Origin of the sequence: Treponema bryantii NK4A124, assembly GCF_000421345.1 — a bacterium.
In the GTDB taxonomy this organism is placed as follows: domain Bacteria; phylum Spirochaetota; class Spirochaetia; order Treponematales; family Treponemataceae; genus Treponema_D; species Treponema_D bryantii_B.
Window position 1 is genome coordinate 1 of the sequence record NZ_ATWV01000006.1, and the last position, 115,343, is coordinate 115,343.

The following is a 115,343-nucleotide window of genomic DNA, read 5'->3' on the forward strand; positions in this document are numbered from 1 at the left end:
CCAATACGCTGATTCATTCGGATCAGGGAAATACTTATAAAGCGTCAGAGTACAGAAAACTGCTGGAAGAGAAAGGTTTTATCCAGAGCATGAGTCGAGTTGGTAACTGCTGGGACAATGCCTGCATGGAACACTTTTTCGGTACGCTGAAAGCAGAGTCTGGATATTACAATGTTAGTAGACATGGCCTGCTTTCATATCAAATGATGGAAGAACTGATAACAGATTTTATTCAGTTCTATAACAAGGACCGCATACAGAAAAAATTAGGCTGGAAATCTCCAAAGACTTTCAGCCTAAAATGTGCGTAATAACTGTCTAAAAAAATGGGGGCAGTTCAGAAGTGCGGGCGAGGGGGAGACTTCCCCCTCATAAATAAAAAAAATCTATCGGCAATTTATAACTGCATTTTTGAGTGAAAAATCCCTTTATATTTTGCCGATAGTGAGGAAAGAAAATGGCCGATTCATTCAACAAACTATACGAAGTAATAAAAACTCTCATTGCACCTGATGGCTGTCCGTGGGATTCGGTGCAGACGCCGGAGAGCATGAAGCGTTATCTTGTGGAAGAAACTTTCGAGGCCCTCGAAGCAATCAATGAGAAAGATGATGAGCATGCAAAGGAAGAGCTGGGCGATGTGATTATGAACGCGGTTGAGATTGCGGCTCTTTATGAAAAGCAGGGCAAGTTTTCTGTGGATGATGTTCTGGATGGAGCTGCGGAAAAACTGATCCGCCGGCATCCGCATGTTTTTGAAAAGAAAGAGATGACTCTGGACCAGCTCAATGTTCAGTGGGATAAAATCAAAAAATCAGAAGGCAAAAAAGAAAAGCTTTCGCATGAAGAGAAATTTAAGAAGATGCAGAAGCTGCTGGATTCTCTTGCTCCGGAATATGGAGTACAATAGTGTCATTCCCTGGCACTCCTGTATGTTAGGATGTGATTGTGAGGTAAATATGAAAAACACTTTAATTTTGATTTTTTCTTTATTAATTATAAGTACATTCGCCGGCTGTTCCAGCAAGCAGAAAAACGCGGAGCAGCAGTCTGAAAAAAAACAGCTGATTGGTATGGAAAAGACAGTTACTGTTGTATATAAAAATGTTTCAATGGCAGAAGGTCTGAGAATCGCAGAAGAGAATCCGGATGCAATTATTCTTGATGTCCGCCGTGACGATGAATACAAAGCCGGCCACATTCCCGGAGCCCGTTTGCTTACCATGGAAACAATCACAGCAGAAAGCGCCGCAAAAGTCCTGCCAGATAAAAATCAGTTGATCCTGATTTATTGCCGTAGCGGCCGCCGAAGCAAAATCGCCGCCCAAAGCCTGCTGGATTTAGGCTACACAAATCTGATAGAATTCGGCGGCATTCTGGATTACAAGGGTAAGCTGGAGAAGTAAAATGACTATCAATAATCTGCAGAACGGCGACTTACTTTTTATGCGCGACAACTCAGAATTCTCTAAAGCGATTATTGAAACTACAAAAGAATACAGCCATGTGGGAATCTTTTTTGATGGTATGATTTATCATGCATCGAGAAAATATGGAGTTGTAAAACAGAAGCTTGAAGATTTTTTAAGAGAAGGAAACTGGGATGTTGATATTTTTCGATACCCGGAAATTGACTGCGAGATTGTTCAGGAACGTGCTGAAAAATATTTAGGCTGCAAATATAATCATAGCTTTTACCCAGATAACGGCTGCTTTTACTGTTCTCAATACATTGCAGAAATTCTTCCGATTTTTGATTCTGTTCCCATGAAGTTTAATGATGAAGAAAAAGATGTTTCTGATTACTGGAAAAAGTACTACGATGAACTTGGTCTGGATATTCCTGTAGGAGTGCCTGGTACAAATCCGAGTCAGATTTCTACATGCGAGAAAATTAATTTGGTTGGGAAATTGCAAAGGATATAAAATGACCATTAGAGAATTTGTAAAAAAGAGTTTTGAATACGACCACTACCGCAAATACGGGACCTGGGGAAAGTACACTGTGTATCATGTCTGGAATAAAAGTGGGAAGGGGCGAAAATCGGTTTTCCTCATTTTGCTCTTGTGGATGGCGAGAATATCAGGATTGCAAATCCTGATGAAACTATGAAGATTATGGGATTGAAATAAATCTTGTCTGTAATGATAAACTTATGATAAGTAATTAAAAGATGAGGTGAACAATATGACAGAGATTAGACCGGTATCTGATTTAAGAAATAAATTCTCTGAAATTGAAACTCTGGTAGCTGAACGCCAGACTCCTGTATTCCTTACAAAAAATGGATATGGTTCAATGGTTGTAATGAGTATTGATATGTATGACAAACTTACTGATAACATTGAATCTAAACTTGATGAAGCTGATTTACAGGCTAAGACAGATCCTACTCGTTATACTCATGAAGAAGTATTTTCCTCTATTCGTAATCAGATAAGGGCAAGATAATGGATTATACTTTACGTTATCTACCAATTGCAAAGCAGGACGTAACGAAGAAAACTTTTTGAAATAAAAAATTATATAAGTAATGACGGACCTTATTCCAAAATCTCACCATCCCGACTAATTACAATGACACGCCAGGGAAGGAATTTTCCGCTTGCTTTAAGGGCGTCTGTTGCAGCACGTTCAAGTCCTCCGCAGCAGGGAACTTCCATTCTCACAATAGTAAGACTCTTTATGTTGTTCTGACTTATAATCGCGGTAAGCTTTTCTGTGTAGTCGCCTTCATCTAGTTTTGGACAACCGACGAGCGTAATGTGATTCTTGATAAAATCCCTATGGAAAGCAGCGTATGCATAAGCTGTACAATCAGCGGCAATCAGAAGATTTGCATTTTCATAAAAAGGAGCCTGAACAGGAAGCAGTTTGATTTGAACCGGCCACTGCATCAGTTCGCTTTTTACTGCTGTTTTCGCTGAAGATTCATTTTCTGAGTCACATGAGGTCTGAGCTCGATTAAACGTATGCATTGCACTTCCAGGGCATCCGCCTGTGTGAGGATGAGCCATGGGAGCACCCGATGCCTGCTGAGCGAGAATCTGTTTTCTCATTTCAACAGCAGCCGGATTATATTCTGCACTTTCCCTCTCTTCAATTGTAATTGCACCTGCAGGGCAGGCTGGAAGACAGTCACCAAATCCATCACAAAAATCATCACGTAAAAGATGAGCCTTTCCATTTTCCATAACAATCGCATTTTCGTGGCAGGCAGAAGCACATAAACCACAACCAGTGCATTTTTCTTCATCAATCTTAACAATCTTTCTAATCATAATTAACCTCGATTTAATCTTTTTTACAGTTTTAATTTATCAGCAGGGAATGAAAAAGAATGTTGTTAAAACAACAAAAATCAAATAAACTAGAAATATGAATATCCTTGAACTGATTAAACATCCTCTTTTTACAGGCCTTGATGAAAAAAGCCTGCCAGAGGCATTAAAGCTTTTTGAAAGTTCAGAAAAGGCTCTAAAGAAAGGGGAGTGTATTTTTAATTCAGGAAGCATAACAGAAGCAATGGGCTTTGTACTTGAAGGACGAATTCAAATAGAAAGCACAGATTATTGGGGAAATAAAACTATTATTGATAATCTTGGAAGCGGAAAGGTTTTCGGAGAGACTTATGCCTTAACAGGCAAACCTTTGATGGTAGATGTTGTTGCTGTTGAAGATTCTAAGATTATGATGATAAAACCTAGGAACATTTTTCTTCACAGCAACAATAAAATTAATTCAGTTCTGATTAAAAATATTCTGCAGATTAGCATGAATAAGAATCTTCATCTTTCACAGCGTATATTTCATACAAATGCAAAGACAATCAGAGGAAGACTTCTGGCATATCTTTCATCCTGCCTTCCTGCAAAAAGCCCTCATGCAGAATTTGATATTCCTTATGACAGGCAACAACTTGCAGATTATTTACAGGTAGACCGTTCTGCTTTAAGTGCCGAACTCAGCAAAATGAAAGCTGACGGCCTGATTGATTACTGGAAAAATCATTTTAGACTTTTACATCTGGATTAGATTCACCAAATTTTTCCATAAGACTATCTCACCCCCGGCACTACAAGAATATCCGTTGTAACACAGGGACTCAAAAACTCCCGCTTCATCTGCCAGCCGTCAACAGTCCAGGATTTTGCCAGAGTGATGGAGTGGCGGCCGTAGACCTTTGTGATTTCATCTACAGCGTCCATGAGGCGCTTCTTTTTTATGTCTTCCATGGGGTCTATCCAGAGCCAGCCCTGATACTGAGCAGGCATAATTTCCAAAAGCGTAATCATCACTACCTTGTAGCCGTAGCCCTGGCGGAAGATATAGGGTAGGGCAAGGCGGGCAGCGTTTACTATATCGGGTGTGTAAGAGGTGAGGCGGGGCAGCTGGACGATTGCGGCGTTGGAGTACTGGCTGTCTGTATCATCGCTGTAATAGTTGCAGGTAGAAATTGTGACCTGAACTGCCTGGCATTCTGACTTCTGCTTTCGGAGTCGCTCAACTGCAATTTCCGCATATTCCACCATAGCACATTCAATCGTTGCCATATCATAGACCTTGATAGAAAACTGTCGGCTGGAAGTGATTATGTCCTTCTTTTCCCGGGTCACTTTTTCTACTGAGCGGATTCCGTTGAGCTCCTGAACGGTTGCAAAGCCCTGTATTGTAAGCAGTCTTTTTGCATCGCAGAGGGGCATGTGCTTTAGCATGAGGGCATTTTTGATTCCGTGAAGCTGCAGCTTTTTCGCACGGGCAGGGCCGATTCCCCAGATGGTACCGCAGTCAACAGATTCCAGCAGGGCATCTACTTCACGCGGATTATATACAAAAACTCCGCCGTGTTCCTTGGCTTTTTTGTTGTAGAGCTTTGCAAGTGTCTTAGTAGGAGCTGCTCCCACGCAGATAGGGATTCCCACTTCCTTTGCAATGCGACGCTTGAGGTCAAAGCCGATTTCCTCGTAATCCTTTATGGACCAGTTGCAGTCATCAAAAAAGAGAAAGGATTCATCAATCGAATATTCTTCAATATCCGGAGCGTATTCCATGTAGATGGAAGTAATTCGCCGGCTGATATCAGCATAAAGAGTATAGTTGCTGGAAAAAATTGTGATTCCCTTCCAGTCACAGATATCACGTACTTTGAAATAGGGGTCACCGCGTTTGATTCCACAGGCTTTGGCTTCCTTATTTAAGGCGATGATGATTCCGTCATTATTTGAAAGAACTGCAACAGGCTTGCCTCGTAAATCAGGACGGTAAATCTGTTCGCAGGACGCGTAAAAAGAATTTCCGTCGGCGTGGAGGACCATATAATTACATTTCCTTCACCGTATGAATAATGTGTGTAACAGAACCGGTGATGATAGTATCTTCCAAAGTCTTCTTAATTTTATAAACTCTGCCCAGAACAAAATGCCCCTCAGATTCATAAACAACAAGACTATTGGGCCTAATCTTTTTTGCCCGGTCAATAATCAGGATGTCGCCGTTATAAATCCCCATATTCATATAGCTGGAACTTTCAATCTGCATAAAAACAGTAGCAGAAGGATGCCTGATGAGAACGCTGTTTAAGTCTATTCCTTTACTTTCGTAGCCCTGAGCGGGGCTTGGGAATCCTGTAATCATGATTTTATGATAATTCTTGTTTGGTGAATTGTCAATATAAAAAATCACTAAATAGTGATTTGATTATTTTAAATATCATTGTATACTTGTAGGCATGGATGCAGAAATTTTTTGGAATAAAGTAAAGGCGATTCTCTCAGAGCAGGGCAAAAATCAGGAATGGCTTTGCGAGCAGACCGGTATTGTTATCGGCACGCTGCGAAACTGGATTTATTATAAGCGTCTCCCGAACATTGATGACGGGACTAGAATTATCGAATCTTTTGGAATGACGATGGAACAGTTCAAGGTTTATCCTGACCATCTGACGGAAGATGTAATCAATATCCCCGTTTACGAGCAGGCCTTTTCTGCAGGTCGTGGTCAGGAGCTTCCTGATTCAGCTGATATAATTGATTACGTTGCACTTCCATCACATTTGAGAAAATACCGTGAAAACATGTGTGCATCCTATGTCCGCGGTGACTCCATGGAGCCGACACTTTTTGACAACGACATCATTCTTTATGATAACTTCGGCTACGACGGTACAGACGGAATCTACGCCATCAACTACAGGGGAGCAGCTTTTGTAAAACGTCTTCAGCGGGATAAAGACTGCGTTCGAATCATTTCTGATAATTCAAAGTACAAAGAAATGCTGGAGACCGGCGAGAGCCAGGACTTCCGCGTTATTGGAAAAATCCGTTACGTTATGCATAAGGTGCAGGGGTAACTGATACCCAATGGAAATAACCTTCGTAATCCAGAAATCCCGACGACGCTCAATGAGTATCCAGGTGGCAGATGACAGAAAAATCATCGTAAAAGTGCCGCTGGGAACGCCGACTTTTATTGCAGAAAACTTTATCCGCGAAAAGAAAGAATGGATTACAAACGTTGCAACAAGTGGCTCAAGCAGAACGGTGGAGCATATTTTAAGTCGGCACTCCAGCTAACCAGGAGACTCAAAACACCGGCAATCAGTGAAACTGTAATAACAATCGGCAAATAAATGAACTTATTGATCACCGAAATCCCGATTATCAGAGTTGAAAAAAATGGCATGCAGAAAGTCAGAATATCATTAAACTTATTTGACGCAGAAGAGTCTGTAGAATAATAAGTCAGATAAATAGATAAACTGATAACAGCCAAAAAGATTAAAACAGTAATTACGCTTTCCATAAAAGCCTCCTGATAGGTTTGTTACTTTATGGCTTTTATTATAAAATGCAAGAGTGCCAAGGAGTGGCACTGTAAAAATATCTTCGAAAAATTTTACAGTGTCATTATTTGACATTGATGTGTGCTATAATATAAGCACAATAAGGAGCCCATGAATGAAAGTTTTTTATAATCCTTCGTATGATGGTTTTGTTTATTATGATTTTTCAAAAACGAACATTGCATTTGATACTATCGTTTGTAATACTAAGTCACTGGTAGATTTAATTGAACTTCATGCAGGACTTCATATTCCTGTTGCTTCTGATTTAGAGCGAACTCTGGATTATTACACTGCAATCAGAAATTATAGTAAAACAAATCCGGGCCACCTTTTTGCAAAATCTTTTGAACGCGACGGAATTAATACTGCGAAAGAATGTCTTAAGTGGCGTGATGCCATGCTTCTTGCAGGCTGGGTTCCTGGGAAGAATGATTCTTCTGAACGTATGAAGACTCTGTCTGCCATTGAGAAAAACTTTAAATCTCCTTCTTTTGGTGAAAAACTTTTGCAGATTACAAAGGCTGTGAAAGAGGGCTGCGCTCTACCTGAGGATTTAGAAATCATCATTCCGTTTGATTATCACTGCTTCCAGCCAGCAGAGGTTGAACTTTTAAAAGCAATTGGCGAAGAGCATGTTCATGTAAATTCAGAGCTCCCTGCAAACAAAAACTTCCTTCGCAAGATGTCGGAAGTTTTGAAAGATAACAAATCAGATAAACTTACTCTAGAAGAAAATGATGGCTCTGTTGAACTTTTTGAATTTGAAAACACAAACGACTCGCTCCAGTATTTGAGTCAGCTTCCAGTTGATCAATATTCAGTATGGATTAATCGTGATAACCGCGCTTTTGACAGCTGGCTTAGTTATCTTAATAAGCCGACCTGCGGTGCAAGTGACAAAGGTGTGAGTCAGATTTCTGAACTGCCTTTGATTGGACTTGGCATATTTTCTCGTCCTTTGAATCTTACATCTCTTATTAGTTGGCTATCTGTTCCATTTAGTCCGCTCAGTTTTAAATTCCGAGATGACTTAATAAATACTATAGTAGGGGAGGGTGGTTATTTTAATGAAGCCTGCAGAATGCTCCTCGATAAAGCAGAAGATTATGATAAAGATAAAATCAAATATTTCCTTCCGGATATAACCAAACCGAAAGAAGCAATCAGTCAGAATGAAAAAATTAAAAAGACTACAATTGTTGAATATGTTGCAGAGCTTTCAAAATGGATTTTCAATAAGACTCAAGATGAAAAACTGAATGATGCACATATAGTACAATTACAGGGAGCACTAGCTACATGTGCTGCAATGAAGAAAATTCTTGATATTTTTGATGAAGAAGAAATTTTCTTCGAAGATTTGATTTTAGTTTTTGATTCTCTTTCTACAGAAATTGAAATGGAAATAAGTGAGGCAAACAAAGGCTGTCAGAATCTTATTAAATCAAGTGCAAATTATGCAAGTCCAGCAAAGTCTACAATCTGGTGTGACTTTTATAATCCAGATGAAAGAGAACTTACTTATTCTTTCCTGTCACCTGCAGAAAAGGCGGCTCTTAATGATGGTCTTTGGCAGGAAGATAATGAACGTGAATATATTCGTTTGAATAAATATCTTCCATTATTTTACACAGAAGAAAAGCTTACTCTTGTAACTGTAAAAAAGAGTGGAACAAAAGATTCAGTAAAAGAGCCGCTTATAATACGGCTCGAAAAGAATATGGGTAAAGATGAGAAGGGCAAGGATATTATAGAGCGCTATATCAAGCATGTATCTCTTGCTGATATTCCTGGAGTGAAGACAGAAGAGCTTCCTCAGATAAATAACCGTCATCAGGCAGTGGATGGAACAATCACTTTTAAGCGTACAGACCTGGTTCATTTCCGTGAAGTTGAAAGCTTTAGCGCAATTTCAAATCTTATAGATTATCCTTTTGATTATGTCTTTGACAAAATCATTAATCTGCAGAAGAAAGGAGCTGCGGCTCTTTCTGCAGTTTACACAACAAAGGGAACTGTAGCCCATGCAATTATTGAAGAACTCTTTAATCCAAAGCATGGTGGCTGCCCAGAAGATATTGCAAATCAGATAAAGAACAACTACGAAGAAGTGTTCAGTCAGAAAGTACTGGAATCAGGAGGCATCCTTTTACAGTCTGAAAATCTTTCTGAAACTGCAATTTTTAAAGAGCAGATGGGGGAGTGTGTAAAAGCTCTCTTAAAACTTATTCAGGAAAACGGACTCAAAGTTATAGCTTGTGAACAAAAGCATGAAAAAGTGGACCTGCCAGAATTTTCAAAACACAAAATAACTTTCAGCGGAAGCATAGACATGGTACTGGAAGATTCTGCAGGCCAGCCTGTAATCTTTGATTTTAAGTTCTCCCCATCAGAAGCAAAGTATCAGGATTGGATAAGAGAAAACCGCTCAATGCAGCTGGCTTTGTATAGAGGATTAGTCTTCAAAGCAACTGAGAAACATGCAAAAGCAGCCGCTTATGTTCTTCTTCCTGATGTAAAGGTTATTACCGCAGATGACTTACAGGGAGCAATCTTCAAAACTTATGTTGATGTAAACAGGAACGGTAATCTGCTTAAAGAAATGAGTAACTCTTATTCCTTTAGAAAAAAGCAGATTTTGCAGGGTTTTATTGAGGATGGAGAAGGTGTGGAATATCCATTTATTAATGGAAAACCTGTTTCTCCTTCTATAGATTATGCAGATTCGACAGAAGATCAGGCTCTTGTTCCGATGGATATGGAAACGCATTCGCGGAATAAAACCTGGAACAAGAAACAAAACAAATACAGTAATTACAATACTTTCAAGGCAGGTAAATAATGAATCACGTTACATATATAAGTGCCGGTGCCGGTAGTGGAAAGACTTTTACATTAACTTCAATTCTCGCAGATTTGATCATAAAAGAAAAAGCAGCTCCAGAGCAGTTTATCCTTACAACTTTTACCGAGGCTGCAGCTGCTGAGTTCAAAGAAAAAGCAAAAGCAAAAATCTATGAACAGCAGCAGACATCGCGCTATGCAGAATATGCAGAACGTCTGGACCAGGCAATGATTGGAACTGTAGACAGTATTGCCTATGCCTTTGTTCAAAAATACTGGTATCTTCTTGGAATCAGCCCTAACTTAAAGATGATAGATGATGAACAGAAGAAGTTCTTCGTTGGTCAGATTCTGTCTTCAATTGCAACTCAGAATGAGACTGCCTTTTTAAAGGATTTTTGCGAACAGTTTGGAATCGGTTATGAATGGAGCGAAAACAAGTTTGGTCTCAATTATGACTTTTGGAAAGATGATGTAAAAGAAATCTTTGAAAAAGCTAAAAGCTATAATGTAAAAGACTTGAAAGGTAGCCGCGAGAAATCTCTGGCCTTTGCAAAGGAGCTTTCTGGTTTCTGGACTCTTAATTATGATGTCGAATTGTTCAGGGATTTGATGGAAGAAATTAAGAGCATAGATGCCGGACAAAGCCGAAAATCAGCAGCACGAACGGCAGACATTAAAAAGTATTCTTTTATTCTTTCGAAGAAACTTACTATAAAAGACCTTGCTGGATTCAGAACTTTCATAGATGGATTACCTCAGGCTTTTCAGAACTCTCAGCTTCGTCAGGCAGCTTTGGACAGTCTCAATCATCTTTATACAAATACGACAGTTAGCGAACTTATCCTCAAATATATCAATTTGATTTTTGATTATGTAGAAAAAGCTCAGACTGCTTTTGAAGAATATAAAGACAAGCAACATCTTATAGATTTCACAGATATGGAGGCCCGCTTTGTAGAGCTTCTGGATAAAAAAGAAGTTCAGAACGATATCCGTAATACTTATAAATATGTATTTGTAGATGAGTTTCAGGATAGTTCTCCGATTCAGGTTCAGATTTTTGATAAACTTTCAGAGATTGTAGGTTCAGATGAATGTGATGATTTAATTGTACCAGTAGGAGAGGGGAAAGATATTCGCAATTTCCATACTCACAACAGTATCTGGGTTGGAGATTTTAAGCAGGCTATCTACGGTTTCCGTGGAGCCGATACAGATTTAACAAAAGCTGTTGCAGACATTATTGCAAAAAAGCAGGTAACAAATCCCAAACAGTTTAAGATTCACTCTCTCGAAAAGAGTTATCGTTCTCTGGAGGATATTGTTAGTTTTACAAATGATGTATTCGTTCCGGCTTTTGCCGATGTGCTTGCAAAAGAGCAGGTTGAATTAACATCTCATCGTGGAAATCCAGATATAATTCAGAGCCTTAGATGCTGGAAACAAAATGGAACAAACTCAGATGGAAGAACAGAAAGTCTTGCAGCTCAGATTGCAAAGCGAATCAAAGATGGTGAAGATCCATCAGATTACGCAGTTCTTGCAAGAGGAAATTCTGAGTTGGATAAGCTTTCTGAAAAACTTAAGGAACGAAACATTCCGGTTTGCCGCGAACTTGCAATAGACGAGAATAGAGATGAACTTACATTACTTTCTGCATTCCTCAATCTTGTTATAAATGATAAGGACAATTATTCCAGAGCTCTTGTGGCCTTCCTTTCTGAAGAAGGTTTTGATGCTGGAAAAGTTGTAGATACAAAGCTTGAGTTTAATAAGATTTTCAAAGAAGCAAAAGAAAAAGCCGAGGCTGCAGGTGAATCAAATCCAGTCTTACCGAATTATCTTGCAAATAATCAATTGATAAAAAAGTTCATGGAAAATATATCTTTCTATAAGGTTCAGACAATTCATAATCTGGTAGAAAGTTTGATCATAAGCTTGGATTTGTATTCTGTAGGTCGCAGCTGGAAAGATGTTGCCGGAACTGACGAAGCATTTAATGCCCTTATAGAAGCTTCTTATGATTATGAAGAGCGTTGTATTCAGGCAGGTCTGCCGCCAACTATCAATGGCTATATTGATTTCTGTAAAGAAAATGCAAAATCATCTGGTTCAAAAAATGGAGTTACCCTTACGACTTTCCATGGTTCAAAAGGTCTGGAATGGAAAAAGGTAATTCTCTTAGGATTGGACAAAGATGCAGAAGATGAGAAGAACATTTTCAAATACGATGTATTTGGAGTACAGAAGTATCACGAAACAGTTCCTTCGGAAACAGATTTATATCCGCCAATGATAATCAATCTTATGCCAACACTGTTTACAGGAAATACAAATGTAGCAGATGATATGGCAGAAAAGATAAAGGATGCACAGCGTTATAAATCAATCTGTGCCACTTCAAAATCAGAAACAATCCGACTTCTTTATGTTGCAATTACCCGTGCTAAAGATCAACTCATTCTAACAACAGAAGGAAAAGATAAAGCCCTAAGCATTTTCAAGTGTCTGGGATGTAATGTTGCAGATAATTACAATTTCGAAACGGATAAAACAATTGATTTATTCAATAATAAACATCCTTTCTTGTATGAAGAAAAACAGCTGGCTGACGGGGAAAGCATAGAAGCCCGTGCAAATCTAAGATATGTTTTGAACTCAAACCCAGAAACTGCAAAAGAAAATCGCGACATGCAGCCTAGCAAGGCTCCTGCAAATAAATTTGTAAAGGCAAAAGAACTCTTCTGTTCTGGAAAAAGAATCACCATAAAGGCTGGGGCAGGAGAGTATGATAAAGTAGGAACCTGCATTCACGATGTATTTGCATCCCTAGAAAATAACAAAACAATAGAATACGTTTCTTCCATTATAAAGAACTCAGGAATGGAAGCAAAAATCCCTAATCCGGCAGAAATACTTGAAGCATGGAATAATCTGGAAGAATTCCTGACCAAAACATACGGTAAAGGAAAGACATCCCACGAAGTTCCTTTCAAACATTATGATAACGGCCAGATTTACACCGGAAGCATCGACTTAATATGGGAAACAAGTGATGGGGTAGTGCTGGTAGATTTTAAATCATTCCCGGGAACAAAAGATGATGTACTTGATCCAGAAAACCTTCATTATGCTGGAATCTATTCCGGCCAGTTTGAATGTTACGAACGAGCTTTAAAGGCGGCCGGAAAGAAAGTTCTCGCGAAAGTGATTTACTATCACGTGCTTGGAACAGGAGTAGAACTTTTTTATGAATAATATCATTAAATGATATTCTAAGGGGTTATATTGTACCTCAGAACAGGAGGTGCTTTATGATTAAGTTCTTAGTTATTGTTTTTCTTGTAGTATTCGTAATTCCATCTATGATTTTTTCTTTATGGTCATATTTTGATCAGAAGAAGAAAGCAAAAAATCCAAAGGCTCAACCTCGCCCGCAAAATCTCACCCATGCCCAGATGATGGCTCTGCTTGAACCAGATGGGCTTCAGTCAATTCATCGACAGGAAGCTGAGGCTCAGTCCGTAAGTCAGCCGGTCACAGAACCTGTTCCGCAACCAGCTCCACACCGAGTAGAAGAGCAGGCTGAAGTTAAAAGTGCACCTCATGAAGTTCAGACAATTGTTCTTAAAAGAGAGATTTATTACTGAAGGAATGGTAATTTATTCAAAATGGCCTCGTTATATTTTATAGCCACCCGAATCACAGTGCCGTTCATTGGCACCCTTGCATTTTATAATGTAAATCAGAAAGCTGAAAAAGGGGGCCTTTTATGAGAAAAGACGACATTCTGGATGTATCAAATGCTTATTCCTATAAACTTGATTTAAGTAAAATTAAGCAGGATCTGCCGAAAGCTTCTAAGAAGCACAAGACACCTGCCAAACGCTATGTATGCATCGACCTGGAAATGACAGAATTTACGGCATCACAGAGAAGCTGCGTTCCGGGAGCAAACGGCGAAGTTATTCAGTTTGGGGCAGTATTGCTGGACGAAAACTATAATCTACTCAGCGAGTTTTCTTCTTATGTAAAGCCTGTTTACAGTTCAGTTAATCAGCGGATTAATCAGCTTACCGGCATTTCAAATCAGAAGCTCGAAAAGGCAGATGATTTTATAACTGTTTTCGACAAGTTCTGTTATTGGCGTGGGGAAGGGGATATTACAACCTTCTGCTGGAGCAAGTCTGATTTTAATCAGCTTTGGAGCGAGCTTGAGGCAAAGGGAAAGCATCGTTACGACCTTTTTGCTACCTTACAGGATTTTGTAGATTTGCAGAATATCTTTGGAAAGCTTATTTCATCAAAGACATCAGTTGGCCTGGAATCTGCAATGAGACTTCTTCAAATGGAGTACAAAGGCCAGGTACACACAGCCTTGAGCGATTCTTACAACACAGCCCGCATTCTTCATAAGCTTTTCTGCACAGAGAGTCTCGAAGTTGATTTTGAATACATCAATCCATCAAAAGAAACACCAGTAAATCAAAAGGGAGAGGAAGAATATAATTGCTCATTAGCAAGCTTCCTTTCGCCAGAGCTTTTGTCACAGTTTGGTTATACAGGAGCCTCACAGGAAGAAGAAGCAGAAGAAAAATCCATTGATAATATCGCTGAAGATTTGCAGCTTTTGGAAGTATCTCCGCTTGCCGGCCTTATTAATAATGAAGAAATTGCTAACCTTTGTTCAAAATACAATATCGAGGTTCAGAGCTGGCTTAAGCTGGCAACTGAAGTTATGAATACTCAGGAAATGCAGGTTGCATAAGAGGAGAAGGATATGGGAGTTTTCATTCTTTTTATATTATTTGTTGTTATCGTTGTGATTCTCGGTAAGGCAGGTAGTAGCGGGAAAAGCGGCTATTATGGAGGATATTCCCGCGCATATGATTATGAGGATGATTTTGATGAATATTCCGATTCTGAAACTAGAGCTGCACGAGGGGAGAGAGAATATTTTTCTGATGATCCATCAGATGATTACAATTCGTATTATGCCCAGGTTGCAGATGATACAATGATGGGAGACCGCGATGCTATGGACGAAATGTACGGGGAGTTTGGGGAAGGGGAGTGGTAACTAATATTTGTATTAAGAAGTTATAGTTACGCAAAATTTATACGAGCTTAGTATATTATACAATGATCTGGTTCTTTTTATTGATTCCTGGTAAGCTGTAATACAAAATTGGTAAAGAGGAAAAATAATGAGACAGATTTTTGAGACTATTTTTAATAATTTTATTAGAGATCTTAAATCAAATAAGAGCCCTAAAAAAAATCTAGAGTCTGTAAAAGCAATTGAAAAAGATTCTATTGAGGCCATTAAAAAAACAGGTTTATTACATAAGAATTCAAAGGATATAGATACATATAAATTCTGTGTGGAAGGAAATTGTGAACAAATAGAAGAATGTAAATACTTAGTTGAAGGAAGTTGTGGAACAGGGGGATGGACATATACTCCGTGGATAGCAATTTTTAGGAAAACAGAAACAGAAAGTGCACAACGTGGCATTTATGTTGTTTATCTGTTTAACAAAGAATGTAATAAAGTATATTTGACATTGAACCAAGGAAGTACCAGTATAGGGAAAGTATATAAACCTCAAGAAGCAACAAACATATTAATTAAGAATGCAGAATTATGGAGAAATCTTTTAGCTAAATACAATAATAATTATTTCGTTGCAAATAATGATATAAACCTTGATGAAGATTCAAATCCAACCGCAAAAGCATACAAAGACGGAACAATTTTCTATAAGGAATATGAGAAAGGCAAACTACCAAGCAATGAGACAATTATTTCAGACCTGGCGAAAATGCTTGAGATATATGAGAAATTTGTTGATATTAGATTACATTTATATGACAAAATAAATTTAGACACATCAGAGAATAATCCACCAAAAGTACATTTTGAGGTTTCTTCAAAAAATAAGCCTTTTAATATGAAAAAGTTTTCAACTCCCTATGCGGAACGTTATGTAAAATCTTTACTTGCAAAACAATTCGTAATACTTACTGGTAATTCTGGTACAGGAAAAACAAATATTGCAAAGAATTTTGCAAAGTGGCTTGAAAAGAAAGATGATAAAGGAAATACAAACTATCTTATAAAGGCCGTAGGTGCAGATTGGACTGACAATACAAAAGTCCTTGGTTATTTTAATCCGATTGCTAATAATGGAAGAGGGGAATATGTTTCCACAGATATACTTAATCTCATTATCAATGCGAATAATAATCCTGATATTCCTTTCTTTTTAATACTTGATGAGATGAATCTGAGTCACGTTGAAAGATATTTTTCAGATTTCCTAAGTGCAATGGAATCAAAAGAAGATATTATTCTATACAAAAAACCAAGGGGCTGTCTTTCTGTAATAGATGAAAAGATTTCTATACCAGATAATTTATTTATTACGGGAACTGTTAATATTGATGAAACAACATATATGTTTAGTCCAAAGGTTCTGGATAGAGCAAATGTAATAGAGTTTATTCCTGATGAGAAATCAATTTTCAGAGCACTCGAAGATACTTCCGAAATTAATAAATCTTTTACAATAGAACCAGATAATAGTGGAATGGCAGAAGCCTTTTTAGCTCTTAGTAAAGATATAAAAAATAAACAGCAAACCTCATTAAATAAAGATTATGGAGATGTTCTTAAAAAATTTAATCAAACCTTAAAAGCAGCAAATTTTGATTTTGCATATAGAACTGTAAAAGAAATTGTATATTATTATTTTGCATCTAAGGAAGTTAATCCAAAAATTACTGATGACGAAATAATTGATGAACAGATAGTTCAAAAAATTCTTCCAAAGATCCATGGTAATAAAAAGCAGCTTGGAAACCTCCTTGATAATCTTGAGAAATTATGCATAAAAAGCGGTGATAAAAAAGGAGACATTGTAGGTACTGGTTGGAATCTTGGAAAAGACCTATCTTTAACAAAGATTGCGTTAATGAAAAAAAGATTAGAAACAATGCAATATACAAGTTTTATTTAATACATGAATAACATCGTAGCTATTTCTAAAATATTAGATGATTCTCATATTGTCTGGCTTTATCCTTTTGAACATGCAAAATTCGATAAAACTAATAAAGAACAAATAAATGAATCGACATTTTATTATTCAAATTCAGAGTTGAAGAAACAATATTTTGAATATAAAGAATTAGCAAATGACACTTTTTATAATATCAATTCACTAAGATTAAAAGAAACTGTTAGGTATACCTGTAGAATTGAAAATACAAAAGGGGAAAAAATAAAAGAAGAAGTAATTAAAAAATATTTTCCAAAAATAAATAATCAAGATAATAATAATAAACTTGTAAAGGTCGTTAATGATAATGATCGTATTACTTTTCAATTCATTAATTATCTAGGTAAGACATTTATTTATTTTGGTGATAATAAAAGTCAGCGAATAGATTTTGAAATTGTTCCGGATAAAATTGATTATGAAGCTGATTATATTCAATTAACTGAAGATATAGCTAAAAAATGTGCAGCTTTATTATTAGACTATTCTAGTTCAACAAATTTAACATTTGTCCATGATTCCTCTAGAGAATCCAAATTACTAGAACAATTTATTTTCTTACGAACATTTTGTTATTCAGAAAATATTGAAACCCTATTTGCTTCAATAAAGAGAAATCCAGACAGAATATTGATAAAGGAAGACGAACTGAAACCCATTGGTCAAGGAATCCCTTCTTCAAAATATTTTACAAATCCTTTTTCTAATTCATGCGGGTGGACTAAAACAAAGAGTGGAGAGTACTTCCCATTAGAAATAGCTGTAACTCATAAATATGATAGTTATGACACAGTTGCAAATAGATTTATAAAATTTGCATTAATAACATTTTCTGAAATATGTGAGAATGTGTACAAGAAAATAAATGCAGAAAAAGGTGGTAAGGTTTATTCTCAACTTGCACAGGAAATGTATAACAAGATTTATGAAATCTTAAATGATTCCTTTTTTGATGATGTTGGTGAACTAGAAGTGATGCCAATAAGTAACCAAGTGCTTGAAAAACGAGAAGGTTACAGTCAAATCTTTAATGCTTTTTCTATGATTGACTTAGCATTACAACTTGACTGGAAAGAAAAGGAAGATGTATTTCTTGGTGAATCAAAGAATACTGCTTTATTATATGAATATTGGTTATTTTTTGAATTACGCGATATTTTGAAAGAATTGAATGGTGAGAAGGAAACAGTAGATAATTCATATACAGAATTTATTGAAGATAAGAACGGCTTAACAATTACATTAATTCAGGGAAAAACTTCAAGAGAAACTTTTTTATTTGAGAATGGAATAACAGTAAATCTATATTATAACAGAACCTTTGCTGCTACAGAGTTTAAAAACTCAATTTATTGGGGTTCTTATTCAAGGCCATTTAGACCGGACTATACAATTGCAGTATTCCCCTCAACATTTAATACAGAAGATGCTGCAATTATTGCAGGTGAAGTTTCATATATTCATTTTGATGCTAAATATAGAATAGAAGATATAAAGCAATTTGTAAAACCAGATAGAATAATAGATGATGAAAAATTGGATAATATAGAAACCGAAACTGATGAAAAATTAATTGAAGAATTAAATGATGAGAAAAATGACGAAATTGTAAATACGTATAAACGTGGTGATTTGCTAAAAATGCATACGTATAATGATGCAATACGTAGAACTATAGGAAGTTATGTTTTATATCCAGGAACATCAGATAACAAAAATGAAAATAATAAAAGTAAGATTTATGATGAAATACTTCCTGGAGTTGGTGCTTTTGCAATTCGACCAGGGGATAGTGAAAAAGGACATGAAGCGATAAAAGACTTTATAAATGGAATAATAGAATTCAAGGCAGATACAAGTCGAAAAATATCTCAAATGGATACTTATGAAAATATGCTGCTCAAAGGGGTTGATATTGAGATTAACGATAAAAATCAACCTTCAGTAATTGATAATGGAGAAACTCTATTTGGTTATATTGATAAGAATTATTTGGAACATCTAATAGTTTTAAATTGGTTGCCTATAGAACGAAATAATAAACCAAATAAAAGTTTTTCCAAAAACTTTGAAGAAAATAGATTTTTTTTATATTATTATCCTGTCATAAAAGGTGGAAAGGTTGTTACTTTGCAAAAGGATTTTTCAAAAGTCAAATATTTCAGGGGATGGACAGATTCCTTTCCAAAAGGTCTTAATTTCAAAGTAAAGGTAGATACCTTGAATCCAGAGTTGCTCAGCCAAGCAGAATTACGAAATAGATTAATAAATTCTGAGAATATGCCGGACCTTACAAATGGTGATTTCTTTTATGTTTTAAAATTATTTATAAATGACATTATTGAGTAGATCAATTGATTTTAGATAAGATTGATGAGATTTTTAAAAATCTATCCATGATTAACATCGGGTGGAAAATTCACCAAGAAAAATCTTCAAGAAAATAATTATAACTATAGAAATTCACAATGCCGTTCATTGGCACCCTTGCGTTTTATAATGTAAATCAGAAAGCTGAAAAAGGGGACCTTTTATGAAGACAAAACCTGAGTTTAGAAAGGTTGTTTTTGAATATGACTGTATGTGCTTTTTTGGAAGCAGTTATAAACTAATCCTTTTGGAAGATGGCCGGTTAATCCGGGAAGACTATAATATTTCTATGCCGATCATAAAGAATTGCCTTACAGATGATTTTGAAGACCTTGTAATCAACAGCCCGGATTTAGTAAATGTAATCAAGCAGCTTATAAATGAAAACAAAGAGGAATTAAAGAGCTTATTGTCAAAGTATATTGGAAATCCTGGCGTTTGTGATGGAGCAAGCGAGACTTTCAGATTTGGAAGAATGAAGATTGAAGGTTCAAATATCCTTACCGTATCAATGGAAGGCTATGAAGAAGCTCTTAAAAAATATAATTCAGTTGAAATGGGATGGGAAAAAGATCTTTTACAGTTTCAGAATAAGTTCCATAAATATGTGGAAGAACCACTTTTTAATGGAGAAGAAACAGAGGAAGAGGAGGAATAAAATTATGATGATGGCACCAGAACAGTATGTAGAACAGTTTGAAAATGCATCGTATCAAGAAATCTTAAAAGTAAAGAATGAATTGATTTCTGAGATTTCAAAGTTTGAACACGATTATGACATGGTAGATTCTGATTGGAATATCTGTCCAAAACCGGATGCTCGTTATCAGTGGAATTTGGAAGCTCTTGGATTGATTGCTTCGATATTATCAAAAGCATTTAACAGAGAGTATGAGTGGGGGGAGAAGGCTATGGAGGAGTATGGTGGGGAAATGAGGAATTTTTATGGAAATAATGAAGTTTGAATGAAAAATATTTTGTGAAATCGTGATTTTTTTCACCTTTAACCCCTTAAGGCGTGGTATAATCTACAATAATATGCAAGTTGATTATACAAAGCTTTGGGCTCGTTATAAAGAAATGGGTTATAAGAATAAAACAGACCTTATTGAGATGGCAGGAATCTCAACGAACATTCTTGCTAAACTGACTAAGGGTGATTTTATTTCCATGGATAGTATCCAGCGCATTTGTAAAGCCCTGAATTGTGATGTGGGCGATATATGTGTAATTAACAAAGTAGAAGGAAATAATTAAAAAATGTTACCTGAAAAAAGTATTGATATAAAAGAAAATGACCTTCTCAAAATTGATCCAGAACTTCTCTCAATTCTTTTAAAAGATAAAACAACTGGCAATAACATCATATGGGCAACTGATAATTACTCCAAATATGGTTTTTCTTATTCTGCTGAGAAAGAAATTAAAATTGAATTAATTACCTCACGGCATGGCGGAATTATAAAGCCTCGAATTGAAAAATCAAAAACAGAGCAACAGCAGAGAGTTCGACAGAAAGCTGAAGTGTTTACGCCTAGCTGGATTTGCAACAAGCAAAACAATAAGGTCGATGAAGAGTGGTTTGGTCGAAAAGATGTTTTTAATTTAGAAAAAGAAAATTCTTGGGAAGTAACAAAAGAAAAAATTATATTCTCTGATTCTGAAAAAAAAAGTTGGAAAGATTATGCTCTTTCTAAAAGACTTGAAATGAGTTGCGGTGAGGCTCCGTATATAACAAGCCGCTATGATGCGGTAACTGGTGACAATATAGAAGTTTCAAATAGAATTGGAATTTTAGATAGGAAACTTAGAATTGTTAGTGAAAATACTGAAACACGAGAAGATTGGATAAAGTGGGCTTATAGTGCAGTTCAAAATGTTTATGTTTTTGACTGGCAAGGTGATAATGTTCTTATTGCGAGAGAAAATCTTTTATTTACTATTGCTGAACATTATGAAGCAAAATTTAATGAAAAGCTTGAAACTCAGGATTTAATTGGTTTCGCAAAAGTAATAGCTTGGAATATCTGGCAGATGGATGGAATAAAATATGTTATTCCAAATTCTTGCTGTACAAAAGAAATTATAGATGAAGATTTATTTGAAAGAAGAATAATTGCAAAGCCCTGTGTTGGATGTACAAAAGGTGACAACCGAAAACACAATGGTATTTACTGCATTATTAAAGATTGGGAAACTCATAGAAATATTCGTTTTGTGGATATGGTATTCGGAGGCGGAAAATAATGGCACAGATTTTTAATCAAGCATTTGAGCAAAAATTGATTTATGTTTATCGCATTAACGATACAGCCCATGAAGGTTTTCTTAAAATTGGTGAAGCCTCTTGTAATGCAGGAATGGCTTATTTTGCTTTTGAGACACAAGTTGAAGCCGAAAATTGCATGAAGTATATAAAAACAAAATTCGCCCGTGCAATGCTTGGTACCCTAAAAGTAACACAAGATAATCCTCGTGAAACTTGGCTCAATGTACCTATTCAAGACTTCACCGCAACCAGCGACATCAACTGGAACAAATCTATTCCCGAAATCGACAAACAGCTGTACAAGAAATACGGACTTTCTGCAGATGAAGTTGAGTTTATTGAGAGCAAAGTAAGGGAGATGTAAGATATGATAACTGAGATTAAACTTGCAAACATCGCAACTTATAATTCTGTAACTTTTACAGGGTTACAACGAGAGAATTTTATTTATGGAACGAATGGTTCGGGAAAAACAACATTAAGTAATTATCTTTTGGATGTTTCAAATCCTTCATATAGTGATTGTTCTATCACTTGGGAAAATAATATTCCTCTTCAAGTATTAGTTTACAATAAAACTTTTAGAGAAAAGAATTTTAATTCGACAGGAAAAATTCCTGGTATTTTTACTATTGGCGAAAAAAGTAAAGAGACTACAGATCGAATAGATGAAATTAATAATCGATTAGATGAATTGAAAAAAAATACTATTGGGGATAATAATACAAAAGATAATAAAGCAAAAGAAAAAGAGGATCTATACGAAGCTTTCAAAAACTCAGTATGGAATCAACTTTATAAAAAAAATGAATCCGTATTCAAGGATGCCTTTGAAGGAGTAATGAGAAATAAAGATAATTTTGTTGCAAAGGTTATATCAGAATATGAAATTAATAAAAATGAAGACTCTCTTACATTTGAAGAATTAAAAGAATTATCTGATAAAATTTATAATTCACCACATCAGAAATTTGAGGAATTACCACCATTTCCAAATATTGATATAGAGCAAGATATAGAAAATTCGATTTTTTCAAAAAAAATCATAGGTAATAACGATGTAGATATTGCTGCCCTAATTAATAAACTAAACAACTCTGATTGGGTGAATACAGGAAGAACGTTTATAAATATAGATGATAAAGTCTGTCCTTTTTGTCAGCAAAAAACAATTTCAGATAAGTTCATTAAAGAGCTTAATGAGTTTTTTGATGAAACATATACGAATGATTTAAAAATGTTAAAAGACACTTCTGATTCATACAAAAGAAATTCTAAAGTATTATTGGAGTTTCTGGATAAAATAGAAAACTCTGAAACAACAAATGAGAATACTCAACTAGATTTAACACTTTTCTCCGCATATTTAAAAACTTTGCATAGTGAAGTATCTGAAAATTTAGGAATAATCGCAAATAAAGAAAATCAACCAAGTTCTTCATTTGAATTGAAATCCCATAAAGATATTATAACATCTATAATAAATCTCTTTGATAATGCGGTTCAAAAAATTAAAGAACATAATGATATTATCGACAGACTTTCTATAGAAAAAGAAAATTTAAAGAAGAAGATTTGGTGTTTTCTAGTAAAAGAAAACGAAAGCCTTATTTCTGACTTCAATAATAAAACTGAAATTTGTGAAAAAGTCATTTCAAAAATGGAAGAAAGAATAAAAGGGTATGACTCTGAAAAGGAAGCTTTAAATATAGAATTAAAAGAACTTAATAAGAAAGACATAACAATTCAAGCCGCAATTGATGCAATAAATGATATATTGAGAAATTATGGTTTTATGAATTTTGAGATTGTGACTGCACAAGAAGAGAATACTTATACCCTGAAGAGAAAAGATGGAAGTCTTGTGGAAGATAAGTTAAGTGAAGGAGAAACTACATTCATAACCTTTTTGTATTATATGCAATTAGTGCATGGTAGCTTAAATGATGATGGAGTTGAGAAAGAGAAAATATTAGTTATTGATGATCCAATCTCTAGCCTTGATAGTAATATATTGTTTGTTGTTAGTTCATTGATAAAAGAAGAACTTAAAAAACTAGGTAATAAAGATAATAAAATCAAGCAGATTATACTTCTCACTCATAATATCTATTTTTATAAAGAAGTTTCTTTTATAGATGGTCGTGAGAATGCTAGAAAAAATTTAACTTATTGGATTATTCGAAAAGAAGAGCTAACTTCTGAAATTCAAAAATATGAAAAGAATCCTATTATTAGTTCATACGATTTATATTGGAGAGAAATACGAGAGCATGAAAAAGATGGGAAATGCAATATTTATATTCAAAATACAATGAGAAGAATTATTGAGCATTACTTTAAGATTTTGGGAAAGTATTCGGATACGACATTATTAGACAAGTTTGAAAACCCAAATGAAAAAAATATTGCTCGTTCATTACTTTCATGGATAAATGATGGTTCACATTCTTTACCAGAAGATTTATTTATAGAAGAACCTGAACAGATTACAAATAATTATTTTGATATATTTAAAAAACTATTTATCAATGCTGGGCAAGAAGAACATTATAATATGATGATGGCTATACAAGATTAAAGAAACAAAATCTTGACCTGCTGAATGATAGAAAAAGCCCAATGCAAAGGAGAAAATACGATGAACCAAGAACTTATAACTGCGGTAGAAGCAATAAAAACAGCAATTTTACAGTCACAATATCAAGCCGCAAAAGAAACTACTCGTGTTCAACTCATTCTTTATTATGGAATTGGCCGCTATCTTTCCTCAAAAAAGGGCAAGAAAACATGGGGAACAAGTGTTCTTGAATCCATAAGTTCTCAACTAAGGAAGGAACTTCCTGGATTACGTGGGTTTTCAGCTTCAAATCTAAAAAATATGAGACTCTTTTATGAAAACTGGAGCTTCTTGGAAGATCAAAAATCGTCAGATATAACTGGCGAATTATCTGTATCTAATGCAAATTCGTCAGACGCGTCTGACGAATTAACAGCAATAATTCCAATTTCGGATTTTAAGCTTTCTGGAATAAATCTTGCAGACTTCCCTGTAGAAGACTTTTTTAAGGTTCCTTTTTCTCATCAGATAACCATTTTTAGCAAAGTCAAGAATCTTCAGGAACGCTACTATTACATACATCGTGTTGTAGAAGAAAACTTACAAGTAGATACTTTGGAAATCTTGATTAAAAAAGATGCTTACAAGCATCAGAAAGAACTTCCAAACAATTTTGATCGGACAATTACCCCAGCCTCTCTTGCTCGTAAAGCTGTTGAAATGTTCAAAGATGAATATCTCTTGGACTTTATAAATGTGGAAGAAATAGGCGAGCGCGATGCAGCTGATGTTGATGAACGAGTAGTAGAAAATGCAATTATTCATAACGTTAAAAACTTTATTATGACTTTTGGAAAGGATTTTGCATTTGTGGGTGATCAGTATCATCTTGAAGCTTTTAATGAAGAGTTCTTTTCTGACTTACTTTTCTTTAATCGCGAACTGAACTGCCTGGTTGTTGTTGAACTAAAGCGAGGAGAGTTTAAGCCCGCTTATCTTGGTCAGCTCAGTGCTTATTTGCGTATTGTTGACGATAAAATCAAAAAGCCTCATGAAAACCGCACAATTGGAATTGTTCTGTGTAAAAGTATGAACAAACAGTTTGCTGAATACGTTATTCAGGATTACGACAAACCAATGGGGGTAACAACTTACAAATCTCTTTCTGAAATGCCAGAAGATATGCAGAAAGTTCTGCCTGATTTGGATGATATTAAGAAGATTTTGTAAGAGAAATTGGATATGCAAACACTTGAATCAATACTTGAATCATACGCATTTGAAAAGATGCAAAATAACGGGCTACTCTTAATACCTCTTCCTACTGGTGCTGGAAAAAGTTATACCGTATTCAGTTTTATTCATAACGTGCTTGTTCAACAAAAGACGAATCAACAAATTCTATTTGTTACTTCATTAAAGAAGAATCTCCAGATAGGAGAGCTTGAAAAACATTTTACAACAGAAGTTGAAAAACAGATTTTCAAAGATAAAGTCATTCTTTTAAAATCAAATCTTGATTGTGTTCTTGATAATTTTTTAAATATAGATAAGAACATTCCTCTTCAAATTAAAGAAACTAGAGAGTACAAACAATTAAATGCAGCGATAAAATATTGTTTTGAAATGGAAAACAATGTACATTTCAGGACAAATTATCAGGTTATTGATACTGTAAAGAATAAAAAAGATGATATATATGATAAGTATGAACCAAATTTTAGACGAAAGATAAAAGCTATTATTAATGAGAAAGTTCCAATAAAATCAGGATATAAACAACGTCTAACTTTTGTAAAAGATAAAATGCCTTGGCTCTTGGAATTATATCCTCAGATATTATCGAATGAGAAACAAGTCTTTCTTATGAGCATGGATAAATTCTTATTAAGAAATGATACAATAGTTGATAAATCATATTTTGTTTATAAGAAACTTGCAAAAGACGCAATTGTATTTATTGATGAATTTGATGCAACAAAAGAAACAATCCTGAGTCGTTTGATTGATAATGCTACTGATTCAAGAATTGACTATGCGATTACTTATAAGATGATTCATGATACTCTTGAGCAGGGAATTTTTCCAAGAAACCTTACAACGCCATCTGAGATTACGAAGAAAAGATATGAACAAGGAGGATTGAGAAAAAGATTAGAAGATGTTATTCCAAACTTAAAAGAACGTTCTGATAAACTCTACAAGCAGTTTAACATGCAGTATTTCTTCAAGAACATTGAAACTGAAAATGAGGATGCTGCATTCTTATTTCAAGATATACATAGTATTGCAATTTCCAATAAAGATAACAAAAGTAGGATTGTTTTCAAAGAAAATGTATTATCAAATCTAAATGAAATATATTATTTAGACAGGAAAAGCCCGAGTGAATCTACAGACAATTCAAAAAGCTTTGTGTATATGGTTAAATCTGTTCGTGCATTTCTCCAAACGTTTAGTGCTTCAGTCCATATATTGGCACTTAATCTACAGCAATTACAAAATGAAAGCGGAATAGAAGATTATACATTAGAGGAAGCTATTCGTTCAGTTTTAGACATCTTTTTTTCAGGTGACTCTTTTACACGAATAAAAGAATACTTTGTAAAACAAATCCTACTTTATAGAAGTAATTTAGAAGAAAACAAGAAGAAGGAATTTGATGGTTCTTTTTTTGAAAATGGATTTTCTTACTATGTTATTGAAGATAATAACAATCATACTTTGCGTTCTGCAATTATGATGACTTCTTTGGAATCAACACCAGAAAGAATCCTGTTAGATGTATGCAAAAAAGCAAAAGTCTTTGGTATTTCTGCAACAGCCAACTACAATACCTTGATAGGTAATTATGCATTGGATGATTATATTATTCCAAAACTGAAGAAGCACTATTATCAATTAAATGAGTCTGAATATGAAGTTTTAGAGAAGCAATTTAATGAATCAATAAAACACTATGAAAAAGTGAAGATTCATACTTTACCTATAAATTCTGACTATAATTACAATCGAGATTCTTGGAAAACTGTTTTCAACAAGGATGAAGATTGCGAGGAAATATATAACATCCTAAATCAATCAATTCCAGCAACTTTTGACACAAATAATTACTTAAAAAACAGATATCTTAGAATTGCAAAAGTATTCAAAGTTTTTTTGGAAACAAAAGAAATCAAATCATTTTTATGTATGCTTACGAAGTTCCCTGATGATAAGAATGAACTAAATAAAGGAATACTCCAGAAACTATTTGAAAAACTATCTCATGGTTCAAAGCTTTTTGATGATACTGTTGTAATATTACGAAGTGGAAATGATTACGAAGTAACAAAGGAAGATTTATTAAATAAGTTAGCTCATGGAGAAAAAAAACTTGTTCTTTCTACGTATGCAACAATTGGGGCAGGTCAAAACCTACAATATAAAGTTTTGACGGATATAGAAACAGAGTTTATTAATGATTTTAAGCCATCAGAAGAAAAAGATTTTGATGCCATATATCTTGATAAACCAACAAACCTTATCAAACAACTCAGAGAATCAAATACAGAAGAAGACTTTACTGAATACCTTGCACAGTTGGAGTATTTGATGACTTCTGGTGAATTAAGTCGAAAACAAGTTTTTGGTTATGTAGAAGCTGGATTCAAATACCATTATTACAATTTAGAGAATAGAGTTATTGATGCTTCTAACATAGATAGTTCGACAAATCTTGCAGCAAAAGTGCTGGTACAGGCCGTTGGCCGATTATGCCGCACTAATAGAAAAAGTAAGAACATTTATATTTACTATGATGACGCAATCAAAGAGATTCTTAATGTAAATACTTGTAAAAAAAATCTCCTGAATCCTGAATTCCGGGAATTAATAAAAAACATAGGACAATCTCCAATACCTGATAAAACAATAGAAAGACTATCAGAAGAAGCTATTGAGAAATCTGAGGAAGCACTTTCTAGGATTATGAAGTATGTACAGGATGGCCGCAATGGGTGGAAGGATTATGCTATTGAACAATGGCAATTAATCCGCCATTGGGTTTTACAACATCCAACCTTATCACGAGAAGAATACAATAACTGTGATGATTTGTTCCAACCATTCTATATTGAATTACCAAAGAAAGGTAATAAGGTATGGTTCTCAAGAACAGGTGATTATAAGTCAATTAATGATATTTCTTTTGAACCTAAACCAAAGTACGAATGCGTATCGGCAGAATCAGCAAGATTAGAGAAGTTCTTGCATTTACCAGGAATTCTACAATTATTTGAAAATGAAGGTTTTGCAACTCAGTTCGTGGAGAAAGATTTTATTCTTTGCTCTCCAGTATTTACAAATATTTATAAAGGAGCACTTGGGGAATATACCGGTCGTGAAATATTGCGTTATCATGGAATCGAACTTGAAGAAATAACTAATCATGAATTCTTTGAGTTATTTGATTTTAAGATTCCTAATAAAGATATATATATTGATTTTAAACACTGGAATCATAATTCTGCATTTAGACCTTATGCAGGTGCATTAAGAGATCATATTTCAGAAAAATTAGACAGAGTGTCAGGGAAAAAAGCTATAATTATAAATTTATTTGCAAACAAAAAAGAGAGTCGTCCTTTTTTGACAAATGAAAGAATTATTGAAATTCCATTTCTTTTTGATGACATAACATTTAATGATAATACATTAGCTATTCAAAAATTGATTGACGATATCAAAAGGGAAATTTAATGATGAATGTAATTTTTAACAAAATTGATATAGATAACTCTTTTTTCAATTATGACAAAATAAACTCTCTTTATGATTTCTTTTTGATTGAAAATAAAGGCAATAGTTTTAAGCCTGATTCTGATATCCTATATGAACCATTAATCAGAACGAACGTTCTTGCCATTCAATACACAGCAGGGACAAGTTTTATTGTTCTTCTTAAAAAAGATAGACTAAATAAGTCATTTATCTTGGAAATACTTAATGAGTTTAATAAAGAAAATGACAACAATTTGACCCAGAAACAGTTATATGCACCATTTGAAAAATATCCTCATTCTATGTTGCAACTTTTCTTTAACTCGTTAGCAAAAAGTAGTTTTAATGAAAACTGCTTCAATATAGCTGGAAAACTGTATTACTTTTCGGAGATGTGTTCAAAACAAATCTATTGTATTGAATTCAAAATCAATTCTGATTATTCTTTTGAACTAAAATCAAAAACTTTTACAGAGGCTTTAGAAAAAAGCAAACAAAAAAGATTCATCCTTCAAGTGAATAACATTCTTGCACCGGCTAAAGAAAATACAAAGCAAAAAGCTTATGTGGAATTCCAATATAAGAATACCAAGCACTCGGTCTCATTTATAGAAACAAGAACCTTACAAGCTTTTGAAGCGTGTAAGACTGGAATTTTTGTAAGACTATTACAAAAGTTTGATAAATTATACGGAGATATAATTCAATTATATATAAAAACCGAAAGTGATTGGAATAAGCTAGATGTAAAATCTTCTTCAAGTCAAAAGGTTTCTCATATACGTTATCTAACGGGGCTAATTAAAGGAAATACACTTAATATCGTTGATAAAATTGGAAATAACGCTTCTAAATACTTTTGTGAACAGCTTAAGACATCATATGAAAACTTTTTCAATACTGCTGATTTAAAAATCAAACTATCTACAGAAGTTCAAAAAAATGCCTTGAATATCTGTGTTATACATAACAAAACTTATTATGAAATAAATACAGATGAAAAAGATACTTATGAAAACTCTTCAAAATATATAATACAGAATGTAACAATTGAAGATTTTGTAAAAGGGAAAAAACACGAAATATCAGAAGCTGCTTGTTTAGTTCTTATAAATGAACTAATCGTAAAGAAAGATTTAATTCAGAATCACAAAATCACAATAACAGATTGGTCATCTTTTGGCTTTAATAATGCCGTAGATTTTTGTTGGCATGAAAAAGAGATTATAAATGAGAAAACAAATGAAGGTATAAATCATTATTACTTCATGGAAATTAAGCCTGACGGTAGTTTTGAAATAGGTGAGAAATCGAAAGATTTATTCAATCAGGAAAAGTTTGAAAAAATAGAAGAAATTTTTGAGCTCAATAATATGAAGGCAGAAAGACATAACAAGTATAATGAAAAATACAAAGGTTGTGTTTTAAACGATAATGAAGAAATTAATATCATACAGGATACGCCTTTAATTATGATGCCGAATTCTTCAGAAATTTATGAAGATTTGAAGGTAGGCAAAATTAGCCGTAAAAAAGAAGATCTAATTAAATATTTTTTAGGCTGTTTGGATATCTATTATAAGGCAACTGAAGATAGCTTCTTATATTCAAGTGGGCAAATTGGAAGTGGAATGAATACTTCAATTGCAAGAGCTTCTCATATCCGAAAAATCATTCCTTACAAAGATTCACCTTTATTTTTTCAGAATTATTTAGAAACAATGAATGTAACATTTGTACGTAATGGACAGCTTACTGTTATTCCATTTCCTTTTAAATATCTAAGAGAATATGCAAAACTTTCTGGAAGAGGAATTAGATGACAACAATCGACACCCTATCATACTACAACACAAATACATCCTCTTTCGTTGAATCCACCCAGTCAGTTCAAATGACTGAAGCCTGGAACAGATTCACATCAATACTTGCATCTTCATCATTAATCTTAGACTTTGGTTGTGGCTCAGGCCGAGATACAAAGTACTTTCTTGAACATGGATACATAGTAGAAGCAATGGATGGCTCCGAAGAACTATGCAAAGCTGCAAGTAAATTTACTGGAATCACTGTAAAGCATCAGCTCTTTCAGGACTGGAAGTCAGAAGCAAAATACAACGGCATCTGGGCTTGTTCTTCAATTCTTCATCTGAATAAGAAGGAATTAAAACAGGTTATTGGTAATATAAAAGATGCGTTATTGCCTTCCGGAATCTTTTATACATCTTTCAAATATGGTAATTTTGAAGGAGAGCGCAATGGCCGCTACTTTACAGATTTGACTGAAGCATCTTTTGCAGAATTGATAAACGAAGTTACTGGTTTTGAAATTGTAGAAGAATGGATTACATCGGATGTAAGACCGGGTAGGGAAGAGGAAAAATGGCTGAATATAATACTCAAGAAAATATAGAACCATTAAACTCCATAACCGGGAACTGTAATCGGAGTAAACAGCTTTATTATCAGCTCAAAGAGGCTTTCAAAGATGCTGAACGCATAGATTTTATCGTTTCCTTTTTGATGGAATCTGGGATTAAAATGATTCTTCCGGATTTACGGGAAGCAGTTAATCGCGGTGTAAAAATCAGAATCCTTACTGGTAAATATCTTGGAATTACTCAGCCAACGGCTTTATATCTTTTGAAAAGTGAATTTGGTGATAAGATTGATTTGCGATTTTACTACACACAAAATGAACAGTCATTTCATCCAAAGGCATATTTCTTCCACAAGCAATATGGCAGCGATGTTTTTGTAGGCTCTTCAAATATCTCCCGAAGTGCTTTGACAAACGGGGTAGAGTGGAACTACAGATTGAACAGTAATCAGAATCAGGCTGACTTTGATGAGTTTTATAAAACATTTGAAAATTTGTTTAACAATCATTCTGTTGTAATTGATGATGAACAGCTTAAAGAATATGCAAAGAACTGGCATAAACCAGCAGTTGCAAAAGATTTGGATCGTTATAAAGATTCTACAGCAAAAACTATTTCTTATGGATACAGCGTTGCTGAGGCAACACCTTCTTATTCAGTTGTTGCTGAAAAATCAGTTGAATATAAAATAGGAAAAACAGATTATATAACCTGTGAACCACGTGGAGTTCAAATTGAAGCGCTTTATGCTTTGGAGCAGTCTCGTAAAGAAGGTGCAGATAGAGGCCTTATTCAGGCTGCAACAGGTATAGGAAAGACTTATCTTGCTGCTTTTGATTCAAAAAATTATAAGCACGTTTTATTCGTAGCTCATAGAGAAGAAATTATTAATCAGGCTGCTACATCTTTTGCAAATGTTCGTCGCAGTAATGACTACGGCTTTTTCAATGGTAAAGTTCATGATACTAACAAGGCTGTAATTTTTGCTTCTGTTGCTTCACTTGGAAAAGATGAATATCTGAATAATGAGTTCTTTACTCCAGATTATTTTGATTACATTGTGGTGGATGAATTCCATCATGCAGTAAATAAACAATACGAAAAAATCATTGAATACTTTAAGCCAAAATTTTTGCTTGGTCTTACAGCGACGCCAGAAAGAACTGATGGAAGAAGTATCTACGAAATATGCGATTACAATGTTCCCTATGAAATCAATTTATACCAGGCAATAAACCGTGGAATACTTGTTCCTTTCCATTATTATGGTATTTATGATGAAACTGATTATTCAGGATTGAAGTTTGTAAAAGGCGATTATCTTGAATCTGAATTGAATGTCACATATTTAAATAATAGTGTTCGTGACAATCTGATTTATAAACACTATCTGAAATATCATTCGCGAAAAGCATTGGGATTCTGCTGTTCTCGCATCCATGCTGAATATATGGCCGGCGTTTTTACCAAGAAAGGAATTCCTGCAGTTGCAGTTTACAGTAATGCAGATGGGGAGTATTCAGAAGATAGAGCCCAGGCAATTAAGATGTTGGAAGAGGGGAGAATCAAAATCATCTTCTGCGTTGATATGTTTAATGAAGGTGTTGATATTCCAGAAGTCGATATGGTTATGTTCCTGCGTCCAACCCAATCCGGAATTGTTTTTCTGCAGCAACTTGGCCGTGGGTTACGTACATCTAAGGGAAAAGAATACCTGAATGTTCTGGATTTTATTGGAAACTACAGATTTGCAGGCAAGAATATCTCTCTTCTTTCTGAACAGAAATATACAGGTAGTTTAAGTCAGTTATATGCAGAAACTCATTATCCTGATGGCTGCCTTGTTGATTTTGATATGGAATTGATTGATTTGTTTGAGCGAATGGAAAAACGTACACAATCTATTCATCAGACAATTCAGAATGAGTTTAACAGAATCAAAGAATTGCTTGATAAAGTTCCAACACGCATGGAGCTTTTTACTTACATGGATGAAGAAATCTACAATCTATGTCTTTCTAATGCAAAAGAAAATCCTTTCAGAGATTATCTTGGATTTTTGGAAAACGAAAGTCTTTTGACGGAAGAAGAAAAGTCTATCCATAATTCAATTGCTGGAGATTTCCTAATTGAACTTGAAAGAACTTCTATGACTCGTTCCTATAAGATGCCAGTTCTGTATTCTTTTATTGGAAAGGATTCTATCCGACAGGCAGTGACAGAAGAAGAGCTTTTGCAGAAGTGGAAAGAGTTCTTTGCAAAGAATAGAAACTGGAAAGATCTACCTAAAGTTGAATCATACCAGGATTATTTGAAAATCACAGATAAGGCTCATCTGGATAATATAAAAAAGAACCCAGTGAACTTTTTGAAGCAGTCTGCTCCGGATTTCTTTGTTTCAAATGATTCTGCATTAATTGCATTAAGTGATAAATTGACTCCTTTTCTGGCAAATCCAGTTTTTGCCGAACAAGTAAAAGATATTGTTGATTACAGAACAATTCATTATTACAGTAAGAAGTATAGAGATAGCATCAAAACTCCTATTGAGTATACAATATCCGATCCAGAATATTTGATGGTTGCTGACTCTGGAGAGAAGAAATAACATGAAACTTTTATTCAATGATAATGACACAATTATTAAAGAAGCGCTTCTGAAGGAAGCACATAATAAAGAAGTCTTAATTGCAACTGCATTTTTCTCTAATTCAAATCTTATTGAACAATTCATAAAGAATAATTGTAAAATTAAAATGATTATTCGACTCAACAAAGGGTCTTCTGCTACAGAACTTCCGTAGATGGAAAGAAGTTATATGAGCTCCCTTTAATGCAACCAGGAATAAAAAGAAATTATGATAACAAAGCCTGTGAATGGGTTGCAAGAGTTGAATGGATAAAGACAGTAAGTAGGGAAGATGCATTTTTCTATTCGGGTATCTTTGTCTCAAGAAATACAGTTTGTAAAATAGATAGAGAGAAATATAAAGAGACACTTGATTTCTTATTTGAGAAATTTGAAATTTAAAAACACAGTACCAAAGTCGAATAAATAGCCTAAAAACTTTTTATAGAAAATGTAAATACTTTAATAATCAATTACTTAATGGTAAAATATAATTTAGATAGAAACAATGCAGCTCGGATGGATAGATTTTTCTAAAACAGCAAGAAATAAAATATTATCTGTACTCTCTCTTCCTGAATTACAAGATACAGTTGATGAATTAGGAATTGGAACAATAAGAGATGGTTTCTCAAATACATTTTTCCCAGGTTCTTCAACCATCCAAACAAGGGCAAAATATTTTTTTATTGTTCCATATGCATTAATTGATTTAGAAAGAACATTGCCTAAAAGACAAGCGGATTTTTACAACCAGCTATATGATATTGAAAGAAAATGCGGAGAAAAACTTGTAAATGAACTACAAGTATCAGATGGTGTAATAGGTGTAAGATCTATAAAAAGAGGTGAATGGGTTCAAAGGAAGCCTTCTGATATTTATTGGGCAGGTCTAAGAGAATATAAAATATTTCTCGGTGATACTCTGTCAGAATATTGCGATTATCTATATGCTCAAGAAATTGAAATTAAGCAGCAAAAAGATTCATCTAACGTAAATGATGATAAAAATAATAAATTGTATAAGCGTTCCTTTTGGAATATACCAACATATACTAAAGATTGGTTTAATAAGCTTGATATTGATTTATCAAAAAAAGAAGCTGAATTTTTGAAAGATATGATAATATCTTCAAATAGAGATTCTATGCTTTCATATATTCTGCAAAAGAATATGAAAGAAATCTTAAAATGTAAGACTTTTGAAGAAATCAAGACTTTTATAACTCTATTTCCAGAAAAAATTCAATCTGATTTCCATCATGCAGTATCTTTCTCTCAATTTAACTATATTCTTAGGGTTTTATATAATGATATAATTTATAAGCATAATAACAATGAAGCAAACAATTTCTTGAATAACCATAAAAATAATCTAAATAAATTTGCTAAAATAGATATCAATGAAATTTTAGTTTCTGCAAATTTGTATAATAATGACGTTTTATTAAGTGATTTTTTACAAGATTGTAAAGATGCTATGTTAGAAAATAATATTGAAAAACTTGAAGCATTAATTGTGGAACGAGAAAGAGATATAAAAGGCGATAATAGAGCAAGAACAATCATAGGAGTAGAAGATAAATCACAAGATGATTCTGCACAAATCTGGTTTGGGGGAAGAGAATTAAACTATAGATTTACTGATAGAAATGTAAAATCTATATTAAACGATATTTTTACTGGTCTCGAAAAATAAACATGTTAGATCCTAAAACTGATAGACTTGATTATGGACAATTATTATCTCCCAAGAAAGATGAAATTTTTGATTTTGCTATTGGAACAACATATTCATTAGATTTAGCTGCACTTACAGGAATATGTATGTCGCTTGGCTTATCCCAGGAAACAGACAGTTCGCTTTTAGATAACCCTTTATTTACATTAGAGGCAATTAATGCAACTTGTGATAAAATGTGTGTTTTATGTGAAGCTGGACAAATATCATTAAAGCAAAAGGCCACTTCTTTATATACTTTATTACAAGATTCTATATTCCAGATTTCACTTCCTAAGAAAAATAAAGCTGGATATTATGCATTTCATCCAAAGTTTTGGCTCATAAGGTATAAGGTTTTAAATAATAATTTAAATAACAATTATTCCTATAGACTTGTTATTCTTAGTCGCAATATTACTTTTGATAGAAGTTGGGATCTTGCTGTTTGTTTTGAAAGTTCCCATGAGAGTAATAAAAAGCAGATTCAACCGATACAAGACTTTCTTAAGTATTTAAATACATTTATTCAAGAAGAAAATAATGACAAAGCATTAAAAGTAAATGAATTAATTTCTCAATTAGATGATATTAGCTTTGCATTAAACTCAGATATCTTTAAATATGTATCGTTTTATCCAACTGGTTTTGATAAAAATCATTCTGCTTCTAACTTAGGTTTATATACTAATAATTCTGATAATCTCTTAATTATGTCTCCCTTTATTTCACCTGATATAATTAAACATTTTAATAGTCAAATATGCAAAAAAAACGAAAATATTTTAATTACCCGTTTAGAAGAAATACATAAATTAAAGGCAATCAAAGATTTTGCTTTTGATGTATATGCGATGGACCATAAAATAGTTATGGGAGAATATTACTTATCTGAGGCAAAAAAAGGAAAAAATGAAGATTCCTACAATGAAACAGAAAACACTCTCAGTAAACAAGATATACACGCAAAATTATATTTTATTAAACAAGGAAATGACATAAATCTTTATATAGGTTCTCATAATGCCTCCACAAATGCTTTTGGAATAAGACAGCAGGATGAATTATATAGTAATATTGAATTCATGGTTTGTTTATCTACGACCACTGATTTGTTAAATTTTGATAATTTGAAACAATCCATTTTTGGCGAAGAAAAAGAGTGTCCATTCAAATTAATTACAAATTTTGATTTATATAAAGAAGATCTTCAAGAGAAAGATTCAAAGGAATTGAATAATGATATGAAACTATTTATTCGCAGTGAACACACTGCACAAGTTTCCTATGATCAGGAAACTTGTTTATATACGATAAGTCTAAATATCAATATTAAGGAACATTATAAAAACACGATTCAGATTACTCCTTTATTAATCCATAATTATAAAGAGATCAATAGCTTAATTGAGTATAAAGATATTCCCGTACTATACCTTTCAGAGCTTTTTCTTATAAAAATATCTAATACAAAAGAAAGTATCGAACGAATAATTAAAATTAAACTTTCTGGTGATGTTCCTAAAAATCAGAAATCCACAATAATGGCAAATATCATACAAGACAGGAAAACGCTATTTAGTTTAATTTCAATCATGTTGGATGATAATTATGTAAAAACAAAATATGAATTAAAAGATATTGAACATTTCAATCAAGTCAATGCTTTTGATAAAAAGATTATATATCCTGCACTTTATGAAAAACTACTAAAAGCAGTAGCAAATCCTAAGAAAAGACATATTATTAAACAAATTGATAACCTAATTGTAAAACTAACAAATGAAAATGATCTGATTGATAATGATTTTATCCAGTTCTATTCCATATTTAAGAGTGTTTTAAATGAAAGATACGAATAATTTGAATGATGATTTCGAAGATATAAAGAATGATATCTTTTCAGAATTAAAGAATTTTCAAATTGATACAATTAACGAAATAGAGAATAAATATGAGGTCGGAATTAGACGGGTATTGGTTTCTGATGAAGTAGGCTTGGGAAAAACTTTAGTTGCAAAAGGTGTTATTGTAAAACGAGCAATATTTTTAAGAGAGAAAGGGTATCCTCACATTAGTATTATTTATGTTTGTTCAAATAGTTCTATTTGTGGTCAGAATCTAAAAAAATTAAGAATATCAAATAACGTTTTAATAGATAATACACAATCCTCTAGATTATCTATGCAGCATTTACAAATCTTTAATAGAGAAATTAATATTAAAGAGAATAATAACTATATTAGTCTGATACCATTAACACCATCGACCTCTTTTAAAATTACAGGTTCAGGATTAAAAGAGGAGAGAGCATTAATATATGTACTATTAAAAGAATGGAGGAAAAAGAATACTTCACAAATATCTGAGCAGGAACTTGAAAGCTTAAAAAATAAAATGATGATTGCTGCTCGCTCTAATTGGGACTCAGCGATTAAAGAAGAGACTGAAGCAGTTAGAACTTGCAACAAAAAAACGAATGGAGAATATCTCTCTTATATGATTAATATGATTTCAAATCATATTAATACAATTCCACCAAAAACATTAATTAATGATGGCGATAAAACTTATTTACAATATATAAAAGAGTTATGTAATAATACGCGAGAAGATATAATAAAAATTACAAGTATACTCCGATATTTATTTGCCGACATTAGCTTAGAAAGACTCCGACCAGATTTAGTTATACTTGATGAATTTCAAAGATTTAATGATTTATTAGTACAAAACAAAAAATCAGAAACAACAGAAGAAGAAAAGGAAGCATCTGATTTACATCTATTATGTGAGAAATTCTTTAATGCATCTGAAACAAATGTTCTCTTACTATCTGCAACCCCATACAAAATGTATGCATCATTAGATGAAATTGAAGAGAATCAATTAGATGAACATTTTGAAGAATTCTATGAATTGATGTATTTCCTACGTGATAGTTCTGAATCTCAAATAGAATTTAAAAATATTTGGGATAATTATTCAAAATTACTTAAAGAAGGGCATTATTCAAACAAGGATTTTTTAATTGCTAAAGAAAAAGCACAAGAGGCATTGTTTAATAATATTTGTAGAACAGAAAGAATTTCTACAAAAAATGTTACAGATCTTATAGAATCAACTAATTATAAGAAACCATTCAAGATTACAAGAGAAGATGTAATAAGTTATATTGAAGCACAAAATACTTTAAATATATTACACATAGAATCAATCGTTCCTGTAGATTATTCAAAATCCTGTCCATTTTTACTTTCTTTTATGAAAGACTATAAAATGAAACAAAGTATAGAACAAAAAGCTACGCAAACTGTCAATCATGATGAAATAGATAATCTTTCGAATTCTCATCTATGGCTTAGTCATGAGGATATTAATGAATACAAAAAAATAAATTCTTATAATTCTAGATTTGAAAATCTAAAAACATCTGTATTTAAAAACGATTCTCATTTGTTATTATGGATTCCACCATCAATTCCATATTACGATTTTGGAGGAGTTTTTGCAAAACAAAAACATTTTTCAAAAACATTAATCTTTTCGGCATGGGAAATGGTTCCTCGAATGGCATCAAGTTTGTTATCTTACGAAGAAGACAGACTTACAGTACACGTAGTAGCCGAGAAAAATAAGACAAATAAAAAATCATATTTTTTAAATGATATAGCTGAAGAAGATGATGATGAAAAAAAACAAAAGAAGAGATACCCACCTCCTCGTTTAAATCTAAAAACAAAGAAGGAAAAAGAAAATAACAGAATCCAGGCAGTATCACTAACATTATTTACACACTTATACCCATCAGAAACTTTATGTAATCTGTATTCTCCATCAACATGGCTTAACAAAAACGTATCTGATCTAGAAGTAATAAAAACTTCAATTAAAACAACTCTTAGAACGAAAATGGAGAAATTAAGATTACCCCAAAAGAAAGGAAATGATAGAAAATGGTATTATTTGATACCAATGTTGTTGGATTCTAAAAGTTATGTTGATAAATGGTTTTGTGCTGTAGAACGATTGATACAAGAAGCGTCAAATAAAGAAAGAAAACCTCTAGAAATATACTTTAACGAATTACAGTATTGGTATAATTGTGCTTATGAAAAAAAATATCAGTTATTTGGCGGCATACCAGCTGATATAGATGAAATGCTATCCATTATGACATTAGCTTCCCCAGCAACATGTATAAGACGTTCATATCTTGTATACAAAACAGATTTCGATTTATCTTTCCCAACAGAGTTTGCAAAAGGTTTTCTTAATCGTATGGACAAACCAGAAGCATTATCTATAGTTGAATTATCTACTACAAATAAGAAAATAAAAGATGATGATCACTGGAGAAATCTTTTAAATTATTGTCTAGACGGAAATTTCCAGGCATTGTTAGATGAATATTGTCATGTTTTATCAAATAATGAAAATCTAAAAGATAAATTTTTTATTAATAATTTACATACTTCATTAATTGATTCATTGAGAATTCATACTGCAAGATACTCTTTTGATACCCATGAAGATTTTAAGAACAGATGTTTAAGTAAAAAAAGTAATAAAAAAGTTTCAAAGATAAGAACGCATTATGCAGTTTCTTTTACACAAGGAGATGGTAATGAAACAGATACCAATCGTAAAGAAAGTGTTAGAAAAGCATTTAATTCACCATTCTGGCCTTTTATTCTAATTTCCACATCAGTTGGACAAGAGGGATTAGATTTTCATAACTATTGTCGAAAAATTGTACATTGGAACTTACCAGGAAATCCAATTGATTTGGAACAAAGAGAAGGACGAATTAATCGCTATGAATGTTTAGCTATTAGACAAAATATTGCTCAAAGATATAGCTCATTTGCAAAGTATTCAAATGATATATGGAAATCTATTTTTGATATAGCAGCACAATTTGAAAATCCAGAAAAAAAATCTCAAATTATTCCACATTGGGGATTAACACATAAAGATAATATGATAAAAATTGAAAGAAGTGTGCTAATGTATCCATATAGTTTAGATGAAGAAAACTATAACAGACTCACTAGAATCTTGGCATTATATAGACTAACCTTAGGACAACCACGGCAAGAAGAATTAATAAATTTTTTATCTGAAAATTGTAAAGATTTAGAAGAATGTAAAAATATGGCAATGAATTTAAGTCCTTATGAAAGAAATCACAATTAAATTTTTTTTGCGACATTTATTTTTAAAGTGACACAATCGTTCCCTCAAACACCTTCTTCACAATATGAACGGGTAGGGGGAGTTCAAAGTCTATTTTTTGCAGGAGGCGCTGCTCTTCCAGGGAGTATTTGACTTTGTCTTCGGTGTACATAATGCCGGTGAAATTGTTGATTGCAATCTGCATGTTGAGAGATTCGACAAACTTGTAGGTCCAGCCGGGTTTTTGTTCCATAGTTTACTGCACGTTTTTCAACATCTTTTTGAGTTCGGCTTTGTAGGCTTCCTTTAGCTCTGGCGGATTCAGAATCTGGACTGCAGAGCCGAAGCGGAGAATCCAGTAAAGGGATTCCTGGAACTGATTTGACTCGAATCTGAGATAGACACTTCCATCCTCGTTCTGGCGGCAAACCTGATTTTTGTGCCAGGTGCGTTCGAGGATATAGGTATTAATTGATTTATCAAAAAGCAGTTCGATTTTGATAGCTTCGTTTTCGTTGTTCCAGATTCCAAAGTATGGGTCGATGTGAACCTTTTTTTCGTAATCGGGATCAGGAGTAAAAGCATCGCAAAGCACAATATTCTTCATGCGTGAAAGATTGTAGGTGCTGTATTTATTGTGTTTATGGCAGAAGCCGATAGCATACCAGTCGCCTTTCTGACAGTATATCTTGTAGGGATCAAGCGAGTGGGGTGTATGCTCGGTACTGCTGATAGAACGGTAGCCAAAGCTGATGGTTTTGTGTTGTTTGATAGCTTCGAAAATCTTATGGAAAACATCACTGTCGATATTTGGAATCGGGTCAGATATAAACTGAACTTCGTTGAGCAGGGAAGTCTGCACCTGGACCTGATTTGGAAGTATCTGAGAAATTGTGTCGTAAACTTTTGTGATAGTTTCCTTGAGTGGTGTATTGTCATAGCGCTCGAGTAGGGGAAGAATGCCAGCCATAGCCACAACTTCACCTTCGCTCACAAGAACGTTGCGCACAAAGAAGGTTTCGTCAGTAAAGTAATAGCCCTTGCGTAAACGGTCATATTCAATTGGAGCATTGTAATAAAGCTTGAGCTCATCGATGTCGCGAAGAATGGTTCGTCTTGAAACTTCGAGCTCCTTCATAAGACGTTCAACGCTCGGGTATGTCAGATTTTGAATTGCTTTTTCCAGCTGCAGGAGCCTGAGTGATTTTACGTGACTTTCTCTTTGTTTGTTTTTCATAATTGATTATTATAGCACACAAATTAAGAAAATCTTTGATAATTATTCAAAATCACTTGTAAAATCAAACTCAGGCGTGTTCTTTTAATCTACGAAGAGTGCAAGCTTTTCAACATTTGGATAAGTTACCGACAAGAAGCTCTTAGGTAGCTTCCAGGACTTCTTTGAGATTTCCTTCTTACCACAGAAATGCTGCCAGCCCATGAAATATTCCTTTGGAGAAAAAAGGGCAATTACATGGCCAGTCTTTTCGTCCTTTCTCATGGTCCTATTAAAAACCAGGTTTATGGCATCTTCAATATTACGAGGATCATCGTTAGATTCCGAAAGGATTTCTTCCTTGATTTCCTCTGATAATACTGCAGGCAAAAACTCCTTTTCCATATTGTTGTATACAAGCCAGTTCTGATAAAAGCTATCTATTACGCAAGCCTTAAGCTGGTCATGAGTATAATCTGGAATCTGAAAAACTCTTAATCGGTTTATGATTGGTGCAGGGACATTTTCAAGCGTATTTGCAGTAAAAATATAATTTACCCCAGAAGCATCAACATTTATTCCAATGAAATTATCAAAGAAACGGCGAGCTGTATTTTTTTCAAGAATGGAATAGAATACCGTCTCAATACTATAATCTTCATCTTGATGAATCTTATCAAGCTCATCAAAATGAATTATAGGATTCTTTAAGGGACCATGCTCCTCGTTCTTAAACATTGCTTCTATGAGAAGCCCATGTTTTGCATGGTTATAGCTAGGATCACTTCCTGTAACGGCAAAGTGAGGCATGCCATTTCCCAAATCGATTTTGACAGCCTTATGGCCAAGCAATATCATACAAAGCTCTGTTACAAAGCTGGTTTTACCACAGCCAGGCCCACCAACTAATACTATAGGACGAAAGACCAACTCTTTGTACTTTCTTAAACGAGAGGCCTCAAAACACTGTACAAGGTAATCAATTACCTCTGACATATTTGGATATTTATTTTTTAATTGGATTAACTGCTCTTTTTTCTCTGAGCTTACTGTTATATAACAAACCTTTCCTTGAAGCTTCTCTATATTAGCCCTTACCTCATCTTCTCTTGTATAACAATTTGCCAGATGAAGCTCAGCTTCGTGCTCATTAATAAGAGATTCTTCTGCATCTTCTTTTCCAAACCAGCCTGGTATCTTTGAATTATTTGAAAGGTATCTTATAGACTTTCCGTTGCAGAATGGACAGCTATCTTCACCTCTTTTTACCTTTTTACCAAAAGAAAACTTCTTACAAGCTTTGCAGTACTTTAAGGAAACATCAGAGTTATCCATAAATTTAAGAGTACCATCCTCAAAGATTCTTATCATATTGTGAGGGGCTTGCTCTGCAGTCTTCGAATTTGGGATTAAAGTTTCATCTTCATAAATAATAAAGGTTCCTTCTTCAATGGAAAAAACTCCATCTTTGTTATAATAGTTAGCCTTGATGTTGAGTTCATCAAGTACCTCTGCCAGTCTTCTTTGTACTTCTGTCTTATATTCCATATCATTTCTCCTCTGCCTGGATTTTAGTTTCCAAAGCCAATTTTATTTGATTCATAACTTCGCTTTTTATCGCGAACAATTTTACAAAGCTCTTCGGTGATATAAACCGAATTACGTTTTTCTGGAGCAAGGAAGCGCAGCTTTCCGTTTAAGGCAGCAAAGTCTCCGGGTGTTACTTCTCCTGAGTTATAGATTTTCGAAACCTGATTTTCATCAAGCTCGAAGGAAGAAAAATAACTTTTACATAAGAGGCTAACGCCTTCTTTTGTAAGAGCCTTAAAGCCAACCTTAAAGTTGAAACGGCGGTCCACAGCCTTATCCAGAATGTCTGGTAGGTTAGTGCTGCAAAAAAGGATTCCAGGATATCGCTCAATCTCAATGAGAAAGGAGTTTACCTTTGAGTCTTCAAAATGATTTACAGAATCTCCTCTGTTATGAAGGAAAGAATCTGCTTCATCTACAAGAAGAATTGAATGCTCTTTTGCTGCCTCCTTAAAAAGTCTTGAGATATTCTGTTCCGTCTCTCCAACCCATTTGCTCAGGACCTCTGAAGGACGTACTATTTTCAACGGCTTATTCATTTTTTTAGACACTTCTTCTGCGTATGCTGTTTTTCCACCACCAGAAATACCGTACAGAAGAATCTTAATTCCACTTTCCTCATCGTACTGGCCATGCTGATATTCATCTGCATTTTTAAGGGCATCCGTGACTTCGTTTATAGGTTCCGAAGTATTAAGCGCCTCAAGGCAGTAGTGGGAATTTTTACGAAGCCTATCGTTCTTGTTGCCGTTACTGAATTTATTTCTGAGAAGCTCAAGGGCTTCTTCCTTAGTGAGCTTTTGAACAGACTTAAGAAGCTTAGAAACGGCACTCCACTGATCTGGCGGTATTGCAAGCGAATCACATTCCAGGGCAACATCAACCAGGAGATTTACAGGAAGCTCCTCCTGCAGATAAAATACTCCAAAACGTTCTGCATAGTTTTGCTTTTCCGGCAGCTTCAACTGCATGGTATAGAGAACATCAATTCCATTCTCAAGGAAGTGCTCCCTGTCTTTCTCCGTAAAGTTTTCCATAGAAAGAATCACCGGACATTTGACATTTTCTAAGATGGAAGAGTAGCTCTGTTTTTTATGAAAAATTTGTGCAAGCGGATTTTCTGATTCCTCCTGCAGCAGGAGTTTACATAAGTCTTTATTAATAAAAAGAGCATGATGATTAATCTCTAATGAAAGCACATAAATATAAAACTCCAGTTCAGCTTTGCTTGTACCCTTATACATCTGTGTAAACTCATAAATCCCATCAAAGCAATCGTGATAATAATCAGCTAAAAAGTATTCGTTTCTGTAATCACTGTCACTGCAGATAACCATAAAGCCTTTCAGCTTTCGCATTATTTCCAGCTCTTTCTGATTTAATCTGCCAGTTTCTTTGTAATCATAAATATCACAACACTTTGGAGGTAGAACCATCCAGCAAATGAAGGCCGGATTTTCATTCATAAAATATGAATAAACATAGCTGCTGATTTTCCAGGGAGCAGAAAAAAGTCCCAGCTGAATAAGCAAACTATTAATCTTTCGGGAATAGGCAAGCTCATCCTTTTTATTTATCTCGCAAATATGACAGAAAAGGTGAGCTTTATATTCATCATTCTTATACTCGGGAAAAAGCCAGCCCCATTCTTCATTTGCAATAGCCAGGACAAAGAGAACTCGTTCAGAGTAAGACAGTTCAAGTCCATTAAAGAAATCCTTAAAATATTCTTTATCAAGAATTGCTTTTAAGGGATTTGTATCCGGATATTCTTTTTCATTTTTCTTGTCTAAAAGGTAAAGGATAATTCCATATTTCTGATAGTCCTCTTCAAGATCCTTACTTAAAGAAGTAACTACCTCATCCAGATCAAAACCATCACCATGCTTTAAGCCTTCATATTTTTCATGCTCAGAAGTTTTTAGAACTGAAAGATAAATATCGCTCAAGGCAATTATTGAGTCGTGATCTAGAACTCCTATAATAAAGTCCTTTGCCAGTTCTTTTTTTTCAAGGTTAATCTGCTGATAGTTTTTAATGTAAATGTAGGATGATAAAGCTTTATCCTGAAAATTGAGACAAGCATTATCTGTTTCTTTTTTCATAAGACCACTGTATGAATTACTAACTTCCATTTCATCACCTCGCTTCTTCAAAATCTATGCTTCAAACAATAATGCAGGTTTTGGAGTTTGTAATTAAAGCAAGACTTGAATCAAGCCAGACTTTAAAAACGTCATTTTCAAGCAACGCTTTAATTACAAAGCAGAGAAAAGCTCTTACACTAGGGCCAACTCAGCAGTTGCTGGAAATAAAAAAAATCCCTGGAGGATGATATGAAAAAAATCATTTTAATTACAATTTCGTGTGCTGTTCTTGCAAGCAGTCTTTTTGCAAAATCAAATAGTCTTCTCGGAAATATCGAGAAGCTTTCTAATAGTCTGGATAAAACAGAAATCAAGGGAGTAGAGGGAACAATCCCAGAAGGAAAGACTCTTCGTGGTGGAGTAAGACTTCTTCTCGACATTAAGCCGGATGCAAGTGACACAAAAGTGAAGGCAATTCTGCCGGATATTCAGTCAATTGACCTTTTAAATGATGTTTACAAAATCCATATGAAGGTGATTTCTAAGATTGCAATTGGACATTCCTGCGAAGAATCCTGGGCCGCAATTTCAAAATCAGAAAATGGCTTTCTTGTAAAAATCGAAAAGTACAAGACCTATGCCTGTAATCCAGATGGTTCTTCTGTTGGAGACATTCGCGATATGAGTGCAAAGTATTTTGACAAGCTTGCACAGTGGTATGTAGATTCACTCATCGAGCTTTGTACAAAAACTTCTGAAGAAGACTTTGCAGCAGCAGATACAAGTATGCTTACAAACCTGCCATATTATTGTGATGTAGCTCGAACTGCGGCTAATAAACTGAAGTCAAAGAAATGGTATAACGAGCATCCTATTGAAGGTTTCCCAATCTCTGGAAAATATTATTTCTGGGGAATTGATGAAAGTAAAACACCGGGCTTTGCTTACGAGCTTAAGTTCTCTTTCTTTGATAAGAACTTAAAGGCATATTTTTTCTCAGTTTTGAGCAACAACGATTCCTATATTGATTTGAAAGAAGACACGGCTGTGAACATTAATGGTGTAATCCGTTCTGTATCCTATTCTGATTTTGGAAATGATTATAAAGTTTCAGATATTGTAATTGAAGAACGATAGGGGAGTGTGTAATCTGCCAGGGCCTCGTTCTTAGAACTGGGGCTCTGGTTTCACAAACCAAGTTACAAAAATTCAAGTTGCGCTTTAATTTAAAAATAATTATTGACATATGGCATGACATAGTCTATTCTGAAGATGTTAGCACAAGTTGCTTTCATGCCATATCTAGTTTAGATATAAGTCCGTGGTGGCAATACGGAGTTTTGAAAAGATTAATTTCTTTTATTTTTGCATTCAGTTTGAATGCAGAAGGTGTGGCGTTGCTATGCCTAAATCAAAACTCCAGAGGTATTGTATGAAACAGACTTTTGATTCTAAGCATTTTTTAAATCCAGTAATTCTTCCATCAGAAACAGCAAATAATATTTCCAATTATATCAAGGCCAGTAATCTTAAGATTAAAGACCTTCAAAATCTTTTTGGTTTTGAACAGCCTCAGGCTATTTATAACTGGCGTGCAGGAAAAGATTTACCAAGCATAGATAATCTTGTAAAACTTGCTCATTTTCTTAATACTACAGTAGACGAGCTTATTGCCGTTGATCTGCGTGAAAATGAAGCTGTATATGATGTGCCTGATGAATTCCAAATCCGATAATTAAGAGAGATTTTTATGACCATATATTTTTCATTAGAAGGTGTTCTCGTTGATCATAAGTTGCAATGGCTTGCCGGCTCAAAAGAGTTTTTTGAAGGAGTTTCAGACTTTACAAAAAGCATAAACTGGGATGTAAAAGTTCTTGCAAAGTATAACAAGAAGAAGCCCGAAAGCAAGCAGGAAATAATTGACTGGTGTCTCAAAAATCTGGGACTGTCAAAATCAAAAATTAAGCCAGTCCCAAATAATGAAGACAAGCTCAAATATGCTAATCCTGAAGCTTTTTTAATAGATCCTAAGATAGAAATTGTAAACGGCTTTATGTATTCAGGAGGCACTGCAATTTTGTTTGATGGCCTTGCTTCCGGGGTAAAGAAGATTCTGTTTTTAATTGAAGCCATAAAGGAACTTGAAGCCGAAGCAACGATGAATAATTGGTCAAAGAGTTTGCTGTATCCGCCTGCAGTTTTACAAGCTCGCTTAAAATATCTGTTTAGAGAAAATGGATTCGATTCTGTCCAAGTCCAATATGATGCATGTCGTTGTACTGCTTATGATGAAGCAGAGTCATATTTTGGTTTTTGGGGTGATCTTTTGCTTGGACTCGAAGGACAGATTTGTCTGGGGCGAAAATTTGATACAGTCACTGCTTTGTATTTTGAGCAGCAAGAATTTTTGAAAAATCCCTGGTCTGTCTATACCATTGAAACACAACCTTTGTCTACTCTTCCCAAAAAGACAGATTTTGGTAGTGAACTAGAAAAGAAACTTTATGAGTACTACATGAAAGAGAACAGCTCTTTTATTAAACATTATGATAAAAGTCTTTTTACAAAAATACAGAAAAATATAGTGAAAAATCAGAATCTAAAAAACTTCACGTATCTCCATTATTTTGAACAACTTTCTATTTTTATGTTTGTTTATATGAATCTTGTAGCAAATATGCTGCAAGAGGAACTGGCTGGGAAAGTTGATTGATGCTAAAATGTAATCAGCACCAGAAGAAGTTCAGAATAAAGAAGCTGAAGTTGAAGGCGGAGTGATTTCCTCATAATAGGGCAGTAAGGTGAGAATTATTCCCTCATAAAATAGTGTTTTGCAGGGAATAATTCGCTCATAAAATAGTGAAATATTGCAAAAATTCGCTCATGTTTTAGGAAAGAGGATGATAAATATAAGGTTTATTTCCGCGATACAGGCCTTTTAGTTGCAAATCTTGATGAAGAAGCCCAGGAAGATCTTCGTGCCAATAAGAATATGAATGTTTACAAGGGTGCTTTATACGAAAATGTAATTGCAGAAGCTCTCTGTAAGCAGGGATATGGACTGTTTTATTATAAAAAAAACAATTCGACCCTTGAACAGGATTTCTTTGTCCGAACTAAAAAGTCTCTGGTGCCGGTAGAAGTAAAATCTACAAATGGACGTGCAAAATCGCTTGTTACACTTATTAAGAGCGATTCATATCCTGATATTACGACTGGAATTAAATTGATCCATGGAAATGTTGGATTTGAAAACAATATTCATACCTTCCCATATTTCTGTGCATTCTTGTTAAAACGTTATTTAGCAGATGTAGAATGGTAGAATAATAGATTGGTAGACAGAATCTCTATTATAGACACTACATATAGCGTGAGATTATTTATGATACGCTATATGTAGTGTCTAATATCATATAATAATTTTGTGCTAATCGAGTTCTTTGAACAAATCATTTAAGACAACCTGATTTGTAACACGACTGCTGTACATGTTCTTTTTAACACCATATGTAGTAACAAATGTAAGCTGAATTGTTTTCTTTGTACCAGAAACGTCTATAAAGCGACTAATTTTTCTACGAAGATTTTGCTCGTAATCCTTATCAATAGTAAACTCATCCTGTGAGAACTTCATTTCGCAAATATTTACAACATGATCTCTTCGATCTATCAGCATGTCAATTTGAGCTCCATCATTTTCTTCATCTGCTTTTACAAACCATGCAGATTCATTTGAAAGAACTCCAGAAATACCTAATTTCTTTTTAATCTGCTGGATATGATCCTTACACATCTGTTCAAAGGTAAATCCTCTCCAGGCATTTGTTGAAGAATTATCATAGGAATTTGCCCAGAAGTTTTCATCGTGTCCGGCGTTTTCACGTAAGAACTTAAAATAAAATAATGTATAGTAATCACAAAGTTGGAATAATGTCTGCTTTTTCTTATTTCCATAAAATGGATATGAACGTACAAATCCAGAGTATACAAGATTATCAAGTATTCTTGAAAGTTTACCGTTTGCTGCGAGTTTTGTTTTTTCTGATATTTCTTGTCTTGAATATCCGATTCGCTTCGTTGATAACAGCTCAACTACTTTTATATAAGCTTCACTGTTCGAAAAAAGAGTATGATATAAGTGTTCAAACTCATCCCATAATTCCCCTTTTTTCTTAAAGAAGATATTGTCAATATTCTGGCTCACAGAGAACTTTGGTTTAAGAAGATTAAGATAAAAAGGTATTCCACCCATAACCATATAACATTCGGCTATATCATAAGGAGACCAATCTATATTCTTGGTTAAGAGGAACTCTCTTGTTTCATTTAGATTAAACGGTTCAAGGTAAATCCTGCTATTCTGCCTGTTGAATAACCCGCCTTTATTATGATCAATATTATCAACCATCCAAGATGTCGCGGAACCGCATACAATACATAATAAATGATTCTGTGCACAGCCCCAATCATTCCAGAACCATTCAAAAGCCGGTAAAAAATCAGATTTCTGTGTATCTAACCATGGAAGTTCATCAAAAAAAAGAACAGATTTCTTTGATATATTTTTTTGTTCTGTAAGAGATCTTTTCAATATATCAAAAGCATCAAACCAGCTTGTTTGTACTTTGATATTTAAATTAAAATAAAAATTGAGAGCTTTCGTAAAAGCTTCTAGCTGAATTTCCTTTGGTTTATCAAATATACCTGTAACCTTAAACGAAAAATTATCATCAAAGAATTGATTTATAAGAAATGTTTTTCCAACCCTTCTTCTTCCATATACTATAATAAGTTGAGAAGTTTTGGATTCTAAACTTTCTTGGAGTGTTTCACATTCTTTCTTTCGAGCAATTATATTTTCTAACATAATAATATTATACCATATTATTAGTAAAAGTAAATTATTTTAGGTCTTTATCTGCATTTTTTTTAAGATTTAGACCCAAAATATTAAAGTTCATATAAAAAGTATTTTTTTATTCAGTTTTATTCATATTATTGAGTTATCTACAAATCTTCTCGTAGAAATCTACTGCCTTCTGGATATCATCTTCGTTCGGGCGGCCTTTGTTTAATCCGCCAATCAGCTTGAATGGGCCAAAGGTATCATAGGCCAGACATGAGTATGTAGCTACAAGTGTAGAATCCTTAGACTGAATCAGGTCTTTGATTTCCTTAAGATAAGCTGCTGAACGATCAGAACCGCAGGTATAGATTACAAAGGTTTTCTTATGAGCTGGAAGATTATCTGTAATAAAGCTCAACAAGGCCTTGTGAAACTTGCTGTAGAAGATTCCGGATGCAAAGCCTATCAGATCATAAGATGCCAGGTTTTTAAGGATTGTTTTTGCAGCGTCTATCAGCTCGACTTCGGGATGCTTTTCTGCTATTGCTTTCACAAGCTTTTCGGTGTTCTTATGGTGTACGCTGGCATAAACTATTGCTGTTTTCATAGAAAAACCTCCCTTTTTATTATATAAAGTATAGAAAAGTAGACACTTTCGCAATTTTTCTAATAAAATTTTCACTATTCTTGCGATTCTGTCTACCAAATCCCTCGTTATTTCCTGTATATTACCCTCTTTTATCTATTTAATCAAATCTAGGCACCGCAAAAGCCCATCCTGTGTTCCTGGCGGCTTTCCAGGCGTTCGGTATTACACATTTTTACCAGTTCATCATAACAAGGTTTCTCCCCTTTTATAATTTCATTCATCTGGCATTTGCGTACAATATTGTCTATTTCTCCACCTGAAAAATCAAACTGACCTGCAAGACGTTCTGCATCATGATTTTTGAGTTCCGGCAGTTTACTGAGCCAGATATTTGTACGTGCAGCGAGGCTTGGCTTATCGTATTTAATCTTGAACAAAAAGCGGCGTTCAAAGGCTGCATCCATGTTCTCACAGAGGTTTGTTGTTGCAATCATAATACCTTCCAGCTTTTCTAACTCTTCCAGAAGAATGTTCTGAATTGCGTTTTCTGTCTGTGCACAGTTTCCAGCGCTTACATCTTTTCGTTTAGAAATAAGGGCATCGGCCTCGTTGAAAAGTAGAATTGGAGTATTCTCCTTGTGTTTTTTGCACTCGTGGCAAAGTCTGGTATAATCTGTAAAAATCTTTTTAATGCGTTTCTCGCTCTCTCCAAACCACATAGATTTAGCTTCAGAAATATCTACATGCAGAACTTTTCTGTTTGTCTTTTTTGCAAGCTGATATACGGTTTCTGTTTTACCTGTTCCCGGAGCTCCATAGAGCAAAACTGCAATTCCTTTTGGAAGAGCCTTCTGCTCCAAACGTGCCTGCATTGATTCAAGTTTCTTTTGATCAAAGCTTTCTGTAAGCATATCTATCTGCTGCTGCACTTCATCTGAATAAAAAAGAGTCTTTTCCTTTAGTTTATCGGGCATAATGACATTCTTTGAGGCAGATGTCTTCTTATATAAGTCAGCATTATTTCCATAGAGTAAATCAATGGTCTTGTCCCCTAGCCCAATTTCTGTCTGCTCAATAACGTCGTTCTTTTCTATTTCCAGAAAGCCCTGTGTAAGAAGCGGATGCTTTTCATCCAGGAACATGCGAAGCTGTGAGAAATATCTGTCATCATGACTATAAAGATCATTCAAGGTACTGCAAAGGCTGGATTTGTGTCCTGATAAAAAGTCATTTGTACAGTCGTATAAAAAGAATCTGTTATTAGCATTTTTGATTGCACTCTGAATATTCTTAAAGAAAGATAGTTCCTGATTTTCTTCTTCCTCTTTTCTGAGTTGTTCAAGTTTGCGATTCTTCGATGTTCCGGTGCTTTCATAAATATCTGAGAGCATCGACAGAGCTGTAATCGTTTTATCGAGTTCTGTTTCACTTTTTGTTTCATCCAGATAAAGCTTGGCTTCAGGACCAAATAACTTTTTGATTCCATTTGCTGTTAATTTGAAAGATCTGTTCAAGAGCTTTTTGCCATGGAAATACTCATCTGTTTCGAGGTATGCAGCTTTAATATAGTCATTTATGATCAAAACATCATTTCGATCAATTGTCATTCCCTTCTTTCTGGAAATACGTTTGCCAGGCGCAAGAAGCATAAAAGCTTCTGTTTCGCAATATCCGTATCTTCTATGTGGTGCACAGGCCTCTGCTCCATTGATCAATGCAACACTGAAATAATATAGAAAGCTGCGAGAATCAAAATCGTTTGAGAATTGCTTTAAGGCATTTTGAATGAACTTATTTCTTCCATATTTTTTTTCAAGAGTGAGAATCTGGCGTTTGTATTCGAAATAATCCATAACGCCGCCTTCCATGTAATAATTTTGAACTTCCTGAATTTCGCCAAGGACTCTTTCGGTGGTCTCATCACCCCTTTCCAATTTTAAGATTGGCTCTCCATCAATCACATTATTCATAACGGTTCCGTTTATCTGGTAGCCGTTGTTTTCCGGATGTGGACTTACGTTCTTCTTATTCATCATAGAAATGAGGCCCATCTCTTCGAGGCTGCTGATGTTCTTGCGGTATTCAAGGATGTATAAGAATGAATAATCGAGAAACTCTGCGATGTCGTGCAGACTCACAGGCTGCTCTCTCTGATTCTGCAAAACAAAAATCACCGAGAAAAATATAGCTGTAATCTCATCGGTTCCAAGGTATTCACAAATTGCGGCCAACTCTGTTTTTGTCTTATTAAGAGCTTCTTCTTCCAGCTTGCTGCCTTCCAGGGTTTCTGTGAGGTAAATAATCTTTCCCAAAATAGTGTCTTTGTTGTGTCTCATCATAATTCATTCTCCTCTTCTGCTTTTCTCTTACAGCTTAAATATACACAAGCGGAATATCATTTAGTGATAGCGTCCTGCGCGAGAGCGCAGTTTTATATAAATTTCCTATCGCTAAACGCCGCTTAGCGGCGTATAGTTGGAATTTAGTTATCTATTTTTTTTAACAAATATTCCTTCCCCTGCTTCTCACAAAAATCAATAACTGATTTTGTACCTTCCGATTCTCCATCCCAAAAGATAAGAACATAATCTGCAGCAAGAACCATTTCTTTGTTGCGTACAATTCCGGCTCCCTTGCCATATTTTGCCCAGTCTGGCTTATGCTGTTCTATTGGAAGTTTACGGAATCTGCCCCACTCTTCTGCAATTGAATCCACACCTTTTGCGCCACCGGAAATGAGAATGAGATCTGGATGTGCTGCGTAGATCTTCTCCAGTTCATCAAAAATTATTTTCAGGTTCCTGATACTGCGTGATCCACTTATCATAAGTTTGAACGGTGTTTTGTTATTTGTCTGTTCTTCCATAAATACCACTCCTTCTAAAATCTGTTTTCAATAAAATATTAAAAGAAGGAAATATCATTTAGTGAGAATTGGAAAAATTTAATTCTCTTTTTTCCACATTTCGTAATATTGATTTCGCAAACCGTTTTCTAATTCCCATGTCTGTGGTTTGTGATACATACGGCAGCGATAACGCATTCTGGCTGAGCCTGAATATTTGTGAGCATTCACCAAATATACATAGGCTTCTTCATTTAATTTTGATGGAGTCTTCCATGAATATTTTTGAAAGAAACGCTTTGAAAGATCTGTGAAAGAATATTGAAACTGTAAATCAGGATTATATATCTTAAAAAATGACTGCAGAGAAGTTGGATCATTTATTCTAGGTTTTTGTTGAACGCTTGGTTCAAAAGCTTTGTTCTTTGCATTCCATTTTAGCAGTTTAATATCCAGGAAAAATAAATCTTTATCCATTGAATACTGCTTTTGAATATAAATAAAAGTCTTAATTTTACGTGTTCCAAAAAAATATTCTGCATCTTCTAATGTCAGATTCATAAAACAATAAATAATATTATTCTCTTTTGTGTGAATTTCTTCAAAAGCAAGGCCACCCCTTTTACATGAGGTTTCAAATTCTGTTTTATAATCTTCCGAAACATTATTCAAAATTCCAATAGCACAAGAAAGACACATATTGCTGTTGTCATCACCTACGAGAATTTCTTTTGGAGTTTTTGTAATACTTTGAAACGTCTTGCATTCAACTTTACTTTCAATCTTGATCTTATAAGGATTTTTTATAAACTCCATAAAGAATGATGGATCTTCTATAAAAGCTTTGTGATAAATACGAAGTTGAGCTAATACAATTATATTGCCACGTTTCCCATTGGGATTCTGCGGTAAATCGCGGTAAAAACTTTCTGCATCATTTGATGCCATAACACCTTTTTCTATTTCGGAGTTCTTATCCTCTTTATAGAATTGAATGAAAGTGCTTAAACAGGATGAATCAACTGTACATTTCAATCCAGATTTCTTAGCTTGTAATTCACATAAAGACTTTATAGACGCAGCTGCAATTTCACCATTTCTGTAATTAACAAAAATCTTTTTTCTCAGAGTACGTTTCTTCTCTATAAGACTTGCTGTATCAATCGCCAGATAATCTTGAATCCATTCTAATGCAGATTGCCATTCATAATAGAAAAATTGCTTTGTATGAAAATGAAGTTGTGATACTGCGATACTTCCTGTATCTTTCCCAATTTCCACATTAATCTGACTTGGTTTTATAGAGATATAATAATAGTCGCCTTGAGACAGAAAAGAACATACCAAATTATTCGAATGTGCAATCTCTCTTATTTCTTTACGTATTTTAAGAACAGCAGCTTCTGAAGTAATATTTGTGTCCACAATTTTATCCTTCTGCTTTTCTAGAAAACTTTCATTTTGAGATTCCCAGAAATCTTTGTCTAAGTCTTTAATTGCTTTTTTCAATTCAACTTCAGGCTTTTCTTCATCACGCCAAAAATGATAATTCCTATATGCTCTTTTCATTGCTTGAATATTCATAATAATCTCCTTTTAGCCAGTACAACGCCCCGGCAAGTTGGAATAAATCCGGCGGTATTTGATTGATGATCATCAATCATTTTTATTACTATAGTTTTTCTCTATCCATTCTTTTGCACTCTCACTACCAAGTTCAGCTGCTTTTTTCATTAACGCGTATACAGGCTCGTATGATTTCTCTACTCCTATGCCGTCATAATAATAGCAGGCTAATAGCTGATAGGCAGAGGCATCGTTGAATTCTTCTGCCAGGATTTTTGTACACAGAAAGGCTTGTTTTTTATCTTCATCCTTTTCTGAGTGCTCCAGATTATAAATCATATACCAGGCAGCATCAGACTGACAGTATTTGATCAAATCTGTATAAATCAGCTTTCTTGAGTGAAAGAAGTCTCCATCACCTATATCAGCAAAAGGTGCGGCCAAATCCTTGTAGAAATCCGCTGGCATTAAATCACCTTCTTTCACCTTTTCTTTAAGCTGCGTAACAAGGGCTTCATCTTCTATGCAAACTTCAGCGAAAGATTTGATTTTAGCCAGATTCTTGTCTGTCCATTCTGCAGCGTTATTATCTTTATAATCCTTTGCTTCATAGATAAACATTACAGAGGGCTCATCATACCAATTTTCGAACCAGAACAAGCCAACAGCAGAAGTCTTTGAATAGATAACTACATCACACTTCATTTTAGTCACCTATCGAAACGAATTATCTTTCGTGTTTTCCGTGTGGACTGTATGAGCAGGAACCAGTTGAAGTTGATCCACAGAACTTACACTTCTTTCCGTCGCTGCCATGCATATGTTTACCGAACGGACTGTAAGAACAAGAGCCATAAGATGATGAACCGCAGAATGCACATTGGCCTGAATCTGTAATATGTTCATGCTTTCCATGAGGGCTGTACGAGCAGCTTCCAAATGATGATGAACCACAAGATTTACACTTTGACATAAAGACCTCCTTCAGTCTGATTTTTTATCAGCTGATACTAAAAGGATAGCAAACGGATATATCATTTAATGATAATACAAATAAAAAAAATGAAATTTTGAATTATTCAAAATACTCTTTTTTATATGGGACTTCCTTGCAATCGAAATTCCATTTTCCTTTAATTCTTGGATTATTAATAAATTCTATAAAAACTGCTGGATTACGCTGAAATTCCTTGTATGTAATTCCTGCATTATACATCTTTCGATTCTTAGAATTTTGTAAACAATTAGGTTCATCAGCTTTCTGAAAGAACATTTCAAATGCTAGTTGATTATATCGATAATAGCATATTATCCCTTTTTCCTGATAAAGATTCTTCAATAATGATATTATTGAAGATGAGGCTATTTCATAGGTTTTCTTATTAACATTAAGTTCATCCAGCCAATGTTCCTTATGCTTTTTATTTATTTTCTTATTCACATATATCAACATCTCGACATATTCAGTAATTAAGTTTTTATCCTTTAAGTCCAAGTAATGAAATATACATTTATTGCCAACAAGAATTTTATGCTTCCTCTTGAGATAATAGATTCTAACCGGTATATCTAATAAGATTTTAGGATCATCTTTCTTTTCAGCTACTCTGTGAAGCGAATAACATTCGTTGAGACGGATATAATCGATTACAAGATTATTTCTTTTAGCTATTGTCTCAAGTGTTTTATACAAATCCTTAAATTTTCTTTTTCTGAGAAATAATTGCAGATAGTCATGTTTATTATTCTTGGCTTTTCTATATTCATTTTTCTTATTACGAAAGAATGCATAGGCTTCTTTCGTATAAAACTTTTTTTCACTTCCATACATATTGTATTGCATAGCGGTTTGTAATTGTTTACCGTAGGTTCTATATTTCTCCTTTTGTTCAAATAAAAATGCATCATTTAAATGCAAGGCATCTGATACTTCAGTGCCTGCTTCCTGTATGGAAAAGAATCTTTGATACAATACTTGTGTTTTACTGTTAACTAATCGAGTACATAAATTTAAATCAAAAATCACATGCTTAAAAAAAGGAAACAGTTCGCCCTTATAATTAAATAATAATATAGGAGGCTTATTTTTTTCTGAATAACAATAAAAACCTAGAAGTTGCTTTTTATGATAGTCCTCTAAAATAAAATTGCATTTTCGACCAATTGCATTAAGAATTTCATATTCTGTCATTTATATATGCCTCTGATTGCTTTCATAATGGCAGAGTGTTTTATCATTTAATGATAAAATTCTGAAATAATGCAAATAACTTGTTTTTTTCAATTTTTGGTGTTAATTTAAAGTAAATAATTCAGGAGGTGCTTATGTCTGATGCTGTTTTTTATGAAATGCTCTCGCAAATAGATGATTTTTCTTTGATGCAAAAGAAATCTCTTTTAAAAGCATTAAAACGTTCTCTTAATCCTTTCAGCAGAAAAACTCGTTCAAAAGATATGCACCTCACCGAAAGTCTCATTGGCATTGCCGGCGATAAAGATTATACAATCGAGCAAATAAAAGAGGAAAGACTGTCTGCTTTATGAGAGTATTCTATGATTCTAATGTTGTGCTTGATCTTCTTCTAAACAGACAACAATTTGTTGCAGATTCTTCAGCCGCGTTAAAATTATCTGAGACAAAAGTTGTTAAGGGCTATATTTCTGTTGTTTCCATTACAGATCTTTTTTATCTGATTAGGCAAAATCTAAAAGATGTAAATCAATCTATCCAGAAAATCCAGACTCTCATGGAAATTGTTTCGATTGCAAAAGCAGATAAAAAAGTTGCAAAGGCCGCTTTGAATTCTGGATGGCATGATTTTGAAGATGCTGTTCAGTACTATGTTGCCAGAAAGGCCCATTGCAAATGTATTGTCACAAGAAATAAAAAAGACTATAAGCAATCTACTATTCCTGTATACACGCCAACAGAATTCTTAAAATTGTTTTAATCAGAGAAACTTCTACACCTCTTTTTTTCCTACTCCACAACCTCAGTAATCTTAACTCCGAAACTCTCGTCCATAACTAAGATTTCTCCATAGGCGATTACCTTATTGTCTTTGATGACTTTTGCAGGTTCATTCCACCATTCTCGCAGTTCAAGGATTCGACCTTCGCCAAACTTTTCTTCTGCTTCTGTGCTGCAGCCACCAAAAATGATTTTTGTATTATAGAAAGTTTCTTCTTCTGGAGTTTCTACATTTTCTGTTACACGAACGCCCCTGTTATCATCAATTATAACTCCCTCGCCCAATGCAACGTGCTTTCCATTTTTGTAAATATCTAATGGGTCTCCTGCCAGCTTATTTAATTCGAAAATCATATTCTTTTTGATTTTGAAATTATCTTCCAGGCGGAAACGGCCCACTTCGATAATTGTATTTGGCTCCGGATATGTAAGCGGAATAATAATCTCTCCTTTCTTCTGGAAGAAATTTCGCTCAGAGAAAAAGCCGTTTTCTCTAAGAGCTTTCACTAAATCTTCAGTAAGAAACAGATTCATTTGTTTCTCTACATTATTCAGGCTCACCTCAAATACAACAAGAATACCCATCTCTGAAAAAGAATTATGCTTAATTAAAAATTGTGGATTATTAACAAATTCCTGCTCGGTAATTTCAGGCAACTCTTTGCCAGCAGTATTCGAAAATTCTTTATATAAGATTTCTTCAATGGGCTTGTATATATCTCTTGTAAAGAGATTCTTTTCCAGACCATTTAAATCACTAGCCTTCTCAAGGTGTGCTCCCATAAAGCCATCAAAAAAGACTTCCCTGTCCAATTCAAAAATTCCTTCGCTATCCATCCATGAAAAATTCATACAAGGAGTTGGCATTGGAATGCTTCTGAGGAATTCCTCGCAGGTAAGTTGATCAACACTCGCAACATGGAACTTTGGGAAGATTTCATACTTAGAGGCAAACAGTTTTGTAAGTTCCCGGGCAATAGTTTCTGAGACATTTGAGATTTCTCTAAGCTCTTCTTTTGAAAATCTGTCTGGTCGCTTAAAATCATAAATCTTGATTTTTTTTACACTCTCCTTTGGAGTTGACTCCACATCACCTGAAGCAATTGCTTCCAACAGAGTATCTATTTCTTCTTTACTTAATACTTTACCCATAACGTTACTCCTTCAAAAAATCATCAATCTGATTTCTCCAACCTATGTTGTTGAGATTCATTCCCCAACCTAGGGTATCTTTTACTGTGAGAAAATTACCGAAGCATTTTCCCATACCGCCGGCGACGCAGTTTTTGAGTTGAGTACAACATAAGATGTTGTTGTGATCGTAACACTGAACGGAAGTCTGGCCGCCGTAAAATCTGATTCGAACAGCACCGCGTTTAAGAACGGCCAGCACCAGATTGTCTCTCTGCACACTTGGTTCCGGGCAGAAAGTTGAATCTGCTGCCAGACCGTTCTTTACGCATAATGCTTCTTTTTCTTTCTGACTAAAACCGAGCAAATCAGGATGATTCAGAAAGAAGTTTACGTGGGTTGTTTTGACGTTGTAAAATATTCCGTCTTTATACCACATTGCGTCTGATGCCATATCCATAGCCTCCTGCATTTTCGTTTTCCATAAAAAACAATAGAGGATCAATGTCCAGGGCTTCCGCAAGAGCACAAATTCCCTGAAGGGAAAGATGCTCACCTGCTTTCAGACGATTTATAGTAGCAATAGACAGATTTGTTATATTGCTGAGATATTCAGCGGTAAAACCTGTTCTTGCAATATAATATTTTACATTTGCCGAAACAACGTCCTGTACTCTGAATTCAAGGAATTCAGAATAAGTTACATTTCTCGCTTTCATAAGATTCTCCTTTTAGCCGGTACAAAGCCCCGGCAAGTTGGAATAAATCCGGCTTCGATTTACAAGCTTAAGGCCTAGGATCCGTTAATACTTGTTTCAATAAGTTCTTTCTTTTTCTGCGAAAGAACTTCCAACTGATTCTTGAGCTGTTCCTGCTCAGACTCGATTTTGCTATACTTTTTTACTAATTCCTGCTGTACAGCCAGAGGCGGAACTGGAATAAGAAGATTATTAAGGAACTCTGCGCTGATAGTCCTTAAGGCCGTACCAACACTAAACTCCTTAAAAATCGTTCTTGCACTTTCTGATTCCAATAGAAGCTTAAAGAATACCGGTAATATTAAACTTGTATTTGGACGGATTACATACAAATTACTTGCGGGTAAAATCTTTTGCGCATCAAGATTTGATACAACCGCAACTTTTATATTGTCTGTAATTGCCAGTACCAGAAGAATGTCATCATTCTTTAATATTAGAGAAAGATCTTTTTCGGAAATCTCGCTCATATGCTGCAGATTCTTGCAAATACGGTTTTCCTGAATGTCCTTAGATGAGAAGTAATAAAAATCTGTATCCTCTTCTGTAAGCAGAGTATCGAGTACATTTGCTTTATACTGAACGCCGCGGTAAATCTTCTGTGTTACAAGGTCAGAAAGTTTCTTGTACTCAACAGATTCATCTGCGTAAGGCAGCTTTGCTTCCAGGAGGAAAGTATTTGGAAGAAGACAATATCCGTCTTTTCCAATCTTCTCAACTTTGATATCTACAGCATTGTGATTTTTCTTTTTAGACATTTCGTAAATAGCTTCTACATGCTCATCCATAAGGCAGCTTCCGCCATGACGTGATTTTCCATGAACTGAACTTGCATTTACGAATCTTACCTTGTCGTTGTTGTGGCTCAAAATCAAAAGAGCAACAGGAACATTTGTATTTACCAGAACTGAATCCGGCAGAGTAATTACTGCTTCGAGATATCTGTTCTTTACAAGATACTCGCGGAAGCTTGCCAGATTCTCTCTGAAAAGCAGGCCAGGTAAGATTGCAATAACAGCTTTTCCAGTCTCACTAAGTAAGTCTAGAGCTTTAAGGATAAAGGCAACTTCACCCTGTGTTGCAAAATCCTGTCCATTGATATTTTTTGACAAGACATAATCTTTGATATGCGGTGCTTCAATTCTCTGGTTGAATGAAGGGAAAGAAAAAAGTTTTTCAACAAACTTAAATTTTTCGAATGTGAAAACATCTTCATTCCAAACTTGAATATCCTGTTCGTTGATAGCAGCAAGAATGTTTGCAAAAACATAAACCGATTCATCAATTTCTATACCTGCTGCAGTTGTAACGCCGTAATTCTTCTTTGCATTGATAAGGAATGAGGAAATGCCAGAACCCAGATCAAGAAGTGTATCTGTTTTTTTAAGCTCAAGAAATTTTGCACTTAAATCATTCATCTGCTGAGGGAAATAAGTTGCATCGGTTCCGTCGTGGCTGTACAAAGTGCGGTTTTCAATTTTATGATTAATATATTCAATCATATCTTCCGGAGTAACTTTTTCAAAAGTTTCCAGAGTGCACTTCAAATAGCCCCTATTATTTTTTTCAAAGCAAGCTTTTATGAAAGATGGAGCTTTGCTTTGATCAAGGATTTCTGAAACGCTGAAGCTTACGTTAACAGAGGCTTTTTTTGCATAGTATGCAGTAAGTACTAAGAGTAAGTCAGAAACTTTGTCTCCAATGCGGAAATTAAACTTCTCTAATGCCTTGTCTACAAAATGGTGTTTAGCGAATGACATATATCCTCCAAAGCTTTCTTGATAAGCGTTTATCAAGTCTTCTTGATTATAATATACATCATAAAATCCTGCTTGTAAAGGAAATTCCTTGATAAACGTTTATCAAAATGACGAATTTCAGCAAATTTCTTTGAATTTCTCTGCAAATTCCGTGTTATAATATCTTTATGGCAAAAGAAGATAAGGATGATAACACCAGACAGTCGGGAAAAGAGATTCTCCGCCTCTTTCAGCTGGATGCTTTGTTTCAGGAAGACAAATATTATTCAATGGACGACCTCACCAAACGCCTTGAGGTTTCTGTTGCAACCTTAAACCGCGATATCCGACGCCTGCGTGATAACTATCATGCTCCTCTTGAATACAGCCGTGAGTATGATGGATACCACTACTCCAGCCATCTTTATAAGTTCCCTGCCATTTTTGTAACCGAAGAAGAAATGCCAGCCTACGGAATGGTAATGAAACTGTTTGAAATGTTTCAGGATACTCCGCTTTACGCTCCTCTTTTGAATATCTGCGAGAGCTTTGAATCGCCTGTAAAATCAGAAATGATTGATGTAAATCAGGTGAACTTTAAGAACTCTCATCTGCGCGAAAAGCAGTGGTTCGAAACCCGCATTGTAATGGCAAAGCGAGTTGTAGACAGCGTTGATGACACAGCCTGGGAAATCATTCTTTCTGCCCTTAAAGATAATTTTATGCTCGAGTTTGATTACGACTCGATTCACAATAATATGGCATCTTCTGGCCGCACTATTGAGCCATGGCAGCTGATTTATGATCGCGAGCAGTGGTACCTTACCGGCATGGTTAGTAAGTGGGACAATCCGAACGAAAAAGTACGCAGAACATTTGTTGTTCCAAGAATGAAAAATCTCCGCCTGGTAAAAACTCATTTTTCTCTCCCTTCCGAAGAAGAATGGATGCACGAAAAAAAGACGCTGGGAATCTTTGGTATTCAGACAAATGATGAAAAGAAACTCTGCGAATTCATCTTCCAGGGCTCGGCACTGTATTATTCAACTGCAGACTTCGGGGAAGACAAAACTGTAAAAGAATACAAAGGAAAGCTTCCTCACAAAGACGGGGCCCTCCATGTAAGCTTTACAAGCAACCAGTGGCCCGGCATCCTCCGCGACTTCTTCCCCTTCGGCGAAGACATCATCCCTCTAGCCCCAGAAGAACTCGTAACCGAATGAAAAAAGAAAGTCCAGGCAATGACAAAGTATTTGTAAGTTATTATTTTTCTTCCTCTTCCAGAAATTTATCTTCCTTTGAATCAAATTGGAAATATTTACATCTGCCTAATCCATACTCACTGCAACAAATCTCAAGCTCATATCGATTGGAACAAATACCCTTCTTCTCCGTTATATTCTGAAGTTGCAATACAATATCTGAATATGTATATACGAAACCTGTTTTTTGAACTAGAATTTCATTATCAATATTACCACCGAATATATCCCTAATATTCTCATAACAGAAATAATCAGTAATGATGGAAATATCTAACTCCACTGCCAGCATTTTCAATTTCTTAATAATATTCATTATTCGATTCTTTTGACTACCAAATTCTTTCTCAATTGGAATTGTATTCAAAGAATCAATGTAAATAACCCTTAAATCATACCGTTCAACAGATTCCCGAATAATATTGCATAATTCATCAAAAGAGAATGAACATACTCTTGGAATAACAACATTTGAAGTAAAAATAGTTTCTATTGCTTTCTGAATATTTTTAACTTCCTGTTCATTCATCATTCCTGTAACCATCTTAGAAACTGGAATCAACGTTTCTCGGTATAACATAGCCAAACCAAATTGCTGTTCATTCATAGTATAAGAAACAAACCCAAAACGACTCTTATCTTTTGTTATAATATTGTGAAGTAATTGCATTACAAAACAATTTTTGTAATAACATAAATTCGAACAAATAGTAATTAAGTTTCCTTTTTGAAATCCATGAGTAATCGCATCAATAGTTGGAAAACCAGACTTAACTCCGCTTATAGAATTAGAATCTTTATATCGTTTTTCAATATAATCAGCTAACTTCATCGCCAATTCTTGTGCTGTTACATCAGTATGATCACACATACAAAACCTCCTATAGTCTTTGAGTTTTGTATTTAGGGAGTTTAGCAGAGAAGTCTATCATTTAGTGAGATTTAGCTAAGAAATTTATCTATCATTTCTAAACTATTTATTGATTCTTTAATGAGTTCGGGCGCTTTCACGTAATTATCATCTTTGATTTCTATTTCCACCTTAGCTCCGTTTTCTTTTTGTATTTTAAGGATGAAAGAGGTTTTTAGATTAAGTAACTGCCATTTATAACCTAATGGTTCTAACAGTTTTTTCGAATATGCTTCAATTAGAGATTTTGCCATAGTATAAAGACGTATCTTTTTTTGATTTTCTAAACGCATTTGATTTAGAATATACAAGTCTATTATCAAATTATCTTTTATCTTTTCACAGACTTGAAAAATGGCTTTTATATCTTTTATATGTTCGTATCCTCCACATGCGTGATTAGAGTCGCAAATGTAAAAAACTAATTCTGCCTCAGACAAATTAGTTTTCCCAGCAACGCCAGAAATAACAATCATGATTTCATCTTGAAGTGGAATTTCTATTTGCCAGCAAAGATCAGATTCTATTCTGACTTTTTCATATTGCTGTTTTAACTCTCTATATAGATAATCTTCAATACACTCAGGTGACACATCTCTCAATTCTTTATAGTCTTCTTCTTTTGCTCTTAAATTATAAATTTCCTCAAAATATTCATGAATCAGCTTATGCCAATAATTCCATGTAAAATTAAAATCCAGCATCATTTTATTTTGCCTTTCTTTCCTCTTTCATCTTCTTTACATCACTCTCCCACTCTTCTTTGCGTTTCTGCATTGTTGTGTAGAGGAGAGATTTTTCGTCTGCGTAAGACTTCTTGATGTACTCCTGGACGATTTCCAGAAGATTGTCCGGCATTTCAGTTTGTTCCAATATAGTCTCCGCATTTTCTGTAAACCAGAATATTTCATAGTTCTTATCATCAATTTGATCATTTGTATTAGTTTGTACTTTAATCCACTCTGTCAAACCAAGCTCAAAAGAAACGCCATAAGTGATATTAATGATGTTAACCGGAAGGCCTGTTTCTGCTTTTAAAAGCCGTACTGGAGGTCTTTCAGGAGGATAAACAAAACTTCTCTGCACATCCTGCCATTTCATATTTTCAATTATTTCTGGAAGATTTTCTGGATTAATCATTGCTTATTCCTCCTGTTTCGTTTCTTCAGGGCATCAATAAATTCCATGCTGTCAATTTCATCTTTGTAATGCCGTTTTATGATGTCATGATTTTTGCGGACAAAGATTTTCAGCTGCTCAATCTGTTCGTCTAAAAGGTTGCATTTCTCACGGCCTTCAAGAATTTCCGGCTTGCTGCTGATTGTCATACAAAGAGGACGGATTTTGTTTTTATTGTAAAACCGAATAACTTTCTTATAGATGACCTGCCCATGTTCATCCACCACAGGCTCCAGAGGCCAGAATGGAAGACAACCGCAGGAACATTTCACCGGCACCCCTGGTACATCTCTCGGATGAACTGTTGTCGAAAAGAAACCGTATTCTTCATAGAAATATATCTGTTCAATCACCACGAAAAAATGAATCAGCATTCTTTTGAAATCTTCTGCATACAGCAGCTTCTTATCCACAAACCGTGCATACTTCTGGAGAGCAATTTTAATTTCCCAATAAGGCTTTAAAGGCCTGTAAAACTTTTCAATAATCGCAAAAGAATTAAAAAGCTCCCGCAATGATTTTGCAGATGGATAATAAGCCTCCGCAGACATTCCTTTTATAATGCCTGCAGTTAGTTTCTTGAGTTCATAAATAAATCTCTTTGCAAGTTTATCTTTTGATTCGTGTTTGTGTGACAATTGCATCCTCCATCATTGAAGTGTTTTTATCTTACCTAATGCGAATATCATTTTATGATATAGTTGAAACTTAATTAGAAGGAGTTTCCGTTCCCAATTCCGTAAAAGTCAGATTTATTATGTCGATAATTAGTTTTCCACGTGCTTCACAAAATTCTGGGAAGTTTTCTTCAGTCCAGAGTTCTTCGTTTTCAGGTATTACTGCTTTCTCACTATAAATTTTACGATTTGCTATACAAAAATTCATCCATTCAGAAAATCTTAGACACTCTTTTATTCTTAAATGCTGCGAATCGAAGATTCCTAAATTTCGTATATTGTTAATAGCCTCATCAGAATAATTATATTGCCTCAAAAAAAATGGAGACATTAAATGTCCTACAACTTCTATATGTTCTTTCAAGGTTGACCTTCTATCGGATAGTAAAAACAAAACAAATTCTTTATCAAACTTATCCAAATCATCAACTGTAAAAACAGAATAGTTTTGTAATTTATGTTCTTCAAAAATTTCTAATAAATCTTCGATTGGAGATGGTACATCCTTTATGTTTCTGAACTTACCGAAAAGAAGAGAATGATATAACCAGGTTTCAAATAAAACAAATTCCTTATGATTATTTTTCCAATAATATTCAAACTCAGAAATTTCAACTTGTTTATGAAAGAGATGATATGCAATACTTATTAGTGGTCTGATTGATTCTTTTGGATTGTCATAATAGGCATGCAGTTTTGCATCAAGAATAAAATTAAAGACTGTACATATGACTTCCCGTATTTTTTTTTGATTTGTAATAACAAAATCTGCATCTGCTTTATCAAAAGAAGAAATCTTCTTTGTAGGTGTATCTTTAAGAGCATATACAAGTCTTAGAATATTTCTCAATTCAGAACCCAAAAATGAATATTGAAGATCATTTAGGCATTGAATCATGCGAGGATCTATATCAAAAATTCTTCTGAGCGTTTCTGTTTTCATCTGATATCATTCCGTTTATCAGATTTCTTAGCGACACCCAGAATCTTCAATGAATACAACAGTTTCTGAAAATCTTTGTCCAAGCCAAATCTCTTTATTACTTTTTACTGTAATCTTTCCTGTTGGCATGGCCACACTGCCCTCTTCTTCTTCATCATAGTATTCCACTACAATGTCAGTATCATCTGAAAGATTTGCTGTCAATTTTCTAAAATCGCCTAATTTCATAATTGGTTCTCCTTAAGTTTTGATAAGGAGAGTATGACATAGGCGAATATCATTTAGTGATATTGCTACCTTACGTTTTTTCTTAAAGCTCACACATACCAGCAATGCGCTTCTCTTTAACAAGCTTCATGATGTTATCAATTTCTTTGCATTGATTTTCATAATACTCTGAGCCTTTTGTATAGCATGAAATTGGTGTAATGGACTGATGAATATCTTCAACTTCAATAAAATAAACGCGACCTTTCTTTAAATAGACATAACCAGTTTTTCCATTAGTTTCAGATTCAAAAACATGTATATCATGAGTAAGGGCAAAGCCATTGTATTCTTTGCCTTCAAGCATAAGATATGGAACCCCTCCCCTCAGATAGAAAAGTGCATTTCCGACGATTCGAGACTGTTCTCCATCGAACCTTGCCGATACCTGAAGTTCTTCTTCACTATTTTTAACGCACCAGGCAGATTGCTCATATAAAGGTTTACTAACATAAGCTATTGAACCATCTTTCAAAAACTTGACGTCACCATCTGGATGTATATGTATTCCATTGTAAACTATTTCACTTCCTACAGAAGTGTAATTGTCTCCCGTTAATAATTCGTATCCAAAAGGTTCCTCGGAATATGAAAGGTTTATACATTTTCCTTCAAAGAAGTCTGTCTTCTCTCCGTCAATCAGAATATATTTTTCCGGTAAATTATTTATGATTGCCCGGCCTTTTCTGTCATAAAAGAGTTGGCAATGAATTGGTTCCCAGCCTAAGAACGGGCCATACTCTTTTCCATCCAAATTGTAATAGAAATGTTTATCGCCTTTTGATTTGTAATAAACAAACTGAAAATGCGATTCATCTTTGTATGCTGTTCTTTGAATCTGATGATACGGCCCTAGTTTCTCTGAAGGTGTTACGAACCAGTCAAGATGCTCTTTGTTGTTACGAAGCACATGTTCTTTTTCATCATATTCTTCGTCAGGAGTTATTTCGGCTATTTCCTCACACATTTTATTTAAGAGAGCCATGGTCTCTTCCCATGTTGGAATTTTTTTCTTGCCGCAATTCTTGCCGCCTATGAAAATATACTCTTCGCCGTTAATTACACCTTCCCAGGCAAAAGTCTTGTAACTTTTACCTTTCAAGTCTGCAATATCTGGATTATCACTTTTTCCAACCTTTTCATACGGCCCATAAACTTTCTTGTTGCAGTTCACATAATACTTAACGAGGTTGTTTTTTCTGATTTCATAAAAGAATGCGAAAGTATCATCCTTAAAGTAAAAGAACTCAAGGATTGCGGTAGCATTTGTTCTACATAATTTCTTTGACTCCTTCATAACCTTACCTCCGTTTATGCCTTGAGTTTATTTGAATTGAATATCATTTAGTGATACTCAAGCAAAACTCTTTTTCCTCGTATTACAGACATCTTACTGCTCGTCTATATCATTAAATGATACTAAGCAACAATAAAATGAAAGTTATGAATAATGATGATGAATTGTTTTATAACTGGATTCACAGGGAATTTGAAAACTACATTCTTAATCCGCTGGCAAAATATTGGAAAAGTTTACTGAATAGTTTGATAAGCACAAACTCTGAATTGATGTCTGATTCACAGAAACAAGCTCAGCCCAAACTTTCAAAAAAAGCAATTCATAATAACTTTATAGATTTTCTCTCGGAGCAAAAGAAACATTACGATATTGGAATTAACTACGATTATCAGAAAAGTACAAGAAATTTCAATGTAAGTATCTCTTTAAAAAATCATTCAATTGCTGATGAAATAATTCTGATTACTTTTTACAAAGATGAAATCCATTTAGGTATCAGGCCTTGTGTGTCAATTAATTTTGAATTTGATTATTGTGATATTCAGCTTTTACAAAAAATCCTATTAGATATTTTTGAGATGTTTTTCTCCGGAAAACCAATGCAACAAGAACTCCTGTCCGAAATCGAAGAAATCAGAAAAAAGACTCATGGACTGACAAGAAAATCTATAGACATCACCACAAATGCTATTAAGTCCATTTATGATAATGAAAAAGCCAAAAATCCCCAGCTCGAGTTTTCAATTCAAAGCCACCTCTCATATACAGACATAGAAATCAATAAACGAAGCTTTACGATATTTCACAAAGATTTTATGGATAATCCCAAGAAGATTATAGAAGAACTGCACAAGCTGGAAGAGAAATGCAAAAATGACAGCAGGTAATTCCTACTGCCACTTCCTTATCTTTATGAAACAATGGTTAATCTGTCCACTCATCGCTCCAGACTAATTCATGACAAGAATAGAGATCTTCCATTACACGTAGAATCTTCTGGCGACATTCCTGAACCTGACGCTTCAATACTGGCCCCAGGTCATCAATGTAATCATTTAACCACTGTTCGGCGCGCTTGCTCATATTGCAACTAATCGCTTTTTTGAAGGTATCACTTGTGTTTTTAAGAGCAATCCCCAAATCATAATTAGAAATATCTCGCAGAATTTTTTGGATGCTTCTTCCATCAAAACGAACAATATCTTCAAAAGCCAGAAATGATTTATGAAATTCACGATTGAAACGTGTATATCCTTTTCTTTCTGCTAGTTTCTTTTCAATCTTATCACGTCCTTCATTTCCAAGTTTCTGAATGTCATTCATTACCCCACGTGGGAAACATTCCTTCTTATAAAAATTAAAAATGAAATTAGAAAAGTTACGAGCCAGTTCTCTTTCCATATAGTGCATTTTGTCATCTTCTGCATAACCACAAAACAGCTCTTTGCTATCATAGGTATTTCCATAAAATTCTTCCTGAGCTGCAACATCATCTATAATAGAGCGAAGAGTTTTACAGTCTTGCAAAATTGGTTCCTTAATTGTCTCATACAACTGTCTGCAAGCAGTTTCAAAGACCTTTCCAACACGCTCATCAAAATCTGTAAATGAATACTTTGCTTCTCCATTCTTACCATCTTTATGAAACTCAACCATATCGGGCCTCCTTAGAATTAACTTCTGAGGATAATGTACATAAATGATGTATCATTTAATGATATTTTAGGTATGAAAATTAAAAAACATTCCACTTTCATAATTGATTTCTTTACTGCTGAAATTCCACTGTGTTCTTTCATGCGGATTTTCAATAAAAGCTCTGAATGCTTCTGTATCACGAAGAAATTCGTTATATGTGATGTAAACTTGATAGGTCTTTTCTGGAACTCTGTTTCCATAATTTAAGCTTACTGGCTTTGTTAGATAGATTAAAGAATTGTCTCGATAATATTTTATTCCATGCAGTCTATAATTATTTTCCAATAGTGCTTTCATCGATGATTCTGCAATTTCGTAGGCCTTCTTATTTAATACGACTTCATCAGATACCTGAGGTGGGATATTTTCAAAGTCTTTCTTTGTCTTCTGAAATAATGTTTTTATAAAATTCATGATTTCTTTTCCTCATTAGAGTTCAAAAATCATATTTTAAAATATCAACATATCACTAAATGATATTCTCCCCTGCTATTATTTGTGGTATCAAGGAGGCTCGCTTATGGCAAACGAATTATCTGTTGAACGCCGCAAGGCTCAAATTATGGTTTCTTATGCAATGGACAATATTACAAAGGAAACACAGAAGGTTTTACAGGAATATTTGCAGGAAAAGCATTTTGAAAGTCTTGCAAAGATAATTGCTTATCTGGAGCTTGATTACACGAAAGCCGATGAGTTTCTGCAGGCTTATGATTACGATACCCGAGATAAAATCTTTGAGCTCTCCAGAAAATTTCATAAAACAGATGAAGCTGTTGTTGCTGAAGCAGACCATATTGTAAAAACTGCAGGAGTTTCCTGCGATGATGATTTTCAGATTATCAAAGAAAACCTCCCTGCCGGTGGAAGAGATTTTGCAAAAGATGCTGTTCATAATTTCCGAACAACAACACCTGTTTTAAAACAAAAACTTGATAAATGTCTTTTTGAAATTAAAGACATTGTTTACCTTCGCGACCTTGATATTCAGAAGCTTTTGCGTGATATGGATCAGCGACAAATTGCAACAATCCTTAGATATGAATCAGAAGAGGTCCAGAATAAAATATTCCGCAACATGTCAGAACGAGCTGCAAAAATGCTCAAAGACGATATTGAAATGATGGGTTTTATCTCTCAGAGCAGACTTGATGCCTGCCGTGCAAGAATGATCAATACCATTCTAAGACTCGAAGCTTCCGGAGATATTGAAATCTTTACAAAAGAAAATTTTGGTGAGTTGTAATCATATATGGATTTTTATGACATAACAAATAATGCAATTGCTACCGGTGGAACACAGCCGATTGGTACAAAAAAGGTAAAAACTGATAACGCCAAGAAAGCAAAGTCTTCCGGTGCAGCGTTTGTATCAAAACTCAGAGAAGAAATAGAAACTGAAGTTCGCGCAGAATATGAAAGCCGTCTGGCCGAAATCTTATTGAATGGTCAAATGCCTTCTCCACCTCCAGTATTATCCCGTGAGGAATACATATCCAAGCAACTTGAAATCATCAGGAAGCAATATAACCATATGCTTTGTCTTTGTGATACTTATCCAGAATTATCAGACATATTTACAGAATTGCCCGTTGCCAGAAGACTATATGAACAGTGATTGATTTTGTATAATCAGAGATGGGATATGTTTAAGAAAAAAACTTCCGAAAAGAAAACCTCCTCCCCCAAAAAGCCTGCCAGAACTAAAACTCAGACTAAGGAAATCGCAGACTATATAAAACAAAAACAGGCCACTGAACCTGAATACCAGTACATCGCAAATGAAGATCACTACGAGAAAGTAATAGAAAAAATCAAAGACTGTAAAAAGACTCTCTGGATTGGCACAGCCGATATAAAAGACCTTTACGTAAAAGATGGCCGTGGCACTAAACCTCTACTAGAAGTTCTTTCTAATCTTGCAAAACGAGGAGTTGCAATCCGCCTCATTCATGCAAAAGAACCGGGGCCTGCTTTCCGAGAAGACTTTGACAAATACCCTGCCCTAATCGAAGGCCTTGAAAGAGTTCTTTGTCCCCGTGTTCATTTTAAGATTATTATTTTTGATTTAAAAACAGCCTACGTTGGTTCTGCAAATCTCACCGGTGCCGGCCTCGGTATGAAAGGCGAAAATACCCGCAATTTCGAAGCCGGGGTTTTGAGCAGCAACAAAGATTTCATAAAAAATGCCGCTACCCAATTCGATGAAGTCTGGATGGGTGCCCACTGCAAAAGCTGCAAAAGAAAACAGTTCTGCAGCGATCCGATTGTATAAAAAATCCACATATTTATTAAATATTTTTTCAGCCTATCTCATCGTGATAGTCTGCCTGTCGTATATTAATCATATAAATACGAAGGAGGCTATACTTATGAAAAATGAATTATCTGCAGAACAGAAGGCTCAGACTATTGTTGAAACCACAATGGGAGATATTACCAGGGCAACCCGCAAAGTTCTTATGGATTATGTCAGTAAAATGTATGTTGTAAGCTTTGCAAAGGTTATTGCCTATCTCGGGCAAGAATCAGAAGAATCACTCGACCTTTTGAACAACATGGATGCCGATACCCGCCGCCAGGTAGAGGCCTTTGCAAAAGGCTATCAAAAATCAGATGCCAAGGTCATTTCAGAAGTTGAGCATATTGTCACTGCTAATGGAATGAACCTTGATGATGACTACAAAAAGTTGAAAGAAAACCTGATTCTTTCCGGCCAGCAGTTTACTGAAAAAGCAATACGCAATTTCCGCAGCGAGACTCCAATTTTCCAGAAAAAACTCAACAACTGCATTTTTGCATTTGAAGACATTATCAACCTCGATGACCGTGCAATTCAAAAGACTCTCCGCGACGTAGATCAGCAGGAATTAGCGAAAGCTCTCAGGGGAGCTTCACCCGATATCCAGGATAAGTTCTTCCGCAACCTGCCAGTCCGTTATGCAACAATGCTAAAAGAAGACATGGAATTTATGGGTCCTGTGATCATAACCGATGTCAAAAAAGCCCAGGCAAGAATCGTCCAGATTATCCTCCAGCTCGAAGCAAAAGGCGAGATTGTAATCATTGCAAAGCATGAAATTAGCAAACTGCTGGTTTAGTTATTAAAAAATTATGGTAATACAGGAACTTTTCATTGATCAATCTACCTACAATCCATTATTTTCTTCATCGGCAAAGGTAAATTTTCAAAGCAACCTGATTCAGGTATAAACCGCAGTTTAAATCCTCCTGTATCACCATAATTGTTTTTTACAATATCTAGATGTGCAAAATAAAATATTGGATTTTCACTATAATTTCTTTTTCTGTCTAAAAGAAGAATGACATCAGAATTATCAATTATACTAGAATGACAAATCCCCCTCATACTGATATGTTCAGGTGTTCTTGAGACTTGACAAGCTAACACAATTGGAATATTTAGTTCTCTAGCTAAGCCTTTAAGCTTAGTCATTACCTCAGTACAAAAATCCTCAATAGAAGGATTTTCCTCATTGATAGTAATTAAGCCCAAGTAATCTAAATATATTATTTCTATTCCTTCTTCTTTTACTAATTTCCTCGACATATTACAAATATCATTGATATTATTATTTTCAGTGTCATCAATAATAATTGGTAAATCTTCTACTTGCGATAAGAACATGTTATAAATTTTTAATTCTTCTTCTTCAAGTTTTTGCAGAAGAATTTTCCAAGTGGAAATACCAGATAAAGAAACTACAATACTCATTTGAAATAAGGGCTTTGGTATTTCAAGACTAAATAATAAACTTTTAATTCCTTTCTCTATTGTTACTTTCTTGATTAGAGTCCGTATTAATGAACTTTTTCCAATAGTCGGTCTTGATCCAATAAGCAATATTTCGCCAGGATATAATCCGCCAATAATTTTGTCTAAATCTGTGAGTTCTGTTTTAATTGGAGTTTCGTCCATTAAGTCCTCCGTCTATCTATAAGAATAGACGGAGCTGCTATCATGTAATGATATTGATCAAATTATGAATCCATTTCTTCTTCAAGATATTCTCTTAAGTTTATATCCGCTTTTGATTTTTCTGAGAAATGAACAGCATTATGTTGGCTTCTAGTTAATAAAACAAGATTATCTGGTCTACAGTCATAACCATCATTGATCTTATGATGCACATCATATCCATCATCTAATTTCTTTCCAAGAAATCCCATCGCAATTAATTTGTATACTTCAATATTATGATCAAGGTTATAATCTCCATTTGGATCCAACTTTAAATAACCATTGTTATTAAAGTCATCTTGGAAAATAATCGTATATTTTCCGTCAACTTTGAATGCAACACGTCCTAAGGAACTAACTGCATATTTGGTATAACCGGGATTCGAAAGACATCTCCATTCTTCTTCGTTTGTCGATTGTAATTTATCGAGTTTTTTTCCAGCCTCTAGATTATAGATTGCAGAAGCTTTTTCTTTTGAGAACTGATATTTTGTCTGTTCTTTTGAAATCTTATTGATATATTCTTCTTGAGTTTGTCCTCTATGCCAAGTTTCCTTCCATAGTTTTTCATAATCATCTATAAATTCTTCATTACTATATTTTGCTTTCCGATATTTCGGAAATTCTATATTTTCAAATTGTTCATTCAAACAATCTAATATGACAGGTTCAGCAAAGTCATAAATATTCTTCGTTTTCATCTGAATAAACAAACTGCTTTTCTCACCACGATGAATTGTCTCAATTTCCTGAACATTAAGAATAGGTGTGAAAACAATAAAGAATTGGATTTTTTCTTTTTTGAAGAATAAGTACTTCAATGCAAATTCATGTAGTTTTTTAGCAACTTCTATCTGATGTAATTTTGATTCTTCACTAAATACATCATAAAAAAGTTGATATACTAAAATTGGATGTTCTGTATCATAACAAGCAGAGGCTGTTCTATGAAGGAACTGATAAACAACATTTTTATTTATATCTGCTTCCATCCATTTAGAAGAATCACAATAATCTTTTATATATGAAAGCCAGCCTTTTAAAACATTTGGTTTTTGTGAATTTTCTGATCCATTTTTTAACCATTCAGAAATTGTTTCATATAAATCTTCAGTGAACTTACCTTCCACTGCTATTTGAAATCTATCACTTCGAATCATCAAATCTGTCATTGAAGGTTTCCCGACTTTTTTTTCTCCATTCTTGGAATAAACAGGATATTCGAATATTTTTTCGGCTTCTGTATATTCTTCTTCTGAAATACCAATTTTCTGAACTATACGCTTAATTAACTGCTTATTCTTTGGCATCCAAAATTCCGCCAAAGGAATTGATGATGTCTTACAAGAATGAACTTCGGTATTTGAGAAACAATCCAATACCTTTTCAAAAGTGCTTTCTTTAGATGTAAAATAATATTTTTCCATAATTTTAACTCCTATTTTAATTTACTCATCCCTCTAACATTCTTTTTCCACTCATCCACAAGCCACTCCGGCTCGAGAGGTTGCACGTACATGCCGTGGCTCAGGACCCAGCCAAGCAACGGATAATCCTGATTTGTGGTAAAAGTCATAATTGTGCTACCGTCACTCTGAGCTTCGAACTTCTGGTCTTCGGCCCAGTTGTAGGTTTTTATGTAATTGAGAGTTTGTTCCGAAGTGATTCTGAGCTTGCAGTTAAGTAACTTCGGCCCTATGTAACGGCGGAAGTTTCCTTTTGCTCGTTTGGTGTATTCAAAATCTGGAGGAAGTTCGAATGTGTTTTTCTTATCAATTTCCAGGTCGTGGATTCCCGGCAAATTGTAAAAACGGATTTCTTTGATATCCGGCATCTGGTTGTATGCATAAAGACTCCACATGCCTTCGCTGTAAATTAGTTGCCACGGCTGAACAACAAATACCCTTGCATAATTAAGATACTTAAAGCGTATGTAGTTATTCTTTGACATTGCCTCTTCAAGCTTAGTCCAGATTTCATCATCAACTTTTACCGGATCCATTCCAAGAAACAAAATACGGTTCGAAAGCTTCTTTGAATTGAGTTTTGAGTCTTCATCAATATTGTCAGAAAGAGAATTGAAAACTTCGATTGCTTTTTTATATACCGGCGTATTCTTTATGAGATTCAGAAGATTGGACATCAGTTGTGCTGCAACAATCTGTTTTTCAGATGTAAGCATTGCTGGAATTCTGAATGAAGGCTGTGTGTAATAAAACCCCTTTCTGATTCTGTCATAATGTAAGATATCATCCGCCCCAAACTTCAGGCGTAAATCCCGCAGGTCGCGATTTATTGTTGGAATGGAAGCTTCTGTTACTCTTGCAAAATCTTCTACACTCGGATATCCTCCTTGTGAAATCATTTGATCAATCTTCAAGATTCGTTCGAGTCCGTTCAAATACTGTTTCTTTACCTTTTCTTTTGCCATTTGCTGCTCCTATTTACAGCTACTATATTATACACCCAGACTATCAAGATTTGATAGTCTAATAATTATTTTTGAAATTTTTCCTCAAAGAATTCAGGCTTATATTTTCTCTCCCGACACCAGAAATTCCATTTTCTCTTCTTATATGGAGCCTTTATAAAATCTTTAAAAGCATTAGGATTTCTCAGAAATTCATTAAAGGATATAACAATATAAAACATTGATTTTTTTTGATTTTTTGTTGTTACAGAATCTGAGTCTTCTTTTTTTCTCAAATAAAGCTCAACCACAGTTGTATCAGATCTAAAACCATATTCCATTCCTATTTTCTGGTAATTCTTTTCTAACATGGTTTTCATTGAGGTATATGCAATTTCATAGAGCCGCAAATTGATTTCAAATTCCTTGCAATATATTTCACTGTCGCTTATCAATTCTTTGAAAATGGCCTTTATAAGCTCCCTCACTAAATTCAAAACCTTTTCTGCTTCATCTATTCTGAGGCTTTCAATTGATCCTGGAGTACATACATAAATTAATCCATCCTTTCTTGAAACAAAAATAAAGAAACAAAATTCTATGTTATATTTTCTTAATTCAGTCCCAAGATAATATTCTACAGTCTGGTATGACTCGTTATAAGATTTCTCAAATCTCATCTTCTTAAAATCGGGTATAACTGCAAATCCTTCTTCTAAAATTTTTTCTACATCAGCTGAATTATTCTTTAAGTATTTGAGTTCATTCTCTCTAAACCGTTTTAATGCCGTATTAAAAATAGTTCTTTTTAATTGATTAATTTTGAAATCTATATCATCTCTTAATCTTATTTGAAAAATCTTTTCTTTGCGCTTTTTAATTTTTTCCAAATTTGTATAAATTATTGCAACATAAGAATAATATTTTGTTGGAAGAAGTTCCCCTTTCTCTACGTTTTCAAACAAGTCTCGAGTAACAAGGCTATTATCTATACAGGGAATCTTCGCTGTTCCCAAATACTTATAAAGACAATTACTTAAAGTTGCAGCTTCTTTACATGTAATACAAGGTGCATCAACCTCCGATGAATCATAATGCAAACCTATAAATTGTTCTGTTCCATTTCGGAGAATAACATCACTTTTACTAAGTGTTGTAAGAAGATGATAAAAATAATATTCAGGAATATTAGGCTTTTGTTTCATCAAAGGAAAAATCTCCTTCTACTTTTATAGGATATGCATCTTTCAATGTATAAAGCTCCAAGTCAGAAATAACCCGCACTCCTGGCATGTTATGATGTAATGATTGTGCTAACAAGATTCTTGCAGATGAAGCACATACTAATACAGGATGAAGGTTCTTTTTTTGTATAAGCAGCATTGCTTCATTAAATGCCTTCGTAAATTTCTTGCTGCTAAGCTCATCCATTGTACAATAAGGTATTTCAACCCTAGAATCCGGATAATATGCATGATCTTCGATAAACTTATTCACACTTGGAGAAACTTTTATTAAATGTAGCGATTTATCTTCTTCCAAATAATTACTGATAATCGAAAGTGCTAACCTTTGCCGTATTTTTTCTGCAAGTTCATAGGGCTTTAGTTTTTCTGGAAGATAATCAGCAATTGTTTCCAGGATAGTATTCATGTCTCTTATAGAAACTTCTTCATCAAGGAGCTGATTCAGAACTAATTTAAAATCAGATACAAGAAAGAGTTTCATAAAAAAAACATCTGATACAACATCGGGATTTGTTTTTCGAACCTTTTCGACAAGTTTATTGACCATGCTCTGATCCAGAAACTTTGTAAGATTCTTTCTGATGATTTCATAAAGATGATTTTTTATAACAACATGCCATTCTGGAGTCACATATCCTTGAAAGTAAGCCTCCATGTGCTTTGATTCATGAATTATTACAGCGTCCAAGCCAAAAATAGGATCCTTTATCTTCTCGCCAGATATTTCTTCCGTAACATAGCCTGTATCCATACACATAACATAATGAGGATCACACTTTTTATAGCCACCAACTTCAACACCATGCAGAAAGATTTTATATTCATACGGTTCAAGACACATATTATCCCGCACATGTACACTTGGCAGAGGTAAGCCATATTCTCCATCAATTTGATTACGTACATATGTAATATCTTCCAACAAAGGCGCATTATTCCCCTCTTTATCAACTAAAGGAATTAATCCGTAACCAAGCTGTATTTCAAGCGGACTCGGTTGCTCTCCGAAATTAGTGTAACATCGTTCATCATAAATTTTAGGTTTTCTACGTCTTCCTGCCATCTCATTCTCCCCTTTATGCCAAGCCTCACCGGAGTTTATTCTTGTGGAACGAGAGGTCAAGGCACGCTCCGCTTAAAAGCCTTGACTCACTCGTTCCACAAGACTATCTGTTTTTCAGGCTTGGAATAAAAGTTGCTTTATTAAATCGCAAATCTTTAATCCAATGGTTTGCATTGTCATACTCAGCTTTACATGTAAGAATCCAGAGAATCTGCTTGTTCTTTTTGATTTTTGGTACAGCAGCATATCCATCCGTAAACATAATCAGGCCCTGGTATTCTTCATGATTTTCGTAATAGTCTATAACACTCTGGAAATCTGTCCCGCCGCGTCCTATAACTTTAATTGAGCGTCTGGCTTTTTTAAGTTCAAACTCCTGTTTGATTTCTGTATCAAATGCAAGAACCTTAATAGTCTCAACTCCGTAGCTGAAAAATCGGTTTATGATCGAAAAGAAATTCTGTAAATCTTCAGATTGAATTGAACCACTAACATCTACCGCAACAAGCAGATGTGTTTTTGGTTCAAACTGACTTCCCATGAACTCAAAGCCATATCGGCGGTTAGGCTTCATGCGGGTAAGTTTTCTGCGCTGGCTGATTATACTTGCACGAAACTGAGATAGGATCCGGCGGTAGTCCATCGGAATTTTTAGAGAGGCTGTAACTGTTTCCTGAAACTGTCCTGTTACACTACCCCACTGATTAGTCTTCTGGGCTTTCTCAATTTCCATATTTACTTTATCAGCCATCTCTTCGTCTTCATCCCAAAATTCAGAACAAGATGCTGCAGCCTCATATTCCCAGATTTCATCTTTTTTCAGAGACGGGCTGAGATGAATTTTTTGCTGAGAGTCTTCCCCTCCTTTACCACTTTTACAACCAGAGCTAGGCAAGTCTTTGTAATCTCCCTCTGGAGTAACATCCGGGCAAATCAAAGTAAGTTTTCTGTAATATTCTTCATAACTCAGCTGTCCCTCAAAATTATAATGAGCTGCATTATGGAGTTTTTCATTCTGAAAACAGTGCTCACGGATTGTAACGTCACTGGCTGTAGTAAGGGCTGACCTGTTCGGATAAGGAGGCACTCGCTGATAGGGATGCTTTAAAAGGATACGGGTAACTTCGGTTTTTAGCCCCATTTCAATTTCTTCGTCAGATGCTTTTTTTAGTAGAACAGGATTGTATTCAATGCGACGTTTCCCGGTTCGGAAAGGACACTTTATTTCTGTATTCTCTTCCAGTTTGTGAGTACAGTACACATTGAATAAAAGCGGTTCATACAAAAACCACTTGTCTACAACCCTACTGATTGTTTCCCTTACATCGGTCATTATTTAATCTCCGCTACAAACTTTGTCATCTTTGAATAAAGATCCGGACACTCGCTGATAATGAACACAAGCGCATTCGGATACATTGTTCCGCTGAACATATTTGCAAAATGTGCCATCGCTTCACGTAGTTTTTTCTGTTCGAGATAAGAAAAATAAGAAGCAAGATTTTCGGCCATTATTACCTTATCACCCTCTGCATATTTTTCACTTTCAAGATATACAAAGATTCCATCATTGATTGTTGCAAACTGAGGAGTCTTATAAGATTCAAGTTTGAGTCTGCTCATTTCAAAGTTATCGAGCAAAAGCTCTTTTGCAGTGAGAATGTGATTCTTATCCAGGAACTCAATGAAACGGTTTGCAGCAACTCCACCCACAATTCCAGCGATCATACTTTTGTGACTCTGCTTCAAAACAGGCTTGTCTTTTATGATTTCTGAAACACGCACCCAGCCACGACGGTCCGGAGTTTTTTCAAGATTATCAAGTTCTTCAATTGATGACTGATTATCCAGAGCTTTCGGATTTGCAGAAATGTAATCTATAATGCGATCATCAACGCCGTTCTTGTTAGCCCACAAAAGCCAGTCCTGAACGCTCGGAACAAACTCGTAAATGTTAAAGCGAGAAACAAGGGCCGGGTCCAGGTCTGTAAGCTGATATTCTTCACCATTGTTAACGGCAGAAATAATACGACTGCCTGCAGGGAGAGAACGGCCCGCAAGTTTACGATTCAAGGCAAGATCCATGATTGTCTGCAATACTTCCGGGCGTGCACGATTCAACTCATCAAGGAAGAGAACAACCGGTGTATCATCTGTTGGAAACCAGTAAGGAGGCATAAACTCTGTATGACCTGTCACTTCGTTTTTATGAGGAATACCGATAAGGTCGCCCGGGTCACTCATCTGGCCTAAAAACAATGACACAACCTTGCAGCCCTTTGCAGTATAAAACTTCTCCAATATCTGAGACTTTCCGATTCCGTGCTTTCCCATAAGCATAATATTCTGAGTACTTGGAGTTTCTTCCAATATCTCCAAAAGCAAATTACCATCAATTCTTACTGACATATTTCTAATCCTCCATTCATTTTCTATAATTTAATCACATGCAGATATCATTTAGTGATAGGCTTAAAATTGTTTTCAAATAAATTAGTTAATACTTCCGGATTCTCAAAAAAGTCTTTGTGATAAATCCGGACAACTTTTCCATTTTTCAAAAATGACGAATACAAAGCTTTCTGTACAAACGATGCATGGTCGCTTTTGTCATTTTGAAAATAAAGAGCCCGGATTGAAGACCTGGCTATCTCTATAGATTTTGAATTAATCTTTTTCGAACACTCTTCTATATGCTTTGTTTCTGTGGCTAAGGCTTCAAACTTTTCTTTTTCACTGTTGAAAATCACATCAAACAATTTCACAATGATATTTGTAACCAGCACATATTCTTCAAGCATGAATTGTTTTAATAGTGGATCATATGGAAAAATCCTCAGAGTAATATCCTTATTACAAATCACAATAGAAAGCTCATCTGCTTTCGTTTTCTTTTTTCGATCAAAAAAGATTCTTAAAATAAATTCTGTCCTGCTAGGTCCGTTTGTCTCTGTTACAGAAATTCCGTATTTTTTGCAAAGCTCTGAAAAATTTCTTCGACAGTAATCAGACACATCTCCCACACTAAGATTTACTGGAACCATAAAATATCCATATTGATAGGTGTAGTTCTTGAATAAAGCCTTAAACGTATTATTCCAGTATTCCCCATGAATGTGGTTTATGAGCTCTGTTTTCTCACGGTCTAAAATCGAGGCCAATTCTCTTTCGCTTTTCATTCCGTTTCCTTCCTGCAATAAAGTTTGTCTTCGATTTCCATTTCATGAGGAGTCTTAAAAAGCTTGAGTACGTCCGAGGAATCTATGCTGAAAGGCTTATGATAAATCTGGATGTGATACTTTTCGTCTTTCGAAATCCGGGCAATAATATCGCTCTTCAAACGATTCTGATTGATTTTATAATCCAGACATTTCTCTCTTAGTACTGAATTACATAGAGCCAGAATTGAAGCTTTTACGATGTCAGCGGTTTTTAGATTCAGATAAAACTTGTCACGGACTTCCTCTGTCTTTTCTATAAGAGGTTTTATATCAATGTTGATATAATCCTGTATCCATTTCAAACCTCGCTCCCAATCGGATGCAGCAAAACTTCTGGAATTGATATGAGGAACAGAAACTGTAAAATCATTCGTCTTCTTGTCTATTCCGACATAAATCGGAAAAGGAACAATCGAAATGTAATAGTGGTTGTTATGAGAGTATGCCGAATATTTAAGGCCGCTTTTCTTTGCAATAGATTTTATGCCTTTCTTCAACTGAGAAAGAACATCTGTAGAGGATTCATTCAGTGGCTTATATTCTTCCTGAAGAATACAAAGCTGAAAATAAGCCTGTTTCCAGAATTCACCCGAAATCTGATAAATTAATTCATTGAGTTCCGTGCATGGTTCATCGTTCTCATTCATGAGACCAATATAACTAGCCGGGCTATCATATAATGATATTTGCTAAAAAAAGTTTCGATAGTATCGCTCGGCAAGTTTTTCACCAAAGGCCGCTGCCAACTTTGACATAACGTTTTCTTTTGAATAATTGGTCTGTGTACCTTCCTGGGTTTTGATACTCAAAGAAAAAGGCTTCTCCCGATCTATCATCTCAGGAGAAGCCACAAGGCACCGGGCTTTTTTGTCAGATTTGCAAGTTAAGCCTCCATCAAACTTTTTCAAATCTATAGACAGGAGCGGGATACCCCCGCAGGCGCTACTCTGTCATGAGTTCGCATTTTCTGCTGCATGTGCCTTTTGTTATCAAGATGCAAATTAGCTCTCATAGATTACCAGTCTATTGCTTTAATTGCTGTACGCATCTTTATACAAGGTGCATCAGGGTTACCCCTAAGGTACAATTCCTTTTCAAAATTGCTGCCTGCACCTTTAATTTTTTAAGCTACTAATTTATCAAACTCGGCATATGGTTCAAGTATCTGAAGCATGAACTCGTATGGAGTTACAACCTTGAGGTCTCCGCTTACTACATCTGCAAAGATGTTTGCTGATGCACCACTTACCAGTTTTACGCCCTTTTCGTTCATAGTAACAGGAAGATGGGTATCGCGGGCTTCTACGTTCCAGAATACGATTTCCGGAAGTTCATAACCGGCAGCTTCAAACTCCTTTTTGTAGAATTCGAAGGTTGAAACACCTTCTGCACAGTAATCAAACTCCATATCAGAAATAATCAGAACACGCTCAATCATTTCCTCTTTTGGAACATTACCGCTCTTTGCTACATCAAGGATAAGGCGGTAAACCTTACCGATATCAGTGTTAGAACAGTCATTAAACTTTGAAATGAAGTTTAACTTCTTCTCCAAAGTGTCTGCGTTCTCAGGCACCTGAACAAGTCTTGGCTCTGAGCTGAAAGTGATAAAGCTGTTCTTATATGCACCATCAAGCTGTTCTGCAAAAAGCAGAGCTAAAGATGTAGCAATATTGATTGCGGCAAAATCTCCAGAACCATACATAGATCCAGAACCATCGCGAACAACAATGGTCTTAGAATCAAAGCTTCCACGGTCCAAAGCCTTCCAGCTTGCTTCCAAAGGAAGTGCTTTTTCGTCCGGAAGGCATCTAGCCCCAGACCAGCCATTCATAAATGGAGCAACAATCTGATAAGGATAAAGGGTCTTAGTATTAAGCTTTACCCTCTCCTCTTCAGGAATCTCTTCACCACGAGCAAGCTTTTCTGCCTGTTCAACTACCTTGTTCAAGAAGCTCTTATAGCGTTCCTCATCGTTACGCATAAAGGCCTTCTTGTAACGAAGCATAGCCTGGCTTGGCTGCTTAGAATAATCAAAGGTATAATCCTTGCGACGAAGGTTATCTTCAAGAATCTTGATTTCCTTACGAAGTGCAGAACACAACTTACGATATTCAACAGCCTTCATCCCAAGAGCTGCCATTATGATTTTTGCTCTGGCAACACTTTCCTTAGAAGAAGTATTGATAGAAGGAAGCCACTTTCCAAGCAAGCTTACTTCTCTTCCCTTCTCCATTGCTTTCTTATCCTTTTTAATCTGATTCTTAATCAGAGCGATTGCATCATCCTTTACCGGTGTATCAAGCAGAACAAGAAGGTCATCCCAACGACCGTATTCAGGAACAGCGTAAACAATCTGCTTGGCCATTTCAGGATAGAACTTAGCAAGCTCCTTCAAGAGCACACGGAAGCTGTTGCGTTCACCAAGACCACCACGGATATTACGCATGTAAAAAAGAATCTTAATTGCAACTACAGGATTCTCTGCGTAGGCCTTTGCAAAAAGCTTGTCCAAATCTTCAAGATTTCTTCTCATACCACCGCACAAAGAAAAGAAATCCAGACAAGCAGAACCTGTAGACTTATAAGCCAAATCACCATTCTCGGTACGAGCCACGTTCAACTGCATTTTCATTGCCTGTAATGCGTTCATTTTATTTCTCCTTGGAACAACGTTCCTTTTATCATTCAAAAAAATTGGCAGCTCTGAGACAGGGCTAATGGATAGCTGTCTGCAGATACAAGATACAAAATCGGCGAGAGTCGAACTCGCGTATCCAGATTGCAAATCTAGTGCTTTAACCTCTAAGCTACTGTTAAAGTTGCTGTATGTATCTAACTGCCAAAACAAGATGTGTGTTCTTTCGAACCTAACCAGACCACGGCTCTTCAATTTGAACTACGGTCACCATGTAAAACATGCAGTACACATCTTTAACAAGGCACCTTTCTCTTTTGCTCTACCGACTGAGCTAATCCCCCGCAAATTGGGGGATATAGGAGTTGAACCTATGACACAAAAAGTTTCCAGAACTCTTGCTGTACGTGCCTTTTAGCTGCCTGTAGGATTTGAACCCACAACCTGCTAATTACAAATCAGCTGCACTACCGTTGTGCTAAGACAGCAAACAACAAGACGCGAACTGCCTTAGCCTGGCAGTCTTAGGCATGTTGTAATTATTCCAATCTCAAAACTGTTGCTGCACGCGTCTTTCGAATTACAAACCAAGAAAGTCAATTGCCTCCAGTTACACAAATAACTGCTTTTGTGCAAGCTAACTTTTGGTAGGTTTGCAATTCATACCTTAAACATAACAACAAAAATCACATTTGTAATTAAAGTTGTAATTTATAAAGTTCTACTTTAATTCCTATTCCGCTGCTTTGAAATTAAAAATCGGTTTAATGATATTTACAACTTCTGCAGTTGGTTCGATATTAGCAACTATCTCACTCATATCCTTGTAAGCCATAGGTGCTTCATCGAGTGTGTCCTTACAAACGGTTGAACTCCAAATACCTTCCATCGATTTTTCAAAATCTTCAAGCTGTAATTTGTAACGAGCCTCCTTACGACCCATTACACGACCAGCTCCATGAGGTGCCGAATAGTTCCAGTCTTCATTCCCTTTTCCAACACAGACGAGACTTCCATCTCTCATATTGATTGGAATTAAAAGCTTTTCCCCCTTTCGAGCGCTAACACTTCCCTTTCTCAAAATCATTGCATCAGTATCAATGTAGTTATGAATCGTTGTAAACTGATCAATAACATCATGCTTATCAAGTCGAAGACCAACAGTAATTGTGTCAATCATTGCTTTTCGATTAAACATTGCAAAACTCTGAAGAATCTTCATATCATTTATATAGTCTTCAAAAAGCTGACCTTCTACATAAGCAAGCGGTTGAGGGATGTTTTTACAAACCGCCGCTTTAATGCCCGGCAGTAGAGACTGGATTTCTTCTTGTCGCCCTTCGGCTTTAAGCTTTGCAACCGCTGCACGAATATCAGCGTCTTCAGTATGATTCAACTGTTTCCATGCCATATCCTGATAGTAATTTGCAACTTCAAGTCCAAGATGGCGGCTTCCTGAATGAACAACAATGTAAAGATTTCCAGCCTCATCACGGTCAGCTTCAATAAAATGATTTCCACCCCCAAGTGTTCCAAGAGAGCGTCGGGCATTTCCAATATTGGCCTTCCGGCATCGAATCTTATCGAAATCAATCTCATCAACAAATTTATGGACATGACCCGCTCTGCGAATCTCGCGTCCCACAGGAATATTTCTACGAATGCACTTATCTAATTTTTCCGGATCAAACTTTTCACTCACAGGAGAATCCGCTTTAATGATAAGGGTTTCCATTCCGCAACCGATATCAACACCAACAAGATTCGGGCAAATTTTATCAGCAATAGTCATTGTTGTTCCAATTGTACAGCTAGCACCGGCATGTACATCTGGCATCATACGAATCTTGCTGTCAGCGGCATAAGGCTGATCACAAAGACGTTCAATCTGCTCTCGTCCTTTTTCTTCAAGATTATCTGTAAAGACTTTTGCGGTATTATACTTTCCTTTTACTTCCACCATAGATAACCTCCATAAACAAGGTTCGATTTACCAACACCTTTCGGCACGATAAAAGTTATCGTTACTTCTCTAATTAAATTGCTGTATGAACCTTTATGGCTTTACTATAGCAGAGGCTAATTCAATTATCACGGAAAATTTGGTGCGAAAATCTTTAATTATATTTAAGCTGTTCGAATTCTTTTTTAAGATCTGATACAAAATTCTCAAATTCTAGATTTTCAACAACCATTACAAAGGAAACTCCCGAATACCCCATATAAGAATCTGTATCCTTAAATTGATATGCATCAGGACTAATAATTATTGAATATACCCCTACTTCAACCTCTTCAAGATAAGGAAATGCTCTATCTGGAAAAATCGAAACTGACATATCAGGATCAGGATGAGATTCCCAAATCCTTGTTTTTTTATCTTTTATACAAGCGTTAAAATCATCAAGAAGGAGCAATTCATCCTGTTCGCTCGCAATAACTCCCCCTTCTTTCCCCATAGACCAAAAATTACCGTATCGTTTCATCACTTTTTCATTAAGAACAGGAATCCCTTTCCATTTCAAACAAACCTTAAAGCTCCACTCAGGCCAAGTACCCCAGTTAATAAATTTCATTGGAATAAACTCTAATTCTAAATCTTCATATTTCAATATAGCCATGTCTTTTCCTTCTACTTAAGATGTCATCTTGGAAATTAATTAGTTATTCATTAATTCAATCTGTTTAGAAATCCGTTCCTGTATAAGATTCCTAAAGCTTTCCGGTTCGAGAACCTTTACCATAGGACCAAAGCTTAATACGCGGACAACAAGTTCAGTTTCATCGAAGCTGTCATAATTTAGGGTAAGTCGATATACATCATCACTAATCTGTACAGCACTTTTTTCGAAGTGAGCAAAGGCAAGCATTACTCTTTCCATTGCTTTTCGCTCGTCATAGATTTCGAGAGTTACGCTAGTACGTCTGTTATCTGGTAAGTCGTCTTCGGAAAGGTCATCAACCTTTGAATTTTCTGTCAATTCACAGGAATTGATTCTTGCGATGTTTAATATTGAATGACGATTCCTAACCTTTGAGATAATACGGAATTTATCATCCTTTTCTGAGTATTCAATTTTATAAGGAGCACAGATAAATCTTTTTTGCTGACCAAAACGACCGGTATATTCTACGCTTATTGTTTTCTTCTGATGAATAGCTTCTAGAGCAGTTCGGAAGTTTTTGATGTAATCCGGATCGTCATAGGGGTCTCCATCAGAATATTTATCATAAAGATAATAGTCGTTCTCATTAAAAAGTACTTCCACATCCTGGAGCTGATTTTTAAGACACTCAAGAACCTCATCACTTACAAAAAGACGGATTCGCTTATCATTACACAAAGCTTTAAGCCATCTCTTCTGCAGAACTGAAAGAGGCATTGTGGGAATATTCTGAATATTTGTACTGTAATCTTTTTTTATTAGAGGCCACTTTCCAGTTTCTAAGGCGCTGCCAATTGTCATAAAGCTTTCAGGGAAGGCAGATTCTTTTACAATTTTGAAGAGCAAATCAGAATCCAGTTTTCCCTGCTGGCTGCAAGAGATTATTGAGGCAACGGTGTTGTAATAGGCACTGTAGATTTCACTGAAGAGCATCGTCTGCCTCCTCCGTGAGTTCTACATCTTCACCAGAATACAAGCGATACATTTTACGAATGTCTCCGTAAAAACGTCGTGCTATATATTTTTCAGAACAATCAAAAAAAGTAATCCTACAAATAAAGCTTCTTGCCCAGGGAATAATTTCCTGCGGGTCAAAAACATCTGCATCAAACTGAGCATTATTATCATCAAGCAGCTTTACAGTACCGCAACGTTTTTCGCGTAAAAGACGCTGATAAATGAATTTCTCTTCCTCTTCAAAATGAACGCGGAAGGTTACGTGCACAGTTGTTGTGTCGTTATGCTTTTTATTCTGCTTTAATGCCACTCCCCAGATGTGTTTTCGGAGTTCTTCAAACTCTGCCCTCTTCTGCTCAAAGCCAGCATACTCGCCGCCAGTCGTCATACCAATTATGTAATCAAATCTGAGAGCAAGAAAATATTTACCTCTTGGACGATATGCCATCAAATACATACGCCCACCCTGAGTACTCTGATAAATCATCAGCGGGATAACTTCATTCGGGAAAGTTCTGTCGTCCTCAGCACGCCGCTGTTCAATTGTAAGATAGCGGTGCTCCCGGATTGCTTCAAAAACCTGTTCTACAAAATCAGATTCAATTGAGGATGTAATGTAATGATGCTTAAATTGGAATACCTCGCTTTCCTTCTGAACATCACCAGGAAGTTTATCAAAGAGGAAGCTGCCCGTAACACCACACGGAGCAATCTCCGAAAAGAAAGCAAGTGCATCTTCCAATTCATCCAAGTCAGTCATTGGATTACGGAAATAGAGCATTGTCTTCCCATCTTTTTCTGACGAGATTAAACCTAACTCTTCATATTCCTTCAGCTTCTTTCTGAGGCTGGATTCTTCTGGCAATATTTCAGAAGAGAAATCATTAAGATAGGTATCATTAATTTCATCCAGCAACTGATTTAAGGTCTTCTTCGAACCGTCCGCCAGAATATCCATCAGCATAAAATGAAGCGAGATATCCATTGCTGTAAAAGATTTTGCCTTGAAGATTTTATACAGAGGATTGTGAGTAGTATGACGGCTGTCAATTGAAAGAAAAGTTACCTTACCGTTCTCATCCGGGCGGAAGGTCATATAGCCGTCCAGATAATTTTCCAGACGGCGTTTTTCATCATCATAAGTACGTGGACTCTTACCAAAAAACTGATCCCTCGTTTTAAATCCATAGATATAAAAACTGCGGATATAAGTTCTGAGAGTATCTAGATTTTTAATCAGCTCCGAGTATGCCATAAGATTATTATACTCGCCTTTTGTGCGATTTGTAATTAAAGTGTTGCTTGAATCACAATTGAAAAATTAGTGTGTATACCTGCCACGGATTTTCATTGCTTCCTCCCAGATATCATCAAGTAGTTCTCTTGGACCATCTGCAAGCTTGGGTTTGAATTTTTCCATGGCAAGTGATAAATACTTTTGCATGTGTTCCGCCAAATCATAATAACAAATCTCATATGGTTTTGAATATTTTTCGCAAAGTTGAATATCGTCAAAAGTTCCATATGATTTTCCATTCCATAACATAAGTGCAAAATCACAATTCCTTGTCATATCTTCATTTCTCTTATGACAAGCATTGTGAAGATAATGCTGTACATCAGGCGGATATTCTTTTACAGGAATGTCGTGAGCAAGAGCCCACTCCTTTGCAATTAAATCTACTCCACGTGCTTCACCTTCAAGAATGGTAACATTTGTGCAATTCTTTTCTGCTATACATTCTTCGATTTTTGAAAATATCCATTCTTTGTCTTTAATCTTTATACTTCCGCAAATAAATAAGTTCATGATAGTTACCTCGGTTTATGTAATGCTTTTCCACTTTATTCTCTTTATATCATTTTCTGAAAATCCGGTTTCTGCATTTATTATATAGACACCAGACTTATCAAAACCTTTATATTCAGTATCATCATCATCAATAATTACATAGAAATCCACATCATGAGTCGCCATATAGTTCAAGATTTCTTTCTGCCTGTTTCCAAGATCTTGAGTTCTACTGAATACTGAACAATCATATTTTGAAAGTTTCTCTTGAAGTTCTATAATTTGAGGCGTCTGATTTTCTCTGAGCAAAGACCAGCCTGTTTTCCAGGAAGATGTCAGAATTATTTTGGGAGAAACATTATCATGATTTACGAACGTACAGAAATTTTTAATACACGCATCGACAAGTGAAAATGGTTTCTTCCAGCTTGCCTTAGTATTGAGAACTCCATCTATATCTAAAAAAATGATGTATTGTTTAGTTTTCATATATCAATAATTTTACTCAAAATCCTCTTTATTCACTACTACCGGATAAGAGTCATACTGACGGCAGCCGGGAGTTGGAATAAGAGCCGAACGCTTTATGATGTTGTTTCCATCCTTACTTTTGTGGCTGGAATCGTTTGCTACAAACTCGTCTACATAATCTGAAAGATTTGGTTTATCAGCTTCCTCATAAACCACTTTAAGAAAGTTATTCGGATTGAAAGTGAGACATTCTTTTCGAACCAATGTATGATAACCGCCACTTGTTTTGACAATTGCAAAGTTACCAAGACCAAAAAGCTTTTCTCCTGCCCTGTGAAGTGCAGTATATGCTTCTTCGAAAACTTCGGAAGTTCGACATTCCTTTTTGATATCCATGTCAAAATCTAACCAGATACGGCGGCTTGTGTGAGAGGCATGACAGCTTTTCATGTGCTCAAAGACCTTAGGCATTTTTACCAGATGATCCTGAATCCCAGGCTTTGAACCGCGAAGAATTGCAGCAGTGAGATTTTTGCGCTCCTTGTTGTAATGCTCAAAGGTATCTTCAATGCAGTCAATTTCGTTTGTAGGATTCACAACAGAATAAACGACCATTGCATGTTCTGGATATGGAACACCGGCTGGAGTCAAAAGGGAACGTTTATCACAGTTGTAAGTATAAAAAGCTTGTCTATAGATATCGAAGTTCCAATCCTGTTTAAGACCACCCTTACAGCGAATCAATTCTTCACGCATCATTTCACCACGGGCACCTACCTTTGTGTATTCACGTTCTTCATCTGTAAGCTTCTTCCCACGACAAGCAAGCATAATCATATAAGTTTCATATTCGAGAGGCTTTTGAATGATATGATTAAAGAACCAATGGAGTTCTTCTTCATCTAAAATCATGTTGTAATATTCAGCCATTGTTTCCTCCTGCAATATCAAAAAATAATTGATTCAGTTCTTCGAAATCACCTTGCTTATCTTCCCAATCAGCAATTCCGTCTTTTATAATTGCAATCCGATTAGCAAAGAAGATTTCGTGAGCCATAATTCTTTTTCCTTTTGTACGTTCACTCTGAGTTCTCTTCTTCTCACATATATCATTCTCAATATCTGATTGGCAAAAATCATCTTCTAGTTCTGCCAGAAACTCTTCTTCCTCAGGACTTATTTCCGCTTCAACAAGCTTAGAATACTCAGTTGGAGCTGGGCTTTTCTGATAGAAAACATATGAGGCAGCAAGAACAGCCCGGTAAACATATGTATATTTTTTATAAACAATCTCAGTACCAACAAAATCTCGTTTTATTATGCTTTCAGCCAATCCAATATAATGATGAATCATGGCTTTAAGCTTTACATAATCATTCATCACTGCCCTAACCTTTTCCCAATCCTCTGAAGTCCTGTAAACTATCGGCGAATCAGCCCATTCAAAAATCACCGGATTCGATTTATAAAGCTGCTTACAAAACTTCTTCAAATCCCAGCCGTTGATGTCGTATATTTCATTAAGTTCAGCATCTATAAAGTCTGGAAGTTCTTTAACGCGTAGATAATCCTGTACCGGACGAACAAAAATAAAACGTACATCATAATCAGAATCAGGACTAGCAAAGCCCCATGCCCGGCTTCCACTTTCGCAGGCATAAATAATGCGGATATTCTCGCGTACTTCAATTTGAGATAGTTTTTCTTTTATAGAAAGAGTGATTTCATTTTCGTTCATTTTAGCCTCACCTCAACTATAACTTCTGCCTTTTTAAAAAGCATTAAAGTCATACTTGAATTTATCAATTGAAGGATGAGGAATCACGGAAAATTTGGTGCGAAACTCTTACCCCTCAAAACTCTTATTAAACTTTTCAAACTTCTTGTAGGTTTCAATTGCGAGTTTTTCTGCATCAGCAAAGCTTTCATGAAGAATCGCTTTTCCGTTGCAGTTGCGGACTTTGTACTTATCATCTTTTGTATGCTCAATCATAGGAACGTGCTCGTGATCACAAACTGAATACCACTTGCCGTTTATCTGTTCCTTATGCCACTTAAACTTATTTTTCATTGCACTACTCCATTCATGCTGTCTTTTCAGCGTTATAAATCTTGATTTCGATATTTGATGAAACAACTATTTCAGAAATGTTTACATCAAACAGATAAGAGAGGACAAGAAGATTATCGATTGTTGGAGCGTTCTTACCCTGCTCCCAGGCATAGATTGCCTGAGGATAATCAAAACCGAATATCACCTGCAGGTCGTGAACAGAGTATCCACGTAATTTTCTGAGTCGTTTGATTTGGGCACCAGTACCCTTTAAGTCTATAACTGGTCTTAAGAAAGTCTTGATAGTCTCCATTGGTTTAATCTCCTTATCACAAAAATTCTTTGGACATACATCTCTTTTGTAAATCCATTCTGATCGTCTGCTGTAGCTTTTCCATTTATGCCTGTAATTACTGGAAGCGCATATGTAGACAATGTCGTTCGGGTGGCTTTTGTATAATCGCCGCGAGTCAATGTTGTCATAATTGCAGATGAAACTTTTGCGTTATCAATGTAACTAGCGAACATATGCGTTCTCCTTCATTAAGATAAATGGATGCCAACGGCACCGTTTGAATTTTTGCGTCAGGCCTGTCATAACCAATAAGACGCGAAATTTGTGTTTTGTATTAAAATACTATCACAGAAATCAATTTAAAGCATTAAAGTTGTACTTTAATAATCTTCAGCCCAATAATCCTCTTCGAAATCTGAGTAAAAAGAGTTCAGAAAACCATTTGCATTATAATAATTAGGATAATATCCTTCTGCTCTACATTTTTAGTATCTGCTCAAAAATCCTGAAATTACTCTCATCACGTGGAGAACAATAAACTGCAAATTCTATGATTTCGAAAGCATTCTGAAATTCTCCCATTAACTGTTTATATGCTCCTGCAACCACTTCCGGTTTATTCATAAAAGCACCGCAACCAAATGCTCCTAAAATCACAACCTCGTTTTTATCTTTAGCAGCAGCTTCCAGAATCTTTCGACCACGTGTAATATGAATCTGCTCCAATTGTTTATCTGAAATTTTAATTGCCTTATTGCCATCACCAGAATTATAAGAATTACTTGGACGTTCTCTAAGATTTGGAGCAGCGCACGTTATTACATTTACCTTTTTCCATTTTTTCTCAGGCATAATAGTTGGATATGCTGTATCGGATTTGAAAATAACCACATCCGGCGTATAAATTAAATCATCATTATGAATAGGATTTGCAGCATGTCTGTGAGGAAGATAGAACTTTTTCCACATATCATCTTCTGTTAAATTGTAATAAAGTGTAGAGCAACGGCACAAACATTCTTCCTGAGCAGAAGAGCCATTCACTACCCCACCACCGGGATTACTTGCCGAAGCAAAATTCAAGACTGCAACTTTTTTATCTTCATACGCCATTGCAGCTTCAAAGGTTCTCTTCTTAGATACAACGATTTTAGCTGGCTGTTCATAAATATTTTTTTCAGCACTAATTTCTTCATTCTCTAAAATCAATTTCTGTTTTGAAGAGGAATCTTTCCAGGCTTTCAACAAAACAGGATTTGTCTTACATAATTTTTCTGTATCCCTGAATATTTCAATGTTTTCTTCTCTGCTCATTTTAGCCTCCGATAATATCAGATATTTTTCATATTATTTTAACATACCTATTTCATTTTGAAATTAAAGTATTAGTTTAATTTAATTTCACATGAGTTGTGCTAAAATAATCTGATAAGGGAGTCTTCTTTTGAAAGCTCTAGTTGTTCCAGATGTTCAATTATATTTCTGAGGAAGAGCAAGAGATGAATTTATCAGATCGAGCAGACTTACACCCAAAGAATCTGCGATTCTAACTAACTCTCGCCTCTATTCCAACCTTTACAGCAAAGAAAATAGACTGCAGAATGCATACATTAAAGTCTTGCTTGAATCTGTTAAAAATGATTTTTCCATGCTAAAATAATTGCATGGAAGATATATTTAACGAAGATGAATTTTGGAAAAGTCTTGAACAATGGATTTCCTTTTATGAAATACCATTAATGGTATGTGAACCTCTTGCTCCTTGGGGAGTAAGTGAGGAAGATAGGGAATACTATACATTAATACGAACGCTTACAGAGAAAAAGCACCATTTCCAAAATGAACTCGCAACATTAATGCGGGAAAAGAATATTACTAAAAATTCAGAACTTTACAACTCTGTAAATATGAGTTGTGCTTTATTTGGAAAAATTATTAAAGCCAAAGAAGGGTATGTTCCAGATAAAGAAACAGTTTTTAAATTGTGTATTGCATTACATTTGACAGTTAAAGAATCTGAAGAATTGCTATCGTACGCAGGCTATAGCTTTAATCCAGACTCGAAAAAAGACATTATAGTTAAATTTTTTATCGAAAATAAAAAATTCGATAAGGCTGCTCAAATGAAAATAGATGAGTTTTTAGACCGTTATAATGAAAGACCACTTTTTTCATGTAATTAAACGCAGCGTTTAACTTTAAACTTCAACTTGAATCTACACTTACCTTGTAATCAAAACTTTACGGAGGTAAGTGCTATGAATCGCTACATTGAAGAAAACAAGATTGTTATTCACCCTATGATCAACCTGGTAAAGACAGGTCAGAATATTAAGAGCATGAGGGAAGAAAAAGGTATGTCTGTTCAAAAGCTTGCAGATTTTATGGAGTTTGAAGCAGTCCAAGCCGTGTACAACTGGCAGAGTGGAAAAACCTTACCTTCCCTTGAAAATCTAAAAATCTTAAGCGAACTCTTTAACAAACCAATGGATGAGATTTTGATTTTTGAATAAGAACTGTAATTTCCCAAAATAATTCAAGCATAACTTTAATTACTTTTGAGAAAGATACTCTTATCATATAAGTATGGAAATCTTAGATAAAATTTTGGAAATTAATACTTATACTGAACTCGTCAGCTATTTTAAGGAAGTAATCAGTCAACTGGGAAAGACTCGTATAAAGGCTCTTTATCATACAAGTGGCATGAGTGATTTTATCGATGGAGAACTCTACATTGTTTTTGAAGATAATCGGGCTCTTGTTATTGCAAATAAACTTACAAGCTTTGGTTGTTATGAATTCCAGTCGAAATACAATATCTGGTATAATGCACATTTTCCAAAGCGTGAAAATGAATTTACTATAAAAGTGAAAGGAAAAGATATTGAAACTTTTCGCGCAATTCCATTCTCTGAAAGTTTTCGAACTCATCCAAGCATAGAGGAATACGCCCCAGATGGCGGAGATTATTATTCAAGAGCAGGATTATTTCTTAACACAGGAGATATTCTTTCCTTCTATGGATACAGTGCTGAAATGGACGGCTACATGGGATTAGACTATGCAGAAAGAAAACCAGTAATTCTAAGAATTAGTCCTGATTTCGATTCAACTTTTCATTCAAATTACAACGAACACTTTTCATATAATCAGGATGTTTTTATCAAATATAAAAACTACGGTAAGCTAATAGTGCCTGGTATGAAGGAACTCATAACTGAATACACAACCCTAAAACAAAATGTCTTGAATTCCGGAACAGATAATCCATACATGGATGAAGAAACCAGACAATACTTCAAAACCAAAAGCCGTGAAATCACAGAGCTTATTCAGCAAAAACTTCCCAAACGCTACAGAGTTATTCCTGATGACAATTGGGAAAGTTTCCTTTGATTCAATTAGTGTTCTAATTACAAAACCGTCGATGTTAAAAAAGTGTCGTCCTATTCCATTTTGGTTAAATGTGATTTATAATAATTGCATACCTGGGAACAACAGAGAAATCCGCTAACCTAGGTAAAAGCACAGCTCCCACAAGGGTGTATAAATCGAGAAACTCTTGTGTATATCCATACTTGGCGATGACCGCATTTATGGTTTCTGTTACTTGTAGGCTCGAAGCTATTCTGCCCTGGTATGTGCGGATGAACTGCTTCGAGCCTATTTTGTATAACTATCCTCCAAAAATTGCCACGTTTGTAGTATAGCTGTAGAACGTCTGACAATTTTGGAAGGTAGGTATTCACAGAAAAAGAAATACCTTATTTAAAAGAAAACGGGCTTGCCTCTACAGGCAAGCCATCGGCTGCGGAGAGGATACAACAAGGCATCCCCTCTACATCTATAAATTTAAGCAATAATAGAAAAATAGTCAATATAAGATAACACATGGTTTGCAAAGCAGACTCAAGGTCAAGCCGGTTTGCGGTTTAAATATTGTTATGTGGACGCTCGCACTGGGACGCTGATATGAAGGAAAAATGAAACAAAAATTATTAAATTTTATCTTGCCTTGTGCCCTGGCAATCATCAAAAACTAAGCAAATAATGCGACTTCTTTTGATTTCTAATTCATAATCTCCAGCGACACCGCTGCTTCCCAGCGGCTGCCCTTTCGTTCAAAAATGGTGATATTATTTACAGGGAATGTTTCAACAAGATTCAATTCGTTCATCACTTCTATTGCATCTTTTGTAACGCCTGCAGGAATGTCACGATTACTGACCGTCAGATGCGGAGTAAAGGGACGCTGATCTTTTTTTGTACAGGCAGGAGCGGCTTTTATTACTGCTGAATAAACAGCGTCACGCAAAGCTGTCCACTTTTCATCCTTTTCAACCTTTGCAAAAAGAGTTCGATCGCCAAATGCATCGAAATTATTAATTTTTGCAGAGAAGCTCAAACCGGCTGGTAATACATCTTGCTCAATTGCTTTTGCTAAGTCTTCTGTTGAGTATTCGTCTGGGAGGCGGAACGGCGGAATCAAGGTTACATGAATCGGAGTCAAATGCCCGGAACGACAGCCGTATGCTTCATTCATATAGCGGCGGCAGTCTTCAAGTGTAAGTGTAATGTCCTCTGGCGTAAGAACTCCAATAAAATGTGTCTGCTGTGGAAGATTTTGTTTTTTCATATTTTTTTAATTATAACATATTCTGAAGCTTTTGAACGTAAAGTTATCGTTTAATTCAAGAGTACTGCATCTACAGAATTCTTTGCACAAGTCTCAAGAACAGAAAAAAAGATTTCTGCGTTTTTCTGAGAACACCCTTTTAAAAGTGCAGAAAGTCTTTCTTCATTTGCAGAATTGACCATTTCATAGAGTTTTTTACCCTTAGCTGAAAGTTCCAGCCTTTTTTTTCGAGAATCGTTTTTATCTCTGCTAACTAGCACGAATCCGCACTCTTCCATTTTTTTTATTGATCTTGCTACAGCCGCCCTGTCTATATGCAAATTCAGAGCGATATCTTCCTGACTACAACCTGAATTTACAGCAATATTACATAAAAAAATGCTGTCTGCAAAAGTCAGCTGACTTTCTTTAAGAAGCTCATTTATAAACTGAACATATTCACGGTATATAATTCCAAAGTTGGTCAGATTAGAGCTTTTAAATATCATTTTATGCCTCCCAAAAAATCTATCACTGTCTTTGAAAAAAGTTCCGGAGCTTCAAGATTTGTTACATGACCGCAGTTAAATTTTACATACTGGCAGTCTGGAATCAGCTGACAGGCTTTTTCTGCCATTTCCTTTGACATTGCCCCATTCAAAGTTCCATCTTCAAGATAATCAAAATCTGCCTGAATTAAAAGAACCGGACATTGGATTTTCTGCAAATATTCTTCATGACTAAAATCCTTATTCCAGTCCCCTGTATAAAAAGCCCTTCCAAAAGCGGGGTTATACATATCAAGTCCGCGTAGCATTTCCTGAACAGAAGGTCCCTTTCCACTGAAATCCACAGGTTTATTTGGATGAAAAAATCTATACAGCTTTACGTAACTTTTTACCTTTTTCTGACCGTTCTTTCCAGCATAAGTTTCAAAAAACTGCTTACCATTATCAACCCAATACATAAGAAAATCATCTGTCTGATTATTTTCAACCGCATTATAACTCATGGTAAAAGCTTTATTTGCAACAGTTTTCTGCACCACCGGATATTCTGATGAAAACAAAGGAGGATCTTCAAGAACCGCACCTGCAATTAAATCCAGTCGATGAGAACACAGCCACATTGCCAGAAGTCCTCCAGAAGAATTTCCGGTTACAAAAATCTTTTGTTCTTTTCCACCGCAAACCTTTTCAATAAACAATGCAAGGTCTGAACCAATCTGATTTGCTGTCATTTCATAATCTGTAGGAAGAACTGTTTTACCATGCCCTGGGTAATCTACTGCTAAAACATGAAAATTCTTACTTAATTCAGGCAGAACAAGATGATAGGTATACCAATCTAAAAGTTGAGCATGAAGCATGAGAAGAACAGGGCCGTTATCAGGACCTTCTGCATAATTAAAAATGACATTTCCTACTGAAGCCTGTTTTTCAAATATTCCGTTTTTATTCAAAGCTTTAATTTGTTTTGAGGCAGAAGCCGAAAGTGAAAAAACAAAATTAAAAAAGATACAAAAAGTGATGATAATTTTCTTTGGTCTATTCATTAAAAATCTCCTCCTTTATTTTACTTGACTGAGTCAACATTTGTATAACATATATACTTGACAGAGTCAAGTATATATTAAATTTTAATCAGACTGATTACATTGCATTTATAATACTGAATAAATCCCCGATTAATGCTAAAATGCCGCGTAAGGAACTTTTATGGAAATCAGCAAAAAAGATATGAAAATCCTGTTCAAATCTCAGCAGGGAGAACTGGATGCCGTTCTCATGTACAACGCTCTGGCCGAAGTTGCAAAACACCAGAAGGACAAGGACACCTTCCGTCAACTTGCAAAGGAAGAAGGCCACCACGCATCAGTTTTTCATAAGCTGACACAAAGAGAACTTACACCAAAGCACACAAAAGAACTTCTCCTTCCCTTACTCTACAGAATCTTCCCAAGATGGATTTTGTATCCCGCAATCGCACAGGGCGAATATGTTGCCGTAAAGACTTATGCACCGGTAGCCGAAAAGTTCCCGGAAGTTGAAAGCGTAAAGAATGATGAAAAGCGGCATGGAGATACGGTGAAAGGATTATTAAACAAATAGTAGTATATAATGATCTGAATTAATTATTTTGGATAAAAGAATACATTTTATCTACATTGCCATCCAATTCAAAATCGCAGGCTTTGCAGAGATAATCATTTGTTTCTAAGAAAAGATTTGTACCAGTATCATTTAAAAGGCTATAAAACTCTGTTGCAGATAATTTAGCAAAAGCCTTATCTTGTGGAAGATTGAATTTATCCATTATATGGCGAGTGAGAGCTATTGTACTATTTCCTTTAGCTGTTTCAATCTGACTTTCTGGCATAAACTATAATTCCTTTATGGTAAGAATTAATTTATCTGCAACCTCTTGTTTTCCAATGTAATATTGAATTCCAAGATTTTCTACTTCAAGATTTTTGAGAAGCAATTCCTTGGCCTGAGATTTTTCTAATGCCATGTAGAAGCCTTTTCCAAAATCTTTATTACTTTTCCCCTTTGTCACATCAACAGAAGAAAAAAAATCTATCGTTCCATGATAAAGAGTATCACTGATTCGCGGCAATATATTCATCTATTTCCCTTGCCATTTCCGGCTTTGTCATGCTATCAAAAACATCGGGACAATCAGCAATATAACTTAAGATTCCGTATTTCTCATCAAGCTGCAAAAATTGCAAAGAGGTTATATTATGCTCGCGTTTATACTCTTCAGACGCAAGATACATGAGAAAAATCGAATTATTTAATCTCAAATCTGACATATAAAAACCTCCTTCAAAAACTAAGTTATTATAACACAACTGATTTTAATTCGCAATTTACGATTATATTTTACACTTATTGTTTCTACAAGATTTATGATTCGCATTTTTTTACCTTTCTCATCTGGCTTTCTTGGGTTTCTTTTCCGGAAGTTCATCATACATACCATCCAGAAGTTCCTGTATTAACGCATTATCATCAAAACTATCAAATACATGCATCAATGTCTTTGAACCTTCATACGGATAACGCAGTTCGGAATCTGCAAGCAGCCTATCCGATGTCGGAGTTCTCTTCAAAAACAGCTCATCACCGCAAACATCTCCTATCAGCTTTCCCTTAAAATATACAAGGTATCCGCCCATCATAGATTTTATGACAATATCGCCTGCTTCAGAAAAACATTCGCGAACATATTCATTAAATTCATTCATATTGATTATCCCCAGAAAGCACCGCTTTGATCTTCATCTACAAAACGGAAACACTTTCTATAAATGACATATTTTTCCTTTTCTGCATTATAGCAGAGATTTCCGTTCAAAACACTGAAATAAGTCTAGTTTCATGATAAAATACATCACATAGTAATCATTTTGATAATTTTGAAATATAAACGAGGTCCGAAATGAAACTCTTCGGTCGCAAAAAAGCCCAAGAACCAGCCGTACAATTCGATCCCGAAACTCAGTATGCCGTAATCCGCTCTTCAATCTGCACCGGAGAAAAAGTCGCAGGCTTTAAAAACAAAACAGACGGCCACTTCACCGAAGTAATGCTCATCCGCTCTGCCGCTGATGAAAAAGAATTCAAGGAAACCTACGGAGTGGATTCTTTGAAAGTTGAATACTAGCGGGGAATACAAGAATCGAACTGGTATTTTCTGATAGAAAGTCAGATGTGCTGACCATTGCACCAGCAGACCAGATATAGGGAGATACCTGAGATTCGAACTCAGAATGCCTGCTCCACGGGCAGGAGTGTTACCTTTACACTAGTAACTCCATAAGACTTCACGCACTCAATACTTCCCTACCCTCGTCTGCAATATCTACCTCAATCATTTTTGTAACTACGATTTCATCCATAGTTACGCCAAGTATCTGTGCAAGTACAACAAGGTTGTCGAGTGTGGGCATGTTCTTTCCCGCAAACCAGTTATAAATAGTCTGCACATAAGGAAAGTCCATGATGAGCTGCAACTGACGGGGAGTAACTCCTCTCAGCTTCATTATTGTTTTGATTTTTGTACCTGTAGCCTCTAAATCCAGCAAAGGTTTAAGATATGTAGTTTTCACGTTGATAACTCCTTTCAGTTCGGAGCTTCAACGCCTAAAAAGAAAGGTTACGCAGAAACTCCGCTTACAAAAATTGACTTACAGTTCGACGAACTGTTTTCATGACAGCTTTCATTCTCACACCAAGAATGTTCAGAGAAATGACATTCCGACCAGGAATGATTTCCACTATGTTTGAGACAATGAAGATTGAAATTGTAATTGTTCATAGCGTTCATCTCTGAACCTCCTTTAAGTGTAAGTCAGCACAAGCCAACTTTTGCGTCGTTTCAACGCTTTGTGATTTTAATATAGCATAATATTGTAAGACCGTCATTAGCGACGTTCTTTAATTTTTTCTTTCGTCTGTGTCCTATGTCCCAGGTTAGATCAAAGTCGGCATTCCAAACTGCATATCATTATTCCTTTATTTAATAAGTTCCAGTATTTCTTGGGTATTTGTGATTGTAAAATCCTGCCCGAGTTCCTGAGCTGGGCTGTCTTTACGATTTATCAAAATCGATTGGCAGCCGATATTTTTAGCTGCATTTACGTCCCGGTGAGTATCACCAATCATAACCATATTTTCTGGCGGAATTCCAAGCTGTTCAGAGATGTCGCGCAGGCCCTTAGGATTTGGCTTTTTATATCCGCAGGAAAGAGATGAAACATATAAATCAAAATAAGGCAGAAGCGGCGTTACATAGTTTTTGTGCATAAGGTCTGGCATGCCGGTAGCAACATCAGTCATGGCGGCAATTTTGAAGCCGGCTTTCTTCAGGGATTCCAGAGTCGGAATTGAATCATCATAAATCACAGGTTCAAGCTTAAGCGACTCAAAAAAGACCTCAATGATTTTCGCAACAGGAATCGTAGTTCCCCAGTCTTTGATGATATCACCAAAAATGATTTCCGGATTAATCTCCTTTTCTCGCGGATTCACGGCCGGGTTATAATCACAGAAAATCTGAATCGAATCTGCAATCTGCTGGTCGGAAAGCCCGATGCCCAGCTGAGAGTTCACATACTCAAAGGCACTCTTGTAATAACCCGTCCAGCTCAGATGCATCCCCTTATATTCCATAAGAGTTCCGCCGAGGTCGAAAACAAAGAGTTTTATGTTATTCAGCTTCATTTTTATCTCCATCTATCTTCTCTTTGCTTCCCGGTGGAAAAAGTAGCCGAGGTTTATTCGAACTTCCTGGCGGCCGATGTCATTGTTGGTGTAGCAGCAGGTATCAAAACCGATAAGTTCAAAGCCCTGATGAAGATAAAATCCGATTGCGTTTGTGTTGCAGGATTGTGTCTCCAGAATGATTGCACGGCGGCCCTGTGCAACAGCAACTTCCTTTGCTTTATCCATAAGACGCTTGCCCAAGCCCTGTCCTCTAAGTTCTTCTGTAATCCATAACTCTGTAACCATCAGTCTGTTAGACCACTCTTCCGGACATACTTCGATGCATGCAAGCATTTTTCCATCATCACTTACGACACCGTAAGCCTCTGCGTTTTCCCAATGATCCTGATACAAACCATCCGGGAAGTCATACTCTTCTGGAGAGTGCACAACTTGCTTTTCAAAAGGCTTTTTTATCAGATTGATTTTGCAGCCATCTTTATCTAATGGCGAAATTTCTAAATCATAATAAGAGTCTGTTTTAGTTACGAGCGGAATTGGAGTTCCCTTCCACTGCTCTTTTGGTAAAGGAATTATTTCGATGTTTTCTTTTGTCATAATCTTACACCCACGCACTAATAAACTTTTTTGTTATCATCATCTTTCCATTATTTAGCGAAATCCTTTTTTTCATCTGGCTGTGTTTCAGCTTCTACCCAAAATGGTCTAAAGCCACACTCGAGAGCTGTTTTCCAGGATGCAAGATTTGAAAGACTCGTGCCGTAATATGGGATTGCTCCGCGGCGGAAAGTCTCATTCCTTAAAAGAGTCACAAGAGTTTTTGCAACTCCGCGGCCCCGATATTCAGGCAGCACATCAATTCCAATCTGCCATAATTCCGGAGTGTCTGCAGAGCAGCCGGCCATTCCCATAATTTTATCGCCATCCATAGCAACTACGGCAAGCACATCCGGTCTCTCTGGCTTAAACTTGTCGCAAATTGCATTAGGGAAATTCTCGTTTCCATAAAAAGGAGCAATATCCTTCTGCTCAAGCCATTTGATATTAAGATCAGTTTTGATTTCAATCAGCTCTGGGACCGGCATAAACATATGATGAGTTAGCGCCATTTTATAGCCGTGTTTTCTAAGCTCGCATTCAAGCTCATAATAATTATGCTGTTCAAAAAGCCAGATTCCCTGCTTTCCCTTTACCCATTCAGTAAGCCAGGGATGTATAGAATCATCAGCTGAAATTACAGTGCTCTTTCCAAAAGTAGCCATCTGCAAAAAGAAAGGTTTATCAGAAAACTTTCTGCGCTTCTCGCTCTGGCAGGCAGTAGTTATCATATTTTCATTTTTATCAAAATCAGCTGGCGAGCAGTTATACTCTATCGCTATCTGATTTTTAATTTTATCTTCAATAACTTTTTTAGTTAGATTCATTTTATCCCTTTCACGCCTCAGCCTTTGGATGAATCGTGATACCAGAAAGATCTGCAATCTGAGCATTATTTATAATTTCAACGGCCTTATCATAGTCATCACAAAGAATATAAAGCTTGATTGCCACAACAGTAGTCATAGTGCCGGAAATGCCGCCGTAAATATTGTTCATATGTTCGCCTTCAACGTAAGAAGGAATCCCCTCAGAGAAAAGAAGACTACGCAGCATCAGACAATCCTGCTGAGAAGCAATCGACATCAAAAGCTGCGACTTCTCTCCCGCCTTTGTCCGCGCAAAGAAGAGTTTCTCAAAATCCATTTCATTCAGTTCTTTATCAGCGTCCGACTCAATCTTCTTGATCTCATCCTGCTTCCAAAATTTCTTATAAACAATAATCGCGAAGATTGCGACCAGAAACAAAATCATATAAAACATAGTGAGATAATTTTACACTGTATTGACGTGGTTGGTAAAGGTTTACATGATTCTAATCAAAATCATATAGATAATAGTTGCACCGAAAATACTCACGAGGGAATTCTTCTTCCAGAGGTAAGTTACAATTGTAAAAGTGATTGCAGAGATTTGAGGAATCCACTGCGCGAGGCTGGAAAATCTTACATCACGCAGGCTGTAAATCAGAAGGCCAATCATCACAAGCGGAGGAATGTAGCGCTCGAAAATGTGAATCAGGTTTCCGGGTTTTCGTTTTGAGAATACTGCAAAAGGAAAAAGACGTTCGCCAAAAACAATGAGACCAATCAGCAAAGAAACAAGGACTGCTTTAGTTACCGGCATGTTCGACCTTCCTTTCTTTTACAAATTTCTGAATCTGATCAATAGTCAAAACTGCAAACAAAGCCGTGAGTGCAAAATCAACACCAGTCATATCAAAAGGAATTATAGCTCCGGCAAGACCTCCAATCAGACTTCCTCCAACCCAGTAAGTTTGGTCTAACAGCGACACCATAAAATAATAATCCTCGGCCAGTACTCCCGCAGGCACTTCCGTCGTAGTCAGAAGAGAAAATGTTTCATCAGTTAGAGCATAAATCAGATAAGGCTTCGTCCGCTTGCAACCCTTGAATTGATTAATTAACGGCAACCCGTAAACAATGTGGCGAATATTCAAAAGCAGCTCTGTCGCAAGAATTGCAAGGACCGGAGTTCCTGCAGCAAAAAGCGGAATCGCAAGAAACTGCCCTGCCCCTGCAAAAATCAAAATGCCCATTGCAGGGGCAAGCCACCATGGATAGCCTGCATTCACCGTAACAAGTCCAAACGCAATTCCACAAGAAATATATCCCAGAAAAACCGGAATTGTTGTCCTGAGCGCAACCTTCAAACAGTGTGTGTTCATAATCTTTTTCTCAGGAAAAAGTGTAAAGGAAATAATCAGCATTGGGAAGTGAGGCGGAATTAATTTTCTGTTATTAAGATTTGAGGAGGGGGAAGTCCGCTCGAACCTCAGCATATTCATGCTGAGGGCGAATACCCCCTGGTTCGCACTTCGTTGCTCACCACCCTCTCAAGCGGGGGATACCCCCTGCCTAAAATCGAAGAGCCGTTAAAAAAAATGCACCGCATTTTTTAGGCTCATCGAAAGAACGGCTCGAAACAACTGGTTGTTTCGCAACGCCCCCGGTTGAAAGAATTCGGGTTTTACCAAACAACATTTACTGCGTACTGTGGAATTATAGTATCACTTGTAATGATACTCATATTATGTTTCAGTGCTTGTGAAATTATTAATCTGTCAAATGGGTCTTTGTGGATTTGCGGTAAAGATTTAATTCCCTCAATTTCATCTGAAAGAATAGGAATTATTTCAATACTTCTTTGTTTGCAGATTTTTTCGATATCAGGGATTGTTGAATTGATTGCTAGTTTTCCCAGAGACTGTTTGATTGCAATTTCCCAGAACGAAGCTATGCTAACGTATAATTCTTTTTCTGTAGTTATAATCTGACTGGCAATTTTTGTAAGTCCTGCAGGATTGCACAGGCTGTAAATAAGGGCATTTGTATCAAGGATATATTTCACATATACTCCTTAAAACATTCAGGAGTTTCGTCAAAGTCTGGTGCCATATAAAAACCTTCTTCCAGACCGCCAAGCTGACGTGTAAAACCTGATTCACTGGAATTTGTTTTTTGAGAAAGCAATGTCTTGACCTTTTCAAAGATCTGAGTCAATTCTGGGACTGCAAGTTTATCGAGTTCAGTATTAAAATAATCATATGCAAAATCGCTCATATCGCACCTCCTTCTTCTGTAATAATATAACACTTTTTTGAAGAATTTGCATTATTTTTCGATAATGATTATTTTTGACCCTGCTTTATTTTCTGCTACAGGGTATGCTGTAAAATAAAATTACAGCCTCCTAAAGGAGGTTGCAAGGAATCTGTCTTCCGTTATTTGCCTTTGTGAGTAACGGAAGACTTTTTGGAGGATGTAATTTTATGAAAAGAAAACCCATGCAGTGTATTAGTTCTAATTGTTGTTTATTGATTAGTATTCTGAACTTAATCAATGTTACTGGCACTGAAAAAAAATTGATACGTATATTAAATTTGATTACAGCTTTGCTTTTCTTTATTTCATATGCTTTGATGCAGTATAAGTGGGTTACGAAAGAATAAATTGGAATTAAATAGTAGTACTTCCATTACTTACCTCTTTGGCTTCCAATCTTTCTACGCCTTGCAAAGAACGGAAGCCGTTTTTACTGAAAAATATGATATAATTGTTTTTAATAAAGGACTTCAAAAATGAGAATCATATCTTATAATATCAGTTCATGTAGTCAGCATAAATTAGATGAATTATTCAAGCGAGAAGCAGAAGTCTATGTTATTCCTGAAATGGCCAGAGATGTAAAAATACCTGATGGCTATTTTATGAAATGGGCAGGGAAGTACTCTTCTAAAGGTCTTGGTATAATTTTCAATAATGCTTATGTTCCAGATTGTTATGATGAGTCTTTGCCTTATGCAATTCCTTTAAGATATGAAGATCTTTTTATTCTTGCTTTCTGGCCGACTAAGATTGATAAGACTGAATCTTATACTCAAATTGCAAAACAGATTTTGAATCATTATGCGCCTGAATTAAAAGTTCGAGATAGTATCGTTACTGGTGATTTTAATCTATATCATAAAATTGATAAGCCTAATAAAGATGCTGATATTCTGGAGATTGATGAGCTTTTAAAATCCTTCAGATTAAAGAGTGTTTATCATGAAAAATCTGGTAAGGCTTTTGGAGAAGAAGTTGAGAAAACTTATTTCCACCAGTACAAAGCTGATAATCTATTTTTCCTGGACTATACTTATTATTCCTATGAAAAATTAAAGATTACAAAATATGAGCTGCTCGATTGGGATACGAAATTCAGTGACCACAGAGGGCAGATTATTGAGTTTTAAAAATGTTCATTCAAATATTTTATATATTTAGGATTTTCTTTATCAAATAATTCCTTTTGTTCTTTTGATAGCCCATCTGGATAATCGAGCAGATTGTAATAATTTTTTTTATCAAATGTAAAATAAGTGGAAGCAACTTTATCGAGATCTCTTATCCACCAAATTGTATCACCATCATGTTTTTTATAAAAATCGCATAACATAGAACACCTTAAAATTAAGATAATTTCCGACTAATTTTACTAATAGCAAATTCTTTAGCTTCTTCTAATGTCGAAAAAGATTGATATGCAACCATATCCCCCTTCCCCGATGGATCTTCCATGTATACTTTTACACTGTATGAACCATCTTGTAAAAAGATATCAACGGAATACTCTTCATGGCATCTTGAAAGAATTTTATTCTCAAAGCGATGGTCTTCATGCCATACATCTTCAACTTTCAATTTTTCCCAACGTTCATCTATTTCTTTACATCTAATTATGAATGCTTCAATTGCTTCTATTATTTTCTTTGCATCACAATTATAGAAATCAGCACCACTGAAAGGATTCATTTCGACCAGATAAAACTTTCCATTACTGATACAAACATCAATTACATAGGCTATGTGATAATAACTATTGTCATCTGCAATTTTTTGAGCAAACAGGTAAGCAGGTTCTTTGTTCTCAATATTTATAGTACGACCACCTTTACGACCATCTGCAACATATTCACAACCAGTTACTATTTTGTGATCTACACATATAAAACGGAATTCTTTTTCAACCCTTTTTAACGGGGCAAGGACAATTGGAAGATTTATATTTTCATGATAAAAGCCATAATCAAAATGAACTGGAGTTAGACCTTCAGTAGGAATTATTCTTCCGCTGAATTCTTTCAGATGGCTGTCCGGACGAGCAAATAACTTATCTGTTTTTAACTGTTTTATGATTGATGGATTATTGAGTACCTCTGAAATTGTAGTAAAGATTACATCCTGATTTAATAAATCAGTCTTAAAGATTTCATAAATATCAGAATATCTAAAACCAACTTCATTACAAATTGAACCTGGAGAAAAATAATATAATTTTCTTATTCGTTCTGCATTGCAAAGACTTCCGTGGAAAATTGATTCTTTTGGGAAGTTTTTGTACTCTTCGGTATTCCAATAATTATCATCCCATAGAATATAGTCTTTTCCAAGCGATTTTAATGCTGGAAGTAAGATGTCCCCATTTGCAAAAGATTCATTTTCAATTATCCATGTCATAAATTGTTTTCCTCCAATGTACCATCCATATCAAGATAGATTTTTTGTTTCATAGAATTATTTCTCTCTTCTTCTTCAAATATAGGAATACCTATATCTAACATTTTCTTTGATACATTCACTCATAATTTTTCCTTATGTTCCTTAATACTTTCTATTCTATGGACAGAATGGGTCTATTTTATATTTCATTAATGAAAAGACATATTCACAGATTTCAATCATTTTATTTGTTTCAGGATTATTATCTTTCTTTTTCGGGCACCAGACTTCAATACTCAATGTTGTCAAACCAGTCCTTACAGTACAAATAAGAGACCACCCATCAAATCCTAATCCACAAGGTTGTTCTTTATAAATAAGTGAATAATCTATATTTTCAATTGTGTTTAAAATTTTATTAAATTCATCATCTGAAATTTTGATGGTTTTAATCTTTTTTATCTTTTTCATATTATCTTTGTAAAAAGTAATAGAAGAATCTTTTCCTCCTGAAGATAAAGAGAAAACATCTTTGTTCCAATTACAATCTTTTACTTCAATTGAAATCTGATCTTGCATATCCTTTTCTCCTCTCATTCTCCAAGCCAACTCCTGATAACCTTTGCTACATCATCAGGATTCTGGTTGGCCATGTCTTTGATTTTATCTGGCATCATCTGTTTTACACTCTTCTGAAATGTTTCAACTTTGGATTTTTTTGAAAGGATTCCTCTTCGTGCTCCGTAATCAAGAGCTTCCTGTAATACAGATGTTTCTTTGGTAATTTGTTCCATTCCTTTCTCATAAGAAGAAGCAAAAACCGGAGAATAACGACCTAGCTTCTTCATGGCTTTTCGAATCTTTTTTATTTCAGCAGTAGAAAGGTGCAAGGCTTCGAAAAGCTCATCATAATTTGAATTGAAGAATGGCCCAATTTCTGCCAGCAGTATCGCAACCTTTTCAGGTCCGGATAATGCCGACTTTGTTGTCATAATAAATTTTGCCATATTTTAGACTCCTGATATTATCCAACCACTAAAGATTTTTCTCTCTGGCAGAACACTGTGAAAGATTCAATGATTTTATCTATCAGCTTTTTATTTCTGATTGCAGCAATCCACTCCGAAGGAATCTCTCCGTAATAAAGCCCTGCAATGCTTCCGGCAACGCAGGCAACTGTGTCGGTGTCGTAGCCGAGATTCACGGCCTTCAAAACACAGTCGCGGTAATTATCAGTATTCAAGAAACACCAGAGGGCGGCTTCGAGAGTGTCTACAATGTAGCCGGAGCTTTTAATTTTATCCTCAGAAAGACTTGCAAAACTTATATGAGTAATTCTGTCATAGGTATTAAGTGCTGGTGCATAATGTGGATTATGTCTTACAAACTCCCCGACTTTTGGTAAAGCATTTTGCAAAACCTCGGCGTTTTTTGTTCCCTTCAAAATTTCAATCATTAGAGAACAATAGATATCACAACCAATAAGTGAAATATAATGAGCATGTGTTAGACGTGAAATGTTATGAATCAGTTCAAATGATTCTTCTTTTTTCATTGCATCCTCACCATACATCTGAAACAAATACAACGGAAGTGGAGCGATTCTCATAAGCGAACCATTACCATTATCACGCTCGGTCTTTAATCCGCAATCTAATGGATTTGTTCCCTGATGAAAATTGTTTATTGCGGCATGACAGGTTCGTCCAATGTCAAAGGCATTATGATCTGGAGTATATTTTCCATGTTTATACCAGTCCCAGAAATGCTTCATTATATCGTCATAATTAAGGCCTTCTTTTTTTGCGATACTATCAGCAAGACAAAGCATCATACTCGAATCATCTGACCAGCTGCCTTTTGGAAGATTGTAGGTGCCGTAACCTGTCATGTCGGTTACAGGATTTTGTTTGAGGTATTCGCGGTCTTTAAACTCTACGGGAACGCCGAGAGCATCTGCGACAATTGCGCCATAGAGGGTGTTGTAGATTTTATCTTTCATTAAAATCTCTACCTTCTTTCTTTTAATCTATGAAAGGTATATCCCAGCCATATTTCATAAAAATGCTGAGCATATCGCACTGTTTGTGTTCTGTTCCCTGAATGATAGGAAGCAGTTTGTCAAATAGTCTTTTTGCCGTAGCTTTATCTAATAATTCGCCGGAATGACCTTTGTGCCATCTGATTTTGTCAAAATCATTTTCAAAATTTTCTGCCCGGAACTCTTTGTCTGTTTCAGGATTAAAGGCATCAAAAATATCAATGAACACATAATGAGCTTTACTGCCGTCTTTTTTCCAGCTTTCATCGGCCTGAGGTTCTCCCTTTATTTTTCCAATCATGGCAATGCCGTCATTATCTGTTCCGACCTGTAGCAGAATCACCATGTCTCCATCTTTGACCTTCTGCCATTCGTAAACCGACCAGTCAAACTGATTCGGGAACTCCATTTCTCTGGCATGAGAAATAATGCCCAGATGATTTTCCATTTTGTATGATGAAATATTTGGATTCCAGCGAAGAATAAAAGTATTCATAAAAGACCTCCTAAAATTATTATACACCGCATTCTGCAAGCTGATGAAAAATGCGGTGTAAGGACTTAGACAGTAAACTGAACTACAATCTCACGGTAAGAAAGGCTGGCAAGCTTTGCCGTATATGACATCTTTGAAGTTTTAGCTTCCCGAATAATCTCTGCGGCGAGAGCACGGATGTGACCGGCTTTTTCAAGACCTGGATTACCGAAGAGCTTTGCGTCTACATTTTCAATACATACAAGAATTGAATTCTTGTCTACATGATTATATGGCTCAGCCTGTACTGACACATTAAGTGATTTATAAAAACCATGCTTTGCCTTGCGAATTGTTTCTGCTGCTCCAATTAAATCCTTAGCATCAAGATTATCTGTGAGTTTTGTCAGAGCCTCAGGTTCAATATCATCATTCCAGTGATAGAAGTTTGTACCTACAAGAGGGAGTGTTACTGTCACTGTATTTTTCTTGAAGTAACGCATAAAAGCCTGGTTGAGAGATTCACGAGAAGAATCAAATTCAAGCTTCTTTTTTGCGCTTTCAAAAATCAGTGGAATTTCATCAGGATTGATATTGTTCATCTTTCCGTATGACAGAGAAAAAAGAATCTCTACACAAAGCGGCTCCATGATGTACTGTGTAAGCTGAGCAAACTTTTCAAACACTTCACTTCGGCGAATAAAAAGTTCACCTGCAAGAAGAGAATCTTTTGCTTCTACTGCAGCAAGAAGTGGTCCGATGTGTACGAGGTAATCAAAGATGTCTTTATCTGAAACATCCACATCTGATGAAACATAAATTGTCGGATTACAATTCAAGGCTGTCTGAATGAATACATACCAGCTTGGAGAAAAGTATGTACTTGAAATGAATTGCTGATAATCTTCTACGTTTGGAAGATTGTTCTTTTCCCATTTACCAACGAAATCGAGCTGTCCTGTCTTGCTCTTTGAAAATTCAAACCAGTCATTGGCAGTTTTAATTAAAATCTGTGCGTTCATAAGCACCTCCTTTTCATCAGTTTACGTCTCTATTATATGACAGGGGGTGTAGCAAATAAGTGTGCACCCTCAAAAAAAGTGTGATATAATTTTTTATGATTCTGGAGGCTGTTTATGGCTCAAAAAAAGAAAAATGAACCCAAAAACAATTCTTTTCACACATTGAACTATCTGATGAAGATTGATCAATCAATTCGAAATGGCGAATATCCAAACGCAAATAAACTCAATAAGATTCTCGGAACTCAATTCAGCCGCAGTACTTTTGGAAGATATATCAGAACCTTGCAGGATGATTATGGTGCTCCTGTTGAATTTGATTTTAAGAAAAATGGATACTATTACACTGACAATACTTTCTTTATTCAGCAGGTGATGTTGAAGGAAGGCGAACTGCTGACTCTTTCCACTATCCTACCCCTCCTGGAACAGTATAAGAATACTCCGTTGGAAGAATCATACAGAAACCTGATGGCTAAGCTGATTGAAATGCTGCCGGAAAATATTACTGTAGATTCCGCCCTGATTAATAACGAAGTGCATTTTATTTCTGATCCGATTACAAAGCTGGAAGACGGTGTTTTTAAAAATGTTCTGAAAGCCACTAAGCTACACAAAACTCTGGAGATGGAATACAAGACTGCACAAAACAAAGATTACGAAATCCGCCGCTTCGATCCTTATCACATGATTTGTCAGAAAGGCAGCTGGTATGTTCTGGGATATTCTTATCACGCTGAATCTATCCGTCTTTATGCAATGCCTCGAATCCGCAACTGCAAAATTACAAATGACAAGTTTTCTATTCCAAAAGATTTTAAGCTTGAGAAGCATATTGATGTGCAGATGGGAGCCTGGGGCAACAGCGGTGAAAAGTTTAAGGTTGAGATTGAGTTTGTAAAAGGCCTGAAGACTTATGTAATGGAAAGAACCTGGCATAAGGGCCAGACCATAAAAGAAAACAAGGACGGTTCTGTTTATCTTTCTTTCGAAACAAATCAGTTGGAACAAGTTGTCGCATGGGTTATGTCGTTTACTGGTGGAGCTAAAGTTCTAAATCCACCAGAACTGAAGAAACGAGTTGCTGATGCAGCTAGGAAAATTTTGAAGAATAGTTAATATGAGATCTGTTTCCCTATTTCATCATATCCAAGGCGTCTTGAATCAGGTTCTCACTTAATCGGATATTACTTTGCTTCAAGAAATTCAGACATGTTTTAGCATCGGCTTTTGAAAGCATACCTTCATCATTTGCTTGTACTAAAATACCTACAGTTCCAGTAATTGTAATTCCTAACTGTTGAGCAACCTTTCTGCCTCTACGTTCATCTATAATTAATACATCAGATTGTTTTTCACCAGCAAGAACAATTGCTTCACTTTCACCATCATCCAGACCGCTTACAGCCTGTAATATCTGAATCGATTGTTTATTCTGTACAGGTGAAACTTTTAAGAATTTAGCTTTCTTTACTTCTTCAGCTTCAGCGGAAAAGCTTTGGTTTGTTGTAAGCTCTCGATAAACAGCATCAGGAATTAAAACTTCCTGAAATAATTCTTTAAGTAAATCGAGACGGTTAATTTTGATTAGAGAAATAATCGGAGTTGTATCTGATACAACTATCATACAGCCTTTCTCCGGAGTTCTTTCAAAACTGCAACATCGCTTTCTAATTCATCACTTGTCTGATCAAGATATGGAAGCCCAAGATTGCTATACAATGCGATTAAATCCATTTTATGAATTCCAAGAATCTGTGCTGCTTTACCATGAGAAATTGTATCGTTCTGAATATATGGAAACAAAATCATTGCATTACGTATAAGATTTGATTTCTCATCATTTGAAACTGTATACTCAGCCATCATCTGAGGAACACTGATAGAAACTTCTGTCATTGTCATAAAAGAACCTCCTTTTCGAAATTTATAATATTATAACACATACTTCCCAATTATTCACTATCAAATAAAATTCACAAATCTAAGTGCAACTGGATTAAGATATTGCATCTATAGTCTTCAAATCCTTCTCTCCACCGAAGAACTTCTCCAGCACTTTCCCGAATACTTCAAGCTCAGGAGCCGCCACCATAAAAAGTGTCATGCAGGATTTTAATTTCAGATCGTCAGGATAGCCCATAACTTCGCGGGCATCGGAAGAAGGCAGGCTCAAAAGTGCCTCGGAAATCTCCACCAGACGCCCTTTCAAAAGTTCATCAGCCATATAAGCCTTGGCCTCGGCGAGTCCGTCAATTCCGTAGAACTCGGCCATTGAACTAAAGCCCAGCCCCTTCAGCTGGGGGAAGATGTACCACATCCAGTGGCTTTCTTTGCGGCCGTTTTTGATTTCTGACAACGCTGTTGCATAATCACTGGCCTGCGCTTTTTTGAATCTGTCTAAATTAAAGTCGGGCATGTTTTTCCTCACCTTGGATTATATCAGTAAGCATGATATGATTTCTATATTGAAAGAAAGAGGAGGCCTACATGGCATACACAGATTTTTTGGATTTAGCGCAGGCTCGATTTTCGGTTCGGCAGTTTTTGGATAAGAAAGTTCCTAAAGATATCATAGAAAAGATTCTTAAAGCAGGAATGCTCGCTCCAACTGGCTGTAATAATCAGCCGCAGAGAATTATTGTTGTAGAAAGTGATGAAGGTATTGCTAAAATCAAGGAATGTACCCGCTGCCATTTTGATGCGCCTCTTGTTTTTATAATCAGCTATAACAAGGATGAATGCTGGACTCGCCCTTATGATGGAAAGCTCAGTGGCGACATCGACGCCAGCATCGTTACTACTCACATGATGCTCGAGGCCGCAAATCTAGGAATTGGTTCCTGCTGGGTT

Annotated in this window: 129 protein-coding genes and 4 tRNA genes (1 of these 133 running past the window's edge); 52 read left to right on the forward strand and 81 right to left on the reverse strand. The window is 35.4% G+C overall.

The features are described 5' to 3' along the window. From G626_RS0107000 to G626_RS0107025, 5 genes are all read left to right on the forward strand, one after another. Positions 1-311 (forward strand): integrase core domain-containing protein (locus tag G626_RS0107000; protein ID WP_022932075.1); only part of this gene is annotated, 311 nt, incomplete at its 5' end. A 146-nt stretch (positions 312-457) separates the two neighbouring features. Then, entirely contained in the window at positions 458-910 is a 453-nt protein-coding gene (locus G626_RS15705; protein ID WP_022932076.1) for a MazG nucleotide pyrophosphohydrolase domain-containing protein, read from the forward strand. Between the two features lie 49 nt (positions 911-959). Beyond that, positions 960-1,406 carry a rhodanese-like domain-containing protein gene (locus G626_RS0107010; RefSeq protein WP_022932077.1) on the forward strand — a complete coding sequence of 149 codons (447 nt, stop codon included), beginning with the start codon at positions 960-962 and terminating at the stop codon, positions 1,404-1,406. A 1-nt stretch (position 1,407) separates the two neighbouring features. Beyond that, a complete protein-coding gene (locus G626_RS0107015; RefSeq protein ID WP_022932078.1) occupies positions 1,408-1,926 on the forward strand; it encodes a YiiX/YebB-like N1pC/P60 family cysteine hydrolase in 519 nt (172 codons plus the stop codon). 262 nt (positions 1,927-2,188) lie between these two features. Beyond that, positions 2,189-2,452, forward strand: coding sequence for a type II toxin-antitoxin system Phd/YefM family antitoxin (locus G626_RS0107025; protein ID WP_022932079.1), 264 nt, complete (start codon positions 2,189-2,191; stop codon positions 2,450-2,452). 92 nt (positions 2,453-2,544) lie between these two features. Here G626_RS0107025 and G626_RS0107030 read toward each other — a convergent pair whose 3' ends face one another. Further along, complete coding sequence (locus G626_RS0107030; protein WP_022932080.1) at positions 2,545-3,282, reverse strand: ATP-binding protein; 738 nt, start codon at positions 3,280-3,282, stop codon at positions 2,545-2,547. 97 nt (positions 3,283-3,379) lie between these two features. Here G626_RS0107030 and G626_RS0107035 point away from each other — a divergent pair, with 97 nt between their 5' ends. Beyond that, positions 3,380-4,036, forward strand: coding sequence for a Crp/Fnr family transcriptional regulator (locus G626_RS0107035; RefSeq protein ID WP_022932081.1), 657 nt, complete (start codon positions 3,380-3,382; stop codon positions 4,034-4,036). A 23-nt stretch (positions 4,037-4,059) separates the two neighbouring features. Here G626_RS0107035 and G626_RS0107040 read toward each other — a convergent pair whose 3' ends face one another. Beyond that, positions 4,060-5,316, reverse strand: a complete 1,257-nt coding sequence (locus G626_RS0107040) for a Y-family DNA polymerase (protein ID WP_022932082.1) — start codon at positions 5,314-5,316, stop codon at positions 4,060-4,062. Between the two features lie 4 nt (positions 5,317-5,320). Next, entirely contained in the window at positions 5,321-5,635 is a 315-nt protein-coding gene (locus G626_RS15710) for a S24 family peptidase (RefSeq protein ID WP_022932083.1), read from the reverse strand. 94 nt (positions 5,636-5,729) lie between these two features. Between G626_RS15710 and G626_RS0107050 the strand changes: the two genes are divergently transcribed. From G626_RS0107050 to G626_RS0107170, 25 genes are all read left to right on the forward strand, one after another. Continuing rightward, positions 5,730-6,350, forward strand: a complete 621-nt coding sequence (locus G626_RS0107050; protein ID WP_022932084.1) for a S24 family peptidase — start codon at positions 5,730-5,732, stop codon at positions 6,348-6,350. Positions 6,351-6,360: 10 nt separating this feature from the next. After that, positions 6,361-6,573, forward strand: coding sequence for a SprT family zinc-dependent metalloprotease (locus G626_RS18040; RefSeq protein ID WP_156003234.1), 213 nt, complete (start codon positions 6,361-6,363; stop codon positions 6,571-6,573). A gap of 384 nt (positions 6,574-6,957) precedes the next feature. Next, positions 6,958-9,687, forward strand: a complete 2,730-nt coding sequence (locus G626_RS0107060; protein ID WP_022932086.1) for a RecB family exonuclease — start codon at positions 6,958-6,960, stop codon at positions 9,685-9,687. Beyond that, the gene (locus G626_RS0107065; protein ID WP_022932087.1) at positions 9,687-12,950 is read left to right on the forward strand and encodes a UvrD-helicase domain-containing protein; all 3,264 of its coding nucleotides are present in this window, start codon (positions 9,687-9,689) and stop codon (positions 12,948-12,950) included. Before G626_RS0107060 ends, G626_RS0107065 begins: the two co-directional genes overlap by 1 nt. A gap of 56 nt (positions 12,951-13,006) precedes the next feature. After that, positions 13,007-13,342, forward strand: a complete 336-nt coding sequence (locus tag G626_RS0107070; protein WP_022932088.1) for a hypothetical protein — start codon at positions 13,007-13,009, stop codon at positions 13,340-13,342. A gap of 122 nt (positions 13,343-13,464) precedes the next feature. Next, complete coding sequence (locus G626_RS17370; RefSeq protein WP_022932089.1) at positions 13,465-14,460, forward strand: 3'-5' exonuclease; 996 nt, start codon at positions 13,465-13,467, stop codon at positions 14,458-14,460. A gap of 12 nt (positions 14,461-14,472) precedes the next feature. Beyond that, a complete protein-coding gene (locus G626_RS0107080; protein ID WP_022932090.1) occupies positions 14,473-14,772 on the forward strand; it encodes a hypothetical protein in 300 nt (99 codons plus the stop codon). 127 nt (positions 14,773-14,899) lie between these two features. Beyond that, positions 14,900-16,714: an MrcB family domain-containing protein gene (locus G626_RS17375; protein ID WP_022932091.1), complete on the forward strand. Its 1,815-nt coding sequence runs from the start codon at positions 14,900-14,902 to the stop codon at positions 16,712-16,714. Positions 16,715-16,717: 3 nt separating this feature from the next. Then, the gene (locus G626_RS0107090; RefSeq protein ID WP_022932092.1) at positions 16,718-19,105 is read left to right on the forward strand and encodes a DUF2357 domain-containing protein; all 2,388 of its coding nucleotides are present in this window, start codon (positions 16,718-16,720) and stop codon (positions 19,103-19,105) included. Positions 19,106-19,289: 184 nt separating this feature from the next. Then, positions 19,290-19,784: a hypothetical protein gene (locus G626_RS0107095; RefSeq protein ID WP_022932093.1), complete on the forward strand. Its 495-nt coding sequence runs from the start codon at positions 19,290-19,292 to the stop codon at positions 19,782-19,784. Beyond that, complete coding sequence (locus G626_RS0107100) at positions 19,753-20,091, forward strand: hypothetical protein (protein WP_156003237.1); 339 nt, start codon at positions 19,753-19,755, stop codon at positions 20,089-20,091. The genes G626_RS0107095 and G626_RS0107100 overlap by 32 nt, the downstream gene beginning before the upstream one ends. Before the next feature lie 73 nt (positions 20,092-20,164). Beyond that, on the forward strand, positions 20,165-20,383 hold the full coding sequence (locus G626_RS0107105) for a helix-turn-helix domain-containing protein (protein ID WP_022932095.1): 219 nt from the start codon (positions 20,165-20,167) through the stop codon (positions 20,381-20,383). Positions 20,384-20,386: 3 nt separating this feature from the next. After that, positions 20,387-21,373, forward strand: coding sequence for a hypothetical protein (locus tag G626_RS0107110; protein ID WP_022932096.1), 987 nt, complete (start codon positions 20,387-20,389; stop codon positions 21,371-21,373). Further along, complete coding sequence (locus tag G626_RS18185; RefSeq protein ID WP_022932097.1) at positions 21,373-21,759, forward strand: hypothetical protein; 387 nt, start codon at positions 21,373-21,375, stop codon at positions 21,757-21,759. Before G626_RS0107110 ends, G626_RS18185 begins: the two co-directional genes overlap by 1 nt. A 3-nt stretch (positions 21,760-21,762) precedes the next feature. Continuing rightward, positions 21,763-23,976 (forward strand): AAA family ATPase, encoded by a 2,214-nt coding sequence (locus G626_RS15730; RefSeq protein WP_022932098.1) that lies wholly within the window; start codon positions 21,763-21,765, stop codon positions 23,974-23,976. A gap of 60 nt (positions 23,977-24,036) precedes the next feature. Then, complete coding sequence (locus G626_RS0107125) at positions 24,037-25,185, forward strand: PDDEXK nuclease domain-containing protein (RefSeq protein ID WP_022932099.1); 1,149 nt, start codon at positions 24,037-24,039, stop codon at positions 25,183-25,185. Between the two features lie 12 nt (positions 25,186-25,197). After that, the gene (locus G626_RS0107130; RefSeq protein ID WP_022932100.1) at positions 25,198-28,695 is read left to right on the forward strand and encodes a hypothetical protein; all 3,498 of its coding nucleotides are present in this window, start codon (positions 25,198-25,200) and stop codon (positions 28,693-28,695) included. Then, the gene (locus tag G626_RS0107135) at positions 28,695-30,539 is read left to right on the forward strand and encodes a hypothetical protein (RefSeq protein WP_022932101.1); all 1,845 of its coding nucleotides are present in this window, start codon (positions 28,695-28,697) and stop codon (positions 30,537-30,539) included. Before G626_RS0107130 ends, G626_RS0107135 begins: the two co-directional genes overlap by 1 nt. Further along, positions 30,536-31,129, forward strand: a complete 594-nt coding sequence (locus G626_RS0107140) for a class I SAM-dependent DNA methyltransferase (protein ID WP_022932102.1) — start codon at positions 30,536-30,538, stop codon at positions 31,127-31,129. The genes G626_RS0107135 and G626_RS0107140 overlap by 4 nt, the downstream gene beginning before the upstream one ends. Further along, a complete protein-coding gene (locus tag G626_RS15735) occupies positions 31,099-33,705 on the forward strand; it encodes a DEAD/DEAH box helicase family protein (RefSeq protein ID WP_022932103.1) in 2,607 nt (868 codons plus the stop codon). Before G626_RS0107140 ends, G626_RS15735 begins: the two co-directional genes overlap by 31 nt. Before the next feature lies 1 nt (position 33,706). Then, positions 33,707-33,901: a hypothetical protein gene (locus G626_RS0107150; protein WP_022932104.1), complete on the forward strand. Its 195-nt coding sequence runs from the start codon at positions 33,707-33,709 to the stop codon at positions 33,899-33,901. A 29-nt stretch (positions 33,902-33,930) separates the two neighbouring features. Beyond that, positions 33,931-34,128, forward strand: coding sequence for a hypothetical protein (locus G626_RS0107155; protein ID WP_022932105.1), 198 nt, complete (start codon positions 33,931-33,933; stop codon positions 34,126-34,128). A gap of 106 nt (positions 34,129-34,234) precedes the next feature. Next, positions 34,235-35,425, forward strand: coding sequence for a DUF6361 family protein (locus G626_RS0107160; RefSeq protein ID WP_022932106.1), 1,191 nt, complete (start codon positions 34,235-34,237; stop codon positions 35,423-35,425). Positions 35,426-35,427: 2 nt separating this feature from the next. Continuing rightward, positions 35,428-37,308, forward strand: coding sequence for a phospholipase D-like domain-containing protein (locus G626_RS0107165; RefSeq protein ID WP_022932107.1), 1,881 nt, complete (start codon positions 35,428-35,430; stop codon positions 37,306-37,308). After that, positions 37,292-40,645, forward strand: coding sequence for a DEAD/DEAH box helicase (locus G626_RS0107170; RefSeq protein WP_022932108.1), 3,354 nt, complete (start codon positions 37,292-37,294; stop codon positions 40,643-40,645). The genes G626_RS0107165 and G626_RS0107170 overlap by 17 nt, the downstream gene beginning before the upstream one ends. A gap of 22 nt (positions 40,646-40,667) precedes the next feature. Here the strand turns inward: G626_RS0107170 and G626_RS0107175 are convergent, their stop codons facing one another. The 4 genes from G626_RS0107175 to G626_RS17380 all read right to left on the reverse strand — a co-directional run bounded on the left by G626_RS0107175 (position 40,668) and on the right by G626_RS17380 (position 45,565). After that, positions 40,668-40,877, reverse strand: coding sequence for a hypothetical protein (locus G626_RS0107175; protein ID WP_022932109.1), 210 nt, complete (start codon positions 40,875-40,877; stop codon positions 40,668-40,670). A gap of 3 nt (positions 40,878-40,880) precedes the next feature. Continuing rightward, positions 40,881-41,861, reverse strand: a complete 981-nt coding sequence (locus tag G626_RS0107180; RefSeq protein ID WP_022932110.1) for a helix-turn-helix transcriptional regulator — start codon at positions 41,859-41,861, stop codon at positions 40,881-40,883. A gap of 84 nt (positions 41,862-41,945) precedes the next feature. Beyond that, a complete protein-coding gene (locus G626_RS0107185; protein ID WP_022932111.1) occupies positions 41,946-43,388 on the reverse strand; it encodes an AAA family ATPase in 1,443 nt (480 codons plus the stop codon). A gap of 23 nt (positions 43,389-43,411) precedes the next feature. Continuing rightward, positions 43,412-45,565: an ATP-binding protein gene (locus G626_RS17380; protein ID WP_022932112.1), complete on the reverse strand. Its 2,154-nt coding sequence runs from the start codon at positions 45,563-45,565 to the stop codon at positions 43,412-43,414. A 26-nt stretch (positions 45,566-45,591) separates the two neighbouring features. Here G626_RS17380 and G626_RS18045 point away from each other — a divergent pair, with 26 nt between their 5' ends. From G626_RS18045 to G626_RS0107215, 5 genes are all read left to right on the forward strand, one after another. After that, the gene (locus G626_RS18045; RefSeq protein WP_022932113.1) at positions 45,592-45,765 is read left to right on the forward strand and encodes a hypothetical protein; all 174 of its coding nucleotides are present in this window, start codon (positions 45,592-45,594) and stop codon (positions 45,763-45,765) included. Between the two features lies 1 nt (position 45,766). Then, on the forward strand, positions 45,767-46,654 hold the full coding sequence (locus tag G626_RS0107200; protein ID WP_022932114.1) for a hypothetical protein: 888 nt from the start codon (positions 45,767-45,769) through the stop codon (positions 46,652-46,654). A gap of 295 nt (positions 46,655-46,949) precedes the next feature. Continuing rightward, the gene (locus G626_RS15745) at positions 46,950-47,252 is read left to right on the forward strand and encodes a helix-turn-helix domain-containing protein (RefSeq protein WP_022932115.1); all 303 of its coding nucleotides are present in this window, start codon (positions 46,950-46,952) and stop codon (positions 47,250-47,252) included. A gap of 15 nt (positions 47,253-47,267) precedes the next feature. Further along, on the forward strand, positions 47,268-48,233 hold the full coding sequence (locus tag G626_RS0107210; RefSeq protein ID WP_022932116.1) for a hypothetical protein: 966 nt from the start codon (positions 47,268-47,270) through the stop codon (positions 48,231-48,233). Positions 48,234-48,395: 162 nt separating this feature from the next. Beyond that, positions 48,396-48,845 carry a DUF4143 domain-containing protein gene (locus G626_RS0107215; protein WP_231365109.1) on the forward strand — a complete coding sequence of 150 codons (450 nt, stop codon included), beginning with the start codon at positions 48,396-48,398 and terminating at the stop codon, positions 48,843-48,845. Positions 48,846-48,950: 105 nt separating this feature from the next. Here G626_RS0107215 and G626_RS0107220 read toward each other — a convergent pair whose 3' ends face one another. From G626_RS0107220 to G626_RS0107255, 8 genes are all read right to left on the reverse strand, one after another. Beyond that, positions 48,951-50,390, reverse strand: coding sequence for an AAA family ATPase (locus tag G626_RS0107220; RefSeq protein ID WP_022932118.1), 1,440 nt, complete (start codon positions 50,388-50,390; stop codon positions 48,951-48,953). Positions 50,391-50,526: 136 nt separating this feature from the next. After that, a complete protein-coding gene (locus G626_RS0107225) occupies positions 50,527-50,976 on the reverse strand; it encodes a flavodoxin family protein (RefSeq protein ID WP_022932119.1) in 450 nt (149 codons plus the stop codon). A 149-nt stretch (positions 50,977-51,125) separates the two neighbouring features. Continuing rightward, positions 51,126-53,297: an ATP-binding protein gene (locus G626_RS17385; RefSeq protein WP_022932120.1), complete on the reverse strand. Its 2,172-nt coding sequence runs from the start codon at positions 53,295-53,297 to the stop codon at positions 51,126-51,128. 143 nt (positions 53,298-53,440) lie between these two features. Further along, positions 53,441-53,824: a DUF2493 domain-containing protein gene (locus G626_RS15755; protein ID WP_022932121.1), complete on the reverse strand. Its 384-nt coding sequence runs from the start codon at positions 53,822-53,824 to the stop codon at positions 53,441-53,443. Positions 53,825-53,902: 78 nt separating this feature from the next. Continuing rightward, a complete protein-coding gene (locus tag G626_RS0107240) occupies positions 53,903-55,387 on the reverse strand; it encodes a hypothetical protein (protein WP_022932122.1) in 1,485 nt (494 codons plus the stop codon). Between the two features lie 72 nt (positions 55,388-55,459). Then, the gene (locus tag G626_RS0107245) at positions 55,460-56,074 is read right to left on the reverse strand and encodes an SEL1-like repeat protein (RefSeq protein WP_022932123.1); all 615 of its coding nucleotides are present in this window, start codon (positions 56,072-56,074) and stop codon (positions 55,460-55,462) included. A 22-nt stretch (positions 56,075-56,096) separates the two neighbouring features. Beyond that, positions 56,097-56,342, reverse strand: coding sequence for a hypothetical protein (locus tag G626_RS0107250; RefSeq protein WP_156003244.1), 246 nt, complete (start codon positions 56,340-56,342; stop codon positions 56,097-56,099). A gap of 102 nt (positions 56,343-56,444) precedes the next feature. Continuing rightward, entirely contained in the window at positions 56,445-57,560 is a 1,116-nt protein-coding gene (locus tag G626_RS0107255) for a hypothetical protein (protein ID WP_022932125.1), read from the reverse strand. Positions 57,561-57,694: 134 nt separating this feature from the next. On the opposite strand from G626_RS0107255, the gene G626_RS0107260 reads away from it, so the two are divergent. Continuing rightward, positions 57,695-57,913 carry a hypothetical protein gene (locus G626_RS0107260; protein ID WP_022932126.1) on the forward strand — a complete coding sequence of 73 codons (219 nt, stop codon included), beginning with the start codon at positions 57,695-57,697 and terminating at the stop codon, positions 57,911-57,913. Continuing rightward, on the forward strand, positions 57,910-58,320 hold the full coding sequence (locus G626_RS0107265; protein ID WP_027727032.1) for a PIN domain-containing protein: 411 nt from the start codon (positions 57,910-57,912) through the stop codon (positions 58,318-58,320). The genes G626_RS0107260 and G626_RS0107265 overlap by 4 nt, the downstream gene beginning before the upstream one ends. A 29-nt stretch (positions 58,321-58,349) precedes the next feature. Here G626_RS0107265 and G626_RS0107270 read toward each other — a convergent pair whose 3' ends face one another. The 4 genes from G626_RS0107270 to G626_RS0107285 all read right to left on the reverse strand — a co-directional run bounded on the left by G626_RS0107270 (position 58,350) and on the right by G626_RS0107285 (position 61,989). Next, complete coding sequence (locus tag G626_RS0107270; RefSeq protein WP_022932127.1) at positions 58,350-59,492, reverse strand: FliM/FliN family flagellar motor switch protein; 1,143 nt, start codon at positions 59,490-59,492, stop codon at positions 58,350-58,352. A gap of 4 nt (positions 59,493-59,496) precedes the next feature. Then, positions 59,497-59,925 (reverse strand): hypothetical protein, encoded by a 429-nt coding sequence (locus G626_RS0107275; RefSeq protein WP_156003247.1) that lies wholly within the window; start codon positions 59,923-59,925, stop codon positions 59,497-59,499. Next, positions 59,900-60,190: a hypothetical protein gene (locus G626_RS0107280; RefSeq protein ID WP_022932129.1), complete on the reverse strand. Its 291-nt coding sequence runs from the start codon at positions 60,188-60,190 to the stop codon at positions 59,900-59,902. The genes G626_RS0107275 and G626_RS0107280 overlap by 26 nt, the downstream gene beginning before the upstream one ends. Positions 60,191-60,264: 74 nt before the next feature. Further along, on the reverse strand, positions 60,265-61,989 hold the full coding sequence (locus G626_RS0107285; protein WP_022932130.1) for an N-6 DNA methylase: 1,725 nt from the start codon (positions 61,987-61,989) through the stop codon (positions 60,265-60,267). 167 nt (positions 61,990-62,156) lie between these two features. Here G626_RS0107285 and G626_RS0107290 point away from each other — a divergent pair, with 167 nt between their 5' ends. After that, on the forward strand, positions 62,157-63,191 hold the full coding sequence (locus G626_RS0107290; protein ID WP_022932131.1) for a helix-turn-helix transcriptional regulator: 1,035 nt from the start codon (positions 62,157-62,159) through the stop codon (positions 63,189-63,191). Between the two features lie 40 nt (positions 63,192-63,231). On the opposite strand, the gene G626_RS0107295 is transcribed toward G626_RS0107290, so the two are convergent. The 7 genes from G626_RS0107295 to G626_RS0107325 form a co-directional block, all read right to left on the reverse strand. Continuing rightward, positions 63,232-64,101: a DnaB-like helicase C-terminal domain-containing protein gene (locus G626_RS0107295; RefSeq protein ID WP_022932132.1), complete on the reverse strand. Its 870-nt coding sequence runs from the start codon at positions 64,099-64,101 to the stop codon at positions 63,232-63,234. Between the two features lie 71 nt (positions 64,102-64,172). Next, positions 64,173-64,844 carry a hypothetical protein gene (locus G626_RS0107300; protein ID WP_022932133.1) on the reverse strand — a complete coding sequence of 224 codons (672 nt, stop codon included), beginning with the start codon at positions 64,842-64,844 and terminating at the stop codon, positions 64,173-64,175. Positions 64,845-64,848: 4 nt separating this feature from the next. Next, entirely contained in the window at positions 64,849-65,280 is a 432-nt protein-coding gene (locus G626_RS0107305) for a hypothetical protein (protein WP_022932134.1), read from the reverse strand. Then, complete coding sequence (locus tag G626_RS0107310; protein WP_022932135.1) at positions 65,277-65,957, reverse strand: hypothetical protein; 681 nt, start codon at positions 65,955-65,957, stop codon at positions 65,277-65,279. Before G626_RS0107310 ends, G626_RS0107305 begins: the two co-directional genes overlap by 4 nt. 70 nt (positions 65,958-66,027) lie before the next feature. Further along, positions 66,028-66,939: a hypothetical protein gene (locus G626_RS0107315; RefSeq protein WP_022932136.1), complete on the reverse strand. Its 912-nt coding sequence runs from the start codon at positions 66,937-66,939 to the stop codon at positions 66,028-66,030. A gap of 27 nt (positions 66,940-66,966) precedes the next feature. Further along, positions 66,967-67,167 (reverse strand): hypothetical protein, encoded by a 201-nt coding sequence (locus tag G626_RS0107320; protein ID WP_022932137.1) that lies wholly within the window; start codon positions 67,165-67,167, stop codon positions 66,967-66,969. Positions 67,168-67,249: 82 nt separating this feature from the next. After that, the gene (locus G626_RS0107325) at positions 67,250-68,503 is read right to left on the reverse strand and encodes a hypothetical protein (protein ID WP_022932138.1); all 1,254 of its coding nucleotides are present in this window, start codon (positions 68,501-68,503) and stop codon (positions 67,250-67,252) included. 146 nt (positions 68,504-68,649) lie between these two features. On the opposite strand from G626_RS0107325, the gene G626_RS0107330 reads away from it, so the two are divergent. Further along, the gene (locus G626_RS0107330) at positions 68,650-69,393 is read left to right on the forward strand and encodes a hypothetical protein (protein ID WP_156003250.1); all 744 of its coding nucleotides are present in this window, start codon (positions 68,650-68,652) and stop codon (positions 69,391-69,393) included. 37 nt (positions 69,394-69,430) lie between these two features. Here G626_RS0107330 and G626_RS0107335 read toward each other — a convergent pair whose 3' ends face one another. Beyond that, the gene (locus G626_RS0107335) at positions 69,431-70,162 is read right to left on the reverse strand and encodes a FliG C-terminal domain-containing protein (protein ID WP_022932140.1); all 732 of its coding nucleotides are present in this window, start codon (positions 70,160-70,162) and stop codon (positions 69,431-69,433) included. A gap of 66 nt (positions 70,163-70,228) precedes the next feature. Continuing rightward, positions 70,229-70,618, reverse strand: coding sequence for a hypothetical protein (locus tag G626_RS0107340; protein WP_022932141.1), 390 nt, complete (start codon positions 70,616-70,618; stop codon positions 70,229-70,231). A gap of 106 nt (positions 70,619-70,724) precedes the next feature. On the opposite strand from G626_RS0107340, the gene G626_RS0107345 reads away from it, so the two are divergent. The 4 genes from G626_RS0107345 to G626_RS0107360 all read left to right on the forward strand — a co-directional run bounded on the left by G626_RS0107345 (position 70,725) and on the right by G626_RS0107360 (position 73,305). Further along, on the forward strand, positions 70,725-71,450 hold the full coding sequence (locus tag G626_RS0107345) for a FliG C-terminal domain-containing protein (RefSeq protein WP_022932142.1): 726 nt from the start codon (positions 70,725-70,727) through the stop codon (positions 71,448-71,450). Between the two features lie 6 nt (positions 71,451-71,456). Then, a complete protein-coding gene (locus tag G626_RS0107350) occupies positions 71,457-71,822 on the forward strand; it encodes a hypothetical protein (RefSeq protein ID WP_022932143.1) in 366 nt (121 codons plus the stop codon). Positions 71,823-71,849: 27 nt separating this feature from the next. After that, positions 71,850-72,479, forward strand: a complete 630-nt coding sequence (locus tag G626_RS0107355) for a phospholipase D-like domain-containing protein (RefSeq protein WP_022932144.1) — start codon at positions 71,850-71,852, stop codon at positions 72,477-72,479. A 97-nt stretch (positions 72,480-72,576) separates the two neighbouring features. Next, positions 72,577-73,305, forward strand: coding sequence for a FliG C-terminal domain-containing protein (locus G626_RS0107360; protein WP_022932145.1), 729 nt, complete (start codon positions 72,577-72,579; stop codon positions 73,303-73,305). A 44-nt stretch (positions 73,306-73,349) separates the two neighbouring features. Here the strand turns inward: G626_RS0107360 and G626_RS0107365 are convergent, their stop codons facing one another. From G626_RS0107365 to G626_RS0107485, 24 genes are all read right to left on the reverse strand, one after another. Beyond that, positions 73,350-74,144 carry a DnaB-like helicase C-terminal domain-containing protein gene (locus G626_RS0107365; protein ID WP_022932146.1) on the reverse strand — a complete coding sequence of 265 codons (795 nt, stop codon included), beginning with the start codon at positions 74,142-74,144 and terminating at the stop codon, positions 73,350-73,352. A 62-nt stretch (positions 74,145-74,206) separates the two neighbouring features. After that, a complete protein-coding gene (locus G626_RS0107370) occupies positions 74,207-75,613 on the reverse strand; it encodes a DUF6946 family protein (RefSeq protein ID WP_022932147.1) in 1,407 nt (468 codons plus the stop codon). 11 nt (positions 75,614-75,624) lie between these two features. Continuing rightward, the gene (locus G626_RS0107375) at positions 75,625-76,617 is read right to left on the reverse strand and encodes a helix-turn-helix transcriptional regulator (protein ID WP_022932148.1); all 993 of its coding nucleotides are present in this window, start codon (positions 76,615-76,617) and stop codon (positions 75,625-75,627) included. A gap of 65 nt (positions 76,618-76,682) precedes the next feature. Further along, on the reverse strand, positions 76,683-77,801 hold the full coding sequence (locus G626_RS0107380; RefSeq protein WP_022932149.1) for an EscU/YscU/HrcU family type III secretion system export apparatus switch protein: 1,119 nt from the start codon (positions 77,799-77,801) through the stop codon (positions 76,683-76,685). Further along, positions 77,785-78,906, reverse strand: a complete 1,122-nt coding sequence (locus G626_RS0107385; RefSeq protein WP_022932150.1) for an FHIPEP family type III secretion protein — start codon at positions 78,904-78,906, stop codon at positions 77,785-77,787. Before G626_RS0107385 ends, G626_RS0107380 begins: the two co-directional genes overlap by 17 nt. 103 nt (positions 78,907-79,009) lie before the next feature. Beyond that, positions 79,010-80,239 (reverse strand): VWA-like domain-containing protein, encoded by a 1,230-nt coding sequence (locus G626_RS0107390; RefSeq protein WP_022932151.1) that lies wholly within the window; start codon positions 80,237-80,239, stop codon positions 79,010-79,012. Further along, positions 80,239-81,315, reverse strand: coding sequence for an AAA family ATPase (locus G626_RS0107395; protein WP_022932152.1), 1,077 nt, complete (start codon positions 81,313-81,315; stop codon positions 80,239-80,241). The genes G626_RS0107390 and G626_RS0107395 overlap by 1 nt, the downstream gene beginning before the upstream one ends. A gap of 47 nt (positions 81,316-81,362) precedes the next feature. Beyond that, entirely contained in the window at positions 81,363-82,085 is a 723-nt protein-coding gene (locus G626_RS0107400) for a hypothetical protein (RefSeq protein WP_022932153.1), read from the reverse strand. After that, on the reverse strand, positions 82,082-82,774 hold the full coding sequence (locus G626_RS0107405) for a hypothetical protein (RefSeq protein WP_022932154.1): 693 nt from the start codon (positions 82,772-82,774) through the stop codon (positions 82,082-82,084). The genes G626_RS0107400 and G626_RS0107405 overlap by 4 nt, the downstream gene beginning before the upstream one ends. A gap of 476 nt (positions 82,775-83,250) precedes the next feature. After that, positions 83,251-84,780, reverse strand: coding sequence for a DUF2828 family protein (locus G626_RS0107415; RefSeq protein ID WP_022932156.1), 1,530 nt, complete (start codon positions 84,778-84,780; stop codon positions 83,251-83,253). 93 nt (positions 84,781-84,873) lie between these two features. Continuing rightward, positions 84,874-84,944 (reverse strand) — tRNA-Ala (locus G626_RS0107420). A 237-nt stretch (positions 84,945-85,181) separates the two neighbouring features. Then, positions 85,182-85,253, reverse strand: a tRNA-Thr gene (locus G626_RS0107425). A 245-nt stretch (positions 85,254-85,498) separates the two neighbouring features. Then, entirely contained in the window at positions 85,499-86,728 is a 1,230-nt protein-coding gene (locus G626_RS0107430) for an RtcB family protein (RefSeq protein ID WP_022932157.1), read from the reverse strand. 154 nt (positions 86,729-86,882) lie between these two features. Continuing rightward, positions 86,883-87,386 (reverse strand): hypothetical protein, encoded by a 504-nt coding sequence (locus G626_RS0107435; RefSeq protein ID WP_022932158.1) that lies wholly within the window; start codon positions 87,384-87,386, stop codon positions 86,883-86,885. A 39-nt stretch (positions 87,387-87,425) separates the two neighbouring features. Next, positions 87,426-88,364, reverse strand: a complete 939-nt coding sequence (locus tag G626_RS0107440; protein WP_022932159.1) for a WYL domain-containing protein — start codon at positions 88,362-88,364, stop codon at positions 87,426-87,428. Continuing rightward, positions 88,351-89,643, reverse strand: a complete 1,293-nt coding sequence (locus G626_RS0107445; RefSeq protein WP_022932160.1) for a WYL domain-containing protein — start codon at positions 89,641-89,643, stop codon at positions 88,351-88,353. Before G626_RS0107445 ends, G626_RS0107440 begins: the two co-directional genes overlap by 14 nt. Before the next feature lie 66 nt (positions 89,644-89,709). Continuing rightward, complete coding sequence (locus tag G626_RS17390; protein WP_022932161.1) at positions 89,710-90,198, reverse strand: SLOG family protein; 489 nt, start codon at positions 90,196-90,198, stop codon at positions 89,710-89,712. Positions 90,199-90,213: 15 nt separating this feature from the next. Beyond that, positions 90,214-90,669: an HAD domain-containing protein gene (locus tag G626_RS0107455; RefSeq protein ID WP_022932162.1), complete on the reverse strand. Its 456-nt coding sequence runs from the start codon at positions 90,667-90,669 to the stop codon at positions 90,214-90,216. Between the two features lie 12 nt (positions 90,670-90,681). After that, the gene (locus tag G626_RS0107460) at positions 90,682-91,581 is read right to left on the reverse strand and encodes a hypothetical protein (protein ID WP_022932163.1); all 900 of its coding nucleotides are present in this window, start codon (positions 91,579-91,581) and stop codon (positions 90,682-90,684) included. Continuing rightward, positions 91,574-92,389, reverse strand: coding sequence for a nucleotidyltransferase domain-containing protein (locus G626_RS0107465; protein ID WP_022932164.1), 816 nt, complete (start codon positions 92,387-92,389; stop codon positions 91,574-91,576). Before G626_RS0107465 ends, G626_RS0107460 begins: the two co-directional genes overlap by 8 nt. 108 nt (positions 92,390-92,497) lie before the next feature. Continuing rightward, on the reverse strand, positions 92,498-92,722 hold the full coding sequence (locus G626_RS0107470; RefSeq protein WP_022932165.1) for a hypothetical protein: 225 nt from the start codon (positions 92,720-92,722) through the stop codon (positions 92,498-92,500). Positions 92,723-92,735: 13 nt separating this feature from the next. Continuing rightward, positions 92,736-93,017, reverse strand: a complete 282-nt coding sequence (locus G626_RS0107475; protein WP_022932166.1) for a helix-turn-helix domain-containing protein — start codon at positions 93,015-93,017, stop codon at positions 92,736-92,738. Next, positions 92,993-93,232 (reverse strand): hypothetical protein, encoded by a 240-nt coding sequence (locus tag G626_RS18190; RefSeq protein ID WP_022932167.1) that lies wholly within the window; start codon positions 93,230-93,232, stop codon positions 92,993-92,995. Before G626_RS18190 ends, G626_RS0107475 begins: the two co-directional genes overlap by 25 nt. 244 nt (positions 93,233-93,476) lie before the next feature. Continuing rightward, positions 93,477-94,313, reverse strand: a complete 837-nt coding sequence (locus tag G626_RS0107485) for a TIGR02452 family protein (RefSeq protein WP_022932168.1) — start codon at positions 94,311-94,313, stop codon at positions 93,477-93,479. 350 nt (positions 94,314-94,663) lie between these two features. On the opposite strand from G626_RS0107485, the gene G626_RS0107490 reads away from it, so the two are divergent. The 3 genes from G626_RS0107490 (at position 94,664) to G626_RS0107500 (ending at position 96,398) form a co-directional block, all read left to right on the forward strand. After that, complete coding sequence (locus G626_RS0107490) at positions 94,664-95,182, forward strand: hypothetical protein (protein WP_022932169.1); 519 nt, start codon at positions 94,664-94,666, stop codon at positions 95,180-95,182. A 75-nt stretch (positions 95,183-95,257) separates the two neighbouring features. Then, a complete protein-coding gene (locus tag G626_RS0107495) occupies positions 95,258-95,512 on the forward strand; it encodes a helix-turn-helix transcriptional regulator (RefSeq protein WP_022932170.1) in 255 nt (84 codons plus the stop codon). Between the two features lie 73 nt (positions 95,513-95,585). Further along, the gene (locus G626_RS0107500; RefSeq protein ID WP_022932171.1) at positions 95,586-96,398 is read left to right on the forward strand and encodes a hypothetical protein; all 813 of its coding nucleotides are present in this window, start codon (positions 95,586-95,588) and stop codon (positions 96,396-96,398) included. 673 nt (positions 96,399-97,071) lie between these two features. Here G626_RS0107500 and G626_RS0107505 read toward each other — a convergent pair. Genes G626_RS0107505 through G626_RS15765 form a run of 3 tightly spaced genes read right to left on the reverse strand, consistent with a single transcriptional unit; the run spans position 97,072 to position 99,172 of the window. After that, positions 97,072-97,638 (reverse strand): 2'-5' RNA ligase family protein, encoded by a 567-nt coding sequence (locus G626_RS0107505; protein WP_022932172.1) that lies wholly within the window; start codon positions 97,636-97,638, stop codon positions 97,072-97,074. A gap of 50 nt (positions 97,639-97,688) precedes the next feature. Then, entirely contained in the window at positions 97,689-98,126 is a 438-nt protein-coding gene (locus G626_RS0107510; RefSeq protein ID WP_022932173.1) for a MarR family winged helix-turn-helix transcriptional regulator, read from the reverse strand. Further along, on the reverse strand, positions 98,123-99,172 hold the full coding sequence (locus G626_RS15765; RefSeq protein WP_022932174.1) for an alpha/beta fold hydrolase: 1,050 nt from the start codon (positions 99,170-99,172) through the stop codon (positions 98,123-98,125). The genes G626_RS0107510 and G626_RS15765 overlap by 4 nt, the downstream gene beginning before the upstream one ends. Before the next feature lie 184 nt (positions 99,173-99,356). On the opposite strand from G626_RS15765, the gene G626_RS0107520 reads away from it, so the two are divergent. Continuing rightward, positions 99,357-99,728 (forward strand): demethoxyubiquinone hydroxylase family protein, encoded by a 372-nt coding sequence (locus tag G626_RS0107520; RefSeq protein WP_231365108.1) that lies wholly within the window; start codon positions 99,357-99,359, stop codon positions 99,726-99,728. A 19-nt stretch (positions 99,729-99,747) separates the two neighbouring features. Here G626_RS0107520 and G626_RS0107525 read toward each other — a convergent pair whose 3' ends face one another. From G626_RS0107525 to G626_RS0107540, 4 genes are all read right to left on the reverse strand, one after another. Next, positions 99,748-99,996 carry a hypothetical protein gene (locus G626_RS0107525; RefSeq protein ID WP_022932176.1) on the reverse strand — a complete coding sequence of 83 codons (249 nt, stop codon included), beginning with the start codon at positions 99,994-99,996 and terminating at the stop codon, positions 99,748-99,750. Positions 99,997-99,999: 3 nt separating this feature from the next. Beyond that, positions 100,000-100,245 (reverse strand): DUF3990 domain-containing protein, encoded by a 246-nt coding sequence (locus tag G626_RS0107530; RefSeq protein ID WP_022932177.1) that lies wholly within the window; start codon positions 100,243-100,245, stop codon positions 100,000-100,002. Beyond that, entirely contained in the window at positions 100,220-100,435 is a 216-nt protein-coding gene (locus tag G626_RS0107535; protein ID WP_022932178.1) for a DUF3791 domain-containing protein, read from the reverse strand. The genes G626_RS0107530 and G626_RS0107535 overlap by 26 nt, the downstream gene beginning before the upstream one ends. A gap of 120 nt (positions 100,436-100,555) precedes the next feature. After that, positions 100,556-100,870, reverse strand: a complete 315-nt coding sequence (locus tag G626_RS0107540) for a TfoX/Sxy family protein (RefSeq protein ID WP_022932179.1) — start codon at positions 100,868-100,870, stop codon at positions 100,556-100,558. 194 nt (positions 100,871-101,064) lie between these two features. On the opposite strand from G626_RS0107540, the gene G626_RS0107550 reads away from it, so the two are divergent. Then, entirely contained in the window at positions 101,065-101,289 is a 225-nt protein-coding gene (locus G626_RS0107550; protein WP_022932181.1) for a hypothetical protein, read from the forward strand. A gap of 3 nt (positions 101,290-101,292) precedes the next feature. Here G626_RS0107550 and G626_RS18050 read toward each other — a convergent pair. From G626_RS18050 to G626_RS0107595, 12 genes are all read right to left on the reverse strand, one after another. Continuing rightward, positions 101,293-101,353, reverse strand: a tRNA-Glu gene (locus G626_RS18050). Between the two features lie 15 nt (positions 101,354-101,368). After that, a tRNA-His gene (locus tag G626_RS18055) sits at positions 101,369-101,441 on the reverse strand. An 8-nt stretch (positions 101,442-101,449) separates the two neighbouring features. Then, the gene (locus tag G626_RS0107555) at positions 101,450-101,734 is read right to left on the reverse strand and encodes a helix-turn-helix domain-containing protein (RefSeq protein ID WP_022932182.1); all 285 of its coding nucleotides are present in this window, start codon (positions 101,732-101,734) and stop codon (positions 101,450-101,452) included. A 47-nt stretch (positions 101,735-101,781) separates the two neighbouring features. Further along, entirely contained in the window at positions 101,782-101,952 is a 171-nt protein-coding gene (locus G626_RS18195; RefSeq protein ID WP_196800467.1) for a hypothetical protein, read from the reverse strand. A gap of 188 nt (positions 101,953-102,140) precedes the next feature. After that, the gene (locus tag G626_RS0107560) at positions 102,141-102,848 is read right to left on the reverse strand and encodes an HAD family hydrolase (RefSeq protein WP_033421696.1); all 708 of its coding nucleotides are present in this window, start codon (positions 102,846-102,848) and stop codon (positions 102,141-102,143) included. A gap of 12 nt (positions 102,849-102,860) precedes the next feature. After that, positions 102,861-103,448, reverse strand: a complete 588-nt coding sequence (locus G626_RS0107565; RefSeq protein WP_022932184.1) for a GNAT family N-acetyltransferase — start codon at positions 103,446-103,448, stop codon at positions 102,861-102,863. A 50-nt stretch (positions 103,449-103,498) separates the two neighbouring features. Continuing rightward, positions 103,499-104,275, reverse strand: coding sequence for a GNAT family N-acetyltransferase (locus G626_RS0107570; protein ID WP_022932185.1), 777 nt, complete (start codon positions 104,273-104,275; stop codon positions 103,499-103,501). A 10-nt stretch (positions 104,276-104,285) separates the two neighbouring features. After that, positions 104,286-104,711, reverse strand: a complete 426-nt coding sequence (locus G626_RS0107575; protein ID WP_022932186.1) for a putative signal transducing protein — start codon at positions 104,709-104,711, stop codon at positions 104,286-104,288. 42 nt (positions 104,712-104,753) lie between these two features. After that, a complete protein-coding gene (locus G626_RS0107580) occupies positions 104,754-105,074 on the reverse strand; it encodes a branched-chain amino acid transporter permease (protein WP_022932187.1) in 321 nt (106 codons plus the stop codon). Further along, the gene (locus tag G626_RS0107585) at positions 105,061-105,636 is read right to left on the reverse strand and encodes an AzlC family ABC transporter permease (RefSeq protein WP_027727039.1); all 576 of its coding nucleotides are present in this window, start codon (positions 105,634-105,636) and stop codon (positions 105,061-105,063) included. The genes G626_RS0107580 and G626_RS0107585 overlap by 14 nt, the downstream gene beginning before the upstream one ends. Positions 105,637-105,938: 302 nt before the next feature. Then, positions 105,939-106,319 carry a type II toxin-antitoxin system VapC family toxin gene (locus G626_RS0107590; protein WP_022932189.1) on the reverse strand — a complete coding sequence of 127 codons (381 nt, stop codon included), beginning with the start codon at positions 106,317-106,319 and terminating at the stop codon, positions 105,939-105,941. Beyond that, positions 106,316-106,531, reverse strand: coding sequence for a DUF2281 domain-containing protein (locus tag G626_RS0107595; protein ID WP_022932190.1), 216 nt, complete (start codon positions 106,529-106,531; stop codon positions 106,316-106,318). Before G626_RS0107595 ends, G626_RS0107590 begins: the two co-directional genes overlap by 4 nt. A 518-nt stretch (positions 106,532-107,049) precedes the next feature. Here G626_RS0107595 and G626_RS0107600 point away from each other — a divergent pair. Next, on the forward strand, positions 107,050-107,706 hold the full coding sequence (locus G626_RS0107600) for an exonuclease/endonuclease/phosphatase family protein (protein ID WP_022932192.1): 657 nt from the start codon (positions 107,050-107,052) through the stop codon (positions 107,704-107,706). Here the strand turns inward: G626_RS0107600 and G626_RS0107605 are convergent. The 7 genes from G626_RS0107605 to G626_RS0107640 all read right to left on the reverse strand — a co-directional run bounded on the left by G626_RS0107605 (position 107,703) and on the right by G626_RS0107640 (position 112,490). Continuing rightward, positions 107,703-107,909 carry a DUF7675 family protein gene (locus G626_RS0107605; RefSeq protein ID WP_022932193.1) on the reverse strand — a complete coding sequence of 69 codons (207 nt, stop codon included), beginning with the start codon at positions 107,907-107,909 and terminating at the stop codon, positions 107,703-107,705. The genes G626_RS0107600 and G626_RS0107605 overlap by 4 nt on opposite strands. A 14-nt stretch (positions 107,910-107,923) precedes the next feature. Beyond that, positions 107,924-108,970 carry an ATP-grasp domain-containing protein gene (locus G626_RS0107610; protein WP_022932194.1) on the reverse strand — a complete coding sequence of 349 codons (1,047 nt, stop codon included), beginning with the start codon at positions 108,968-108,970 and terminating at the stop codon, positions 107,924-107,926. Between the two features lie 159 nt (positions 108,971-109,129). Then, positions 109,130-109,531, reverse strand: a complete 402-nt coding sequence (locus G626_RS0107620) for a hypothetical protein (RefSeq protein WP_156003256.1) — start codon at positions 109,529-109,531, stop codon at positions 109,130-109,132. Between the two features lie 14 nt (positions 109,532-109,545). Continuing rightward, positions 109,546-109,959: a hypothetical protein gene (locus tag G626_RS0107625; protein ID WP_022932197.1), complete on the reverse strand. Its 414-nt coding sequence runs from the start codon at positions 109,957-109,959 to the stop codon at positions 109,546-109,548. Between the two features lie 17 nt (positions 109,960-109,976). Continuing rightward, entirely contained in the window at positions 109,977-110,954 is a 978-nt protein-coding gene (locus G626_RS15770) for an ADP-ribosylglycohydrolase family protein (RefSeq protein WP_022932198.1), read from the reverse strand. Between the two features lie 22 nt (positions 110,955-110,976). Continuing rightward, positions 110,977-111,489 carry a hypothetical protein gene (locus G626_RS0107635; RefSeq protein ID WP_022932199.1) on the reverse strand — a complete coding sequence of 171 codons (513 nt, stop codon included), beginning with the start codon at positions 111,487-111,489 and terminating at the stop codon, positions 110,977-110,979. Between the two features lie 65 nt (positions 111,490-111,554). Next, positions 111,555-112,490 (reverse strand): hypothetical protein, encoded by a 936-nt coding sequence (locus G626_RS0107640; protein WP_022932200.1) that lies wholly within the window; start codon positions 112,488-112,490, stop codon positions 111,555-111,557. A 114-nt stretch (positions 112,491-112,604) separates the two neighbouring features. Here G626_RS0107640 and G626_RS0107645 point away from each other — a divergent pair, with 114 nt between their 5' ends. Further along, positions 112,605-113,609 carry a helix-turn-helix transcriptional regulator gene (locus G626_RS0107645; RefSeq protein WP_022932201.1) on the forward strand — a complete coding sequence of 335 codons (1,005 nt, stop codon included), beginning with the start codon at positions 112,605-112,607 and terminating at the stop codon, positions 113,607-113,609. 16 nt (positions 113,610-113,625) lie between these two features. Here G626_RS0107645 and G626_RS0107650 read toward each other — a convergent pair whose 3' ends face one another. The 3 genes from G626_RS0107650 to G626_RS0107660 form a co-directional block, all read right to left on the reverse strand. Continuing rightward, entirely contained in the window at positions 113,626-114,117 is a 492-nt protein-coding gene (locus G626_RS0107650; protein WP_022932202.1) for a DUF3368 domain-containing protein, read from the reverse strand. After that, complete coding sequence (locus tag G626_RS0107655; RefSeq protein ID WP_022932203.1) at positions 114,114-114,395, reverse strand: UPF0175 family protein; 282 nt, start codon at positions 114,393-114,395, stop codon at positions 114,114-114,116. Before G626_RS0107655 ends, G626_RS0107650 begins: the two co-directional genes overlap by 4 nt. Positions 114,396-114,489: 94 nt before the next feature. Next, on the reverse strand, positions 114,490-114,909 hold the full coding sequence (locus tag G626_RS0107660; RefSeq protein WP_022932204.1) for a DUF1810 domain-containing protein: 420 nt from the start codon (positions 114,907-114,909) through the stop codon (positions 114,490-114,492). 71 nt (positions 114,910-114,980) lie between these two features. Here G626_RS0107660 and G626_RS0107665 point away from each other — a divergent pair, with 71 nt between their 5' ends. Next, on the forward strand, positions 114,981-115,343 hold the 5' portion of the coding sequence (locus G626_RS0107665) for a nitroreductase family protein (protein ID WP_022932205.1). It continues 159 nt past the right edge of the window; the window shows 363 of its 522 coding nt (coding positions 1-363); it begins with the start codon at positions 114,981-114,983; the stop codon falls past the right edge of the window.

Bases quoted from the DNA above. Each gene is read 5' to 3' on its own strand.
- G626_RS15705 (WP_022932076.1), top strand. From the start codon at position 458: ATGGCCGATTCATTCAACAAACTATACGAAGTAATAAAAACTCTCATT.
- G626_RS0107010 (WP_022932077.1), top strand. From the start codon at position 960: ATGAAAAACACTTTAATTTTGATTTTTTCTTTATTAATTATAAGTACA.
- G626_RS0107015 (WP_022932078.1), top strand. From the start codon at position 1,408: ATGACTATCAATAATCTGCAGAACGGCGACTTACTTTTTATGCGCGAC.
- G626_RS0107025 (WP_022932079.1), top strand. From the start codon at position 2,189: ATGACAGAGATTAGACCGGTATCTGATTTAAGAAATAAATTCTCTGAA.
- G626_RS0107030 (WP_022932080.1), bottom strand. From the start codon at position 3,282: ATGATTAGAAAGATTGTTAAGATTGATGAAGAAAAATGCACTGGTTGT.
- G626_RS0107035 (WP_022932081.1), top strand. From the start codon at position 3,380: ATGAATATCCTTGAACTGATTAAACATCCTCTTTTTACAGGCCTTGAT.
- G626_RS0107040 (WP_022932082.1), bottom strand. From the start codon at position 5,316: ATGGTCCTCCACGCCGACGGAAATTCTTTTTACGCGTCCTGCGAACAG.
- G626_RS15710 (WP_022932083.1), bottom strand. From the start codon at position 5,635: ATGATTACAGGATTCCCAAGCCCCGCTCAGGGCTACGAAAGTAAAGGA.
- G626_RS0107050 (WP_022932084.1), top strand. From the start codon at position 5,730: ATGGATGCAGAAATTTTTTGGAATAAAGTAAAGGCGATTCTCTCAGAG.
- G626_RS18040 (WP_156003234.1), top strand. From the start codon at position 6,361: ATGGAAATAACCTTCGTAATCCAGAAATCCCGACGACGCTCAATGAGT.
- G626_RS0107060 (WP_022932086.1), top strand. From the start codon at position 6,958: ATGAAAGTTTTTTATAATCCTTCGTATGATGGTTTTGTTTATTATGAT.
- G626_RS0107065 (WP_022932087.1), top strand. From the start codon at position 9,687: ATGAATCACGTTACATATATAAGTGCCGGTGCCGGTAGTGGAAAGACT.
- G626_RS0107070 (WP_022932088.1), top strand. From the start codon at position 13,007: ATGATTAAGTTCTTAGTTATTGTTTTTCTTGTAGTATTCGTAATTCCA.
- G626_RS17370 (WP_022932089.1), top strand. From the start codon at position 13,465: ATGAGAAAAGACGACATTCTGGATGTATCAAATGCTTATTCCTATAAA.
- G626_RS0107080 (WP_022932090.1), top strand. From the start codon at position 14,473: ATGGGAGTTTTCATTCTTTTTATATTATTTGTTGTTATCGTTGTGATT.
- G626_RS17375 (WP_022932091.1), top strand. From the start codon at position 14,900: ATGAGACAGATTTTTGAGACTATTTTTAATAATTTTATTAGAGATCTT.
- G626_RS0107090 (WP_022932092.1), top strand. From the start codon at position 16,718: ATGAATAACATCGTAGCTATTTCTAAAATATTAGATGATTCTCATATT.
- G626_RS0107095 (WP_022932093.1), top strand. From the start codon at position 19,290: ATGAAGACAAAACCTGAGTTTAGAAAGGTTGTTTTTGAATATGACTGT.
- G626_RS0107100 (WP_156003237.1), top strand. From the start codon at position 19,753: ATGGAGAAGAAACAGAGGAAGAGGAGGAATAAAATTATGATGATGGCA.
- G626_RS0107105 (WP_022932095.1), top strand. From the start codon at position 20,165: ATGCAAGTTGATTATACAAAGCTTTGGGCTCGTTATAAAGAAATGGGT.
- G626_RS0107110 (WP_022932096.1), top strand. From the start codon at position 20,387: ATGTTACCTGAAAAAAGTATTGATATAAAAGAAAATGACCTTCTCAAA.
- G626_RS18185 (WP_022932097.1), top strand. From the start codon at position 21,373: ATGGCACAGATTTTTAATCAAGCATTTGAGCAAAAATTGATTTATGTT.
- G626_RS15730 (WP_022932098.1), top strand. From the start codon at position 21,763: ATGATAACTGAGATTAAACTTGCAAACATCGCAACTTATAATTCTGTA.
- G626_RS0107125 (WP_022932099.1), top strand. From the start codon at position 24,037: ATGAACCAAGAACTTATAACTGCGGTAGAAGCAATAAAAACAGCAATT.
- G626_RS0107130 (WP_022932100.1), top strand. From the start codon at position 25,198: ATGCAAACACTTGAATCAATACTTGAATCATACGCATTTGAAAAGATG.
- G626_RS0107135 (WP_022932101.1), top strand. From the start codon at position 28,695: ATGATGAATGTAATTTTTAACAAAATTGATATAGATAACTCTTTTTTC.
- G626_RS0107140 (WP_022932102.1), top strand. From the start codon at position 30,536: ATGACAACAATCGACACCCTATCATACTACAACACAAATACATCCTCT.
- G626_RS15735 (WP_022932103.1), top strand. From the start codon at position 31,099: ATGGCTGAATATAATACTCAAGAAAATATAGAACCATTAAACTCCATA.
- G626_RS0107150 (WP_022932104.1), top strand. From the start codon at position 33,707: ATGAAACTTTTATTCAATGATAATGACACAATTATTAAAGAAGCGCTT.
- G626_RS0107155 (WP_022932105.1), top strand. From the start codon at position 33,931: ATGCAACCAGGAATAAAAAGAAATTATGATAACAAAGCCTGTGAATGG.
- G626_RS0107160 (WP_022932106.1), top strand. From the start codon at position 34,235: ATGCAGCTCGGATGGATAGATTTTTCTAAAACAGCAAGAAATAAAATA.
- G626_RS0107165 (WP_022932107.1), top strand. From the start codon at position 35,428: ATGTTAGATCCTAAAACTGATAGACTTGATTATGGACAATTATTATCT.
- G626_RS0107170 (WP_022932108.1), top strand. From the start codon at position 37,292: ATGAAAGATACGAATAATTTGAATGATGATTTCGAAGATATAAAGAAT.
- G626_RS0107175 (WP_022932109.1), bottom strand. From the start codon at position 40,877: ATGGAACAAAAACCCGGCTGGACCTACAAGTTTGTCGAATCTCTCAAC.
- G626_RS0107180 (WP_022932110.1), bottom strand. From the start codon at position 41,861: ATGAAAAACAAACAAAGAGAAAGTCACGTAAAATCACTCAGGCTCCTG.
- G626_RS0107185 (WP_022932111.1), bottom strand. From the start codon at position 43,388: ATGGAATATAAGACAGAAGTACAAAGAAGACTGGCAGAGGTACTTGAT.
- G626_RS17380 (WP_022932112.1), bottom strand. From the start codon at position 45,565: ATGGAAGTTAGTAATTCATACAGTGGTCTTATGAAAAAAGAAACAGAT.
- G626_RS18045 (WP_022932113.1), top strand. From the start codon at position 45,592: ATGCTTCAAACAATAATGCAGGTTTTGGAGTTTGTAATTAAAGCAAGA.
- G626_RS0107200 (WP_022932114.1), top strand. From the start codon at position 45,767: ATGAAAAAAATCATTTTAATTACAATTTCGTGTGCTGTTCTTGCAAGC.
- G626_RS15745 (WP_022932115.1), top strand. From the start codon at position 46,950: ATGAAACAGACTTTTGATTCTAAGCATTTTTTAAATCCAGTAATTCTT.
- G626_RS0107210 (WP_022932116.1), top strand. From the start codon at position 47,268: ATGACCATATATTTTTCATTAGAAGGTGTTCTCGTTGATCATAAGTTG.
- G626_RS0107220 (WP_022932118.1), bottom strand. From the start codon at position 50,390: ATGTTAGAAAATATAATTGCTCGAAAGAAAGAATGTGAAACACTCCAA.
- G626_RS0107225 (WP_022932119.1), bottom strand. From the start codon at position 50,976: ATGAAAACAGCAATAGTTTATGCCAGCGTACACCATAAGAACACCGAA.
- G626_RS17385 (WP_022932120.1), bottom strand. From the start codon at position 53,297: ATGATGAGACACAACAAAGACACTATTTTGGGAAAGATTATTTACCTC.
- G626_RS15755 (WP_022932121.1), bottom strand. From the start codon at position 53,824: ATGGAAGAACAGACAAATAACAAAACACCGTTCAAACTTATGATAAGT.
- G626_RS0107240 (WP_022932122.1), bottom strand. From the start codon at position 55,387: ATGAATATTCAAGCAATGAAAAGAGCATATAGGAATTATCATTTTTGG.
- G626_RS0107245 (WP_022932123.1), bottom strand. From the start codon at position 56,074: ATGAAGTGTGATGTAGTTATCTATTCAAAGACTTCTGCTGTTGGCTTG.
- G626_RS0107250 (WP_156003244.1), bottom strand. From the start codon at position 56,342: ATGTCAAAGTGTAAATCTTGTGGTTCATCATCATTTGGAAGCTGCTCG.
- G626_RS0107255 (WP_022932125.1), bottom strand. From the start codon at position 57,560: ATGACAGAATATGAAATTCTTAATGCAATTGGTCGAAAATGCAATTTT.
- G626_RS0107260 (WP_022932126.1), top strand. From the start codon at position 57,695: ATGTCTGATGCTGTTTTTTATGAAATGCTCTCGCAAATAGATGATTTT.
- G626_RS0107265 (WP_027727032.1), top strand. From the start codon at position 57,910: ATGAGAGTATTCTATGATTCTAATGTTGTGCTTGATCTTCTTCTAAAC.
- G626_RS0107270 (WP_022932127.1), bottom strand. From the start codon at position 59,492: ATGGGTAAAGTATTAAGTAAAGAAGAAATAGATACTCTGTTGGAAGCA.
- G626_RS0107275 (WP_156003247.1), bottom strand. From the start codon at position 59,925: ATGGCATCAGACGCAATGTGGTATAAAGACGGAATATTTTACAACGTC.
- G626_RS0107280 (WP_022932129.1), bottom strand. From the start codon at position 60,190: ATGAAAGCGAGAAATGTAACTTATTCTGAATTCCTTGAATTCAGAGTA.
- G626_RS0107285 (WP_022932130.1), bottom strand. From the start codon at position 61,989: ATGTCATTCGCTAAACACCATTTTGTAGACAAGGCATTAGAGAAGTTT.
- G626_RS0107290 (WP_022932131.1), top strand. From the start codon at position 62,157: ATGGCAAAAGAAGATAAGGATGATAACACCAGACAGTCGGGAAAAGAG.
- G626_RS0107295 (WP_022932132.1), bottom strand. From the start codon at position 64,101: ATGTGTGATCATACTGATGTAACAGCACAAGAATTGGCGATGAAGTTA.
- G626_RS0107300 (WP_022932133.1), bottom strand. From the start codon at position 64,844: ATGCTGGATTTTAATTTTACATGGAATTATTGGCATAAGCTGATTCAT.
- G626_RS0107305 (WP_022932134.1), bottom strand. From the start codon at position 65,280: ATGATTAATCCAGAAAATCTTCCAGAAATAATTGAAAATATGAAATGG.
- G626_RS0107315 (WP_022932136.1), bottom strand. From the start codon at position 66,939: ATGAAAACAGAAACGCTCAGAAGAATTTTTGATATAGATCCTCGCATG.
- G626_RS0107320 (WP_022932137.1), bottom strand. From the start codon at position 67,167: ATGAAATTAGGCGATTTTAGAAAATTGACAGCAAATCTTTCAGATGAT.
- G626_RS0107325 (WP_022932138.1), bottom strand. From the start codon at position 68,503: ATGAAGGAGTCAAAGAAATTATGTAGAACAAATGCTACCGCAATCCTT.
- G626_RS0107330 (WP_156003250.1), top strand. From the start codon at position 68,650: ATGAATAATGATGATGAATTGTTTTATAACTGGATTCACAGGGAATTT.
- G626_RS0107335 (WP_022932140.1), bottom strand. From the start codon at position 70,162: ATGGTTGAGTTTCATAAAGATGGTAAGAATGGAGAAGCAAAGTATTCA.
- G626_RS0107340 (WP_022932141.1), bottom strand. From the start codon at position 70,618: ATGAATTTTATAAAAACATTATTTCAGAAGACAAAGAAAGACTTTGAA.
- G626_RS0107345 (WP_022932142.1), top strand. From the start codon at position 70,725: ATGGCAAACGAATTATCTGTTGAACGCCGCAAGGCTCAAATTATGGTT.
- G626_RS0107350 (WP_022932143.1), top strand. From the start codon at position 71,457: ATGGATTTTTATGACATAACAAATAATGCAATTGCTACCGGTGGAACA.
- G626_RS0107355 (WP_022932144.1), top strand. From the start codon at position 71,850: ATGTTTAAGAAAAAAACTTCCGAAAAGAAAACCTCCTCCCCCAAAAAG.
- G626_RS0107360 (WP_022932145.1), top strand. From the start codon at position 72,577: ATGAAAAATGAATTATCTGCAGAACAGAAGGCTCAGACTATTGTTGAA.
- G626_RS0107365 (WP_022932146.1), bottom strand. From the start codon at position 74,144: ATGGACGAAACTCCAATTAAAACAGAACTCACAGATTTAGACAAAATT.
- G626_RS0107370 (WP_022932147.1), bottom strand. From the start codon at position 75,613: ATGGAAAAATATTATTTTACATCTAAAGAAAGCACTTTTGAAAAGGTA.
- G626_RS0107375 (WP_022932148.1), bottom strand. From the start codon at position 76,617: ATGGCAAAAGAAAAGGTAAAGAAACAGTATTTGAACGGACTCGAACGA.
- G626_RS0107380 (WP_022932149.1), bottom strand. From the start codon at position 77,801: ATGAAACAAAAGCCTAATATTCCTGAATATTATTTTTATCATCTTCTT.
- G626_RS0107385 (WP_022932150.1), bottom strand. From the start codon at position 78,906: ATGGCAGGAAGACGTAGAAAACCTAAAATTTATGATGAACGATGTTAC.
- G626_RS0107390 (WP_022932151.1), bottom strand. From the start codon at position 80,239: ATGACCGATGTAAGGGAAACAATCAGTAGGGTTGTAGACAAGTGGTTT.
- G626_RS0107395 (WP_022932152.1), bottom strand. From the start codon at position 81,315: ATGTCAGTAAGAATTGATGGTAATTTGCTTTTGGAGATATTGGAAGAA.
- G626_RS0107400 (WP_022932153.1), bottom strand. From the start codon at position 82,085: ATGAAAAGCGAAAGAGAATTGGCCTCGATTTTAGACCGTGAGAAAACA.
- G626_RS0107405 (WP_022932154.1), bottom strand. From the start codon at position 82,774: ATGAATGAGAACGATGAACCATGCACGGAACTCAATGAATTAATTTAT.
- G626_RS0107415 (WP_022932156.1), bottom strand. From the start codon at position 84,780: ATGAACGCATTACAGGCAATGAAAATGCAGTTGAACGTGGCTCGTACC.
- G626_RS0107430 (WP_022932157.1), bottom strand. From the start codon at position 86,728: ATGGTGGAAGTAAAAGGAAAGTATAATACCGCAAAAGTCTTTACAGAT.
- G626_RS0107435 (WP_022932158.1), bottom strand. From the start codon at position 87,386: ATGGCTATATTGAAATATGAAGATTTAGAATTAGAGTTTATTCCAATG.
- G626_RS0107440 (WP_022932159.1), bottom strand. From the start codon at position 88,364: ATGCTCTTCAGTGAAATCTACAGTGCCTATTACAACACCGTTGCCTCA.
- G626_RS0107445 (WP_022932160.1), bottom strand. From the start codon at position 89,643: ATGGCATACTCGGAGCTGATTAAAAATCTAGATACTCTCAGAACTTAT.
- G626_RS17390 (WP_022932161.1), bottom strand. From the start codon at position 90,198: ATGAACTTATTTATTTGCGGAAGTATAAAGATTAAAGACAAAGAATGG.
- G626_RS0107455 (WP_022932162.1), bottom strand. From the start codon at position 90,669: ATGAAAACTAAACAATACATCATTTTTTTAGATATAGATGGAGTTCTC.
- G626_RS0107460 (WP_022932163.1), bottom strand. From the start codon at position 91,581: ATGGCTGAATATTACAACATGATTTTAGATGAAGAAGAACTCCATTGG.
- G626_RS0107465 (WP_022932164.1), bottom strand. From the start codon at position 92,389: ATGAACGAAAATGAAATCACTCTTTCTATAAAAGAAAAACTATCTCAA.
- G626_RS0107470 (WP_022932165.1), bottom strand. From the start codon at position 92,722: ATGAAAAATAAGTTTAAGTGGCATAAGGAACAGATAAACGGCAAGTGG.
- G626_RS0107475 (WP_022932166.1), bottom strand. From the start codon at position 93,017: ATGGAGACTATCAAGACTTTCTTAAGACCAGTTATAGACTTAAAGGGT.
- G626_RS18190 (WP_022932167.1), bottom strand. From the start codon at position 93,232: ATGTTCGCTAGTTACATTGATAACGCAAAAGTTTCATCTGCAATTATG.
- G626_RS0107485 (WP_022932168.1), bottom strand. From the start codon at position 94,313: ATGAGCAGAGAAGAAAACATTGAAATATTCAGGGATACAGAAAAATTA.
- G626_RS0107490 (WP_022932169.1), top strand. From the start codon at position 94,664: ATGGAAGATATATTTAACGAAGATGAATTTTGGAAAAGTCTTGAACAA.
- G626_RS0107495 (WP_022932170.1), top strand. From the start codon at position 95,258: ATGAATCGCTACATTGAAGAAAACAAGATTGTTATTCACCCTATGATC.
- G626_RS0107500 (WP_022932171.1), top strand. From the start codon at position 95,586: ATGGAAATCTTAGATAAAATTTTGGAAATTAATACTTATACTGAACTC.
- G626_RS0107505 (WP_022932172.1), bottom strand. From the start codon at position 97,638: ATGAAAAAACAAAATCTTCCACAGCAGACACATTTTATTGGAGTTCTT.
- G626_RS0107510 (WP_022932173.1), bottom strand. From the start codon at position 98,126: ATGATATTTAAAAGCTCTAATCTGACCAACTTTGGAATTATATACCGT.
- G626_RS15765 (WP_022932174.1), bottom strand. From the start codon at position 99,172: ATGAATAGACCAAAGAAAATTATCATCACTTTTTGTATCTTTTTTAAT.
- G626_RS0107520 (WP_231365108.1), top strand. From the start codon at position 99,357: ATGAAAATCCTGTTCAAATCTCAGCAGGGAGAACTGGATGCCGTTCTC.
- G626_RS0107525 (WP_022932176.1), bottom strand. From the start codon at position 99,996: ATGCCAGAAAGTCAGATTGAAACAGCTAAAGGAAATAGTACAATAGCT.
- G626_RS0107530 (WP_022932177.1), bottom strand. From the start codon at position 100,245: ATGAATATATTGCCGCGAATCAGTGATACTCTTTATCATGGAACGATA.
- G626_RS0107535 (WP_022932178.1), bottom strand. From the start codon at position 100,435: ATGTCAGATTTGAGATTAAATAATTCGATTTTTCTCATGTATCTTGCG.
- G626_RS0107540 (WP_022932179.1), bottom strand. From the start codon at position 100,870: ATGAATGAATTTAATGAATATGTTCGCGAATGTTTTTCTGAAGCAGGC.
- G626_RS0107550 (WP_022932181.1), top strand. From the start codon at position 101,065: ATGAAACTCTTCGGTCGCAAAAAAGCCCAAGAACCAGCCGTACAATTC.
- G626_RS18195 (WP_196800467.1), bottom strand. From the start codon at position 101,952: ATGAACGCTATGAACAATTACAATTTCAATCTTCATTGTCTCAAACAT.
- G626_RS0107560 (WP_033421696.1), bottom strand. From the start codon at position 102,848: ATGAAGCTGAATAACATAAAACTCTTTGTTTTCGACCTCGGCGGAACT.
- G626_RS0107565 (WP_022932184.1), bottom strand. From the start codon at position 103,448: ATGACAAAAGAAAACATCGAAATAATTCCTTTACCAAAAGAGCAGTGG.
- G626_RS0107570 (WP_022932185.1), bottom strand. From the start codon at position 104,275: ATGAATCTAACTAAAAAAGTTATTGAAGATAAAATTAAAAATCAGATA.
- G626_RS0107575 (WP_022932186.1), bottom strand. From the start codon at position 104,711: ATGTTTTATATGATTTTGTTTCTGGTCGCAATCTTCGCGATTATTGTT.
- G626_RS0107580 (WP_022932187.1), bottom strand. From the start codon at position 105,074: ATGCCGGTAACTAAAGCAGTCCTTGTTTCTTTGCTGATTGGTCTCATT.
- G626_RS0107585 (WP_027727039.1), bottom strand. From the start codon at position 105,636: ATGAACACACACTGTTTGAAGGTTGCGCTCAGGACAACAATTCCGGTT.
- G626_RS0107595 (WP_022932190.1), bottom strand. From the start codon at position 106,531: ATGAGCGATTTTGCATATGATTATTTTAATACTGAACTCGATAAACTT.
- G626_RS0107600 (WP_022932192.1), top strand. From the start codon at position 107,050: ATGAGAATCATATCTTATAATATCAGTTCATGTAGTCAGCATAAATTA.
- G626_RS0107605 (WP_022932193.1), bottom strand. From the start codon at position 107,909: ATGTTATGCGATTTTTATAAAAAACATGATGGTGATACAATTTGGTGG.
- G626_RS0107610 (WP_022932194.1), bottom strand. From the start codon at position 108,970: ATGACATGGATAATTGAAAATGAATCTTTTGCAAATGGGGACATCTTA.
- G626_RS0107620 (WP_156003256.1), bottom strand. From the start codon at position 109,531: ATGCAAGATCAGATTTCAATTGAAGTAAAAGATTGTAATTGGAACAAA.
- G626_RS0107625 (WP_022932197.1), bottom strand. From the start codon at position 109,959: ATGGCAAAATTTATTATGACAACAAAGTCGGCATTATCCGGACCTGAA.
- G626_RS15770 (WP_022932198.1), bottom strand. From the start codon at position 110,954: ATGAAAGATAAAATCTACAACACCCTCTATGGCGCAATTGTCGCAGAT.
- G626_RS0107635 (WP_022932199.1), bottom strand. From the start codon at position 111,489: ATGAATACTTTTATTCTTCGCTGGAATCCAAATATTTCATCATACAAA.
- G626_RS0107640 (WP_022932200.1), bottom strand. From the start codon at position 112,490: ATGAACGCACAGATTTTAATTAAAACTGCCAATGACTGGTTTGAATTT.
- G626_RS0107645 (WP_022932201.1), top strand. From the start codon at position 112,605: ATGGCTCAAAAAAAGAAAAATGAACCCAAAAACAATTCTTTTCACACA.
- G626_RS0107650 (WP_022932202.1), bottom strand. From the start codon at position 114,117: ATGATAGTTGTATCAGATACAACTCCGATTATTTCTCTAATCAAAATT.
- G626_RS0107655 (WP_022932203.1), bottom strand. From the start codon at position 114,395: ATGACAATGACAGAAGTTTCTATCAGTGTTCCTCAGATGATGGCTGAG.
- G626_RS0107660 (WP_022932204.1), bottom strand. From the start codon at position 114,909: ATGCCCGACTTTAATTTAGACAGATTCAAAAAAGCGCAGGCCAGTGAT.